This is a genomic window from Pseudoselenomonas ruminantium, from assembly GCF_900142515.1.
Taxonomy (GTDB): Bacteria; Bacillota; Negativicutes; order Selenomonadales; family Selenomonadaceae; genus Selenomonas_A; species Selenomonas_A ruminantium_D.
In genome coordinates this window covers 45,272-160,614 of the sequence record NZ_FRBC01000004.1, presented here as the reverse complement: position 1 = coordinate 160,614, position 115,343 = coordinate 45,272, and the positions used below count along the sequence as shown (strand labels likewise).

Below are 115,343 nucleotides of genomic sequence, written 5' to 3'. Positions count from 1 at the left end.
AAGAGTATCTGCGGGGGCTCAAGGGTGCACTTTTGATGGTGACACATGACCGGTATTTCCTCGATAATACCGCCAATAAGATATTGGAGCTTGACCAGGGTTCTGCCTATACCTATACGGGCAATTATTCGGAGTTCCTGGAGCAGAAGGCGGCGCGGCTGGAGCGCCTGCAGGCCACCGAGGCCAAGCGGCAGAATTTCCTGCGCAACGAGCTCAAATGGCTGCGCCGCGGCGCGCAGGCCCGCTCGACCAAGCAGAAAGCCCGCATCCAGCGCTATGAGGAGGTCAAGAGCCAGAGTGTCAATATCAGCAATGACACGGTGGAAATCGGTTTGGCAGGCAGCCGCCTTGGTCGTACGGTTATTGAGCTCGACCATGTGCACTACGAGGTAGATGGTCGCACCATTGTGCAGGACTTTACCTATACGGTGCTGCGCAATGACCGGGTGGCCATCTTAGGGGCCAATGGCACCGGCAAGACCACCTTGCTCAATATCATCGCGGGGCTTCAGCAGCCGACTTCCGGTACCGTGACCATTGGCCAGACGGTCAAAATCGGTTACTTTGCCCAGCAGGCCCGGGAGATGGACGAGCGTCTGCGGGCCATTGAATACGTGCAGGAGGCCGCTCATTATATCACGCTGGCAGATGGCACACGGATTTCGGCTTCCCAGCTGATGGAACGCTTCCTGTTCCCGGGGGATTTGCAGTGGACGCCCATTGCCCGCCTTTCCGGCGGCGAGAAGCGGCGGCTTTATCTGTTGCGGGTGCTGATGGAGGAACCGAATGTCCTGTTGTTGGACGAACCGACCAATGATCTGGATCTGGAGACCATGGCCGTGCTGGAAAGTTTCATCGACGATTTTCAGGGCGCAATCATCTTCGTATCTCATGACCGCTTCTTCGTGGACAGGCTGGCCGACAAGGTTTTTGCCTATGAGGCGGGCGGAAAGCTGCGGATGTATACCGGCGGGTATTCCTATTACAAGGAAAAGCTGGCTGAGGAACAGGCTGGAGCAGAGCCGGCACCCAAAAGTGAAAAGACAGCTGAGGACAGACCGAAAGCTGCCCGCAATGACCATGAGCCAGTTGCCAAGCGGCGTTTTACCTTCAAGGAGCAGAAGGAATATGCAGAGATTGAGGGTATCATCGCCAGCAAGGAAGGGGAACTCAAGGTGGTGCAGCTGCAGATGGCTGAAAATGCCACCAACTTCGGCAAGCTGAGTGAACTGGCCAGGGAAGAAACACGGCTGAACGCTGAACTCGAACAGTTGATGGAGCGTTGGGAATATCTCGAGGCCATCGCCGAAGAACAATAAGCCCTTCCACTGGGGGAAGGATGCAGCCGGCAGGCTGATGGATGAGGTTTCAAGCATTATTTTGCTTAATATACAAAAAAGGGGAAAAGAAAATGGCATTCAACAAGGAACAATTTGCAAATCTGATTGGGGAATTCACGGTCAGCACCGAACAGCTGCGGGAAATCGCTGCTGATTTCCGCTATGACCTGCGTCTGGGGCTCAAAGATCCGGAACAGTCCTCCCTGCGCATGCTCAAATCCTATGTGGGCCTGCCCACGGGCAAGGAAACCGGTGAATATCTGGCCTTGGATTTCGGTGGCACGAACCTGCGTGTCCTGCGCATCAAACTTTTAGGGGAAGGTAAGTTTGAAGTGCTCAAGAAAGTAGCCAAACCGCTGAAGGTGGAAGGCGTCTATGATTTCATCGGTGCAGACTCTACCGCTGAAGAGATGTTTGATTTCATCGCAGAACTCGTGGATGAAGCCGTGGAAGGCGACCATACGACGAAGTATCTCTTAGGTCATACGTTCTCTTTCCCGTCCGAGCAGACTGACCTTTACAATGCCAAATTGATTATCTGGACGAAGGAATTCGCTACGCCGGGGGTTGAGGGCAAGGTGGTCAATGACCTGCTCAAGGAAGCGTTGCACCGTCAGGGCATTGACAATGTGGAACCGACGGCTGTCATCAATGATACGGTAGCGGTGCTGCTGGCTGCTGCCTACAAGCAGCCGGATATCTACATCGGTTCTATCTATGCGACGGGACATAATACCTGCTATCTTGAACCATACGCCGACAGCGCGGATGCACCCATGATCCTGAATCTGGAATCCGGCGGCTTCATGAAGCTCGTGCCCAGCCGTCTGGACATCGAATTTGACAAGGCCTCCGAAAAACCGGGTGAACAGCGCCTGGAAAAAATGGTATCCGGCCGTTATATGGGTGAGCTCTTCGGCATGGCCCTTGCTGAACTCCTGGATGAGAAGGGCAAGAACTACGGTTTTACCAGCATCGATATGAGCAATATCATCCTGGATGAAACCGCTGATAAGGCTGAAGTCGTGAAAATCGTGGCCGATAAGACGGGCAAGACCATTGAAACGGCTGATGCTGAAATGGTTCGCGACCTGGCCAGTGCATTGGTTGTCCGTTCGGCCCGTCTCGTTACGGCATCCTTTGTGGGTATCATCTGGCAGCTGGCTGGTGAAGGCAAGGCACCCAAGCAGCATATTGCTGTGGATGGTTCTGTCTACGAAAAGATGCCGCTGGCCAAGGAAAATATCATGCGTGCGCTGTCTGAGCTTCTGGGCGAAGAAGCCAGCGTTGTGGACACCGTGCTGGAAAATGGCGGCAGTGGTTTAGGCGCAGCTATTGCAGCAGCAATGTCTCAGAAATAAGTAACATCAAAGTAATGAAGGAGCATCTCCATGCAGCAGGAACAATCCCTAAATATGAACCTCTCGCAGCATCTGGCCATGACCATGAAGCTGCAGCAGGCGATTCAGATCTTGCAGTTATCCGCGCAGGATCTGAAAAATGAAATTGAAAAAGAATATTTGGAAAATCCTGCGCTGGAGATGGAATATGGTGATGGCGCCGAAGAAAATCAGGGCGAACTCTTCCGGGCGGATAACCTCTCCGCTTTGGCTGATTATCTGGGCGATGACAGCAATGACTTCAGCGGCGGATTCAGCGAGCGGGAACATGTCTTTGAATCAGCAGCGCCTGTAAGCACCACGCTGGAAAATGAGTTATTGGAACAGGCTGAATTCGCCTTTGATGATGAGGAAGAACTGGCCATTGCTACCTTTATCATCGGTTCCATTGATGATTGGGGTTATCTGACGCTGCCCCTGGAAGATATTGCCAGGACCATGGCGGCAGAGCCTGCACAGGTTGAGCAGGTGCTGACCGTGGTGCAGGGCTTTGAACCGGTGGGCGTCGGTGCCCGGAATCTAAGCGAATGCCTGCGCCTGCAGGCACAGAAGCTGGGCATCTATGATGGTCTGGTAGCCGCTTTGATTGACAAGCATCTGACGGATGTGGCCGATGCCCGCATCAAAGAGATTGCCGCAGCGGAAGGCTGCAAGCCTGCTGAAGTGCAGATGGCTGTAGATATCCTGCGCAAGCTCAATCCCAAACCTGGCAGTGTCTATGGTGGCGAAGCAGCCAATTATATCACGCCGGATGTATTGGTCCAGAAAACGCCTACAGGTTATCAGGTAAGTCTTAACGACACCTATATCCCCAAACTCAGGATTGCCCCCTTATACAAGGAGGCGGCAGATTTTGACAAGGATACCCAGAGATATATCAGCAAACGCCTGAGTGCTGCTTCCTGGCTGATCAACAGCATTGAGCAGCGCCGCAGTACCATCAAGAAAGTGGTGGAGGAAATCATCCGCGTGCAGCGTGATTTCCTGGAGGAAGGCCGGGCCAGCCTCCGCCCCCTGACGATGGGGGATGTGGCCGAGGCCATCGGCGTACATGAGTCAACGGTCAGCCGTGCGGTAGCCAACAAATATGTGGAACTGCCCAACGGCATCATGGCTTTGCGGAAATTCTTCACCGCCAGCCTCAAAAAGGGCAGCAGCGGAGAGGACTTCATCGCCAGTCAGGCCAAGGCCGCTATCGAAGCGCTGATCAAGGGGGAAAATCCCCAGAAGCCTTTGAGCGACCAAAAGCTTTGTGAACTGTTGAAAGCAAAAAATATGGAACTGTCCCGCCGCACGGTGATGAAGTACCGTGAACAATTGGGATATCCATCTTCCGTAAAACGCAAGCGCTACTGATTGAGTCCTGCTATTTTCGCTGAAGCGCTTTAGGGAGAGAAAGGCATAAAAATTGACCGGTCAGAATCTGACCGGTCAATTTTTTGCTTCGATATATTAATGGAATCCAGATTAGTTCTTGTCGCAGCTATCAGCTTTGGCCAGTTTGGCGCAAGCGGCAGCAATACGGTCGATGAAATCATATTCCATGGAAGTAGCTTCAAAAGCTTCCTGAAATTCACGGCTGCCCAGTTTCTGATCGAGAATCTTTTCGCAATCACGCATGAGTAAAGTACACCTCCCAAAACTTAATGGTACATCTTAGTACCTGCTAACAGAAACTTATTATAGCAGGTAAAATCATTTTTGCAAGTAATTTTTCAAAGTATTTACCATAAAAATTTTTTATAGCGAATAGAGGGAAACTATGTTTTTGCTGACAGGAATTTCCTTTACAGTTCTGACGTTCTTGTGTATAATCTAATGTATTAATACTTTACGACACTAAAGGAGAAAGCTACATGGAAAAACTTTGGGACACGTTCCTGCTGATGCTGGATGGTTCAGAAATAACGTTAGAAATATTTTTTGTTACCTTGATACTGGCTTTACCCTTGGGGATGCTGGCAGCTTTGGGCCGCTTGTCCACCTTCAAGCTGGTGAGCCGGCTGGTGGAATTCTATATCTGGATCATGCGGGGAACACCGCTCATGCTGCAGTTGCTGTTTGTCTACTTTGCCCTGCCGATGATTGGCATCCGCCTGCCGGACATTGCTGCGGCATTATTGGCGTTTACGCTTAATTATGCCGCTTACTTTGCTGAGATTTTCCGCGCGGGGATTCAGGCTGTGCCCAAAGGGCAGTATGAGGCTGCTAAGACGTTGGGGATGAGCTATCCGCAGACGATGCGCCGTATCATCCTGCCGCAGGTTATCCGTATCGTACTGCCGCCTGTGAGCAATGAGACCATCAATTTGGTCAAGGATACATCGCTGGTCTACATCCTGGCCATGAATGATCTGCTGCGTGTAGCCCGTACCATTGTGCAGCGGGAATTTGATATGACACCATTCCTGTTTGCGGCAATCTTTTACTTGGTGATGACCTTTGTCCTGACCTGGGGCTTTAAGAAATTGGAGGCATATTATGGCAAATACTAACCAAGGCGAAGTCATGCTGAAAATGACAGATATTCATAAGTCCTATGATCAGTTGGATGTTTTGAAGGGCATCGATCTGGAAGTGCGCCGGGGAGAAGTCCTGGCTATTATCGGGCCTTCAGGCTCAGGGAAAAGCACGTTGCTCCGTTGTATCAATAAACTGGAAACTATCGACAAGGGCAGTATTGCCATCAAGGACAGGTTTCTGGTGCAGACCAAAGATGGAGAGGCGCGGTATGCTAATGGCAAAGAAGAACGGGAAATCCTGGCCAGCACAGGTATGGTGTTTCAGCAGTTCAATCTTTTCCCGCATATGACCGTTCTGGAAAATCTGTTGGAGGCGCCTATGCAGGTGAAGGGATTGAAACGCAGTGAGGTGGAACCTTATGCTCGTGAGCTGCTGGATAAGGTAGGTCTGTCTGATCGGGCGGATTATTATCCTTCCCAGCTCTCTGGTGGTCAGCAGCAGCGGGTGGCTATCGCCAGAGCATTGTGCATGAAGCCGGATATCATGCTCTTTGATGAGCCGACTTCAGCGCTTGATCCGGAACTTACCGGAGAAGTGTTGAAGACCATGCGGGAATTGGCAGCGGAACATATGACCATGGTGGTGGTAACACATGAAATGGCTTTTGCCCGGGAGGCAGCCAGCCATGTCATCTTTATGGCTGAGGGCAACATCGTGGAACAGGGTGAGCCGGAGGTGTTCTTTGCAGCACCGAAGGAAGAGCGGACAAAGGCGTTTTTGCAGAATATGCTCTAAACAATAAATATAGGCAATGACAAATGCGTAGAAATGTAGTACAATTAAAGAATGCGTGTAACGGCATAAAGACTATGTTTTGTAGGTGATAAATGTGTCAAACCCCATGTTTGATGTAATACAGAGTGATTTGGAATTACTGAATGAAGGACTGATCGGGGCAGTTTCTTCATCAGTGGAGTTGGTAAATGAGGTAGGAACCCATTTGGTGACGGCAGGAGGCAAGAGGATCCGTCCTGCACTTTGCCTTTTGTCAGCACGAGGCGGTCAGGATTTTTCGCTGGAGAAGATATTGCCATTAGCAGAGGCTCTGGAACTGATTCACACGGCTTCATTGGTACATGATGATGTGATTGACGAAGCTGGTACCCGGCGGGGCGAACCTACGGCAAATGCCAAATGGGATAATCAGATTGCTATTTTAGGCGGGGATTATATTTTTGCCAAGGCCTTTATGTTGATTGCCGAAGGCGGTTATGGTGATTATGTGTCCAAGCGGCTGGCTGAGCTGGTTTGCAATCTGAGCGTTGGTGAGATCATTCAGGATCATACGATTTATCAGGCTGTGATGGATCTGGATAATTATTATAATCGCATCCAGAAAAAAACAGCGGACTTTTTGGAAATCTGCTGTGAACTAGGTGGATTGGTTGGCGGCTTGTCTAAAGTGGATACGGAAAAACTGGCTGAATATGGTCACTGCATTGGTATGGCCTTTCAGATCACGGATGATGTATTGGATATCATGCAGACATCTGAGCAGATCGGTAAGCCGGCAGGCAATGATATCCGCCAGGGGATTGTGACCTTGCCGGTAATCCATGCATTGAATGTCAGTCCGGATGCTGGAGAACTGGCGGATATTGTCACGAATCCGGAGATGACCAGTCAGATGGTCAATCGTGCTTTGAATATCGTGCGGGCAACAGATGGTGTAGAGGTAGCTAAGGCTAAGGCCGATGAATATTTGGATCGGGCACGTAGCATAATACCGGATTCTTTGCCCACGGATATCCGGGAAGCATTTGTGCAGGTAGCTGATTTTATCGGCAATCGGGATTTTTGACAATTGCGATGAGGAGAGGAGATTCACCATGTTTGGAATCGGTGTACCAGAACTTATCTTGATTTTGGTGGTAGGCCTGGTGGTTTTTGGCCCAGGTAAATTGCCGGAAATGGCTCGGACTTTAGGCAAAGGGATACGGGAATTCAAAAAAGCCACCAATGCTTTTTCACAGGCAATCAATGCGCCGTTGGAGACTCCGGTACAGCAGCAGGCCGCGCAGCAGCCGCAGCCGCAACCGCAATCACAACCTGCACAGCCCACGCAGAATGTGCAGCCTGCGCAGAGCGCACCTGCTGATGGCGCGCAGACGGCCGTTGCGGCACCTAAACCCGCATATGAAGCTCCTACGCAGGAGTCGGTGCGCCAGCAGATTGCAGAAAAGGCGAAAAAGACAGAAGCATAAAGAGTGAGAATAGAGTTTGTAAATGCTTACAAGCTCTATTTTTTCATTCCTTTTTCAAGAAAACGTGTTTATAATAGAGAAAGACAAAATTTTTGGAGGTGCGGTTATGCGTGTTTTATTAGCAGAAGACGATCGCCGCTTGGGCAAATTAGTGAAATACATGCTGGAGCAGAATAAGATAAAGGCAGATTGGGTGACCAATGGCAGTGAGGTCTATGAGTATGCCATGTTCACGGATTATGATATCCTGATCCTGGACTGGATGATGCCGGGGGAGAATGGTATTGATATCTGCAAGCGCTTGCGCACGGATGGCTATGCCAAGGCTATCCTGATGCTGACAGCCCGTGATTCTGTGGAGGACCGGGTTTCCGGACTGGATGCCGGCGCGGATGATTATCTGGTCAAACCTTTTGAGTTTGCCGAATTGATGGCCCGGCTGCGGGCTTTGGGGCGCCGCAGCACGCAGCAGATCCAGCAGGACAAGGTGGAAGTCGGTGACTTTACGCTGAATCGCACGACGAAGGTGCTGAAGAAAAATGATGAAGTCATCCAGCTTTCACCGCGTGAATTCCAGATATTTGATTTGCTGGTGCAGAATCTGGGCATCGTGGTACCAAGGGATATCCTGCTCGATCGCATCTGGGGCATGGAAGCAGATGTCAGTTCCAATAACATCGATTCCTATATCAAGATCTTGCGGAAAAAACTTGATATAGGTGATGGGGAAACTGTCATCAAGACTGTCCGTGGCATTGGCTATAAGCTGGAGGTCGGCGGGCAGTGACAGAAAATCTTTTTGGGAAGAGCCGTAAGCGGCTCACCACGTTATATTCCTTGGTTATGATCATCTTTTTGGCTATCCTGATTTTTGCCATGCATCAGTCGATGGATTGGTCTATCCGTTCGGAACAGGCAAGGGAGCTTTGGGATACTGCAGATAATGTAGCAGAAGCGCAGAAGTATCTGAATCAGCATCCAGAATTGGTGATTGATGACACGCTGGCCTATAAGAATACGAATGATCGCCTGTTTTTTTATGTTTTTGCAGAAGATGGCCGGCTGCTGAATTTTTCACGGGCATCTTTTCGCATTGAGCCGTTCATCCTGGATGTAATGGCCCAATGGAAGGCGCCGGAGGGCGATGTGGTTGTGGTGACCAAACCGAAGGAAAATGGACATAAATCGGAAATCATGATGACCACGCAAAAAATCACGGACCCTAATGGCACCGTGCAGATGGTTTATGTGGGCAAGGATGTCACGGCTCTCTATAACGGTATGGAGAAAGCTACCAGTATCATGGCGGGATTGGGGCTGCTGGCACTGGTTATTGCCACGATTGTGGGGCATATTCTTTCGGGCAAGGCAATGGTGCCATTAAAGGCCGCTTATGAAAAGCAGCGGCAATTTGCCGCCGATGCATCCCATGAGCTTAGAACGCCTTTGGCTGTAGTCATGGCTTCAGCAGAGATCCTGCAGAATGATCCGGAGATCAAGTCGCCGTTCCTCAAGCAGATAGTGGAAGATGTTCACGATGAAGTCAAGAAGATGACCAAGCTGGTCAGTGATTTGCTGGTGGTGGCACGCAGTGATAACAAGGCCTTGAAGCTGAAGCCCTCCAAATTCGACTTGGGGGCGGTGGCAGCGCAGACTGCCCGTATGATGCAGCCGCTGGCTGAACAAAAGAAAATCAGCATTGTGGCGGATAATCTGCCTAAGACCGTGATTCATGCAGATGAACAAAAGATTCGTCAGCTGGTGCTGATATTGGTGGATAATGCGGTTAAATACACGCCGGATGGCGGCAAGGTCACAGTGGAGATCCGTTCTGCTGAAAAGGGAAAAGCAGTCTTGGCTGTGCAGGATACAGGTATTGGCATTGCCGAGGAGGATCAGGAAAAAATATTCGATCGTTTCTATCGGGTAGATAAAGCCCGTTCCCGGGAGATGGGGGGAAATGGACTAGGATTGGCCATTGCGCAGGAAATCGTGGAACTTCATCATGGGCGTATTGATATTGACAGTAAGCTGGGACAAGGAACAACTTTTCTGGTGACTTTGAAGACTAAGACAAAGGGAAAAAATTTGCATATGTTTTAAGCTTATAGCAGGAAATTTGCCGTAGATAACGAATATAATTCTAAATAAAGGAAAATTTCCGGGGGGATGTGTATGAAACACTCGGGCCTGGATGACCGACTGGATCCCATCTTGGTACGGGCGGCTATGCGGCTGGAAGAGCGGATGCGTTTAGCCTATTTTCGCGGGAATCTGACCAAGTATTTAGACCGGATTGGTCTGGCTAAGTATATCGATGAGGAAAAACTGTTGAAGGGCAGCCTGCTGGATCTTCAGGACGATGCGGCGGTTGCCATGGCTTACTGCCTGCGTAAGGCACGTAAGCGGGGGTATCTCAAAGAGGCTTTGGACGAGCTGAACATGGCGGAACTGCTGCAGAAGGAAACGCGCATCAAGACTGTGGTACCTTCGCTGAAGCGGCAGCCGGAGCTGAATAAGGTGCAGCTGCAGATGGTCAAGGGCGAAAATAAATCCTCGGCATTGACTGAGGAAGAGAAGAAGGAGCTTCTGAAGAATTTCAAAGTGATAAAATAAAGACAACGCTGATGAGCATGGGTTCATCAGCGTTGTCTTTATTCAGATATCCTGGAGCTGTTTGGTGACTTCTGTCAGCTGTTCTGCCGTGGGCACATTGGCTAAGCGGATCTTGTCGAGGATGATCTCGCAGCCGCAGGCCTTCAGTTCTTCTTCTACCAGCCCGATACTCTGGCCACCCCAGCCGTAGGAGCCGAAGGCAAAGGCCTTTTTATTCTTGGGAGCCAGGCCTTTCAGATAGCAGAGGAAGCTGGCAATCGTGGGCATCATCTGATTGTTGATGGTGGGTGAACCGACAGCCAGATACTTAGCGGTCAGGATATCGGTGAGAATATCAGAAAGATGGTTTTCCTTGATATCGTAGAAGCCGACCGGAATATTCTTTTGCGCAAAGCCTTCTGCGATAGCGCGCGCCATCTTTTCCGTGGAATGCCACATGCTGTCAAAGACAATCACAGCCCGGTCCTCGCTTTCACAGCTGGACCATTGCTGGTATTTGGCCATGATTTCCGGTATATGGGAACGCCAGATGATGCCATGTCCTGTGGCAATCAGTTTGATGTCCAGGGTGCTCAATGCTTTGAGGGCGGTCTGGGCCTGACGGCCATAGAGCATCAGGATGTTGGCGTAGTATTTCTGGCATTCGTACATCAGCGTGGACAAATCCACTTCATCATCAAAGCGCTGGCTGGAGGCCAGATGCTCACCAAAGGCATCGTTGGAGAACAGGATCTGCTCTTCGGGGCAGTAGGTTACCATGCTGTCAGGCCAGTGAAGCATAGGTGTGGGCACGAATTGCAGAGTGCGGCTGCCGATGCTCAGGCTGTCACCGGCTTTGACCCCCTGATAGGGCAGGTCGCCGTAATGGGCTTTGAGGCCCTTGGCGCCGTTGGGCAGGCTCGTGACAATCTTTGCCTGGGGGCAATGCTTCATCATGAAGGGAAGGGCGCCGGAATGGTCGGGCTCTACATGGCTGGAGATGATATAGTCAATCCTGGACGGATCGATTACGGATTGAATGCGCGCTAGAAGTTCTTCGGCGAACGATTCCTTCACCGTATCGATCAGGGTGATCTTGTCGTCGATGATGAGATAGGCATTATAGGTGGTGCCGCGTCCTGTCTGGTAGCCGTGGAAACTGCGCATGGACCAGTCGATGGCGCCTACCCAGTAAATGCCTTTTTGTATTTCTAATGCCTGCATGATACTCCTCCTCATTGGTGATAGAATGAATTGCTGAAACTAACATGTTATTTCGGCAAAGGAATGGTTTTTCCTGCCTGTTATGCCGTTTTGCCATTGTCAAGTATAGGTTTTTGTGGTAGAATTAACGCCGTATCAAGTGAATAGCATGGCAATGACAAAGAGGAGTAGGGCTGGTGTTGCAGCGTAGAGAGAAAACGGTTGGTGAAAGTTTTCGTGTGACAGGTCTGAAGGTCGCTTTGGAGCTTCTGCATTGAACGGCAGTAGGTGTGGACGTTCGCCGCGTTAAGGCTTTGAGCTGGCTTGTCAGCAGGTGATTGACCGGTCAGGAACATTGGTGGTACCACGAGAGTATGTGCTTTCGTCCTTTGGGGCGAAGGCGCTTTTTATTTTGTAGGTTTCGTAAGGAGGATAATGATGAGCGAAGTTTTGGAGCAGGAAAATAATATTCCGAAGGTTTATGACCCGCAGTCGTTTGAAAAGAAATGGTATAAGTTCTGGGAGGACAACAAACTCTTCCACGCAGAAGTGGACAAGAGCAAGAAGCCGTACAGCATGGTAATCCCGCCGCCAAACGTCACGGGCCAGCTCCATATGGGCCATGCGCTGGACAATACGCTGCAGGATATCCTGATTCGCTTCCGCCGCATGCAGGGCTACAACGCCGTCTGGATTCCGGGATGCGACCATGCCGGCATCGCTACCCAGGCCAAGGTGGAGGCTTCCCTGCGTGAGGAAGGCACCAACCGCTATGAGTTGGGCCGCGAGAAATTCCTGGAACGCGTCTGGGACTGGAAGGAACAGTATGGCAACCGCATCATGTCCCAGCTGCGCTCCCTGGGTTCCTCCTGTGATTGGGACCGTCAGCGTTTCACCATGGACGAGGGCTGCTCTGCGGCTGTCCGTGAGGTTTTCGTAAGCCTCTATGAAAAGGGCCTGATCTATCAGGGCACCCGCATCACCAACTGGTGCCCCAACTGCAACACGGCCATTTCCGATATCGAAGTGGAGCACGAAAATGAAGCCGGCCATCTCTGGCATCTGCGCTATCAGGTAGAGGGCACGGACAAGTACGTGGAAATCGCTACCACCCGTCCTGAGACCATGTTTGGTGATACGGGCGTGGCTGTTCATCCCGAAGATGAACGCTATAAGGACATTGTCGGCAAGACGCTGATCCTGCCTATCGTGAATCGCCGCATTCCGCTGTTCGCCGATGAATATGTAGACAAGGAATTCGGTACTGGTGCCGTAAAAGTAACGCCGGCTCATGACCCCAACGACTTTGAGATGGGCCTGCGCCACAATCTGGAACAGATCAAGGTCATCGGCAATGACGGCCATATGCTGGAAGGCGCTGGCAAGTATGAGGGCATGGATCGCTACGAATGCCGCAAGGCCCTCGTGAAGGAACTGGAAGAGCTGGGCGTGCTGGTATCCGTAGAGGAACATGAACATGCTGTTGGCCATTGCTCCCGTTGCCACAGCACCATCGAGCCGCTGGTTTCCAAGCAGTGGTTCGTGAAGATGGAAGGCCTGGCCAAACCGGCTATGGAAGCTGTGCAGGATGGCCGCATCAAGTTCGTGCCGGAACGTTTCAGCAAGATTTACCTGCAGTGGCTCGAAAACATCCGCGATTGGTGCATCTCCCGTCAGCTCTGGTGGGGCCATCGCATTCCGGCCTGGTACTGCGATGACTGCGGCAAGACCAGCGTGTCCCGCACGGACCTGGCGGAGTGTCCGCACTGCCACAGCAAGCATATCCATCAGGATGAAGATGTGCTGGATACCTGGTTCAGCTCTGGTCTCTGGCCGTTTGAAACCATGGGCTGGCCGAAAGAGACGGAAGAGCTCAAGCATTTCTATCCCACGGCAACCCTCGTAACCGGCTACGACATCATCTTCTTCTGGGTAGCTCGCATGGTCATGATGGGCCTCGAATTCGGCAAGGACATTCCCTTCAAGCATGTATTCATCCACGGTCTCGTACGTGACAGCCAGGGGCGCAAGATGTCCAAGTCCCTGGGCAATGGTATTGACCCGGTGGAAGTCATCGAAAAATATGGCGCTGACACCCTGCGTTTCATGCTGATTACGGGCAACACTCCGGGCAACGACATGCGCTTCTATTGGGAACGCGTGGAATCTGCGCGCAACTTTGCCAACAAGATTTGGAACGCTTCCCGCTATATGCTCATGAACCTCGAAGGCTTTGATAAGAGCTTCAAGCCGGAAGAGGCGGATTATACGCTGGCTGACCGCTGGATTCTCTCCCGTTATGCCCGCACGGTGCGCGACGTGACGGAAAACCTCGACAAGTTCGAGCTGGGTGAAGCTGGCCGCATGATTTACGAGTTCATCTGGAACGAGTTCTGCGATTGGTACATCGAGCTCACCAAGTCCCGTCTCTATGACAAGGAAAATGTCCGTGCCCGCAACACGGCCCTCTACGTGCTGAGCTATGTGCTGGAAGGCACCCTGCGCCTGCTGCATCCCTTCATGCCCTTCCTCACGGAAGAAATCTGGCAGAAGGTTCCTCATGACGAAGCCCTCAAGAGCATCATGGAAACGGAATGGCCCCATGGTGATGAAGGCTGCATCAGCGAGGATATCGAAGCGCAGATGACCGCCATCATGGAAACCATCAAGACTGTCCGTAACATGCGCGCGGAAGTCGGTGCTGCTCCGAGCAAGAAGAGCGAGCTCATCCTGAGCTTCACCGATGAGTCCCTGCGTTCCGTATTTACGGAAAACCAGAGCTATCTGGACAAGCTGGCTTCCTCTGAACCCATCACCATCCTGCCGGCTGGTGCCGCAAAACCGGAAAACGCTATGGCCGGTGTGGTCAGCGGCGTGGAGGTATTCCTGCCGCTCAAGGGCCTCATTGACGTGGAAAAGGAAACTGCCCGCCTCACGAAGGAACTGGAGAAATTGGAAAAGGAAATCAGCCGTTTGGCCAAGAAACTGGGCAATGAAGGCTTCCTGGCCAAGGCTCCTGCTGATGTAGTAGCAGGTGAGAAGGAGAAACTGGCTGGTTACGAGGAAAAGAAAAAATCTGTGGAAAGCCGTATGCAGGACTTGGCTAAACTTTGATAGGGGTGTCCTATATGAACTATGAGGAGTCTCTGGATTATCTGGAAAGCCTCAATATATTTGGCATTAGACTTGGCTTGGAACGCATTCAAAAATTACTCGCAAGATTGGAATTACCGCAGGAACGCTATCGCACGATCCATGTGACGGGAACCAATGGCAAAGGCTCCGTGTCCGCCATGCTGGCGGGCATCCTGCGCCATTCGGGCATCCGCACGGGCTTCTATAGTTCGCCCCATCTCGTTTCCTATACGGAGCGGATACGGGTGGACGGCCAGCCCATCAGTGAACAGGAATTTGCCGACTGCCTGAGTACCATCAAGGTCTATGTGGATCAGATGGTGGCCGAAGGCGAGGAATGTCCGACGCAGTTTGAAGTGCTCACGGCGCTGGCTTTCGTTTACTTTGCCATCAAACATGTAGAGTATGCGGTGATTGAAGTGGGACTCGGGGGACTCCTCGATTCCACCAATGTCATCGTGCCGGAAGTCTCTGTCATCACCAATGTGACCTTGGAACATGCGGACCGCTGTGGCGGTACGCTGGAAGGGGTAGCCCATCATAAGGCGGGCATCATCAAGGATGATGTGCCCGTGGTGACGGCGGCTCAGGGAGAAGCACTGGAAATCATCCGGCAGACGGCAGAGGAGAAAAACGCCGATATCTTTGTGGCCGGCGAGGATTTCAGTGCGGAATTCATCAGCTGTGAAAGCAATTTCCAACGGTTGGAGTTTTCCTCGGGGTTGTTGGGGGCGGTGAAGGTACCTTTTACCCTGCATCTGATGGGCAAGCATCAGATCGAGAATGCCGCTGTGGCGGTGATGACGGCCCAACTCATTCATAACCTGGACAGCCGCATCACCAATAAGACCATCGATGATGCTCTGAGTCTCGTGAGCTGGCCGGCCCGGTTCGAACGGGTGGACATGGGCAGCCAGAAAATCATCATCGATGGTGCCCATAACCCTGCGGGCATGCAGGCACTGCGGGAAAGCCTCGACCTTTACTATCCGGTGGATGAACGGGTTTATCTGCTGGGCATCCTCAAGGACAAGGATATCGAACATATGCTTGGCACCTTGCTGCGCCCGAATGATACGGTGATTGTCACCGTACCGCATTCGGATAGGGCCAGCGATCCACAGATCCTGACGGGGCAGGTGGCCCGATACGTACAGCATGTGGAGACGATGGCTGATAATGACGAAGCTCTGAATCGGGCATTGGAACTGGCCAATGGTGAAAAATTGCTGGTGATGGCAGGTTCCCTCTATCTGGTCGGCGGCCTCAGGCAGATGCTGCTGGATAAGAAGGGAGGAGAAGCATGAGTGCGGAAGAATCCTCCGAAATGAGGGCCGTCAATGCCAGACGGCGGGCGGCGAACAAAGAGAAATGGAGGGCAAGGTATATCAAATGGTCCTGGCAGTTTGTGCTGGCCGAAGCCTTCCTGCTGGCGCTCGTGCCGCCGGCTGCAACGGCGGCGCTGGTCCTGGCCACGATACTGACCATCCTGCGGTTCCGTGCGGATAAGGAATTCACCTTCCGGCATCTGCCCTTTGATGTGCCCTTGGGCTTGTTTGTCCTGCTAAGTGCGCTGTCCATCCTGGTATCGCCGGACAGGGCTTTCAGTTTCTACAACTGGTATAATCTGGTGGGGGTCTATGTATTGACCTATCTGGTCGTGGGCCAGAATCTGCGCAGCCGCCAGCAGGTCAAGGAACTGCTGGTGGTCGTGGGCGCTGCGGCAGTGCTTGTCCTGCTTTATGGCTTCTATCAGTTCCTGTTCGGTATCGATATCAGTGCCATGAAATGGGTGGATGGCGATGCTTTCCCGGAACTTAGGAAGCGTGTGTTCTCAACTTGGGAGAATCCTAATATCCTGGCAGGCTACCTCGATATCATCATTTGTCTGGCCTTTGGCCTGTTCATCAAGGCGGGCACGAAGCAGAAACGCATGGTTCTGGGCGGATTGCTGGCCGCTGCCGCTGCCTGCCTGGCCATGACCTATGCCCGGGGAGCTTGTCTGGTGATTGCCGTGATTTTCGTGGCTTATGGCATGCTCAAGGACTGGCGGGTATTGCTGGTCTGTGCTGTGGTGGCGGCGGGATTGCTGCTGGCCGATCCAGTGCTCTATGAGCGCCTGTCCTCGGTCTTCACTAAGGTCGATACATCCTCGGAAATGAGGCTGGCCTTCTGGGAAAGCACCATAGCCATGATTCAGGACCATCCGTTCCTGGGCATTGGCTGGGGCGCTTATTGGAAGGTTTATCCTGAGTATGATTTTTATCTGCAGGGTGCCGATATCCTCATTGTGCATGCGCATAATATGTATTTGAATTATGCGGCAGAAATCGGTATTCCTGGAATGCTTTCCTTTATGTGGCTGTTCTTCGGTTCCCTGTGGCTGGCTTTGCAGCAAAGATTCCTGCCGGCAGAGCCGGCGGTATCTGCTCCCACGCCCTTTGATTACAATGAGGATGGGGCCGTGGATGCAGAACTCAAGAAAATCAGCGACAGCGTACAGCGGCCGGAAGAGGCTCCACAGATTCCCTTTTGGCAGGATTTCATCCATTGGGAGGATTGGCGTCTTTTCAGCGGCGCTTCCTTAGGTCTGGGACTCGCGTTGATTTCGGTGGCCCTTAATGGTATTACCGATGATCTGCTGTTCAATATCCCGTCCTCTATGTTCCTATGGATGCTGATGGCTTTCATTGCTGCTTTGGCTGCCTTTAATCCACCACAGGATGATGAGATGGAAGAGATTCCTGTGGCTGCGGCGGAAGAGGAGCCTGCTGGTGAGGAAATCGCTGCAGAGCCGACATTAGCTGAGAAGATGAAGGCTGATATGGATGAAGCACAGCAGGCGGCAGAGAGCAAATCCGCTGCAGAATCTGCTGCAGAACCTGCGGAAGCGGGCGAAACTGTTGAAAAAGCTGCGGAGGGAGAAGCGGCAGCAGCTGCTGATGAAGAAGCAAAGAACAGCAGCGAAGAGAAACAGCAGGACGATATCAAAGACGAAAAGGAGGCAGAGGTTCATGAAAAGTCAGGTGAACATATCAAAGGCGACCATTGACCGGCTGCCCCTGTATTTCCGTACACTGCGGCTGGCGCAGGATGAGGGCAAGGATATCATTTCCTCGGATGAGCTGGGACGCCGCTTGGGAATCACCCCGGAACAGATCCGCAAAGATCTGGCATCCTTCGGCCAGTTCGGCAAAAAGGGTGTGGGCTATTATGTCAACGAACTCAAGCGTAATGTGGGCGATATTTTAGGGCTGGATAACCATTGGAATATCGCCATTGTAGGTATCGGTCATCTGGGGGCGGCACTGGCGAACTTCCATAATTTTGTTACATTAGGCTTCAATTTGGTGGCTCTCTTTGATGAAGACCCGGAGGTTATCGGTACCACGGTGAACCATATCAAGGTGGAGGATGTGGCGAATTTGGAACAGATCGTGCAGGAGCGCCATATCCATATCGGCATCATTGCCGTGCCTGCAGCCTTTGCCCAAGGAGTGGCGGATAAGCTGGTGGCTGCCGGTGTCAAGGGTATCTGGAATTTTGCCCCCATCAAGATGGAAGTGCCAAGTTCCATGCATATTGTCAACGAAGATCTGTCGGTAGGACTCAGCAGCCTTTCCTATCACATCACGAGAAAGCAATAAGAAATTTTCATAAATGTGGCAAAAACGCCGTCAAGTTATCTTGACGGCGTTTTCTTTTCGTGCTAACATAGGTCGTGGGGCATAATCAATACATAGTAGTACGATAATCTATGATTATAATTCATGATAACGATAACCTTGTGTTATCATTGATGAAAAAAAGGTAATCATAGTTATGATTTATCTATTATGTCGAGCCCGTGTTATTAAAATCTGTTGCCGGAACCGAAGATGGGTCGGCACTGATGAGGGAGGATTTTTCATGATTGATATTCTCGACCGCGTGCGCAACAAAGAGTTGCAGAGCAAGATTGTCACGGCGGAAGAAGCAGCAGCTTTTTTCAAAGAAGGCATGAATGTTGCAACCAGTGGTTTTACAGCCTCGGCATATCCGAAAGCCATTCCACTGGCATTAGCTGAACGGATGAAGAAAGAGCCGTTCACCATTAACCTCTGGACGGGAGCTTCCACAGGCCCAGAGCTGGATGAGGCATTGGCCAAAGTTCATGGTATCAAGAAGCGTTTACCCTACCAGACGGATAAGGATCTGCGCAATGAAATCAACGACGGTTCTGTAGATTATCTGGATCTGCATCTTTCCGAGTCAGCCCAGCTCAGCCGTTGCGGCTATCTTGGCAAAGTGGATGTGGCAGTGGTAGAGGCCTGTGCCATTACGGAAGAAGGCAATATTATCCCGACGACATCCCTAGGCAATGCTGCTTCCTATGTGCAGAGCGCCGATACGGTCATCGTGGAAGTCAATACTTCCCAGCCGCTGGAACTTGAGGGCATGCATGATGTGTATATCCCGATGGATCCGCCAAACCGCCTGCCCATTCCCATCGTCAAGGCTACGGATCGTGTAGGTACGCCTTATATCCCCTGCACGCCGGATAAGATCAAATACATCGTTCCCTGCGATATTCCTGACCATACGCGTCCGCTGAAGGCGATTGATGAGGATTCCCGCAAGATGAGCCAGTTCACGCTGGACTTCCTCAAGAAGGAAGTGGAAGCCGGCCGCATGCCGAAGAACCTGCTGCCGCTGCAGTCTGGTGTCGGCAACGTAGCCAACGCTGTTATGGCAGGGTTCGTAGATTCCGACCTCAAGGATCTGACGGTCTACACCGAAGTAATCCAGGACGGCATGCTCGACCTCATCGATGCCGGCAAGCTGCTGATTGCCTCTGGTACGGCTTTCAGCCCATCGCCGGAAGGCATGGCACGTTTCTATAAGGATGTGGCCAAATACAAGAAGTATCTGTTGCTGCGTCCGGAAGAAATCTCCAACAGCCCGGAAGTCGTTCACCGTCTCGGCGTTATCGCCATGAACACGGCTATCGAAGTGGATATCTACGGTAATGTCAACTCCACGCATATCACGGGTACCAAGATGATGAACGGTATCGGCGGCAGCGGCGACTTTGCCCGCAACGCATATCTTACCATCTTCTATACGCCGTCCATTGCCAAGGGCGGCAAGATTTCCGCAGTTGTGCCGATGTGCTCCCATATCGACCACACGGAACACGATGTGGACATCATCATCACGGAACAGGGTATTGCCGATCTCCGTGGCAAGGCTCCGCGTGAGCGCGCTTTGGAAATCATCAATAACTGCGCCCATCCGGACTATCGTCCGATTCTGCTGGATTACTTCGAGAGAGCAACCGAAGCAACCCATCATGCCAATACGCCGCATATCCTCGAAGAGGCTCTGTCTTTCCATGAGAGATTCGTGGCCAATGGCAGCATGATGAAAGACTAATACAAAATATATAGATAGATTTAACTGAATGAAGCAGGAGGTATATCCTAATGAGCACGGAAAAAATTCAGGCTGAGCTGGCCAAATACCAGGCTAAAGTCGAAAAAGCAGTAGCACGTTTCCCGGAACGTCCCCATCTGCCGGAGCAGCGTCTTTATACGCCGCTGGATATCAAAGGTGATGACTATGCGGACGAGATCAGCTTCCCGGGCGTTTATCCTTTCACCCGTGGTGTACAGCCGACGATGTATCGTGGTCGTTTTTGGACCATGCGTATGTATGCCGGTTTTTCCACGGCAGAAGAATCCAACAAGCGCTATCGCATGCTGATCGAGAACGGTGCTACGGGCCTGTCCTGCGCCTTCGACCTGCCGACGCAGATCGGTTATGATTCCACTGACCCGATTTCCGAAGGTGAAGTCGGTAAGGTTGGCGTAGCCATCGACTCCCTGGCTGATATGGAAACGCTCTTTGACCAGATCGATCTGGGCAAGGTTTCCACGTCCATGACCATCAATGCACCGGCTTCGGTCCTTTTGGCCATGTATATCGCTGTGGCTGAGAAGCAGGGGGTTCCTGCTGACCAGCTCCGTGGTACGATTCAGAACGATATCCTGAAAGAATACGCAGCCCGCGGCACGTATATCTTCCCTCCGCGCCCGTCCATGCGTCTGATCACGAATATCTTTGAATACTGCTCCCAGAACGTACCGAAATGGAACACGATTTCCATCTCCGGTTACCATATCCGTGAAGCAGGTTCCACGGCAGCGCAGGAAATCGCTTTCACCATCGCTGATGGTATCGCTTATTGCGAAGCTGCTATCAAAGCTGGCCTGAAAATCGACGATTTCGCTGGCCGCCTGTCCTTCTTCTGGAACGCACACAACAACGTGCTCGAAGAAGTTGCCAAGTTCCGTGCTTCCCGCCGTATTTGGGCGAAAGTCATGAAGGAACGCTTCCATGCTGAAAAAGATAAATCCATGATGCTGCGTTTCCACACTCAGACTGCCGGCTCCATGCTGACGGCTCAGCAGCCGAACAACAACATTGTCCGTGTTGCTCTGCAGACGGCCGCTGCTGTTATGGGTGGTACGCAGTCCCTGCACACCAACTCCCGCGATGAAGCTCTGGCTCTGCCGACGCAGGAATCCGTTACGATTGCTCTGCGCACGCAGCAGATCGTGGCTTATGAAAGCGGTCTGGCTGATGTCATCGACCCGCTGGCTGGTTCCTACTATGTAGAAGCTATGACGGATAAGATCGAGGCTGAAGCTTGGGATTACATCAAGAAGATTGACGATATGGGCGGTGCTGTTGCTGCTATCGAAAAGGGCTACATCCAGAAAGAAATCCAGGATTCCGCTTATAAATGGCAGATGGATGTTGAATCCGGTGCCCGCACCATCGTTGGTGTCAACAAATTCCAGATGGAAAATGAAGAACCTCCAAAAGATCTGCTGAAGGTTGATGAAGCTGTTGGCGAACGCCAGAAGGCTAAAGTCAACGCCATGAAGGAAAAACGCGACAACGAGGCTGTTAAAGCTGCTCTGGCTGACCTCAAGACGGCTTGCCAGGACGAAAACGAAAACCTTATGCCGCACATTCTCGCCGCTGTCAAGACCTACGCAACGCTCGGTGAAATCTGCAACGTCATGCGTGAAGTCTTCGGCGAATACGAAGCTCATGTCAGCCTGTAATTAAAAGCAAATCGTAATATAGCGTTTAGCTTGGAGGAATACAAAATGGAAAAGAAAATCAGAGTTCTTGTTGCCAAACCGGGCCTTGATGGCCATGACCGCGGTGCAAAAGTTGTTGCCCGTGCCCTGCGTGATGCCGGCTTTGAAGTTATCTACACGGGCCTGCGCCAGACTCCGGAACAGATTGCCGAAGCTGCCCTGCAGGAAGATGTCAATGTTGTTGCGATGAGCATCCTGTCTGGTGCACATGGTCACCTCTTCCCGAAAGTCGTTGACCTCATCCGTGGCAATGGCATGACCGATACACTCATCATCGGCGGCGGCGTTATTCCTGATGGCGATATCCCGGCCCTCAAGGAAGCTGGCGTAGCCGAAGTATTCACGCCGGGCACCCCGACCAGCGATGTGGTCAACTTCATCAAGGAAAATGTAAAGCTCTAATTAAGCGGGACAAGTAAGTGTTAGGAGGGGGAAGCTGGCTGAGATGAGCTTTCCTCCCTGACACTATTTTCTTGCATTACTACCGAGAGGTGGTGACAAGTTGGATATAGCAAAAGAATTACTCAAGGGCAATCGTCTGGCGCTTTCAAGGGCCATTACCGCCATTGAAAACGAATATCCTGAAGCCACGGAAATTATGAAGGAAATCTATTCACATACCGGACATGCGTATGTGCTGGGGATTACCGGGCCACCAGGAGCAGGCAAGAGTACCCTGACGGATAAGATCACCCGGGCTTATCGAGCCCAGGGCAAGACCGTGGGCATTGTGGCGGTGGATCCAACCAGCCCCTTTACCGGCGGTGCCATCTTAGGGGATCGTATCCGTATGAATGACCTGACACTTGACGAGGGAGTCTTTATCCGTAGTATGGGCACCCGTGGCAGTCTGGGAGGGTTATCCCATAAGACTGCTGATGCCGTAAAGGCCATGGATGCTTTCGGAAAGGACATCATCATCGTCGAGACCGTTGGTGTAGGCCAGTCGGAGGTGGATATCGTCAAAGCCGCCGACACCACGATGGTTGTATTGATTCCCGGCATGGGGGATGATATCCAGGCCATCAAGGCTGGTATCTTAGAGATTGGTGATCTGTACTGCATCAATAAATCTGACCTTGACGGGGCGGACAAATTGGTGCGGGAAATCAATATGATGCTGGATTTGGACAGCTTCATGACCGACTGGCGGCCGCCCATTACCAAGGTGATTGCCAGTCAGAATGAGGGCATTGAAGAGCTGATTGGTACTGTAGAAAAGCACAGGGCGTATATCGAAGGCAATGGTGAACTCACCAAGCGCCGCACGAAGCGCACCCGTGATGAAATGCTCGACATCCTGAACAGCGGCATCAACAATCACGTCAAGAGACAGATTGTGGATAGCGGCCGTTTGGATGCCTTTGTGGAAAAGATTCGCGCTCATGATACCGATCCCTATACGGTAGTAGGGGATTTGATGGACGAGATGTTGAAAAAATAATGTAATCGATTATTTTAGGAGGTATGAATCATGTTTAAGGTATTAGGTGTAGACCATATCGGTATTGCTGTTGGTGACCTCAAGGAAGTGGGTTCCTTCTGGGGCGATATGCTGGGCCTGCCCAACAATGGTGAGGAAACCGTTGAGGAGCAGAAAGTGACCACGGGCTTCTTCCCGACCCCGAATGGCAGTGAGATTGAACTGCTTGCAGCTACGGCTGATGATTCCCCGATTGCCAAGTTCATCGAAAAGAATGGCGGCCGCGGCGGCATCCAGCACATTGCCCTGCGTGTGGATAACCTCGAAGCAGCTCTGGCTGACCTCAAGGAAAAAGGTGTGCGCCTGATTGACGAAAAGCCTCGCAAAGGTGCTGGCGGCGCTAAGATTGCTTTCGTTCATCCGAAAGCTTCTCATGGCGTACTGCTGGAACTTTGCCAGCGCGACTGATTGAACGGTCGGTTATGATAAGATTTAGCGGCAACGGTAGATTTTCCGTTGCCGCTGATTTATGTTATACTGATAAAACAAAAAAACTTTAAAGGAGTTGTTTCCTACGAAACGAATACCACTGATCATCATGCTTAATCTGTTGGGGATGGGGCTGTTTTTCAGTTGGAGCGTCTGCCGGTATGGGGGGGACATGCAGGGCTTTTGGCCGGTTATCGACCAGAACGTATTTTTCTTTTTCAATGGATGGTTGGGGGAGAATCTGGCTTTCCGTTATGTGGTAGCGTTTACCAATCTGCGCGTTTTTGACACCATCAGTTTCCTGAGCATGCTGGCTATCTTTGGCTGGCATTACCGGAAGATGGACAAGGCCGGGCGGCGGTGGATGCTATGCATGGGAGTGGTTATCCTGCTGACGGCGGTTATCGGCAAGCAGTTCGATCTGGCCTGGAATGTGGAGCGGCCCAGTCCTACCATGTTCTTCACGGATTTGGGGACACCTGTGCTGCGGGTGTCGGAGCTTACCGGCTGGCCAGCCAAGGATTGGTCAAGTTCCAGCTTTCCCGGAGACCATGGCATGTGCCTGCTTATTTTCTGTTTCTACATGCTGCGCTATTTTGGCTGGCGCACGTTCATGGCCGGGCTCATGGTTGTCGTGCTGTTCTCTTTGCCCAGAGTCATGTCCGGGGCCCACTGGTTTACGGATATCGCAGTGGGAGCAGCCAGTGTGAATCTTATCGTGCTCAGCTGGATGCTGCTTACACCGGCATCGGATAAGATCATTGCCTGGCTGATGAAAAAAATGCACTGGCAAATGCTATCGTAAAAGAAGATGGTATGCTCTTTTTTCATGGACAAAAGAGGGTTCTTTTGTTACAATATTTTATTGAGTTATATTTTACAAAAGGACTGAATAAGCAAGTATGAAGATAATAGATGGCAAAGCACATCACTATGTCAAATTCCTGGTTTATGGCTGCCAGATGAATGTTTCCGATGCTGAGCGCATGGCGGGACAGCTGGCTGCCATTGGTTATGAGCGCCTATCTGATGATGCGGCTATGGATGAGGCGGATCTGCTCATCATCAACACCTGTGCAGTGCGGGAAACGGCAGAAGACAAGGTCTATGGCAAGATTGGTGAGATCAAGGGTCTCAAGCGCAAGCATCCACAGCTGATTTTCGGCATTACGGGTTGCATGGCCCAGAAGGAAAGCGACAGCCTTATCAAGCGGGCACCCCATATCGACTTTGTGCTGGGAACCAGCAAGGTGCATGAGCTGACGAAAGTCGTGCAGGAAATTGAGCAGGAACGCGGTCACATCGTAGATACTGACCTAACGGAGACGGAATTGCCCGATGGCGGCCCTATTGCCCGTCAGGGCAAACTCTCGGCATGGATTCCCATCATGTATGGCTGCAACAATTTCTGTACTTATTGTATCGTGCCTTATGTGCGCGGCCGGGAGCGCAGCCGCCGTCCCGAGGATGTGGTAAAGGAAGTGGAGCAGGCTGTCGCGCAGGGCTATAAGGAAGTTACCCTGCTGGGCCAGAACGTCAACTCCTACGGCAAGGATCACAAGCTGGCCACCTTTGCGGAACTCCTGAAGATGGTGGATAAGGTAGAAGGCATCAAGAGGGTGCGTTTCATGACCTCTCATCCGAAAGACTTGAGCGATGAGGTCATCGATGCCATTGCTGAAGGCGAGCACCTCTGCGAGCATATCCATCTGCCGGTGCAGTATGGCAGCAACCATCTGCTGAAGGCCATGAACCGCGTCTATACGGTGGAAAGCTATAAGGAACTGGTGCAGAAGATCCGGGCGCGGATTCCGCAGGCTTCCCTGACCACGGACCTAATTGTGGGCTTTCCGGGAGAGACGGAAGATGACTTTGCCCAGATGCTGGACTTCCTGAAGGAAATCCGCTATGATTCGGCGTATACCTTCATCTATTCCAAGCGTTCCGGCACGCCGGCGGCCACGATGGAGAACCAGGTGGATGACGCCGTGAAGAAGGAGCGCCTCAACGCTCTGATGGCCGTGCAGAACCAAATCAGTCTGGAAATCAATCAGTCCCTGCTGGATTCCGTGATGGAAGTCATGGTGGAAGGTCCCAGCAAGAACGACGAGACGGTTTGGACGGGCCATACCCGCACGAACAAGATTGTGCTCTTTGATCATCAGGATGAGCAGCCCGGTGATTTCATCAACGTAAAGATTACCCATCCGCAGACCTGGGTGTTGAAGGGTATTCGTGTATAATCATTTGTAATGGAGAGCTCCCTCACTGTGCGAGGGAGCCTTTCTGACTTTTAATTGGAGGTAACGCTTACATGGAACTTACGCCCATGATGCAGCAATATCTGGCCACCAAGGAACAGCATCCTGAGGCCATTCTCTTTTTCCGTTTAGGCGATTTTTATGAGATGTTCTTTGATGATGCCCGTATCGTTTCCAAGGAACTGAGCCTGACGCTGACCAGCCGCAATGGCAGTACGGATAAAGCGCCGATGTGCGGCGTGCCTTATCATGCCGCTGAGGGCTATATCAATAAGTTGGTCAGCCGTGGCTACAAGGTGGCTATTGCCGAACAGATTGGCGATCCTAAGGCCAAGGGCCTGACCAAACGGGAAGTCATCAAGATCATCACGCCGGGTACGGTGCTCTCCGAGTCCGCCCTGAAGGATTCGGCCAATAACTATATCGCCCTGATTCATGAGAAAGGCGAGCAGATTATCTTAGCTGGTGCCGATATCTCTACGGGCGAATGCTTCTATGGCATCTATGGCGGCGGCAGCCGGGAACAGATGCTCTATGACGAGCTCTACCGTCTGGCCATGCCGGAACTTTTGGTAGTGGGGACGCCTTCCTTCCGGGAGCAGCTGCAGGAATTCACGGATTTGCGCCTGCCCAACACTTCCTATACCAATATTCCCGAGGTTTCTCCGGCGGTAGAAGATAGGATCATTGAGCATTTTGCGGCCGATGTGCGCCCCAGCGATGAAGGTGCCAAGGAAGCGGTGGCCACTCTGCTGGATTATCTGCATGCTACCGTCATGACGGATCTGACGCATCTCAATCAGCTGAGCTTCTTGGATGCTTCGGAAAATCTCGTCATCGATACCTATACCCTGCGCAATCTGGAAATCACCCGGAATCTGCGGGATGGGGGCAAGAAGGATACCCTGCTCGATGTGCTGGACTTCACCAATACCGCCATGGGCAGCCGCCTGCTGAAAAAATGGCTGGAATATCCGCTTTTGAACATCCTGCCCATCAATCAGCGGCTGGATGCCGTGGAAGAGCTTACGAAGGACTTTGCCCTGCGGGGCGGCCTGCGGGAAGCCTGCAAGGATATCCATGACTTCGAGCGCCTGTTGACGCGCATTGAGGTGGGCACGGCCAATGCCCGGGATTTGATTGCCCTGAAGATTTCCCTGATGAGCCTGCCTTCCATAAAAAATAAGATGGCTGATGTGCAGGCCAATGTGCTGGTCAACTGTCAGCAAAATATCCATGTCTTTGACGATTTGGTGGATCTCCTGCAGCGTTCCATCGTGGATGAACCGGGGATTTCCCTGCGGGATGGCGGTATCATCAAGGACGGTTACAATGCGGACTTGGACGAATACCGCCGCATTGCCCATGACAGCAAATCCATGCTGCAGGAAATCGAGGAGCGAGAGAAAGAAGAGACAGGCATCCGCTCCTTGAAAATCGGCTACAACAAGGTCTTTGGCTACTATATCGAAGTGCGCCATAGCGGTGCGGATCTGGTGCCGGATAGATACATCCGCAAGCAGACTTTGGCCAACGCCGAGCGCTATATCACCGAGGAGCTCAAGGAGTTTGAGACCAAGATTCTCGGTGCGCAGGAAAAGATTGTCAGCATTGAGTACAATCTCTTTACCGAGGTGCGGGAAGTCATCAAGAGCCGCCTGACGGAAATTCAGGGCACGGCTCATGAGATTGCCATCGTGGATGTGCTCACGAGCCTGGCCGAAGCCGCCGTATCTTATAACTACGTGCGGCCCCGCATGGTGAATAACGGCGAGATTGACATCAAGGACGGCCGTCATCCGCTGGTGGAACGCATCCTGACGCGGGATTTATTCGTGCCCAATGATACGAAGCTCAATCATAGTAACTGCGAAATCATGCTGATTACCGGCCCTAACATGGCAGGTAAATCCACCTATATGCGGCAGACGGCTTTGCTGACACTGATGGCACAGATTGGCAGCTTCATCCCCGCAAGGGAAGCCGCCATTTCGCCGGTTGACCGCATCTTTACCCGTATCGGCGCCAGCGACGATTTGGTCAGCGGGCAGAGTACCTTTATGGTGGAGATGAACGAGGTGGCTCAGATATTAAAATATGCCACCAAGAACAGCCTCGTGATTCTCGACGAAATCGGCCGCGGTACGAGTACCTTCGACGGCATGAGTATTGCCCGGGCCGTGATTGAACATATCGAGCAGAAGGTTCATGCCAAGACGCTGTTTGCGACGCACTATCATGAACTCACGGATCTGGAAGATGATATCGTCAAGAACTACTGCGTGGCCGTAAAGGAGCGGGGCACGCAGGTGGCCTTCCTGCGGCGCATCGTGCCCGGGGCGGCGGATAAATCCTACGGTATCCATGTGGCGCGCCTGGCTGGCCTGCCCAAGACCGTGACCAAGCGGGCGGAGGATATTCTTGCCGAATTGGAATCGGAAGCTGCAACGGCAGTGCCGGCAGCGGAAAATACCAAGGCGGCTGCAGCGCAGAGTAGCCCTGCACCTATGGACATGATGGGCTCGCTCTTTGCGAACAGCCTGAGCGATAAGCTGATGTCGCTTGATGTAATGACCATGACGCCATTGGAGGCCATGAACGAACTCTATAAACTGCAGGAGCAGGCGAAAAGGGAGGCAGGACAAGCATGACCAGGATTCATGTGCTTGACGACAATACCATCAACAAAATCGCCGCAGGCGAAGTGGTGGAACGTCCGGCATCGGTTATCAAAGAATTGATTGAAAACGCCATGGATGCGGGAGCCACCCGCATCGAAGTGGAAATCATGGCGGGAGGCACTTCCTTTATGCGGGTGACGGATAACGGCAAGGGCATGAGCAAGGAAGATGCTTCCGTGGCCATCCTGCGCCACGCTACCAGCAAGATTCAGGAGGTTTCGGACCTCAACAACATCTCCACCATGGGCTTCCGTGGCGAAGCTTTGCCCACCATTGCCTCTGTGTCCCGCTTTACCATGCTGACGCGGGAGCCGGGCAGTGATTTGGGCACAAAGGTGGAAATCAGCGGCGGCAAGGCGCCGGATATTATCGAAACGGGCTGTAATATCGGCACCAGCATCAAGGTGGAGGACTTGTTCTTCAACACGCCTGCCCGCAAGAAATTCCTCAAGACAAATCATACCGAGGGCGGCAAAATCAACGATTTCATCGTCAAGCTGGCCCTGTCCCGTCCCGATATTGCCTTCCAGTTCATCAACAACAACAAGACTTCGGTGGTGACACCGGGTAATGGCAATCTCTTCGATACGGTGCAGGCCATTTACGGCGGGCAGGTAGCTGACTCCCTGCTGACCCTGAAATTGGAGGATGAGGACCTGAAAATTTCCGGTTTCATCACCAAGCCCTCTATGCTCAAGAGCTCCCGCAGCTGGCAGACCTATATCGTCAATGGCCGCATCATCCAGAACCGGGCCATTGCCAAGGCCATCGATAACGCTTACCGCTCCTTGATTCCCAAGAGCGGCTTCCCCTTCACGGTGCTGAACATCGAGGTGCCTCAGCGCACCATCGATGTGAACGTGCATCCCCAGAAGAGCGAGATGAAGTTCGAGGACGAAAGCCGCATCTTCAAGGCCGTATATAAATCCGTGCTGGACGCCATCCGTCCTAGTACGGGCAGGCTCACGGAAGTGGCGGCCGTGGTGGAAAAGCCGAAGGTGGAGTATAGCATGGAGCCCATGCAGTTCGTGCCCGCCAGTGCACCGGCGCCGGTAACTGCTGCCGCGGCTCCTGCCAGCAGCAGGCCCCAGGGCAATTACCAGCCGAAGACCATCTATGAAGCGGTCAACCGTCCGGCCGTGAAGCCGGCAGTCAGCTTTGCCGAAGCCCAGGCGGAACTGCAGAAGGAACGGCAAGTCCATTACAATCAGCCGGAGCGCAGGGAACAGGTAGCTGACAGCCAAACTGACTGTCAGATTGATATGTCAACAGTTGACGTGTCAAAATCTGACCAGTCAACTGTTGACATGTCAGATGCTGACTGGTCAGGCCGGATGATTCCCATCGGTCAGGTGGATTTGACCTATATCATCGCCCAGGACTTGAAGGGGCTCTATATCATCGACCAGCACGCTGCCCATGAGCGCATCCTGTTCGACAAGCTCTCCGCCATGGCGGACGGCATTCCCTCCCAGCAGCTATTGGTGCATCAGCTTTTGACCTTCGACCGGAAGGAAGCGGCCATGGTGGAGGAGAACAAGGATTTGTTTGCCCAGCTGGGCTTTCATATGGAGGCGGCAGGGGATTTGGACTACCGTCTGATGGAAGTGCCTGCCGATGTGCCCGTCAGTGAGGCTGAGGATATCATCCGGGAAATCCTGACGGATTTAAGCAATATGCACGAAACCACCGCCAAGGAAATCCGTCAGGCCTGCCTGGCAACAACTGCCTGCCGGGCCGCCATCAAGGCTGGCGAGGAACTCAATATGCGGCAGATGGAAATCCTGCTCGAGGAACTTTCCACAACGGCTTTCCCCTATACCTGCCCGCATGGCCGGCCGACCATTTTGAAATTCAGCAGTGAAGATTTAGCCAAGATGTTCAAGCGGACAGGCTTTGGCTTTTGAGAAAGTGATGGATAGATATTGAACGAAAACAAATTGCAGGCTATTGCCACTACCGGCCGTAAATGGAACCGGCCCAGCGAGAAGCTGGCCCGGGAGATGGCAGAAAAATTGGGGATTCCCTATGCCGAGCGCGGGCGGGAGGCAATCCCCGACCTTTGCCAGAGCTATGATGCCAGATTTGCCCTGGTGGCGAAAAAGGGCCTGTTGACGCTGGTGACACCAGAAGCAGAGCTCTTCTTCCATCCCAATATGGCCCATCTGCGGCTCAAGAACCTGCGCTTTGGCGATGGCGACCGCATGGCCGAAGCCATGGACTTGAAGCCCGGCATGGATGTGCTGGACTGCACTTTGGGCTTTGGCGCCGATGCTATCGTGGCCAGTTCTGTGGTAGGAGACAGCGGCAGCGTCACGGGCCTTGAATCCCAACCCCTGATTGAAGCGGTGGTGGGCCATGGCCTGGCCAATTACGATAAGGATACCGATACGGTTATCGCCGCTATGCGCCGGGTAAAGACTCATTGCATTGAAGCTTACGATTACCTCAAGGCTCAGCCAGATAATTCCGTGGACGTCATCTACTTTGACCCCATGTTCCGACATCCCTTTGCGGAAAGCAAGAATATTGCACCTCTGCGCCCTGTGGCCAATAAGAATCCGCTGACCTTGGAGACCATTGCCGAGGCCCGCCGCGTGGCCCGGCATAGAGTAGTGCTCAAGGAATCCAGCAAGAGCCGGGAATTTGCCCGCCTGGGCTTTCCTGACATGGCTGGCGGCCGATACAGCAAAGTCCGCTATGGCGTGATGAAACTATAAATGACAAACAGCCTTTGACCAGATAATTGACTGGTCAAAGGCTGTTTGTCATGTGGTGGATTTTTTTACAACCCCGGGATTATTCTTGAGGAAGGATTCCCTCACCTGAGAATAGGCCCATTCGCAAAGTTCCTGCCATTGTTTCTGGTCACGCTTCATGGCCTTGACGCTTTTCCGCATATAGCGCACGTCTGTGGGATGGTAGAAGATGTAGTAATGCCCCTTGTCGTCCTGCGCGAAAAATTCTGCTCCCGGGATATCATCGCGCAGGAGTTCCTGCATTTTCTCCTTCGATACATAGCCGATGCTGAACAGCCAGCCTATTCCGGAGTCTGCCGGATAATCCTTTTTGCCCGCCTCCACAGACGCCTTTTCATAGACGGCAAAGAGGATGCCCTCTTCCTTGCTGGTGGTTTCCGTTATCAACCGCTGGTCATAGGCAGCCGGGATTTCCAGTTTCAGGCCCTGATTCTCATAGACAACCGTCTGGCTGAAGTCAGCCTTGGCAGCCGCCTGGGCCACGCCTCCGTCCTGCCAATACAGGCCATTTGTTCCCAGAGGACAGGCGAAGGCAGCGGCAATCGCCACCGATAAAAATAACTTCCTGTACTTCATATCCATCAACCCTTTCTGCCACATTCAAGGTAAATTGACTCATTGCCATGGTTCCACACGAAGCAAATGATTTCCTGCTGGCTGGGGAAATATGCTAAACTTATGGTAGTGAAAAGAGGAGGTGCTGGCATGAAAAAAGTACGGATAACGGTGGTGAGGAAGGCTTGCTATCCTGATTTGATGGCAAAATACGAAAACCCCATAGAGCATGCCTGTGATATTGAGGAAGGGGCAGTGTTCATCGCCAACGGCTGGCAGCGGCCGGAGGGCATGTGCGAAAGTGCCTGGGAATCCATGTCGCCTTTTGTCATGGGGCTGGCCCATGGTGCAGAAGATTTTTACGATGGCTGGATGAAAAATCCCCGCTCGGCTATGATTTCCTGCAACGACGGCTTTCGACCGGTCAGTTTCCTGCTGGAAACCATGGATGAGGAAGCAGAGTCGTGTTAGGGATTGCTTTTGCGGCGGGACAGCAGGAAAACTGTGCCTAGAATAAGGCCGGTGCCCAATATATCTATCAGGCCGAAGTTGGCGTTGAGGAAGAGGAGAGACAGGACAATGGCAGACAATGGTTCCACCGAGCCTAAGATGCTGGCTTCGGATGGCTGGATATAACGGATGCTGCCGAGATAACAGCCGAAGGCCATCACGGTGCCGAAGATGATGACGTAGGCATAAATAACCGCAGACAATGGGGTTATGATGCCCGTGAATTGCCAGGGCGGGCAGAACGGTGTCAGAATCAGGCCGCCTGCCAGCATGCCCCAGCCAATGATCAGGGTAGGCCGCCATTTGCGGATCAGGCGTTTGGGTTTCATGGTGTAAAAGGCGGCAGCTACTGCCGAAGACAGCCCCCATAGCAAGGAGGCAAAAGGAATGGATAATGTTTCCAAACTGCCATGGGTTACCAGCAGGAAGGTTCCGCCCACCGCCATGGCCACGCAGATGAGTTCAAGATGTTGAGGCAGTTTGCGGGTAGTCAGGGCAGTATAGCCCACAATGATTACTGGCATCAGATATTGCAATATCGTACCGGCGGCGGCATTTCCCAGCTTTATGCAGGCAAAGTAGGTATATTGCACGGCCAGCAGGCCGAAGACCGCGAATAACAGCAAATCGATAGTATCCTTCTTATCATGCCAGATAAGGAGGATGTTTTCTTTATAACGCCAGTAGTCGATGGCCAGCAGGATTACGCCGGCCAGCAGCATCCGCGAGACGACCAGCCAGGCCGTTGAGAAATTGCAATCCTGCAGCAGATATTGTCCGGCCACACCGCTGCCGCCCCACATAGAGGCGCCAAGACAGACCATCAGCAGGCTTTTTTTACGTTGGTTCAATGATTTAGCTCCTTTATTTGATTGCATTATCGGTATGTCCACTATCTTACCATGAAAGCAGGCATATTGACAGTCAAAGTTGCTGGCAATATGTATGCAGTTTTCTTTTTATCAGAACCGATTGATTGGACATTCGCTTCAATTGACGGCAGGAATTCAGGGCTGGAGGAAGAACATATTGAAGAGAAAATGCTTTATGGTAAGGGGGTTATATTATGATTATCGGTGTATCCAAGGAAATCAAGAACAATGAAAATCGTGTGGGGTTGACGCCGGCGGGGGCAGAGGCGCTGGTCAAGGCGGGACATAGGGTGCTGGTCGAGACGGGCAGTGGCCTGGGCAGCGGCTTTGCAGATGAAAGCTACGCTGCTGTGGGCGCCGAACTTTTCCCGGATAAGAAGCAGCTTTTCGATGAGGCTGAAATGATTGTCAAGGTGAAAGAACCGCTGCCATCCGAGTATGACTTGTTCCATGAAGGGCAGCTGCTCTTTACCTATCTGCATCTGGCCGCCGAACCGGAATTGACAGAGGCTCTGCTGAAGCATAAGGTTACGTCTGTGGCCTATGAGACAGTGGTAGGCCGGGATGGACGGTCCCTGCCTTTGCTGGCGCCGATGAGTGAGATTGCTGGCCGCATGTCTGTACAGATTGGTGCGCAGTTCCTCGAAAGCCGTTATGGTGGGGCGGGTGTCCTTTTGGGCGGTGTCAGTGGCGTGGCACCGGCACAGGTGGTCATCATTGGCGGCGGTGTCGTAGGCACAAATGCCGCCAAGATGGCCGCAGGTTTGGGTGCCAGAGTGACGGTCATTGACCTTTCAATCGAGCGGCTGCGCTATCTGGATGATGTGTTCGGCGGGCGCATCGCCACGGTTAGTTCCAACAGCTTCAACATCGCCCAATGGGTGCGGGAGGCGGATCTGCTCATCGGCGCCGTGCTGGTGCCCGGAGCCAAAACGCCCCAGCTGGTAACAGAAGAGATGGTCAAGACAATGAAGCCGGGCTCGGTCATCGTGGATGTAGCCATTGACCAGGGCGGCAGCATTGCCACCTGCGATCATGTGACCACCCATGAGAATCCTACCTTTGTGAAACATGGCGTGCTGCATTACTCGGTGGCCAATATCCCTGGGGCCGTAGCCAGAACCTCCACGCTGGCCCTGACCAACGCTACGCTTCCCTATGCCTTGAAATTGGCAGAAAAAGGCTGGTGCAAGGCCTGTAAGGCAGACGCAGGCCTTGCGCAAGGGCTCAATACCATAGAAGGCAAGCTGACAAATCTCCCCGTGTCAGAAGCATTGGGAATTGAGTATGTGGACAAAGCAGGATATCTGAAATAATGGACGGAAAATTATGAGGTGATGCTTCATGGGGAAAGGAAAACAGTATCCTACGGATGCGGAAGCGAAGCGGCTGATTGTGGAAATCGGACGGCGTATGTATCAGAAGGATTTCGTAGCGGCCAATGATGGCAATATTTCCTGCAAGGTGGATGCAGAAACGCTTTGGACAACGCCCACGGGCGTTTCGAAAGGTTTTATGTCGGAAGACGAGCTGGTCAGGATGCGTCTGGATGGAACAATCCTCGAGCAGGGGGAACGGGCGCCCTCCAGCGAGGTAAAGATGCATCTGCGCATCTATCAGGAACGGGAAGATGCTGCGGCGGTATGCCATGCCCATCCGCCTGTTTCGACGGCGTTTGCCATCGCGGGCATGGCGCTGAATCAGGCGATTTATCCGGAGGCGCTGGTGAACTTAGGCGTGGTTCCCTGCGTGCATTATGAGCCACCGGGTTCGCAGGGTATTCCGGATTCCATTGCGCCCTATGTCCGGGACTACAATGCTGCGCTGCTGGCCAACCATGGGGCTGTGACCTGGGGAACCTCGCTGATGGAAGCCTGGTATCGGCTGGAGGCTTTGGAGCATTACGCCAAAATCGTCATGTACACGCAGAATATTATCGGCAAGGCGAATGTGCTTTCCCATGAGCAGGTTGATGAGGTCATCCGGATTCGGGAAAAGCTGGGCATCACCTCTGGCGGGATGCCATCCAGTGCGGATACACCCAGCAATCTCAAGGATATGGTCTGAGCGAGGAATGGTTCACTTAATGGAGGGAGATAATCGTGGCGGAACAGGGAAAAAGCATCATGCAATATGAGACGGTGGCCTTGGATGAGCAGGAAGGCGCTTTGCTGATCATCGACCAGACAAGACTGCCGGGAGAAGTAAACATCCTGCACTTGAAGGAGCAGAAGGATATCTGGCAGGCAATCTATCTCCTGCAGGTACGCGGTGCACCTGCAATCGGCGTGGCGGCTGCTTTCGGCCTGTATCTGGCAGCCAAAGACATTCAGGCCGATACCTGGGAGCAATTCTATCCGGCCTTCCAGCAGGCAAAGGATTATTTGAATTCATCCCGTCCGACCGCTGTGAATCTTTCCTGGGCGCTGAACCGGATGGCAAAAATCGCTGAAGCCAACAAGGAAAAATCCATCCCGGAAATCAAGGAGTTGCTGCGGAAGGAAGCGGTGGCCATCAAGGCTGAGGATGTCTGGATGTGCCGGCAGATTGGGGAACACGGCCTGACGTTGATCAAAGATGGTGATGGTATCCTGACGCATTGCAATGCGGGGCAATTGGCTACATCCAAGTATGGTACGGCCTTGGCACCGATTCATCTGGGACGGGAACGGGGCATGAACATCAAGGTGTTCTGTGATGAGACGCGCCCTTTGCTGCAGGGGGCCCGCCTGTCAACCTTCGAACTGCTGGCCGATGGTGTGGATACCACCGTGATTTGTGACAATATGGCTTCGCAGGTCATGAAGAACGGCTGGATTGATGCCGTGTTTGTCGGTTGTGACCGCGTGGCGGCCAACGGAGATGCCTGCAACAAGATTGGAACCTCCGGCGTGGCAATCTTAGCTAAGTATTATGGCATCCCCTTCTATGTGTTGGGGCCGACATCTACGATTGACATGAGCATCGAAAAAGGTGAGGACATCGTGATTGAACAGCGTCCCCCTGAGGAAGTGACGGAAATGTGGTATCAGCAGCGTATGGCACCGCAGGGAGTAAAAGTCTACAATCCTGCCTTTGACGTTGTCGATAATGCCCTGATTGCCGGTATTGTCACGGAATATGGCATTGCCAGACCACCCTTCCGGGAAAGCCTGCAGGAGATTTTCCGGAAAAAGCAGGAAAATATTCCGCGCTGACAGCTCATGATAGTATGCTGTGCGAATTTGACGAAAAGGGGGAATCGTAGTATACTGTTAGAGTTATTAACGAAAATTTCCTCACTTTTTGAGGGTAGATAAGCAAAAGGAGCGAATTCTGCATGTCAGGACATTCTAAATGGGCCAACATTAAACGTAAGAAGGGTGCCAATGATGCCATCCGTGGCCGTATCACCACGAAAATCGGCCGTGAAATCACCATTGCCGTACGCATGGGCGGCGGTGACCCGACGGGTAATATGCGTCTGAAGCTGGCTCTTTCCAAGGCAAAGGCCAACAACATCCCGAAGGACAACATCAACCGTGCTATCCAGAAGGGCCTCGGTGCTTCTGAGGGCAGCAACTACGAAGAACTCACTTACGAAGGTTATGGCCCGGCTGGTACGGCTGTCATGCTGGACATCCTCACGGATAACCGCAACCGTACGGCTGCTGACGTGCGCCACCTGTTCTCCAAGTTCGGCGGCAACCTCGGTCAGGATGGCTGCGTAGGCTGGATGTTCAACAAGAAGGCTATTTTCGTGGTAGAAAAAGAAGTTTTCGGCGACGAAGACGAGCTCATGGAAATCGTGCTGGAAGCTGGCGCTGACGACATGAAGGACGAAGGCGATGTATTCGAAATCACCGCTGAACCGGATGCCTTCGATGCCATCGAAGCTGCTCTGGCTGAAAAGGGCATTGAGACTGCTTCCGCTGAAATCACCATGGTTCCGGAAAACACCGTAAAACTTTCCGGCGAAGATGCAGAAAAGATGCAGAAGCTCGAAGACGCTCTGGAAGACAATGATGACGTCCAGAACGTATACAGCAACTACGAAACCGACGAAGACTAATAGAACGCACAAAAATGGGCTCGTTACGAGCCCATTTTCTTGTTCACGGAAAGGATTTTTATGTTAGCACTAGGAATTGACCCCGGTACTGCCATCTGCGGTTTTGGCCTGGTGGAATCCCGCGGCAGCCGCCTGATTCCCATCAAGTATGGTTCTGTCTTCACTTCGCCCAAGATGCGCATGGAAGACCGGCTGGTCAAGATATATGATGAACTGGATGCGCTGATGAAAGAGTATAAGCCCGATATCATGGGCATTGAGAAACTCTTCTTCAACCGCAATGTCACCACGGCAATCCCCGTAGGCCAGGCCCGTGGTGTGGTGCTGCTGGCAGCGGCGAAAAACAATATCCCCATCGTGGAGCGCACGCCGATGCAGATCAAGCAGGATGTGACAGGCTATGGCAAGGCAGACAAGAAACAGGTCATCTACATGGTGACTAAGCTCCTGCACCTGCCCGAGCCGCCTAAACCCGATGATACCGCCGATGCTCTGGCGGTAGCCATCTGCACGACCTATTGCATGGGCAATGCTGCTTTCCGCAACAGCCTTTGATCAGCTGAATGACTTCATCAGCCAGAGAATGAAATAGGTCAGGCCGCCTGCGATAAGCGGGCCTACGGCTACACCGTGGAATAGGAGCACGCCTGCCATCGTGCCGATAATCAGCGCCGGAATCACATCCGGCGTATTTTTTAAGAGTTCCACGCCGCCGCCACCGGCAATAGCGGCCAGAAGCCCGGCCACTATGGCAATGATGCCCGCATGGGTGCGGAAGGCATCGAGCATGGTCTGGATGGTGATGGTGCCGTTGGCAATGGGCACGAGGATGGCGGCAGTCAGGATGATGATGCCCCAGTTCAGGCCCTGCGAACCCAGCGCATTCAGCGCCGAGGTCAGCCCCAGGACCTTCAGACCCAAAACGATTGCTGTGGCATAGACCACTGTCATATTATGCCCCACATAACTGAGCAACAGTACGGCAATCAAGGTAATATATTCGATATGCAAAAGAATCAGCTCCTCTTATAATTTTACTCTATTATTATACACGAGAATACCCGCTTAAGGAAATCCGGCAGCAAACAAGCCTTCCCGTCAGGGAGAGGCTTTGCATGTCCGGTCATCCGGCAATATAGAGATAATAATAACCCAGCAGCAGGGCCAGCACTGCCAGATTGCTGCCCGTGAAAGTCAACAGGTAATAGCCCGGCTTGCTGAAGCGTGTCTGCAAGTAAGCCTTGAAGGAAATCACGCTGGCCATGGAGGCGATGATGGTGCCAAGCCCGCCGATATTCACACCCAAAAGCAGTGGCGTATAGGCATCGGTATAGCTGGCCAGAAGGACCGTGGCGGGAACATTGCTCAAGAGCTGACTCAGGAGCAGGGATACCCAGAACTCATGTCCGGCCAGCATCTTTGCCGGCCAGCTCTGAAAGAATTCGATATGGCTGAGGTTGCCCACGCCGATGAAGAGCAGGGCAAAGAGCAGGAGCAGCTTATAATCCGCTTCCCTGAACAGCTGGCGGTTCAGCAGGAGCAGTCCCGGCAGGACGATTGCCGCCAGCACAGGGAAGTCCAGCAGATGCACCACATGGAGCAAGCAAAGGGCGAAGAGGACGAGAAGTGGCAGGATTTTCCTCCAGGGAAGTCCTGCCTCCTGACGGGCTGGCAAGGGCACATCACAGTCTGGCAGCAGGAAGGTGGCCAGATAGATGGCTGCACCACTCAGCAGGACGATGGGCGCTGTGATGGCAAGGAAATCCGTCGGTTCCAGTCCATAATGGGAATAGATGAAGAGATTCTGCGGATTGCCAATCGGTGTCAGCATGCTGCCAAGGTTGGCGGCAATGGTCTGCCAGCAGACTGTGGGCACGATGAGTCGGATGCGCCGGGCCTCGGTGAAGACCATGATGGCCAGCGGCACGAAAATGATCAAGGCCACATCATTGGTAATCAGCATGGAACTGAAATAACAGCTGAAAATGAAGAAACGTCCCAAAGGCCGTCCTGAAGCACTGCCTTTGAAGAGCTGCTGGAAGATTGCTGCAAAGAAACCGCTGAGCCGCAGGCCGGCCACGATGCACATCAGGAAAAGCAGCAGCCCCAACAGAGGGATATTGATACGCTGGCTGATTTCTACCAGGTTCGGCGGGGCAATAAAACTAGTCAACAGGGCAAAAACAAGCGCCACGGACAAATCCGGATTCTGGCGCAGTTTTTGGTAAATAAACATAGGAAAGCTCCCTTCGTCCGTAATCAAAAACAAAGTATAACATAATTCATTGCGTAATGACAGGGTGAATGATAGAATTTACTTGATGGATAACGTGCATTTCCCTATATTTATGGAAAACGAGGTGTAGGCTATGGCATTGTCAGGAACTTGTGTAGTACCTCATCCGCCGCTCATCATCCCTGAGATTGGGCGCGGTGAAGAGAAGGGGATTCAGGCGACGATTGATGCTTATCAGGAAGCAGCTGCCTGGGTGGTGGCCAAAGAACCCGAAACCATCATCATCACCAGCCCTCATGCGAAAATGTATGCCGACTATCTGCAGATTTCGTCAGGCCCTGGAGGGCAAGGGAGCTTTGCGGCCTTTGCTCATCCGGAACTGCGTTTTCGGGCGGCTTATGATGAAGATTTTGTCCACCATTTGACCAAAATGGCAGATGAAATCAAACTGCCCGCCGGCACCTTGGGGAAACAGGATGGCGGCCTTGACCACGGCACCATGATTCCCTTGTATTTCATGCAAAAGGCGGGGTTCAAAGGCAGGATTGTCCGCATTGGCCTGTCGGGGCTGTCCCGGGATGCACACTATGCCTTGGGCGTGCTGATTGCCCAAACGGCGGCCAAATTGAACCGGCGGGCGGTGCTCGTGGCCAGTGGCGACCTGTCGCATAAACTGAAGGCCGATGGCCCTTATGGTTTCGATCCTGCTGGGCCGGTATTTGATGAACGCATGGGTGCGTGCTTTAAAACTGGTGACTTTTTGCAGCTTTTGACCACACCCGCAGAATTGGCAGATTCGGCGGCAGAGTGCGGCTTGCGTTCCTTCTGGATCATGGCTGGTGCCTTGGACCGCCATCAGGTAGAGGCAAGACTGCTGGCGCAGGAAGGGCCTTTCGGCGTGGGCTACGCCGTGGCGACATTTGACCTGTCAGATCATGACGAAAGACGTAATATCGGGGAACAGGCGGCGCAGCTGCATCGGGCAGAGATGGAGGAACGGCGCGAGCGTGAGGATGCGTATCTGGCTCTGGCCCGTTATTCTTTGGAATACTATGTGCGGCATGGCAAACGCGCACCACTGCCGGATAAGCTGCTGCCGGAATTGGCCGGTCAAAAAGCAGGGGCCTTTGTCAGTATCAAAAAAGACGGTCAGTTGCGCGGCTGTATCGGTACGATCTTGCCAGCGAGAAATAATCTGGCCGAGGAAATCCTCTATAATGCGGTATCGGCCGGGACAGGAGATCCTAGATTTTCGCCGGTCACCGCAGATGAATTGCCGGATCTTGTCTATGATGTGGATGTGCTGTCTGTGCCAGAGCCCATCAAGGGTATTGATGAACTCGACGTCAAGCGCTATGGTGTGATTGTCGAAGCTGGAGACAGGCGGGGGCTGCTGTTGCCGGATTTGGCCGGTGTGGATACCGTGGAGCAGCAGGTGGACATCGCCCGGCGCAAGGGCAATATCGGGCCACAGGAGGCCGTGAAACTATGGCGTTTTACGGTGACCAGACATGAGTAAAGCAGAATGCAGGCTTTGTTCCCACCATTGCCAGCTCAGTGAGGGACAAACTGGCTTTTGCCGTACGCGGCGCAATCAGGCGGGTATGATACAGAGCCTCAACTATGGTCAGGTCACGTCTCTGGCCCTTGATCCCATCGAGAAAAAGCCACTGTATCATTTCCATCCGGGCAGTGCCATCCTGTCAATGGGCTCCTTTGGCTGCAATATGGCTTGCTGCTTCTGTCAGAATTATACGATTTCGCAGGGTGGGGCCGAGGAAGTCCGATGGCAGATCAGCCCGGAACAATTGGTAGAGCTGGCACAAGAAACGAAGGTGAAACATGGCAGCATCGGTGTGGCCTTTACCTATAATGAGCCGCTCTTGAGCTATGAATACCTGCTGGATACGGCACCCCGCTTGCGGCAGGCAGGCCAGAAAGTGGTGCTGGTGACCAACGGGCAGATTGAGGCCGAACCTTTGCAAGCGTTGCTTCCCTATGTGGATGCCATGAATATTGACCTCAAGACATTTTCGGCGCTGACCTATGAGAAATTAGGCGGCGATTTGGCATTGGCCCAAAGTACCATCAAGATGGCCGTGGAAAATGGTGTGCATGTGGAAGTTACGACGCTGGTTGTCCCGGGAATCAGCGATGATACAGGTGAATTCCGTGCGGAAGTGGATTGGCTGGCTGCAGTCAGTGAGCAGCTGCCCCTGCATTTGTCACGCTACTTTCCGCGCTATCGCTATGATGCACCAGCAACTCCGCTGGAAAAACTTTACGAATTCCGGGATATTGCCCAAAAGAAGCTGACATATGTGCATTTAGGAAATGTGCGTTAGATATGGATTATATTTTAGGAGGAAACAGCAGAATGGAAAATACGATGACGAGAGCAGAACAGGCTGTAGTTTACAAGCGCAAATGCAACTGTGCACAGGCAGTATTGCTGGCCTTTGCTGAAGAAACCGGCAAGAACGAAGAGGAACTCATGGCTTTGGGGTCCGGTTTCGGCAGCGGCATGGGCGGTATGGAAGGTACCTGCGGTGCTTTCTGTGGAGCCGTCATGGCATTGGGGATGCTCAATAAATCCGACAAACCGAGCAAGATGATTGCCAAGGAAATGATGCAGGAATTCGAGGACATGTCCGGCGGTGCCACCATCTGCGGTGACCTCAAGGGAATCAAGACCGGCAAGATGCTCTGTTCCTGCGATGATTGTGTCAGACATGGCGTGATCGTGCTGGAGAAACACTTGGACGCATGATTCTGATTGGTAATAAGGGGCTGTTGCATGAGTGAGAAATTACTTATGCACAGCCCCATTAGCTTTTCAACTTGACGATATCTTAAAAGTAAGAGCAAAATACAGGAATTTTGAGCGCAAGACACTAGACGGTCTGAAAATCGTCTTTGTTTCTTGCGCTCCTTGACGAGCGATTCGATCTGCTTGCCCGTCTGGTAGAAATCGTCCCAAGCCTTGTTCGCTGCCTCGACGCGCTCCGGTACGCCCTCGACCCCCTTTGCTGTCTCCGTATAACCGTCCATGAGGTCACGGAAACGGCTGTTGATACCCTCGATGGTCTTGATGTTCTTCTGCTGCGCCTCCGCGTCCTTGCTGTCCGCGAGGTTCAGCTCATGCGTCTGCAGGTCGCGCATGAGATACTTCATCTCATCGACCGACTGCATGTTCTTGAGCTTCTGGTTATACATCTTGCTCATGCGGTAGTTCGCCTGGTCGAGCATACTGTACCCCGTATAGCCGACGGAGAGCAGCGCGACCGCCGCGATAACCGCAAGAATGAGGATCTTGAATGATACCTTGATGTCGTTGATCCACCCCATAAAAACCATCCTTTCTTCCTTTGCTGCCGTCAATCATCCCTGACCGGCGCAGCATCCGCCGCCGCGCGTCCCGTGCTGGCAGCGCCATTTCCCTGACTCCGGGCCGCCGTCTGCGCTTTTACGCCTTCGCCGGATGGCTCTTGAGCCAGACCGACCACGGCGTCTGGTAGCCATCCGCGCGGTTCTCCTGCACATAGCGGTAGAACTGCTCGATCATCACGATCTTTTCCCTATAATATTTCGTCTTCCAGCTATCTTTTTCCTTCGTCTTGATGGGGAACTCCCCGTAGTAAAAGCCGCCGATCTCGTGCTGGCGATAGAGGATGTCCTTGAGCGATACGGACGGGTTCTTCAGCATATCCGTCATGACCATGAACGCCGTCGTGCGGCCGACACCGGCCTCGCAGTGGAAATGGAGCCAGGCATCCTGCGGCAGTGTGCGGTAGAACGCGAGGAAGCGGTCGATGTTCTCTGGCGTCGGCCAGACATGATCCGTCGCCGCGATGCGGAAATAGCGCATCCCAGCTTTCTCGGCAACTTCTTGCTCCGTCTCTGCGTTCTCTACGCGACGAACCTCGCCGCCCTCAGGGAGCTTGTGCTTGCCGAGCGGCGCGATGTAGACCGTTTGGTGGAGCGCTGCGTGCAAGCGGTGCCGCTCGTCGGCGAGCGCCTCATGCTGGCTCTTGCCGAGATTTGCCCAGTCGCGCTCGCCGTACCAGCTCACGGGGATGCCGTCGAGATAGCCGTGCGACTCCTGACGCAGGTCGACATCGTAGATGGGGCCAGCCGTCTTCTCCCGCAGCTTCGCGACGACATTCTTGAGCTGCGCCGGCGTGAACGCGGAACTGCCCGAGATATGGAGCGCATCCATGCCCTCGCGCGACGGTACATACGCGGCGTCGAGATGGAATTTCTTCTCCGGCGCGCGCAGCGCGTCAGCCGACGTGCGGAAATTACGCGGCAACGCCTCCTTGCCGTCGTTGTCGAGGCGCCAGACAAAGCCCTCGAAGTCCTGCGGCCGCTCCGCGCGCGCGTAGCTCCCAACGGGCTCCGTCACCGTCTGCTCCGGCGCCTTGGCCGCATCGGCCTGCGGCAGTATCCAGAGGGATGCCCCGACCAAGAGACTGCAAAGAATGGCATGCTTCTGCCAGCATTTCATAACAACTTACTCCTTTACTCCATCCGCGCGTCTGCGCGGAATCCCAATAGTTAGGAAGCACTGATTCATTAGCCCCCCTGCCTTTGCGTATCTGCACGATCCTCTCGTCGCCCTAAAATCCTCAGCACAAATTCGCAAATTCAAGGCACCTCATTTCATCAGCGCTTCCTTAAATGATTTTCCAGTGCCGTAATATCCATACCCCCAATACAATGGCGAAACAGGCGGACGGGGTCATCTTTGCTAATCTGAAATTCAAGATTAAAAGGAAGAAATACTTGATAACTTCCTCCGAAAGACATATAATCTTTCTGTGAATTTAGTTTTTGCATATCTAAATTCTACACCTAATCCCGAGGCATTCAAGCCCCGGGATTATCTTTTTGTACATGAAAAAGGACTGCTGCACGTCACATTACGTGCAACAGCCCCTTGCTTATGCAGTTTTTCATCCAGCTGGTTTACAACGAATAGGGCTGAGATATCATACAGGGAAACATGGTTATTGAGGGGATTTCATGAATTCCAGAGGGGTGCCGCTGTTTTCCTTTTTGTCCTGCCAGGTCAGGACGCCTTCGCGTAATACGAACGTGCTGGAGCCGTCGTTGTAAATCTTCTTGTTCGTGCTCGTGCCTTTTTCCGTATAGGTATAGTCCGTGCGTGTCCCGTTGTCATCACTGAAGAGCAGTGCACCAAAATTATCATAGGTGCAGTGATAGGTCCAACGGCTGCCCTCAGCGGCACTGCTGGCCCATTGGACTTCGACGAGATAACCGCCAGAGGTCTCCCGGCTGATTACCGCAGTGCAGCGGCCACAGCCCCAGACACCCAGATAATCATCGGCCTGTACGCCTTCACTGGTTGCCGCATAGTTGTTCTCGGCATAGCGCACAAAATGGATGGCACCGTCATGTCCGGAACGCATGTCCGTCTGTGTTGCCGCCTTTTCGGTTTTGGGGAAAGCAGCCCATAATTCATTGGCACTCTTGAAGGCAGCATACCAGGGCGAAGCTGTGTCCTTATCCTCAAGGGTCACACCGCCGTCTTCATAAAAAGAATACCAAAGGGATTTTGAGCCATCCGGATGCTTTTCCGCAGTCACTCGGACTTTGCCAAAGGCTTTCCTGTCGGGAGAAACCAACGTATAAGCACCATCCGCATAGATGGTCAGCGTTTGAGGAGCAGTTGCACCTGCCTCCCGCCAAATACCGGCAATGGGCTGAAGACTGCCTTTCCTGACCGCCTTGCCAGCCTGAGCACTGACCGCATGACCATCCGTGGCCAAGACAGGCTCCGCCCCCGCAATACCCCCGACAAGACAAGCCGCAAGACCTACGGCCAGCGCCGGACGAAACGTTTTCCACAGAGTTCTTCTATTCATGATACAGATCACCTCCCTGCCTCTATTATACAAGATGTCGAAAAAGTGCGAAAGATTTTTATGAACATAGTTCTGAGGTTGTGCTTTTAGGCTATATGCTGGCGGTAAGGTGTTATATTACATGGAAATATGATAAAATAATGGGCAGGATGAAAGATAGAGGACGAGTTTTATGAATATCATAGATTTAATTGGAGAAGCAACGGAATATGACAAAAAACAGTCTTTGGAAGTGAAGAAGCCAAAGAGCTGGTTGAAAAGCATCAGCGCATTTGCCAATACCTTTGGCGGTAAGTTGATTTTTGGCATTTGTGATGATGATACAATAGTGGGACTGGAAAATGCCAGAGCAGATGCGGAACTGATTAGTGAGACAATCAAAAATCGCATGAATCCTATCCCGAAATTCAAATTATCGTTTGAAGCCGTGGAAGGCAAAGAACTGATAATTGTTGAAGTTCTGACCGGTGATGAGACGCCGTATTATTATTCTGGTGAGGGGCAGCTGGTTGCCTTTGTACGTTTGGGGAATGAAAGTGTACCCGCAAATCCCATGCAACTGCGTGAGCTGGTAATTCGGGGCAGCGGACAGAGCTATGACAGCCTGCCATCCCGGTTCAAGTTTGAAGATATGGCCTTTACGAAGCTGCGCTCCGTATATAAGCAAAGAACGGGCAAATCTTTTGAGGAAACGGATTTTGAATCCTTTGGGCTGGTTGACCATAATGGTAATTTGACCAATGCTGGTGCACTTCTAGCCGATGAATCGCCGGTAAGACATTCCCGGGTATTCTGTACTAGATGGAATGGCTTGAGCAAAGCGTCTGGCTTGATGGATGCTATTGATGATGAGGAGTATTCAGGTGGCCTTATTTCCCTTTATCAGGATGGCCTAAGTTTCATCATGCGCCATAATCGGAAGGCGTGGCGGAAAACACCCACCCACAGGATTGAATACCCAGATTATCCCCAGCGTGCCGTGATGGAGGGGCTAGTCAATGCCCTGATTCATCGGGATTACCTAATTGTTGGCAGTGAAGTCCATATTGACATCTTTGATGACCGTCTGGAGATTTATTCCCCTGGCGGTATGGTGGATGGCTCATCGCTGGAAGGCCGTGACTTGCGGAATATCTCATCACAGCGCAGAAATCCAGTGCTGGCAGATGTTTTCAGTAGACTGCAACTCATGGAGCGCAGAGGCAGTGGCTTCAAGAAAATACTGGAAGATTATGACTTCCAGGAGCACACGACCGAAGCCCTGATGCCGAAATTTATGGCAGAGCATAGGGATTTCTTGCTGACGTTGTATAATTTGAATTACGTTGAGGGACAGGAGCAGGGGGATAATACTGCAGATGACGGTGAAATGGCGGTGATTGGCGGTGAAATGGCGGTGATTGGCGGTAATATACGGGAGAAAATTATTGAAGCCATAAAAAACGACAATACCATCTCAGCGACACAATTAGCAGAGTTACTAGGCGTTTCCAAGAGGACAACAGAAAGATATATTAAAGAATTGCGAGAGAAGGGATTATTGGAAAGACAGGGGGCAGCTCGTGGTGGCTGGTGGAACCTTAAAGTATAGGGGATAGCTCTTCTTTTGCAACTTCATATACCCATGAGGTGTGAAGTGTTTATGGTGAGGGAGAAAAATCGTACAGATTGTGAGATTATATAATACATACAATAAGAAGGGATAGTAATTGAATAAAGATGAAATATACACAAGAATTCAAAATCAGTTAAGGGATGTGCCATTAATACTAATTGGTACAGGTGGAACAATTCCATATGGTATATCTGGAATGTGGGTTTTAGCGGATGAACTTAAGTCAAAACTTGATAATAAATACTCAAGTGACAAAGCATGGCAGGAGTTTTCTTCAAGACTTGCAAGAGGAATTGATTTGGAGAACGCACTTACAAATCTTCAATTGTCGGAAGAGATTAAGAAATCTATTGTTGAAGTGACATGGCAACTTGTAAGTAGAGATGATATAAAACTTATGCATAAGTGGGCGGCGTCAAATTATAGACCTGAACTTGGTAAAATTATACATAAATTTTATGAAGCAAATCCGCAATGTGTGAATATAATAACGACAAATTATGATAGGGTAATCGAGTATGCATGTGACAAATTTAGAATTCCTATAAATACCTTATTTTATGGGGAATACTATAAGTACTTTTCTACAGATAAAATCAAGAAATCCCAGATAGTTAATATTCTAAAAGTACATGGGTCGTTAGATTGGTTTTTCGATGATTCATCTCAGGTAATATCATTGCCGTTGCAGAAGAATATTCCGACAGATTTATTTCCTGCAATAGTAACACCAGGAACGGAAAAGTATGAAAGAGTATTAAAGCTACCTTTTAGAGATGTGATACATGTAGCGGATGACTTGATTTCAAAAGCTCCTGGATTTCTGTGTATAGGTTATGGGTTTAATGATAGCCAGATTCAGGAAAATATTATTGGAGGCATAAAAATGGGAAAACCAATTACGGTGTGGACTAAGAAGTTATCTCATAGGGCTTTAGATATAATAAAAAAAGCGGGGAAAGAATATATCATCGTAGAGGCGGAAGATAGTAATGATTCCAAAAGTAGAATAATTTTCCCGGATGGTGAAACGTGCCTGGATGAAAAAATTTGGGATATGGAAGGTCTTTTGAAAATTATATAAGATGGGGAGAATGATGTGATGATAATTAACCTTGAAAATGAAAAAATAATTGGGAAGGTTGAGAGCGTTGATACTGCTACCGTTATAGTTCACGTAGAAGACTCTGATTTGTTATCAGTTGTACAGGTAAATAACTTGGTTATAATCAGATCGTCAAAGATGGGGCAGTATCTAATAGGGATGGTTAATAAAATAGTGAGAAAGTATGATTCGCAGAACATGGAGTTATCAGATGAAGAAATAAATACATATGATATTGTCAAGATTACTTTGGTCGGAACACTTATTGAAAAGGCGGGGACGCAAAATAATGTTTTTAAGAGAACTTTACAATCGGTGGCGGATATCGATGCAGATTGTTTTACAATGTCAGCTGAAACGCTCTCTGCTTTTATGAATATGATTTCACAGGGAAGTGTTTTGTCTGAAAATCCACTAAAGATTGGCAAGTTTACGTTGAATGAAAAAGCGCAGGCTTATCTTGATGGAAATAAGTTTTTTCAACGTCATGCTGTTATTACAGGGTGTACAGGTTCGGGTAAATCATATACTGTTGCATCATTGGTCGAACAGGTTGCTAAACTGAAGTCAGCTAATGCCATCCTTTTTGATATTCATGGAGAATATGGGAGTATAAAAGGGGCGGGAATTAAGCATTATAAAATTGCTGGACCGGGGGATTCTGCTAATGAAGGCATAATGTTCCTTCCATATTGGTTGTTGTCGTATGAAGAAATGACATCTATGCTTCTTGATAGGAGTGACAATAATGCACCCAATCAGGCAGCAATGCTTAGTAAATATGTCCTTCAAGGGAAAAAAACATATTTAGTTTCAAAGGGAAAGAAAGAGGTAGAAGCTCAGTTCACTATTGATAGTCCAATTCCCTATAATATATCAGAGTTGATTAACGCTTTGAAAATAAAAGATACGGAAATGGTACCAGGGGCAACAAGGCCTAAACAGGGAGATTACTTCGGAAAACTTTCTCGTTTTATTCAACGACTTGAAAATAAGATAGCGGATAAAAGACTTAATTTTATGTTTTCAAGTGAACGTGTACTTTTAGAATACGATTACATGGAAAAATTGTGCGAAATGCTTTTAGCACCAACCTCAAAAGGTGGTGGAGTCAAGATTATTGACTTTTCAGAAGTCCCTTCCGATGTACTGCCATTGATTGTTTCTCTAATAGCAAGGGTTATTTTTTCTGTACAACAGTGGATGGACAGAAAAGTAATTAATCCCGTTGCTTTGTTTTGCGATGAAGCGCATTTGTATATTCCAGAAAAAGCAAGATATGGAGTGGAAGTGTCAAGTTTGTCTAGTTTTGAAAGGGTAGCAAAGGAAGGAAGAAAATATGGGGTATCATTAGTTGTGATTACGCAGCGTCCATCGGAGGTGAATCGCACTGTTTTAAGCCAGGCTAATAATTTCATAGCGATGAGGCTTACAAATGTTGATGACCAAAATGTAATAAAACGGCTTCTTCCGGATAATCTTGGAAACTATGCGGACATTCTGCCAATTCTTGATGTGGGTGAAGCAATAGTAGTCGGGGATGCAAGTCTTCTTCCAAGTAGGATTGTGGTAGATGAGCCGAATAACAAACCGAATAGTGCAACTGTAGAATTTTGGGATGAATGGTCGAGAGAAAGTGTAGAAGATGGCATTGGAGTAGCGGTTGAAGCATTGCGAAAACAAAGTCGATGACTACCGTAAGAAAAAATATATAAGGAGGTATGATTATATTACAGATGAAGAAGTGAAGGTAATTAATCAGAAAATGCACGAATAGTATGGAGGATTTTATAATACATGGCATCACAGGAATTGAATCAGGCGCTTTGGAACGCCGCTAATGTTATGCGTAGCACCATGAGCGCGGACGAATACAAGGATTATCTTCTCGGCATGATTTTCTACAAGTATCTGTCTGACCGTCAGCTTTATGCGGTGGTTGACCTTTTGGAAGACCGTCAGCCGGAAAGCCTTGATGAGGCGCAGAAGCTGTATGAGGAAGCTCGTCAGAGTGAGGATTGGGATGACCTGAAGGCCGAGCTGGAGGAAAATTACAGTTTTGCCATTGAGCCCCAGTATACCTTTACGGCGCTGTACAATGAAATCAACAACAAGACCTTTACCACCGACCATCTGCGTCAGGCCATGCGGGATATTGAGCAGGGGGGCGAGGCAATCCGTGGGCAGAGGCTCTATGAAGACCTGTTCGAGGATTTTGATATTGACTCCAAAAGCCTTGGCACCACTCCGGCAAAGCGCAATGCCATGCTTTCGGATGTGATGAAGGAGCTGGCTCATATCGACTTCACCCAGTATGGCGCGGATGCTTTGGGGGATGCTTACGAATATCTGATTGGCCAGTTTGCTGCCGGTTCCGGGAAGAAGGCGGGCGAGTTCTATACTCCGCAGGCGGTTTCGGAGCTTATCACCCGCATCGTGACCAAAGGCAAAGAAGGGGAGCCTGCTTTTTCCATCTATGACCCGTGTATGGGTTCGGGTTCCCTGCTTTTGCATGCCCGCAGCTATATCAATGAGGACTGCCGCAATGGCATTCAGTTCTTCGGGCAGGAAATCTCCCATACCACCTACAACTTGGCCCGCATGAATATGATTCTGCATAATGTGCCCTTCCAGTATCAGCATTTCCGCAATGGCGATACCCTGGGGGCTGACTGGCCTACGGAGGAGCCGACAAACTATGATGCTACTGTGATGAATCCTCCATACAGCCAGCATTGGAGCGCGGCGGCAGGGTTCTTGACTGACCCGCGGTTCCAGCGCTATGAAAAGCTGGCGCCGAAGTCAAAGGCGGATTTTGCTTTCCTGCTCCATGGTTTTTATCATCTGAAGGAAAACGGCACCATGGGCATTGTCCTGCCTCATGGCGTTCTGTTCCGTGGGGCGGCGGAGGGGACAATCCGCAAGCACCTGCTGGAAGATGGCAATATTTACGCCGTTATCGGCCTGCCAGCGGGGATTTTCTTCAGTACGGGTATACCGACCTGCATTATCGTACTGAAAAAAGGCCATGTGAACCGTGATGTGCTCTTCATTGACGCGTCAAAAGAGTTCCGCAAGGAAAAGGCGCAGAACTTCATGGATGCGGAGCATATTGACAAGATTATGGCGGCTTATGATGAGCGCAAGGATGTGGATAAGTTCGCCCATCTGGCCACCTTTGAAGAAATCAAGGAAAATGATTACAACCTCAATATTCCCCGCTATGTGGATACCAGCGAACCCGAGCCGGAGGTTGACCTCAAAGCTGTTTGCGCCAATTTGCAGGGGATTGATGCCGAAATCAAAGCGGCTAATAATGAATTGTTGGCCATGCTGGATGATTTGACCAGTGATGATGCGGAAGCAAAAGCGGCATTGGTAGAACTTAGAAAAATCATTCAGGGGGTGTGAAGATGAGCACACCTAAAATTAGATTTAATGGGTTTACGGATGATTGGGAACAGAGGAAGTTAGATGATGTTGTTGATTTCCTTGATACAATGCGTAAGCCATTGGAAGAAGCTGTACGGGTGGCAGGGCCTTATCCTTACTATGGAGCCTCTGGAATTGTTGATTATGTAGATGGATATATATTTGACGAAGAGTTGGTACTGCTAAGTGAAGATGGCGCCAATATCACAGACCGTAATTATCCTGTATGTTTCCTAGCTTCAGGTAAATATTGGGTCAACAACCACGCACATGTCCTTAAAGTAAAACCTGGTAATGAGAACAATTTTATTTGTAATTCCTTGGAGCGTAAGGATTTTAACCAATACAACTCTGGTATGGCCATGCCAAAGCTTAACAAGGAAGTTTGTAAGAGAATTCCCTTGTACTGCCCTAAGTATGAGGAACAGAAGAAGATTGGAGATTATTTCCGCAATCTCGACAATCTTATTGCTCTACAACAGCGAAAATGTGATAAACTGCAAAAAGTAAAGAAGTATATGCTTCAAAAAATGTTTCCGAAAAAAGGAGAAAAAGTTCCAGAGATTCGCTTTGCTGGATTTACTGGCGATTGGGAACAGCAGAAGTTGGGTGATGTTGCTACCTTTATAAATGGACGTGCCTATTCACAGGATGAATTACTTGATGAGGGTAAATATAAAGTTCTTAGAGTTGGAAACTTTTACACTAACGATTCATGGTATTATTCTGATATGGAGCTAGGTGAAAAATACTACGCTAACAAAGGTGACCTGCTCTATACATGGTCTGCTACCTTCGGACCCCATATATGGAATGGAGACAAAGTTATATACCATTATCACATTTGGAAGGTAGACCTCTCTGAAAAGTTGGATAAGGTGTTTGCTTTGCAACTACTGGAACAAGACAAAGCTACACTTCTTGCCAATACAAATGGTTCTACGATGATTCATGTGACCAAGGCAGGAATGGAAGATAAGCAGGTATTATTACCGCATGATGTAAATGAACAGGCTAAGATTGGTGCTTATCTATCCAACCTCGATAACCGTATCGCCCTTCACCAGCGTAAGTATGACACACTTAAAGAAATCAAGAAATATATGTTGCAAAATATGTTTCCTAAGAAATAAAGGTGTTGGGGGGGAATTGGTATGAATGAAATCGAGAAGGTATCACAGGATATTTACGGCGAAATCAGGCAAAGCATAATTCATGTACAGCATAAGGTACAGCAGACTGTAAATGCTGGCATGGTGCAGATATACTGGGAAATTGGTCAGCAGTTGGATAAGGCTTGTGATGGAAAGCAGGACGAATACGGCAAAGGACTTTTGCATCAGGTTTCAGCCAAATTGACGGCTGAATTCGGAAAAGGATATTCCTACGCAAATTTGAAGAATATGCGGCAGTTTTATCGGTGTTTTCCAAATCGCTACGCACTGCGTAGCGATTTGAGCTGGACGCACTACCGTATGCTGATGCGGGTGGCAGATACCAAGGCTAGGGAGTTTTATGCCGAGGAATGTGCTGCGGCGGGATGGAGCAGTCGGGAACTGGAACGGCAGATTACGACCTTTGCTTATCAGCGCACCGTTTCCCAGCAAAAGGCAGGCGAAAGACTGCCGCAGACAGGAACGGATAAGGGAATGGCACCATATCGGGATTTTATCCGTGATCCTTATGTGTTGGAGTTTCTGGAAGTAAAGCCTTCGCCGGAGTTTTACGAGCGGGATATTGAGCAGGGGATTATTGAGCATTTGCAACAGTTCCTGCTGGAGCTGGGGCGCGGCTTTTCCTTTGTGGCCAGGCAGAAGCATATTGATATTGATGGAGACCATTTTTATATTGACCTGGTGTTTTACAACTATATCCTTAAATGCTTTGTCCTTATCGACTTGAAGCTGGGCAAGGTCAAACATCAGGACATTGGGCAGATGCAGATGTATGTGAACTATTACAAGGCCAATATGCGCAATGAAGGGGACAATGACCCCATTGGTATCGTCCTTTGCGCGGAGAAGAATGAGGCTGTAGTGAAGTATACGATGGGGAGTGACAACAGCACCCACATTTATGCGTCCAAGTATATGCCCTATATGCCAACCGAGGAAGAACTGAAAAAGGAACTGCGCTTGCAGGAGCTTCCCATGGCGGAAGAAGAATAACGTAGCAGGAGGAATTGAGCATGGCACAAAGCGAAGTGTCGATGGAATGGGCGCTGATTAAGCAGCTCACGGGAGATGTTTCCCAATGGACTTATCGTAAGGATATTGTAGACGAGGAATCTCTTTGGGCAAATTTCCGGGCGAAACTGAATCAGAACAATATTGCTGTGCTCGATGGGGAGCCTGTAACCGATGCGGAATTTCATCAGATTCGGGAGTATATGCTGGATGTGGCCAAGAGCCCTTATAAGGCGGCTTTGTGGCTGGCGGGGGAGAACGGCGAGGCGGTTATCCCATTGACCCGTGAGGACGCGGCCAAAGGCACAATCCATCTGATGGCCGTCAGTAATCGGGAAATCGCCGGGGGACGGTCTTCCTATGAGGTCATCAATCAGTTTGTTTCTGACAAGCAGGACGAGGATGACCGTGAGCGTCGTTTTGATGTGACTTTGCTGATTAACGGCCTGCCCATGATTCATATCGAACTCAAGAACCAGGACCATCCCTATATGGATGCTTTCCGTCAGATAAAGAAATACAGTCTGAAAGGAAAGTTCCGGGGGCTTTTTGGCATGGTGCAGATGTTTGTCATCAGCAATGGCAGCAACACCCGCTACATTGCCGCCGATACCGCCTCGAATCTCAATGAGCGGTTTTTGACCTCCTGGGTCAGCAAGAACAATGAGCCCGTGGAAAACTATCTGGAATTTGCCAAGGAAGTCCTGCGGATTCCCGAAGCCCATGAGATGGTGGGCCATTACAGCGTGGTGGATGCGGAGCGCCATAAGCTGATTTTGCTGCGGCCTTATCAGGTACACGCCATCGAGGCGGTCAAGCAGGCCTCCCAGCGGCAGGAGTCGGGCTTTGTCTGGCATACCACAGGTTCCGGCAAGACTTTGACTTCCTACACGGTGGCCAAGAATCTTATTTTGATTCCGGGCATTGACAAGACCATTTTCCTCATTGATCGCAAAGACCTGGACCAGCAGACCTCCATATCCTTCAAGGCCTATGCGGAAAATGACATCATTGATGTGGACGAAACCGATAATGTCCATGACCTGCTGCAAAAGCTCAAGAACAAAGACCGGGTGGTGATTGTCACTACCATTCAAAAGATGCAGATTATCATGAAGCGCTACAACAGCGAGGCGAAGAAGGATTCCGCCACGGCCAAGCGGCTCCATGGCATGTGCATTGCCTTTGTGGTGGATGAATGCCACCGCACGGTTACGCCGGAAACCCAGCGGGAGCTGCAAAAGTTCTTTAGCAATTCCCTGTGGTACGGCTTTACCGGCACGCCGATTTTTGACGAGAACAAGCGCCAGCGCAAAGGGGATTTGGCCCGCACCACGGAAGCCCTTTATGGCCCCTGCCTGCACAATTACACCATCAAGGAGGCCTTGCATAATAATGCCGTCCTGGGGTTTCAGATCGATTACAAGGATTCCGTATCCCATGACCAGCTGTTGGAACTGGGAGAGAAATTGCAAGTGGCAAGTGCTGATGAACTGGCCAATATGGAGCCGGACAAGCTGGAAGAAAAGGTTTTGGCCGCCTATTACAAGAATACCGGCACCGATATTTACGACAATGATGACCATCGCCGCGGTGTGGTAAAGTACATCGTCAACAAGGCGGCGGGGAAGTTCCGACTGAATGCTCCGCAAGGGGAGGCCTACGAGGCCATTCTCACCGTGCCCTCCATTGAGATTGCCCAGCAGTATTACCGTCTGTTCAAGGAATTTATCGCAGGCGGAAATGTGTCGGCTTCCATTCGGGAGAAGTGCGTGGATTTCCCCAAGATTGCCATTACCTATACGGTGACGGAGAACGATGAGGATTCGCTGGCCAATCAGCAGGCCATGAAGGAATCTTTGGCCGATTACAACGCTATGTTTGGCACGAAATTCGCGCTGGACAGTTTGCAGGCCTACAATACCAATCTCAATGACCGTTTGGCCCGGAAGAAGGGGCGCTATAAACAACGGAAAGAACAACTGGATATTGTCATTGTGGTTGACCGTCTGCTGACCGGTTTTGATGCGCCGCCCTGCGCCATTCTCTTTGTAGACCGTCCGCCCATGGTACCGCAGAATATCATTCAGGCTTTCAGCCGTACCAACCGCATTTTTGATAAGAGCAAGCGCTATGGCATGGTGGTGGTTTTTCAGCGGTCGGCACAGTTCCAGACTGCCGTGGACGGCGCTTTGCTCCTGTACAGCAATGGCGGCACGAAGGAAGTCAGCGCTCCGACCTTTGCGGAAATCGAAAAGGATTTCAAGACCGCACTGGCAGAACTTAGAAACATTGCTTCAACTCCTGAAGCTGTGGAAGCCATTATGGGCGACCGCAGCGCCATGCAGAAATTTGCCAAGGCCTTTCAGAAGGTTGACCGCCTCAGCGGCGAGATTCAGGTTTATCAGGAATGGGAGGACAAGGAGTTCAGCGATTATGGCTTTGTGAAGGAGAGCCTGACGGAATACGGCGGCAAGTATCACAATGTCATCGAGGAACTGAAAACGCCGACCAGCGATGAGGAGCCCGTGGTGGTGGATATCGGCTACGAGATTGAGAATATCCGCAGTGTGACCATTGACTATCGTTACATCGTGTCGCTGATTCAGAACTATATGCCTGGGGAAGATGAACTCATCGTGGAGCCCATCGAAGATACCGCCATTGACACCCATATCGACAAACTTCGCGAAACGAATCCGGCGCTGGCCGATGTCATTGGCGGCTTTTGGGAAGATATGAAGAAAGACCCGCTGAAGTATAAAGGCCTTGATGCTATGACGGTAATTGAAACCCGTATCGAAGAAATCATTGCCCATCAGATTAATACCTTTACCCAAGAATGGTGCGCACAGAAAAAAGATGTGCTGGCCATCCTGAACACTTTCAGGAAAGGTGATAAGATTTCCCTCGTCACAGACTACGAAGCCTACAAACAGAATCATGAGGGTGTCAGCAAATTAAAATACAATCGCAAGGCAAAAGATGCCGTTATTGAGTTGATCGAAAAGATCCGGCCGCTGAGGGAGAAGTGAGGGGGATGTCTGCATATCCATGGTAAGGCTATAGAATAAAAAATGATTTTGATAAAAACAGTTGACAGGTATGTATGCTTTGTGGTAGACTACTAGAGTCGTGAACAAGAAGAAGCCACCGCTTCTCACCTGCTGACGGTTTTCTAGGTCAGTCGGGTTTATAGCATTGAGTTTTATTGAGGTGGCTTTGTGCCGCCTCTTTCTTGTTTTATAAGAGACGTAGACTTTAAGCAGGAGGTGTTTTACTATTAGCAGAGAATCCTTACGCATCAATGAGGAAATTCGTATTCGTGAAGTGCGCGTGACCAGCGCCGAAGGCGAACAGCTCGGTATCATGGCTACCCGTGACGCCCTGCGCATGGCAGAGGAGCAGCATCTTGACCTTGTGGAGATCGCCCCGAAGGCCAAACCGCCGGTTTGCCGCATCATGGATTTCGGTAAGTACCGCTATGAACAGCAGAAGCGGGAAAAAGAAGCGAAGAAGAAGCAGAAAGTCATCAACATCAAAGAAGTGAAGCTTCGCCCGAATATCGAACAACACGATTTTGACGTCAAGTTGAAGAATGCACTTCGTTTCGTAGAGGAAGGGAACAAAGTCAAAGTGACGATTATGTTCCGTGGCCGTGAGCTCTCCCATCCGGAACTGGGCAAAGAAGTCCTGGGCCGTGTGGCAGAAGCATTGGGCGACCGTGTTTCCATTGAACGCAATGCCAAACTTGAAGGAAAAAATATGACGATGATCGTTGCGCCCAAAGCGCAGAAAGCATCGAAGCCCAAGCAGCCTGCACAGGAATCCTGATTCGGATTTTCTGAAGGCTAATTTAAGGAGGAAAATGTAATGCCAAAGATTAAGACTCGCAGAGCAGCAGCTAAACGCTTTACCGCAACTGGTAGTGGTGAATTCAAACGTAACAAGGCTTTCAAGAGCCACATTCTGGAGAAGAAGTCTCCGAAGCGTAAGCGCAACCTGCGCAAGGCAGCTATCGTTACTGCTGCTGATTTCGGCCGCGTAAAGAACATGCTTCCCTACGCATAAGCTAAACCGTAATTTTTATCGTTCATTTTGATTTTTTAGGAGGATGAAACCATGCCAAGAGTAAAAGTAGGCGTGACTGCACATAGACGTCATAAGAAAATCCTGAAGCTTGCTAAGGGTTACAAAGGTTCCAAGAGCAAACAGTTCAAGAAAGCTAACGAGACCGTAATGAAGGCTCTCTACTACGCTCGTCGTGACCGTCGTGCGAAGAAGGGCAACTTCCGTCGTCTCTGGATCGCTCGTATCAACGCTGCTGCACGTGTGAACGGCATTTCCTACAGCCGTCTCGTTTGCGGCCTGACCAAGGCTGGCGTTGAAGTTAACCGCAAGATGCTGGCTGACCTGGCCATCTCTGATGAAAAGGCTTTCGCTCAGCTCGTTGCTGTTGCTAAAGAAAACCTCTAATTTCATAGCTGGTTTATTTAAGCCGTCCCTGCGGGGACGGCTTTTTTGACAGGAGGAAAACATGATAGAACATATTGACAGCCCCGCCAATAAGAAAATCAAACTGGCGGCAGCACTGAAGCAGCGCAAGCAACGAGAGAAGGCTGGTCTGTTTGTGGCGGAGGGCATCCGTCTCTGCGAGATGGCGGCAGAATCTGACTGGTCAATTTCCTTCGGACTTTTGACTAAGCAATTGACTGGTCAAAAGCGGGGGCAGGATCTGATTCAAAAACTGCAGGCGAGAAATTGTTCGCTTTATGAAGTGACGGAACAGATTTTTGCCAAGGTGGCCAACACGGATACACCACAGGGGATTATATTGGTGATGGAGTCCCAGAAACAATCACTGCCACAGGTGGAAAAGACGGATGCTCTTTATGTGGTCATGGATGGAGTGCAGGACCCGGGCAATGCTGGAACGATAATCCGCACGGCTGATGCAGTGGGGGCAGATGGTGTGATCCTGCTCAAAGATAGTGTGGATGTCTATGCAGATAAGGTGGTACGCTCTACTATGGGCAGTATCTTTCATGTGCCGGTGTATAGTGGCGTAACGGTCGCAGATCTGCTGGCGTTTGTGCAGAAAAATAAGCTGCAGCTTCTGGCTACAGCTTTGAATGAAACGGCAAAACCTCATTTTCAGCAGGATTTCACGAAAGGAACTGCCGTGGTATTGGGTAATGAAGGTCATGGCGTGTCGGCAGATCTGTTAGCAGTCGCCGGGAAGACCTATATTCCCATGTTTGGTCAGGCGGAGTCTCTTAATGTGGGGATGTCGGCATCGATTGTGCTTTATGAGGTTGTGCGTCAGCGGAAATTCAGCTGATATACCGCTTAATAGATATGGTATTCTTTCCATGGTATCTGATCTAATCGTATGGATTTCAAGAAATCCACGATATCCTTTCGCCCATAATAATGAGGAGTACCGCTGTTGTCCTGGCTCATGAGGATGATCGGCATATTAGGGAAGAACTGGGCCAGTTCATGGCGTGTCTGCACCATCCTGGCAGTATACATGGTGACGGATTGCTTCACCGCGATAATGGCAAAGGTCACACCCTGTTCGATGATAACGGCTCCGTGTATGGTCATGGCGGGCACCTCCCGAAAATTATTCTTACTGATATTTTAGCAAAGAGCCTGCAAGGGAGCAAGGTTTTATGCTATACTAAAGGATAAACGTTTTTCATTTATTAGGAAGGAACTACTTATGGAAGCAGTCAATACGATAGATTTTGCCCATTTGCATGTCCATACGGAATTCAGTCTGTTGGATGGGGCCGCCCGCATCAAGGAGTTGGTGGCACGCGCCAAGGAACTGGGCATGAAGCATCTGGCCATCACGGACCATGGGGTGATGTACGGTACCATTGATTTTTATAAGGAATGCAAGAAGCAGGGCATCAAGCCTATTATCGGCTGTGAGGTCTATCTGGCGCCGGGTGACCGCCGGGAGCGGCAGGAAGTCAATGGCACGAAGTATTATCACTTGATTTTGCTGGCGGAGAATCAGACTGGTTATAAGAATCTCGTGAAATTGGTCTCTTTGGCCAATATTGAAGGCATGTACTATAAGCCGCGGGTGGATAAGGAACTCCTGCGGCAGTATCATGAGGGGATTATCTGTCTGTCGGCCTGTATTGCTGGCGATGTACCCCGGGCGCTGATCCAGAACAACAAAGACAAGGCTGACCGGCTGGTGCAGGAATATATCGATATCTTCGGCAAGGATAATTATTTCCTCGAGATCCAGAACCACGGACTGCCTGAAGAACGCATCGCCAATGAAGGCCTGATCGAGCTGGCGGAAAAGTATGGCTTAGGACTCGTAGCTACCAACGACAGCCATTATGTGCGGCGGGAGGACAGCGAGTTCCACGATATCCTCTTGTGCATCCAGATGAGCAAGACCGTGGATGACCCCGAACGTATGCGCTTCAACAGTGATGACTATTATCTGAAATCCCCGGAGGAAATGGCGGCGCTGTTCCCGGAACATCCAGAAGCTTTGCGCAATACGGCCAGGATTGCTGAGCGCTGTCAGGTGGATTTTGAATTCGGCCATATCCAGCTGCCATATTATCCCATTCCCGCAGCCTATAAAGATGATGAGGATTATTTGCGGGCGCTCTGTGAAAAGGCCTTGCCTTCCCGCTATGCGGAAATCACGGATGAGATAAAGGAGCGTCTGGATTATGAGCTGGGCATTATCCATCGCATGGGCTATGACAGTTATTTCCTGATTGTCTGGGATTTCATCAACCATTCCCGGGAGCAGGGAATTTCCGTCGGTCCGGGGCGTGGTTCGGCGGCTGGCAGTATCGTGGCGTACCTTCTGGGCATCACCAACCTCGACCCTCTGAAGTATGATCTGCTCTTTGAGCGCTTCTTGAATCCGGAACGCGTGACCATGCCGGATATCGATATCGACTTCTGCTATATCCGCCGCGAAGAGGTTATCGACTACGTAAAGGAACGCTATGGCTATGACCATGTGGCGCAGATTGTCACCTTCGGTACCATGGCGGCAAAGGGAGCTGTGCGGGATGTGGGCAGGGCTTTGGGCATGACCTATGCTCAGGTGGATGCCATTGCCAAGCTGATTCCCAACGAACTCAAGATGACGCTGGACAAAGCCTTGAAAGCTTCTACGGAGTTCCGCAATATTTACGAATCTTCGGAAGAAGCGCATCGGCTTATTGACTTTGCCCGCAAGGTGGAAGGGCTGCCGCGTCATTCCTCTACGCATGCCGCTGGCGTGGTTATCGCGAAACACCCGTTGACGGATTATCTGCCGGTTTCGGTTTCGGAAGGTACTTTGGTCACGGAATTTGACAAGGACCATGTGGAAGAACTGGGCCTTTTGAAGATGGACTTTTTGGGCCTGCGTACCTTGACGGTTATCAGCGATACTTTGGACAATATCAAGTCTTCCCGCGGGGAGACGGTAGATATCAACAAGATTCCGTTGGAGGACGAACTCACGGCTAAGATGCTCTGCGAAGGACGTACGGGAGCTGTGTTCCAGATGGAATCTGCTGGCATGACGAATCTGGTGAAGAATCTGGCTCCGCGTAATTTTGCGGATCTGATTCCGACGGTGGCACTCTATCGTCCGGGGCCTTTGGGCAGTGGCATGGTGGATGATTTCATCAGCGGTCGTCATGGACGCAAGGAAGTCACCTATATGCATCCGCTCTTAGAGCCAATCCTCAAAGAAACCTTCGGTGTGGTGCTCTATCAGGAGCAGGTCATGCAGATCGTGCAGGTGCTGGCCGGTTTCTCACTGGGACAGGCAGATCTCTTGCGCCGTGCCATGGGCAAGAAGAAGCACGAGATCCTGATGGCTCAGAAGGAAAACTTCCTCAAGGGCTGTGCGGCCAACAATATCGATGCGGAGCTGGCCAATACCATCTTCGATTTGCTGACGCATTTTGCCGATTACGGCTTCAATAAATCCCATAGTGCTGCTTATGCGTTGGTGGCCTGGCAGACGGCTTACTTAAAAGCCCATTATCCTGCTGAATTCATGGCGGCTATGCTCACCAGCGTCATGGATAACAGTGCCAAAGTGCCAGTCTATATCGAATTGGCGCATCGCATGGGACTCAAGATCCTGCCGCCGGATATCAATGCCAGTGATATCATGTTCGGCGTGGATAAAGGCGATATCCGCTTTGGCCTGGCAGCTGTGCGCAATGTAGGCGAGAATGCCATCAAGGTCATCATGGCAGCCCGGAAGCAGGATGGCCCCTTTGAATCGCTGTTGGATTTCTGTACGCGGCTGGATATGACCACGGTCAACAAGCGCGTGCTGGAAAGCCTGATCAAATGCGGGGCATTTGACTCGTTGGGCGCTAAGCGCAGCCAGCTGTTGGCCGTGCTGGACAAAGTCGTGGGCGAAGCCCAGCGGCGGCAGCGTGACTTTGCCCATGGACAGCTCGGTCTCTTTGGTGATGTCATGGAAGATGCGGCTGTGGACATGAGGCTGCCGGACATGGATGAAGTCCCGGTGCTCACGCGTTTGGGATGGGAAAAGGAAAACACCGGCTTTTATATCACGGGACATCCGCTGGATCAGTATCAGGATAAGATCGGTCATCTGCCCCGACTGGAAACCTTGCAGGACAGCGGCGTTAAGGATAAGCAGACGCTGCGCGTGGCTGGTCTGATCAGCGAAAGCAAGCGCATTACCACCAAAAAGGGAGAGACCATGTGTTTTGTGACGCTGGAAGACTATACGGAGCAGATGGAAGTCACGGTTTTCCCGCGTTTGTTCTACCAGTCCATGAATGCGCTGCTGCCGGATATGCCGGTGGTCATTCAGGGCAAGGCTGATCTGAAGGACGATACGGTCAAGATACTGGCTGATAAGGTCTGGTCGATGGATGAGTATAAGCCGGAATACTATCTGATGCCCAAGGCCGGTGATGAACAGGCTATCGCGGCAATCAAAAAAGTGATGGCTGCGCATCCTGGGGAAAATGCGGTTTATATCTATCAGGGACGCTGGCAGATACTGGGAGAAGAGTTCTGGCTGGATAACGAAGAAGAAACACTGGCAGCGCTGGAGTCCATATTGGGGGAGAAAAACGTAAAAAAACGGTAGAACAGAGAGATTGGTGCATTTGCGGGAGGGATTTCAGGTATGCAGTATGCATGTATAGATATTGGCGGTACAGCAATCAAATATGCAATGCTGACGGAAGCTGGTCAGATATTGACGCAGGGACAGGTCCTGACAAGGGTTGAAGCAGATGGCAGCGGGGATATTCCCCGGAAAATAGCGGCTATCGTGGGTGACCTGCAAAAAGAATGTGGCAAAGCAGCTGGTGTGGCTGTTTGCTCGCCGGGGCTTATTGATGCTGACACAGGTGAAGTCGTTTTCGCCGGGCCTAATTTTCCCGGTTACAGTGGCATGAACTTGCGGGAAGCGATTGAGGAGCTGACTGCATTGCCTTGTACTGTGGAAAATGACGTGAATGCTGCCGGGCTGGGAGAAAGCTGGTTGGGAGCCGGCAAAGGTGCCAAAAGTGCTTTTTGCATATTCGTTGGGACAGGCATCGGTGGTGCGTTGGTATTGGATGGTCATTTAGTTCATGGTGCAGCCGCAGCGGCTGGTGAAATTGGCTTCCTTCCTATGGCCGGAGGTTCCTTGGAGCAGCTGGCCAGCATGTCAGCCCTGCTGCAGGAGCTTGGCGCATCTACCGGGGAAGAAGTTTTCCAACGTGTTGCTGCCGGGGAGGTAAAAGCTCGAGCAGCTTTGGAAGAAATGACCAGGAGAATTGCCTGTGGCCTTGCCAGCATTTGTTGTATCGTAAATCCGGAGGTATTGATTATGGGCGGCGCAGTGATGGCCCAACGGGAATTTTTTGCACCGCGCCTGAATCAGCATTTGACTGAACTCCTTCCGCCAGCCTTGCTGAAGAATACGCGCATTGCTTTTGCCGAGCTGGGGACGGCCGCAGGTTTTACCGGAGCGTTGAAGCATTTTTTACAAAAGCATGGAAAGACAGCAGCGGTGCCTGATTTGCACGGATGAAATACTTGCCCTACAGGGGATAACAGTGATAAAATAAAAACATTATTATGTAAGTAAATGGAGTGTATGTTTTGAGACGAGCAATCGCCTATAAGAGCCTGGCGGCTTTATTAGTAGGAGCCGCCAGTTTTTCTTTGATGAATTTGCCGCAGGTTTCTCCGGCTTTTGCCGAAGTTCAGGATAAGGTCTATGTGCAGCCGGAGCGTCCGGAGATTCCGGGACTGGTGGTAAGTCCTGCTGACCCCCTGCAGAAACTGACGGCGCGTTCTGCCATTGTGATGGATGCAGTGACGGGACAGGTACTCTATGAGCGGGATATCGATGCCCGCCGTTACCCTGCCAGCACCACGAAGATGATGACGCTGATTGTGGCGTTGGAACGTGGCAAGATGGACGATATCGTTACCGTCAGCAAGAATGCCGAAGGCGTGGAAGGTTCCACCCTCTGGCTGGTGCAAGGGGACAAGATTCCTCTGAGCGAACTCCTGGCGGGCATGATGATGCACTCCGGCAATGATGCCACCGTAGCTGTAGCCGAGCATATTGCTGGTTCTGTGCCCGCCTTTGTGGAAATGATGAATGAGAAAGCTGCAGAGATTGGTGCCTATAATACGCATTTTGTCAATCCCAACGGCCTGCCGGACGATAATCATTACACCACGGCCTTTGATTTGGCGAAAATCGCTGCTTATGGTTATAGCATCCCGCATTTTGAGGAGATTGTCAGCAGGCAGGAGGCCACCTATGAATGGGTGAAGGACCCGGCTAAAAAGCTGCGCAATGAGAATCAGATGCTCTGGCTCTATCGGGGCGCCAATGGTGTCAAGACCGGCTATACGGAAGCGGCTGGCCGCTGCCTGGTATCTGCCGCCCGCCGCGATGGCATGCAGCTGGTGGCCGTGGTGCTGGACAGCTATTATATGTGGAATGATTCCATTGCCCTGCTGGACTATGGTTTCCGGAATATCCATCCCAAGGTGATGGTGAAAAAGGGTGAAGTCGTGACCAAGGTAAAGGTAGCTGATGGCCGCCAGGATGAAGTGGAACTCATCGCCGATGAATCGCTGGTCGCTGCGGAAAAGATCGGGGAGACCGGCAAGGTAGAGAAGAAGCTGGAAGTTCCTGAGGAAGTCGTTGCCCCCATCAAGAAGGGGGATGTAGTGGGCAAGGTGGTCTGCTACTATAACGGCAAACGTCAGGGGGCCATCAATCTGCTGGCGGCGCAGGATGTGGCATATTATTCCTTCTGGGACAATGTGCTGAACTGGCTGCGTGATTTCTGGAAAGGACTGTTCTGATGGCAGAACGCTTGCAAAAAATCATTGCTCAGGCTGGCATTGCTTCCCGGCGGGCGGCAGAAGGGCTGATACTAGCCGGCCGGGTTACTGTTGACGGTCAGGTTGTTACGGAACTGGGCGGCAAATACGAGAGCAGCCAGCGCATCTGTGTGGATGGCAGGCCTTTGGATATTGCAGAAGAAAAAGTGTATTTCCTGCTCAATAAGCCCAAAGGCTATCTGTCCACTGCCAAGGATGAGCGCGGGCGGCGTACGGTGTTGGACTTGCTGCCCGAAGTTAAAGAACGGGTTTACCCCTTGGGGCGGTTGGACAACAATACCGAAGGGTTACTCCTGATTTCCAATGATGGCAATCTGATGAATGGGCTGCTGCATCCCCGCTATAAGGTCAACAAGACCTATGTCGCCAGAGTAACGCCCATTCCCACGGAAAAAGCCTTGGATAAATTGCGTCAGGGCATTAAGCTCGAAGACGGCCTCACGGCTCCGGCGGTGGTAAAACTGCTGGATACGGCTGAAGATGAAGCCAAGGTGGAAATCACTATCCACGAAGGCCGCAACCGGCAGGTGCGCCGGATGTTTGCGGCTATCGGCTGCGATGTGCGGGCGCTGAAGCGCATTCGGTTTGCCCAGCTGAATTTGGCGGGAGTCAAGCGCGGCCATTATCGGCCGTTGACAGAGGCCGAGGTAGCAGAACTCTATCGTATAGCAGGAATAGGACAATCATGAAAAAGATCATTGTAATCGGTGCCGGGCCCGCAGGCATGATGGCAGCTATCAAGGCGGCGGAGAACGGGGCCGATGTTACCATATTGGAAAAGATGAAGCGTCCCGGCAAGAAGATGCTGATTACGGGCAAGGGACGCTGCAATATCACCAACGCTGCCACGGTGCCGGAAATCATCAAGAATATCCACGGCAATGGCAAGTTTCTCAACAGCTCCATGCGGGCTTATGACAATGAGGATGTCATCTACTTCTTCGAGTCTGCCGGTGTGCCTACCAAGGTGGAACGGGGCCAGCGGGTGTTCCCGGTCAGCGATAAGGCGCAGGATGTGGTGGATGCTATGGTGCATAAACTGCACAAACTGGGGGTCAAAATCGAAACCGATAGCCCTGTCAGTGAAATCCTTGCGCAAGACGGGGAAGTGAAGGCAGTCAAGCTCGCCAGCGGTGCCAGCGTCAAGGCTGATGCCGTGATCCTTTGTACCGGCGGGGCTTCCTATCCCGGCACCGGCTCCACGGGGGATGGCTATAAGATGGCTCAGAAACTGGGACATACTTTGGTGGATATCCGCCCGTCGTTGGTGCCGTTGGAAACGGAGGAGGACTGGGTAAAATCCGTGCAGGGGCTTTCCTTGCGCAATGTCAAAGCAACGCTATTGGTGGATGGTGAGAAAAAGACGGATATGTTCGGGGAGATGATGTTCACGCATTTCGGCGTTACAGGCCCCATTATCCTGTCCTTGAGCCGGGCCGCCACTGAGGCCTTGGCGAATGATGCCTTTGTGGAATTGGAGCTGAACCTGAAGCCAGCTTTGGCGGAAGATGTGCTGGATGCCCGTCTACAGCGGGATTTTGCCAAGTATCAGCGCAAGCAGCTGGGCAATGCTATGGTGGATCTGTTGCCCCATAAGCTCATTGAGCCGGTGTTGGATGCGGCCTTTCTGGAGATGGATAAGCCCGTCCATCAGATCACGGTGGAAGAGCGCCATCGCTTAGGGCAGACGCTGCAGCATTTGCCATTGACGATAACGAAAGCAAGACCGATAGCCGAAGCCATTGTGACAGCCGGGGGGATTTCCGTCAAGGAAATCAATCCTAAGACCATGGAGTCAAAGCTGATCAAGGGCTTGTATTTTGCCGGGGAAGTAGTGGATGTGGATGCTTATACCGGTGGCTATAATCTGCAGGCAGCGTTCTCGATGGGCGCCGCCGCAGGCAACTGGAGTGTGTGGAACGATTAATCATATATACCTATAAACAAAGGGGTTGGCAGAATGGAAAAAATCCAGATTGAAAAAGCCCGTCAGGGCCTGCAAGGCGAAATCGTAATACCCGGTGACAAGTCAATTTCCCACCGCAGTGTGATGTTCTCTGCGCTGGGAGATACGCCGGTGCGCATTAAGAACTTCCTGCATGCTCAGGACTGCATGTCCACGGCAGCCTGCATGGAAGCGCTGGGCGCAAAAGTTGAATTCATCAGCGATACGGAGCTGATTGTCACGGGTAACGGCCTGCATGGCCTCAAGGAACCGGCAACCATTCTGGATGCGGGCAACTCCGGCACCACCCTGCGCCTCTTGATGGGGATATTGGCCGCCCAGCCATTCCTGAGCACCTTCACTGGGGATGCCTCCCTGCACAAGCGCCCCATGGGCCGGGTAATCAAGCCCTTGTCTAAGATGGGTGCGCAGATTTATGGCCGGGAAAACAATGCCAAACTGCCTATCACCGTAGTACCTGCGAAAGAACAACTTCATGGCATGCACTATGACAGCCCTGTGGCCAGTGCACAGGTAAAATCCGCTATTCTGCTGGCCGGCATGTTTGCGGAAGGGGAGACTACCGTCAATGAACCCTTTGTTTCCCGCGACCATACGGAGCAGATGCTTTCCGCTTTTGGCGTGCAGCTCAAGCGGGAAGGCACCGCCGTAACCATCCAGCCTGTGGAAAAATTCACGGCACCGGCAGAAATCGAAGTGCCCGGCGATATCAGCTCTGCCGCTTACTGGCTGGTGGCTGGCAGCATCGTGCCCGGCAGCAAGCTGCTCTTGAAGAATGTGGGCATCAATCCCACTCGCACGGGCATCCTTGATGTGCTCAAGGATATGGGGGCGAAGATTACCCTGCAAAACGAACGCGTCAGCGGCGGGGAAGCCGCAGCGGATTTGCTGGTGGAATACAGCGAACTGCAGGGCACGACCTTCGGCGCGGAAATCATGCCGCGGTTGATTGATGAAATCCCTGTTATCGCTGTGGCCGCGCTCTGTGCCAAGGGCGATACCGTTATCACGGGCGCCGGGGAACTGCGCGTGAAGGAGACCGACCGCATCATGGCCATTGCCAAAGAATTCAACAAGCTGGCTCCTGGCGCTGTGGAAGAACGGGAAGATGGTCTTGTTATCCACGGCGGTGCGGACATCCAGCATGCCACGGCCTTTTCCTATGACGACCACCGCATTGCCATGTCTCTGGCCATCCTGGGAGCAGTGGGCGAAGGCGTGGCCATTGAAAACCCTGAGTGCGTGAATATCTCTTATCCCGAATTTTATCAAACCTTGGAGGAAATCAGAAAATGAAGAACTTAGTAGTAGCAATCGACGGCCCTGCTGGAGCAGGCAAGAGCACGGTGGCACAGCTGGCCGCCAAGAAGCTGGGCTATACCTATATCGACACCGGTGCCATGTACCGCGCTGTGGCCTGGAAAACCCTCCAGCAGGGCAAGAAAGTCACCGATGAACTGATTCTCGCAGTGGTCAAGGATATCGACGTGAACCTCCAGTACCAGGACGGCAAGACCACGGTGACGGTGGATGGTACCGATGTGACCGGGCAAATCCGTACCCCGGAAGTCAGCGCCATCGTTTCTCAGGTGGCCGCTCTTGGCCCTGTCCGGGAAAAGATGGTAGACCTCCAGCGCAAGATGGGCGAGCGTGGCAGCGTGCTCATGGATGGCCGCGATATTGCCACTAACGTCCTGCCCAACGCTGATGTGAAGATTTTCCTGACTGCTTCCATTGAAGAACGTGCCCGCCGCCGCCACAAGGAGCTGACGGAAAAAGGCTATGAAATCGACATGGAAAAGATGAAGGCCGATATCGCCGCTCGGGACAAGGCCGACAGCGAACGGGAAATCAGCCCGCTGGTGCAGGCCGAAGACGCCACCCTGCTGGACACCACAGGGCTTTCCATTGACGAGGTAGTAGAGCGCATTCTCGCCATGTGCAAATAAGAGGTGCGTTATGTTATATAGTCTGTTACAGTTGATTTTCAGCATTTTCTTCAAACTGTTTTTCCGGGCCGAAATCTACGGTCGGGAGAACATGCCCAAGGATGGCGCCGTGATTCTGGCTGCCAACCATATGAGCAACTGGGACCCGCCCTTTGTGGCCACCTTCCTGCACCGTCCCGTCAGCTACATGGCCAAGATCGAGCTCTTCAAGAACCCCATCTTCGGCCGGGCCATCACTGCCTGCCATGCTTTCCCCGTAAAGCGCGGCGCTGCGGATAGGGGCGCTATCAAGGCTGCCATGCAGGTCCTCAAAGAGGGCAGATGCTTGGGTCTGTTCCCGGAAGGTACCCGTAGCCGCACCGGCAGGATGGGCAAGGCTGAAGCTGGCGTGGGACTGATTGCCGCCATGAGCAAAGCTCCTATCGTGCCGGCCGCTATTATCGGCACTGACAAGATCTTTGCCAATGGGGGACACTTTCCCAAGCTGAAGGTCATCTATGGTGAGCCGATGAGATTCGAGGGAGACCATAAGGATAAAGAGGCACTGGCAGCCTTTTCTCAGAGCATCATGGATAAGATTGCCGCTATGAAATCTGAATATCAGGATTAACGAATATGAGGTGAGAGACATGATTTTGCAGGTTACGGTCACAGAATATCTTCCCACCAATGTTTACTTCTACATTGATGAGGAAAGCAAGCATGGATTTATTATCGATCCGGGCGCTGAGGCTGATAAGCTGAAAAAAGTTGCCGCAGAACGAGGTTTTGTCATTGAAAAGATCCTGCTGACTCACGGCCATTTCGATCATATCGCCGCGGTCAATGAGCTCCAGGAAGCCTGGGGCGCCGAGGTCTGCATGCAGGAGGAGGGCAGGATCTATGCAACCAATCCTGCCTGGAATCTGTCCAATCAGTTGGGCAAGGATATTGTTTTGCATGATGTGACTTATCTGCCGCATAATGCTGTCATCACCTTGAAAGATAATCCTGACCATAAGCTGCGGCTCATTCATTGCCCGGGGCATACATCCGATGGATGTGCTTTCTACAGTGAGAAAGATGGGATTGCTTTTGTAGGAGATTGCGTTTTTCGGGAAAGCTACGGTCGCACCGATTTGCCTGGTGGAGATGAGGAAACCTTGTTGAGCCATATCGTCGATCGCCTGCTGACCTTGCCTCAGGAAACGGTCCTGTTGAGCGCACATTCAGAAGAAACAACTGTGGAGCATGAACGGAAAATGCCCTGGTATGTCGGGCGTTTGAAATAAAAAATGACATCTGATACGTCAAAACTCATTGACTGGTCAGATGTCATTTTTTTGCTTGTATGTCTGCTACCTTATGCCGCAGTTCGATTTCATTCAAGGCCATCAGGAACTCAATGCCATATATGATGAAGCTGGCAATGAATTTAAACCACACAAACAGGGCAAAGAGTCCAAAAAGGGAACCATAGGCAATGCCCATGCTGGGAATGAGCGTCATGCACCAACTGTAAATGCCGGTGGCAGCCAGCCATAGACAAGTAACCAAAAGAGATGTGATAAAGGCTTGCCGGAAGGGCGGGGTATAGGAATGAGGAGCAAAGATATAGAAGCAGGTAAGCCAAACCACCAGAACCACAAATGGCAGAAAAACTCGCAGGAAATTCCATAGCCAGAGGAAAAAGGCGGGGAAGTGGCTGCGTTCATCTAAATAATAGACCAGGGAATTGCCAAAGACTGGTAACCCCAGAGAAAGAAAAATCACTACCATGAGGCCGAAGGTAAAGAGGATTCCCTTGGTGTATACCAAGATGCTGTGATGATTGTCCAGGGTCATGGCTTCGGTCTGGGCATAATCCAGACTATCTGTAGCACGGGTCAGGATTACCAGTCCCTGAACAAAGCTGTATAAGGAAAAAAGCCCTGTCACCCACATCCACAGAGAACTGCGGCTGGCCATAATGCGGGTAATATCACTCATCAGTGGCCCTGCCATGCGCTCGGGCAGGTAATGAGAGGCCATGCCATAAATGGCATCCACCTGGGCTGCCATGACAAAGAGCATCAGATTGACCGTAAACACCAGAAAAGGCAAAAAGCCCAAGAGAAAATAATAGGTCGTCCCTGCAGCCATGTCGAACCAGCTGGCAATACGGTGGTAATCCGTAAACCGTTGGTAGAAGAAGAAAACGGTCTCCCAAAGAGGAGTGAGCCGTTTCAACAAGCTTTGAACCAGTCTATCCATAATATCTCACCCTGCTTATGTTCCATATGCTACTATTAATATTCGTCTTCCATGAGACATATTCCTATGTCATCAATCCTCTTGTTGATACGATTTTTCCTTAATCTGTCAGAAAAATAAAGAGGCTGACCAGTCGGTGTTCTGGTCAGCCTCTTTTTGTGACATGGCAGTATTTAACTTATTTTTTAGGAACGTTTGTAAGCCGTTACTTTCTGATAATGCTTCTGGAAGAATTCCTCAGCAACCTGTGGGAACAGAGCGTAGGAGAGGACATCTTCTTCAGACGGATTCAGGAAACCTTTTTCCTTGAGTTCTGCTTCGAATTCAGCAAAGGTCGTAGCCTTAGCATCTTCCACGGAGCAATCTTCGATGATGTCTTCTGGAGCAATGCCCAGCGTCTTGGTGAGGAAGTCTCTGTCGACAGGTACAGGCGTACGGCCGAATTTGCCGCGGGCCAGGTCTTTGAATTCCGTCGGTACCATCTTGTAGCGTTCGCCGCTCATGACATTGAAGGTAGCCATGGTGCCCACAATCTGGGAAGACGGGGTAACAAGTGGCGGATAGCCGAGGTCTTTACGAACCCGCGGCATTTCATCCAGCAGATCCTGATATTTGTCTTCCATGCCAGCTTCCTTGAGCTGGTTGGCCAGATTGGAGAGCATGCCGCCCGGAATCTGGAAGTCCAATACGTTCGGATTGATATCGAAATAACCTTTGAGGTTGAATTCGTTGATGACACGTTTCTTGACTTCGAGGAAGTGTTTGGAAATCGGCGTGAGCTTCTGCACATCGATACCCGTATCATATTCCGTGCCTTCCAAAGCGCGGACCATGGTCTCGGTGCAGGGCTGGGAAGTGTCAGAGGAGAATGGAGCCAGAGCTGTATCAATGATATCTACGCCAGCTTCGATGGCCTTGAGGTAAGTGGCATGGCCAAAACCGGAGGTGCAGTGCGTGTGCAGTTCAACAGGAATGTCCAGAGCAGCTTTGAGCTTCTTGACCAGGTCTTCCGCAACATATGGTTTCAAGAGGCCGGACATATCTTTGATGCAGACGGAATGGCAGCCCATATCCTGCAATTCTTTTGCCAGTTCCACGAATTTTTCATTGGTATGAACCGGGCTGATGGTGTAGACAAGGCAGCCCTGTACTTCCGGCTTTTCCGGGCAGGCAAGTGCTGCTTCGATAGCAACTTTCAGATTGCGGACATCATTGAGGGCATCGAAGATACGGAATACGCCAATGCCGTGAGCGGAAGCGTGCTGTACGAATTTTTCCACAACGTCGTTGGAGTAGTGGTTATAGCCAAGAAGATTCTGACCACGCAGGAGCATCTGGATTGGTGTCTTGAGATTAGCCTTCAGTGTGTCCAGACGTTCCCAAGGATCTTCACCCAGGAAACGCAGGCAGGTATCAAAAGTAGCGCCGCCCCAAGCTTCCAAGGCTTTGTAACCCACTGCATCGAGGGCTTTCAGCTGCGGAAGCATATCCTCGATGCGCATGCGAGTCGCACACAGGGATTGGTGACCATCACGCAGGACAGTCTCCATGATTTTTACGGGTTTCTTTGCCATAACTAACACTCTCCTCTGAGTTATTTACGCATAAATATTAGTTATGCGTCTTTATCCGTGACGAGCTGAAAAAACGTAGTATGAAATCGTTAAGAATCTGCGTGGATACTATGTTTTTAAAGCATCACAAAATTTAACATCACAAGCATAGTATAGGTGCTAATTATGGCTTTGTCAATGAATAACGTGATTTTTTTCCCATACTATAACTAATTGGAATAATATATGTAGATTATCGTAAAATATGGACAATTTAGTGATAAATGGCTAAAAATAGGTATGATGAGTTATAAGTTGTTGTTTTACTGTTTATATTTTACGTGAAAAATTTACAAAAGATGCTAAAAAAAATAAATTGTGTTTTTCTGTAAAATACACTTGATACTATAAAGTGGATACATTATAATGGAAAAGTGGTAATTTTGATTTTAAGGAGCGATTGATATGAAGGTTTTGGCTGCTGATGGTATTTCGCCTAAGGGCATTGAGCTCTTACAGAAGGAATTTGAAGTTGATGTGCGGGACAAGATTTCCGCCGAAGAGCTTCTGGAGATTATTCCCCAGTATGATGCTTTGATGGTGCGTTCAGCTTCCAAGGTGACCGCTGAGGTCATCAATCGGGCAGAGAATCTGAAGATTATCGGCCGTGCTGGCGTAGGCGTGGATAATATTGATATCCCGGCTGCCACGGCTAAAGGTATTATCGTCATCAACTCCCCGGGCGGCAACACCATCGCTGCCACGGAGCACACCATGGCCATGATGCTGGCTATGTCCCGCAATATTCCTGTTGCCAATGAAACCATGCAGAAAGGCGAGTGGAATCGCAAGAAGTATGTGGGCGTGGAACTGCGGAACAAGACGCTGGGCGTTATCGGCATGGGCCGTATCGGTTCTGGTGTGGCAAAGCGTGCCATGGCCTTCGATATGAATGTCATCGCCTATGATCCCTATATCAACGAAGACCGCGCCAAGGATCTGGGCGTGACCGTTGGCACGCTGGAAGATGTCATCACCCAGTCGGACTTCATCACGGTGCATATGCCGCTGACTCCTGACACCAAGGGCATGATTGGCATGGAACAGATGAAGAAGATGAAAAAGGGCGTGCGTCTCGTGAACTGCGCCCGTGGCGGCATCATCGTCGAAGAGGATTTGGCCGAAGCAGTCAAGCAGGGTATCGTGGCCGGTGCTGCTATCGACGTATTCACGAGTGAACCGGTGGGCGCTGACCATCCGCTGGTGGGCGTGCCGGGTATCGTGCTGACGCCGCATCTGGGCGCTTCCACGGTGGAAGCACAGGTCGGTGTATCCCTCGATGTATCCGAAGGCATCCTGGCTGCCCTCAAGGGTGAACCAGTGGCTACGGCCGTCAACATGGCGCCGGTTTCTCCGCAGGTCATGAAGGTCATCGCACCTTACCTCACGCTGGCTGAGCGTCTGGGCGGCACGGTGGCATCTTTGGCTGAGGCTCCGGTCAAGAAGGTGGAAGTCATCTATAATGGCGAGATCACGGAGGTCAACACCGGCATGCTGACTACGGCGGTAATCAAAGGCCTTCTGAATCCGGTGATGGAAAATGATGTCAACTACGTCAACGCTCCTGGATTGGCGAAAGAGCGCGGCATCAAGGTTACGGAAGTCAAGAAGAAGGAAGCAGAAGACTTCGCTAACCTGATTACGGTCAAGGCTGATATTGGCGGCGGCAAGACGCTGACGGTACAGGGCACGCTCTTCGGCAGTGAAGCCCGCATCGTGCGCATCAACAAGTTCCGTGTGGACGTTGACCCGCAGGCCCGCATCCTCGTTTGCCCGCATATGAACAAACCAGGCGTTATCGGTACGATTGGTACCTTCCTGGGCGTCCATGGCATCAATATTTCCGGCATGCAGGTGGGCAAGACGGAAGTGGAAGGCAAGAGCCTGATGGTACTGACCATCGACCATGATATTCCCGCAACGGTGCTCAAGGATGTCAAGGGCATTGATGGCATTCTCGATGCCAAGCTGGTTAATTTCTACGCAGTCTGATGTAGATAAAATATAGAAAAACTCCTGTTTCGGCAGGAGTTTTTTTCTTGCCCGCGAAGTAGCAATGTGTAATCATGATGGATAAGGATGGTGAATGTACAATGCCGATGTACAAGAAAGCGATGTTTATCTTGCTGATTATCGTGGCTGCGGCGGTGGGCGGCACTTATTATGGGCTGCATGATGAGGAGAAGTCTGCTGTTTTGGAATCCGCGGGTACGAATGAGGGCAATCTTCCTGCCAGGGAGATTACCGTTTATGTGACGGGGGCGGTCAACAAGCCGGGACTCGTGAAGGTGCCGGAGGGGGCGCGGGCGGCTGATGCGGTCAATGCCTGCGGGGGACTGCTGCCCACGGCGGACAGTGAAAAAGTCAATATGGCGCAGGCCTTGAAGGATGGCCAGCAGCTCAAAGTACCGGAGAAAAGCGTTATGGCCAATAAAAATGATGTGTCAAAATCTGACCGGTCAAATGTGGACAAGTCAAAAGCAGGTGGCAGCGGGGACCTTATAAATATCAACACGGCAGATGAAAAGGCACTGGACACCTTGCCGGGAGTGGGGCCGGCCATGGCCAAGCGGATTATCGAATACCGGGAAACAGAAGGAGCTTTCCAGTCCATTGAGGATATCAAGAAGATTCGGGGCATCGGGGAGGCAAAGTTTGCCAAGCTGAAGGATAAGATCTGTATTTGAGAAAGTGTGAAAGTTATGCAGATTGGCCAGGGGCAGGACGTTTTTTGGGGAATCCTGCTGTGTGTACTTTGTGCGGGGATTGGCACAGCAAGTATGTTTTCCATGTCGTGGGGCATCCTATTGGCATCTGTCATCGTGTTCGGGATATTATCGGCCTATGGCTGTTATCGTGCATATAGATGGACAGGTGTAACCGTGGCAATGGTGTTCTTTCTTTTGGGAATGTTGCGTTTTATCGCCGTGGATTCCCTGCCGGAGAACGATATTTCCCATTTTGCCCGGGAAACGGTCAGGGTGGAGGGGATACTGAGGGAAGAACCACGGTTGGGCGAAGATGGTCAGGGTGGGCAGAAACAGCGCTATCTTATTGATGTGACGCGAATCAAAAAGCAGGGATGTGACTGGCAAAAGGGCAGTGGCGGCCTGTATATCTATGCGCATAGCCAAGAAGCTCCGGCCGTGCAGATTGGTGATAAGATCTGCGCAACAGGGAAGGTGCGTTCCCCTTATGGCTATCAGAATCCCGGCCAGATTGATACCAAACTGTTGCTGAAAAGTCAGGGAATCACTGCCTCGTTATCGGCAGGGAAACAGGGGATAAAGGTTACCGGCATGGATACGGCAAGTTTCCGGCGCCAACTGGTGGAGATTCGTCGTCATTATCGGGAGCGCATGGAACGGGTCATGCCCAAAGCTGATGCCGCGGCAATCTTTGCGATGTTGTTTGGCGGTTATGATGGCATCAAAAGTGAGTTGGTCGAGGCTTTTACAGCCGTGGGGATCGTCCATATCCTATCGGTGTCAGGTTCCCATATCAGCTTGTTGGCGGCGGTGATGGCGGCGCTTGGGACTTTGCTGCGCCTGCCCAAGGGCGTTACGGCGGTATTGGTGGTGTCGATTATTGTTGTCTACAGCCTGTTGGCCGGAGCGGTGCCGCCGGTAATCCGTTCCGCAATCATGGGGGCACTGGCCTTTGTGGCGTTGGCTTTGGACAGGGAACGGGATGCCCGGCGGATATTGTTGCTGACCGGTTTGGTGATGCTGATGATCTCGCCGTTATTGCTCTTCCATATCAGCTTTCAGTTATCTTTTTTGGCTACGGCTGGGCTTTTATATCTGGCGCCGGTCTGGCAAAAGTATATGCGGGAACACGGATGCAATCAATATATGGCGGCGGGCTTAGCCATTACGTTGGCGGCACAGCTGGCAACGCTTCCCATATTGGCCTGGTATTTCAATCAGCTGTCCATATCTTCCCTGCTGGCCAATCTGGTTGTGGTGCCCTTGGTTGAATTGATGATTGTGATAGGATTGTTTGCTGGCGTGATTGCTTTTATCCTGCCCTTCGTGGGCGGCGTGATTTTTGCCTGCGACAGCCTGCTTTTGGGCATTGTTACCGAACTGACGGCCAAAATCGCCGCCTTGCCCTTCAGTCAGGTGTGGATCCCCTCTTTGAATTTTGGCTGGAGCGCTTTGTATTATGCCTTGTTGGGGCTGTTTTTGTTGAACGCAGAGCAAAGAGCGCGTGTTGCTGTTTGGTTAAAGCAAAGCAAGCAGCCGCTGGGGATTGGCGTATTGGTGTTGTTGGTCTTTTTGGTCAGCATGCGATTGGCAAAGCCCGGAGAATTGCAGGTGCACTTTATCGATGTGGGGCAGGGGGATGCGGCGCTGATCATTACGCCCCATGGGCATGCCTTTATGTTCGACTGTGGCGGCACGCGGGATGGTGCTTTTGACCTGGGAGCAAAGGTAGATGTGCCGTATCTGCTGCATTATGGCGTGTTGAAGCTTGATGACGTATTCCTAAGCCATGCACATGAAGATCATGCCGCAGGCTGTGGTTCCATCCTGAAAAAAATTCCGGTGGCACAAGTGATAACGGCGGACGAAGGTGTGACGGCATATGCCCGCAGCATGAAATTGGGAGACAATGATCCATTGCTGCATAAATTCCATGTGGGGCGACAGGGAGAACATTTGGTGGTGGACGGTGTGACGATTGAGGTGTTGTTTGCTCCGCCACTGCAAGACGGGGATAATAAGACCGGCAATGAAGCTTCCAATGTCTACCGTGTGTCCTATGGCAAGGCCAGCTTCCTGTTTACGGGGGATCTGACCAGAGAAAAGGAGGCGCAGCTTTTGTCAGAAGGGATAGATCCTGCCAGCACGGTGTTGAAAATCGGCCATCATGGCAGTGATACCTCAAGTTCGCCGGAATTCTTGCAAGCGGTAAAACCAGCGTATGGCGTATTCTGCGTGGGGGCGGATAACAGCTTCGGCCATCCCAAGCCTGAGGTGGTCAGGCGGTTTGCCCAGCAGGGGATTAAAACCTATCGGACGGATGAAGATGGGGCGGTAGTATTCTATACGGATGGGGAAGGACTGCGTGTAGAAAAATATGTTGATTAGCAGGATTTTGGGGGAAAAGGTGGAAATATTATAAACAGTTAGTAAAAAATATGCGGAAGGGATGATTTATTATGACAGCAGAAGAATTCAGAACACAGGCGGAAGCAATCGGCATTACGCGGGCGGCAATCGACCAGACCATCGGGCTCCATGAGAAATTCCTGCGCATGGGCATGACTCCGGCCAGCTATGAGGAGATACTGGCGGCAAAGCAGAAGAAATCCTGTGTGGAAGTGTTTGAAGCTTCGTTGGCTGCACATTGAATCATTATTATCGGGACTAAGGTGACACAGGAATTATGGATTTGCAGGAATTGAACAAAGAACAACGAGCAGCAGTAGAGGAATTAGAACAGAACATTCTCCTGTTGGCACCGGCAGGCACGGGGAAAACCAATACCCTGGCCTGCCGTATTGCACATATTATCGAAGCAAACAGGGCCCTGCCCGAGGAAATCCTCTGTCTGACCTTCACCAATAAGGCCTGCCGGGAAATGCGGGAGCGGGTGGAGTCCCGGGCCGGGGGGGATGGCCGGCGTGTGATGGTCAAGACCTTCCATGGCTTCTGTTATGAGGTCATCAAGGCCGAAGCCAAGCGGCATGCGGATCTCTTTACGGATTTTACCATCTTTGACGAGTCAGACTGTCAGGGCTTGCTCAAGGAAATCGTAGCTGAAGAATGGCCATTGCGGGCGGTGCAGAATCTGGTGAACCAGCTCAAGGAGAAAAAGGCAGAGTACGCCATTGCAAGCGGCAATCTGCAGCAGGATTATGAAGATACCTTGAGAAAGCTGGTCAAAGAGGATGAGCAAAGTGTAAAGAATCAAGCCATTGATGATTCGTATCACTTCCATCAGCGGCTTTATGAGGGCTGGCAGATTTGGGGGGCGGAGAAGACCGCCCTTTATGATGAGCGGCTGCATGAGCTGCATGGGCTGGACTTCACGGATCTTTTGGTGCAGGTGGATGAACTCTTCCGGCAGGATGAAGTGGCGGCCAAGTGGGCACGGCGCTTTGTCTATATCAATATCGACGAGGTGCAGGATACGAGCCTGCTGGAGTATCGGATTATCTCGCAGATTTTTGGCACGAGCCATCTGCTTTTGTGCGGGGATTATTTCCAGACAATCTATGAGTGGCGGGGTTCCCATCCGGAAATTGTGCTGCGCAAATTCCAGCAGGACTATCAGCCCCGCCGTATTGTATTGCACGAAAATTACCGGGCTACGCAGGTGTTGCTGAATGCCTCTTTTGACTGGCTGCGGAATTATTTCCCGGAACGGGTGAACCTCCTGTATCCCGACGGCTTGCAGGCGGTGAGCAGCGATTACGGATTGCCCATCGTACTCAAGGGCGCGGCCGATTTCAGCGAGGAAGCGCAGTGGATTTACTATACCATCCAGCAATTGCCCGTGGAGAATTATTCCCGGGTCTGCATCCTGACGCGCAGCAACCGTTATAACAAGGATTTGTCGGCGCATTTCCGTGCGTTGGGGCGGTTCCTGCCCGATAACGAACGACTGCCCTTTATGCTGATTGATGAGCAGAAGTTTTTCCGGCGGCAGGAGGTCAAGGATGCGCTGGCGGTTTTGAAGCTGGCAGTCAATAAGCATGATGTAGCAAGCCTCGTGCGGGTGCTGAACCGTTTTGCCAAGGGGATTGGCCCGGCGACCATCAAGAAACTGTCCAGTGATGAAATCCGCAGTGCGGGTATCCGGCTGACGGATTTTGTGGAGACTGAAGCGCGGCAGGCTGGCGATCCCTATGCGGGGCTTTTGCAGGCAATCGAGGCAGAGAATGTGATTGTCTTTGATGTGGAGTCCACGGGCGTGGATACGACACGGGATGAAATCGTGCAGATTGCAGGCATCCGTCTGGCAAAGGATGGCTCCGTAAAGGAAAAATTTGTACGCTTGCTGAAGCCGTTGACCAAAGTGGGCGATTCCTTTCAGGTGCATGGCTTTTCGGATGCCCAATTGGCGTCAGAAGGGGAGGAGCCGCAGAAAGTCCTGCAGGATTTCTGCGACTTTGCCAAAGGTGCGGTGCTCGTAGGGCATAATGTCACCTATGACCTGCGGATCCTGGGCAGTGAACTATCGCGGCTCGATATGCCGCAGCTGGATTATCCGCAGTTCTATGACACGCTTGATATCTTCCGGCGCTTCTATCCGAACCTGCCCAACCACAGGTTGGAATTCCTGGGGAAATACTGTCAGGTCAGTCATCCTTCGTCTCATGATGCCTTTGATGATATCATGGCCACAGCCGAAATCCTGCTTTATGCCGTGGAGCGGGATTTGCAGCCGCATGTGGCAGAACGCCGGGAAATCATGGCAAAGTACCAGGATTTGTTTACCGAGTGGGCGGAAAAGATGGCGGAAGTCCGTCGTCAGGCTGAGCGCCTGCGTCCCTGGCAGCTGTTGGGGCAGATCGTGCTGGATTTCGGCATGAAGGATTATTACGAGGCCCATAAGGAACCGCAACGGGTGGAGCATCTGCGTGATTTGTTCCGGCAGGCCCGCGACCTCGATGATGAGGCCATCCGCCCGCTGGATGCCATCGAACGCTTCCTGCGTTACACGACGCTGTCCAATACGGAGCTGGATACCTTGACGAAAAAGCCGCAGATTCCCATCATCACCATCCATCAGGCCAAGGGTTCAGAGTTTGACTATGTGTTCCTGGCAGGCTTGCAGGAGGGGACTTTCCCAAGCATGCAGGCGGAGAAAAGCAAACGGCTTGAGGAGGAAGCACGGCTTTTCTATGTGGGGCTGACGCGGGCGAAGAAACAGTTGTTCCTGTCATGGTCGCAGTCACTTTACGGGCACTGGCGGCATATCAGCAGATTCTTACAGGTTCTGCCACGGAAGTATGTGCAGAATGCATAGTTAACAAATATTTTATGATTTATGGGCGTTTTCTCTTTTATGATAAAATTATGTACATTCAGGCAAGAATGTAGTATAATGGTTTACGGTAGACAGAATTGTATAAGTTTTATAGACAAAGGAGCGATTACTTTGGCAGACATGAAACAGTATGTACAAGATACGTTAGACCTGATTGCAAAACGCGATCCGGACCAGCCGCAGTTCAAGAATACGGTATCCAAGGTCTTGGAGAGCGTTATTCCCGTGCTGGAAGCACATCCTGAATTCAAGGAACAGAAGATTCTGGAGCGCATCATCGAACCGGAACGCGTGATTACCTTCCGTGTTCCCTGGCAGGATGATAAAGGTGAAGTGCATGTGAATCGCGGTTTCCGCGTTCAGATGAGCAGTGCCATTGGCCCCTACAAAGGCGGCTTGCGCTTCCATCCCAGCGTAAACCTCGACATCCTGAAGTTCCTGGCCTTTGAGCAGGTGTTCAAGAATGCCCTGTCCGGCCTGCCTATCGGCGGTGCCAAGGGCGGTTCCGACTTTGATCCGCATGGGAAATCCGACAATGAGGTCATGCATTTCTGCCAGAGTTTCATGACCGAGCTCTATCGCCATATCGGCCCGGATGTGGACGTCCCGGCCGGTGATATCGGTGTAGGTGGCCGGGAAGTTGGTTATCTATACGGCCAGTATAAGCGCATCCGTGACAGCTATGATGCTGGTGTCCTGACGGGCAAGCGTGTAGACTATTGGGGCAGTCTTGCCCGCACCGAGGCTACGGGCTATGGCCTCCTGTACTTCGTCAAGAATATGCTGGATGCCAAGGATATCAGCCTCAAGGACAAGACCGTGGTCGTTTCCGGCTCCGGCAACGTGGCCACCTATGCCATCGAAAAGGCACAGGCCTTCGGCGCGAAAGTCGTGACCTGCTCCGACTCCAATGGCTATGTCTATGATCCGAATGGCATCGACCTGGATGCTGTCAAGGAAATCAAGCAGGTGCGCCGCGGTCGCATCAAGGAATATGTGGAAACGCATCCGCAGGCTGAATATCATGAAGGCTGCAAGGGTGTCTGGACGGTCAAATGCGATGTGGCTCTGCCCTGTGCAACCCAGGGCGAGATTGACCTCGAAAGCGCCAAGGCTCTCGTGGCTAACGGCGTAATAGCTGTGGGCGAAGGTGCCAATATGCCTTCCACGCTCGATGCTATCGCTTATTTCCAGCAGAACAAGGTGCTCTTTGCCCCGGGCAAGGCAGCCAATGCCGGCGGCGTGTCTGTTTCTGCTCTGGAAATGGCCCAGAACTCCGAGCGTCTGCAGTGGACGTTTGAAGAAGTGGACGGCAAACTGCAGGACATCATGGCCAACATCTACAAGAATGCCAAGGCCAATGCCGAAAAATATGCCGATCCCGATGACCTCGTAGCCGGTGCCAATATCACCGCCTTCGTCAAGGTGGCCAATGTCATGCTGGCACATGGTCTGGTCTAAGGAAACTTGATATTTGACGATTGACCGGTCAAGCTGACCGGTCAATTTTTGTTGGCAAAATTTTGCTGGTTGCGTTATAATTTTTTAAGACAAAGTGAGTAATGGAGTGATAATCATGTTGAAGCCAATGTTATTGAAGGCACCGTTGAAGGATTATCTCTGGGGCGGCAATCGTCTGCGGGATGAATATGGCAAGGAATCGGATTTGGACAAGGTGGCGGAGAGCTGGGAGCTTTCCTGTCATGAAGATGGTCTTAGCATCGTAGACAGTGGCGAGAACAAGGGGAAGACGCTGGCTTCTTTGTTGGCAGGGGCTGGCAAGGAAATGCTGGGGACGAAGGCAGCGGATCTCGATTATTTCCCATTGTTGATCAAGCTGATTGATGCGAAGAAGGACTTGTCTGTGCAGGTACATCCTGACAATGAATACGCTTGGCGTGTAGAAGGCGAGCAAGGCAAGACGGAGATGTGGTATGTCGTGGATGCTGAACCCGGTGCCAGCCTCATTTATGGATTCAAAGAGGAAATCAGTAAGGACGAGTTCCAGCGGCGTATCGAGGATAGCACCTTGCTGGAAGTCTGCAATAAAGTGCCAGTGCATAAGGGTGATGTATTCTTCATTGAATCCGGTACTTTGCATGCTATCGGTGCTGGTATTCTGATCTGTGAAGTGCAGCAGAGTTCCAACCTGACTTATCGCGTCTATGATTATGGCCGGCTTGGGGCAGATGGCAAACCGCGGCAGCTGCATATTGACAAGGCATTGGATGTAACCCGTCTGGAAGTGCCACCTAAAACGTCTCGGACGCTGATGGATATTGATATCTTCCCGCATATGGATGTGAAACTGTTGGCTGATTGTGAGTATTTCAAGGTTTATCATGGTGCCCTGCAGGGCGACAGTGCCATGCATGTCGGTACGGATTCCTTTCACTGCCTGACGGTGCTGGAGGGCGCGTTGAAACTCAGTGGCGGCGGAGAAGATCTGACACTGGCCAAAGGTTCGACGGCGTTTGTTCCCGCAGGGCTAGGGACCTATCAGCTGCAGGGACAGGCAGAATTCATATTGAGCAAGTTATGATTTTTTTTAGGACTGTCCTCGCAGTCCTATTTTTAATGTTTCTTTAATGAAAAAATTTTTTGTCTACGTTATAATACTAAGATAATCTTAATGTTGAGGGAATGAAAGTGAAATTTGGCGAATTTATGGCCGGTTTGCAAAAGGGCGAGCTGAAGCATGTCTATCTTTTGGCCGGTGAAGAACATTACTATATTGATAAGGCATTGGAGCGCATCCTGACAAAATTGTTTTCTTCGCCGCAGGAACAGGCCAGTGGTTTGCAGAAGATGACGGGCAGTGTCAATCTGGATGATTTGGCGGGGCTTATCGAAACGGCCCCTTTTTTTGTCAGCAAAAATGTATTGCTGTTGCAGGATACGAATCTTTTCAAGGAGAAAAAAGGAGAAGAGGAAAAAGAATCAGCCAGGGTGGGAAAGAATAAAGCGCTGGAGCGGTTCCTGGCTTTGCTGGACAATATGCCGGATTACAGTTATGTCATCTTCGTACAGAATGGCAAGGCTGATAAGCGGCGCAAGATATACAAGGCCATTGAGAAAGCCGGGGCGGTGCTGGAGGCGGATGCCATCCGGGCATGGAACATCAATGACTGGCTGCAGGGCAAGCTGCAATCCCTGAATAAGGATATGGACAGTGAGGCCATGGCTTATTTCAGCGGTGTGATCAGCACCATGCAGACGATATCCCTGGAATTCCTGGACCGGGAGTTTGATAAGCTGGCGCTGTTTTCGCAGGAGCGGCGCATAAGCAGGGCATTGCTGGAGCAGGTCTTTGCCGGCCTGCCGGAGGTGTCCGTATTTGCATTGCTCGATGCCATCAGCGAGCGCAAGGCAAAAAAATCCTTGCAGCTATTGCGGCGGCAGTTGAGTGATGGCACTTATTTTACGATAATACTCAGCCTGTTGACGCGTCATGTGCGGCAGTTGTGGCAGGCGCAGGCATTGCAGAAACAGGGGATAAGAGGGAAGGCTCTGGCGAAGCCCTTGGAACTGAACCCCTTTATCGCAGAGAAATTGGGCCGGGCGGCCATGCAGTTTCCCGAGGCAGTACTGAAACGCAGCATGTTGGAACTAATAGACGCAGATTATTTTTTGAAAACAGGACAAGCCGGGGAGGAAGTATTAGAACATGTAGTGATTGACTTATGCCGTGGAGTGGCATAAGCAAAGGAGAAGATTTATGGCTGGGGAGCAGGTTAGTCAGCTGAAGCGCAAGGTGATGCTGGCGGGAGCAAAGCCTTTTTGGGAAGAACAGCTGAAGCGGTTGTTTGTCAAGGAGAGTTGGGAATTTTTTACAGCGGCAGCAGATGTTGAACCAATACGGGAAATGCTGCGTATTTATAATATACCTGTAATTATCTATGTGTGGCCTGCAGAGCGTCAGGCCACGGAACGATTGGATGCCTTGCAGCGTTTGGCTGATATCCTGGCATTGGGTTATGAATATGGAATCGAGTCGGTCTATTTTGTTTCTACAGCAGCTGCAGTCAAAAGCGAAGATGCTGCGCGGGCAGCGGATGGCATGGGCATGGTGGCGGAAGAAGCAGTGCTGGCCTGGTCAAAATGGGCGCTGATTCCGGTAACCATTATCCGCCTGCCGGAAGTCTATGGCCCGGATAGCGGCCCTGGAGATGGACTGGTAGCCCGGACACTCTATGCCAGCTTGAAAAATATAGCTTTGCCTCGTATGGATGATGAGACCAGTCCACGGGATTTTTTGTATTCTGCTGATGCTGTGTATGGCATCTATCGCGCTGTAGCACGGCAGTGTCAGGGAAAAATACTTAATCTGGGGACGGGAAAAGGTTTGGCGGCAGGAGACTTTGCCAGCTGGATGAAGAATGTCACGGAATTGCCGTCTATCGATGAAGGAACAGCCCGTTTCCAATCTTTTCCTTATGTGCAGCCGGTGCTGGAAACCAGGACTGCTCAGCAGGAGCTGGGCTGGCGGCTGAAATATGGCCGGCTGGAGGGACTGAAGCAGACCTGGGATTACATTCAGGCCAAAGTAGAAGCTGACAATCTGGCAGCCCACAGCCAGGCGAAGCGGGTAAAATGGCGTCAGTGGCGGGACAGGCTGATTCCTTACGTGGAAAATGCCTTAGGGGCAGCACTGATGACGGGCATTGCGTACCTGCAGCATGGTACGACAATCAACCCGCAGACTCAGTTGGATGTGAATTTTGTTTATATTGGCACGATGGGGCTGTTGTATGGCAAGCGACACTCTTTTATCGCCATGGCAGCTTCCACCCTTATTTTTGTCGGGGCTGCCTTGGCACGGGGCGGGGAGTTGGTTTCCCTTATCTATGTACCGGAAAATATCCTGCATGTCACGGCTTATCTCTTTACGGCGGCTTTGACTGGTTACTTTGCGGATGCACGGCGTTTCGAGCGGGAAGCCGTGGCATGGCAGAAGCAGCAGGCTGATGAGCGGCAAGCTTTTATGCGTGGTCTTTATGAAGACAATCTGGCGGTCAAGGATAAGCTTTATCGCCAGATTGTCAACTCCGATGACAGTATCGGACGTCTTTATCGAATCATCAAGCGGCTGGACAGCGTTGAGCCGGAAAACATTTTTAATCAGGCGGCGGCTGTCACGGCAGAAATCCTCAATGTGGAGCATATCGCCATCTATGTGGTGGGAACCGATGGTCACTATTTGCGGCAGAAAATACGCATGGGTGATTTGGCTTCACGACAGCCCCGATCTCTGCGGGTGGCTGATTACGCTTATCTGCAGGATCTATTGCAGGAGCAGACGATTTTTGTCAATCGGGAACTGGTCAAGGATACGCCGGATCTAGCGGCGCCGATTGTGCATCAGGGAACGGTCATTGCGGTGCTGGCTATTTATGGCATGAGCTTTGAGCAGTGGAGCCTCTATGAGCAGAATCTGCTATCCATAACCACCCGCCTGATTTCGGCGTCTATGGCAAGAGCCTACCGCTATGAGCAGGAAGTGCAGGAGAAGCGTTTTGTGGCAGGTACCCGCATATTGCAGGCCGATGAGTTCCGGAAAATCATCAGAGAACTTCAAGAACGGCGCAAGCTGCAGGGGGATTTGCCCGTGGCTGTTCTGAAGGTGGATATGGCAGGCATGGACTATGAAAAGCTGGATGCTCGTCTGGGGCGTATGATTCGCAACGAGGATTTCGTGGGCGTGGGCAATGATGGCGTCTATATCCTGCTGCCGGAAGCAGATGGGAATGTAACGGCTATGGTGCAGGCACGTCTGGCAAATGCTGATGTAAGGACGCATGTATGTGAGGCGGTGGGGTGATGGATTTTTATACCTTGGCATTCCTGCATGTGGCATTGACTGCGTTGTATGTTCTGGGAAATCTCTGGCGTAAGCCTCGCCTCCATGCGGCAACGGAAATCATGATCGTCTTGGGCATTCCTTTTTTCGGCATCATCTTGATGCTCAGTTATCGTTTGTGTTGTTATGTGTTCAAATTGGGAGAAGGACGCCAGCCGGAATTTGAGCGGGAAAAGACGGCCTTTTTCCGGGGGGTACAACTGAATGAGGATATCATTCCTTTGAATGATGCGTTTCTGGTCGAGGATGTGCAGAAAAAGCGCCATTATTTTACCGACGCCATCAAGCAGGCGGTGGTGGATAATGAAAAAATCCTGCAGATGGCCATGCATGACCGTGATCGGGAAGTGGCTTATTATGCGGTAGCGTTGCTGACTGCCCGGATGGAAAAGCTGGAGAATGAGCTCTTTTCCCGGGAGAGCAGTGTTATCAGCGGCGAGAATCCGGAAAATGTGCCCCAGCTGGAGGAGTATGCCCAGTTATTGAAAAACTATCTGGAACAGAAGAAATTCATCGATCATGTGACTTACCACAAGAAGCAGGGGGATTATATCGGCTTGCTGGATTATCTGAAACAGATGTGTCCGGAAAAAATCGAATATTATACGGAGGAAATCCGGCAGCTTCTGGAGACGGAGAATTATGTCACAGCGGAATTGGTATGTGCGGAGCTGCAAGAACATTTTCCCCAGCGGGAGGAAAGCTATATGATGTATATCCGGCTCTATCAAAGCTGGCGTAAGCCCAAGCAGCTGCAGGCCAAGATCCGGGAACTCAAGGCAAGTCCGCTGGAACTTTCGCAGGAGGCCCTGCAGGCCATCCGCTTCTGGGATAAGGAGGCGGTGAAGCATGGATAAGCGGGGAATTGTGGGCATTGTTGCCTTGGTGATATTGCTGGGCTGTTTCTTTCAGTTCAGCCGCATGGATGGCTTTTTGAAGTTGGATTATTTCAAAAACTTAAATTTCATGCCACAGCAGCTTTTTAACGGACAAGCTGTTCAAGGAGACCGCGAGCGATATTTGATTCTCTATGATCCCCGGAGTGTTACCAGCGTATTTGCGGAACATCGTCTGGCCTGGCTGCTGGCTCAGCAGAAGAAAGAGTCAGTTTCCTGCTCCATCTATGAAGAGACAGAAGTGGCGCAGGATTATCGCGGCGTGCTGATAGCGGCCAGCCGCTGGGATAAGGTCAAAGCGCTGCCGCAGGTAGCCGCATATGTGCGGCAAGGCGGTACTGCCGCTTTCATGCTGCACCCTGAACGGGAAGGTGATGAGCCTTTGCCGGCACTTAGTCAGGAAATGGCGGGAATCCGGCATTTAGGGCAGAACAAGAATGTTTTGGGACTCCGGTGGAATACGGATTTCCTATTTGGCAGCAAAGGTTTTTCTTTTGGTGAAAATACTTATTATCATACGGATACGGTGGCAGTGCAGCTGCAGGAGCAGGCGAAGGTGCAGCTGGTGGCATTGGATGAAAGTCCGCTGCTCTGGGAAAACACCTATGGACAGGGTAAGTGCCTGGTCTATAATGGCGATGTCCGGGATGATAAGACGAATATTGGCTTGTTGACTGCCATGCTGGCTCATTGTGGGGAAGAGGGCATCTATCCGGTGGTGGGGGCAAAACTATTCTTTATTGATGATTTTCCTGCGCCAGTGCCGGAAGGGAACTTCGAGAAAATCTATGAGGAACTGCATGTGTCCACAGCGGAATTCTTCCGCCATATCTGGTGGCCCTTTATGCGGGAGTGTGCGGCGAACTATGATTTGAAGTATACAGGACTGATTATTGAGTCCTATGGGAATCAGGTTAAAGGCCCGTTTGTGCCGACAAAGGGACGGCAGGCGAGGGATAATCTTATCGTCTATGGCCGGGAACTTTTGGATATGGGCGGTGAATTAGGGCTGCACGGCTATAATCATCAATCGCTGGCACCGGCAGGCTATAATCAGGATGAGCTGGATTATGTCCCTTGGGAAAGCAAGGAGGATATGGTGGAATCCCTGCAGGAACTGCGGCGCTATATCAAAAGTGCCTATCCCGATTACGAATTCCAATCCTATGTACCGCCCTCGGATATATTGAGTCCGGAAGGTCATGCGGCAGTAAAGGAGGCTTTTCCGGAATTGAAGGTCTATTCATCTCTGTTTGATGGACTGTATTCTGAGCGTGCTTATTATCAGGACTTTACGCGCAACGAGGACGGTACTTATGAGATTCCGCGTATCAGTTCCGGTTATGCGCCCTCCCGGGAAAACATGTGGGAAAATATCAGTGTCATCAATTACATTGGCGTGTTTTCCCATTTCGTCCATCCGGACGAGCTTTTCTATGAGGAAAGCAAGGATTTGACCTGGGCCATGATGACAGAGCGGTTCCAAAGCTTTTTGAACGAAATAAACAACCGGTTTGGCTGGTTGAGGCCTGTTACCGATTCGGAGTGTGCCGCCTATTTTGCAGACTATCTGGATATGGATTACCGTGTGAAACGGGAGCCGGACAGGATGGTCCTGTCCTGTTGGAATTATCGTTACCCGCTGCGTTTTATCCTGCGGACCCCAAAGGATATTGCGGGGATAACAGGCGGACGTTATCAAAAAATCGGTGATGATGCTTATCTGATTGAAACGGAAGACAGTACCACTGTGATAAAATGGAAGGAGCCGGAAAATTGAGAATCTGTTTGCTGACGGAAGGTTCCTACCCTTATGTGGTAGGCGGCGTTTCCTCCTGGTGCCAGATGCTGATTCAGGGCTTGCCGCAGCACGAATTCTATATCTATGCTGTCGGTGCGGAAAGCAAGGACAGAGGCGCATTCAAATACAAGTTCCCGCCGAATCTCAAGGGGATTCAGGAAGAATTCCTGGATGAGATATTGGGGCAATATTCCCGCGGTATGCAGGAAAACATCCTGACGGGCAAAGAAAGGGAGGCTATCTATGATTTGGTCATGGGGGGCAGGCCTTTGGATATCCGTAAGCTGTCCTCAATATTCCGGAATCGCCGTCGTTTCAAGAGCCCGCTGGATATCTTTATGTCCAGTGATTTCTTCGATGTGATCCAGCAGGTCTATATGGAAAAATACAGTTACCTGCCGTTCACGGATTTTTTTTGGACGATGCGTTCCATGCTTCTGCCCCTGCTTTACCTCTTGCAGCAGGATTTGCCGGAAGCCGATGTCTATCATAGTGTGGCCACGGGGTACTGTGGCGTTATCGGTGCCATGGCGGCGGAGGTCTATCATAAGCCCTTTATCATTACGGAACACGGCATTTACTCCCGGGAACGGGAAGTGGAAATCATCAAGAGTGACTGGGCCAAGGGGGATTTCAAATCCGTCTGGATCAATTATTTTTATAATCTGGCCAAGCTGGCCTATAAGACGGCAGACCGTGTATACACCCTGTTCGAGCACAATGCGGAAATCGAGCAGGATTTGGGCTGTGACCCGCAAAAAATCGGCATTGTGCCCAATGGGGTGCATATGGAACGGTTTGCCAGCATTGGGGAGCTGCAGGAACATGATGGCCCGTTGACCATCGGTGCGGTGGTGCGTGTAGTGCCCATCAAGGACATTGTGACACTTCTGCGGGCATTTTTCCTGGTGAAAGCAGAAATCCCCGATGCCCGTCTGGTCATCATGGGGGGCTATGAGGAGGACCGGGAATATTATGCACTTTGTCAGCAGACAGTATCCATGCTGGGCATTGCTGATGTGGAATTCACCGGCTCCGTGAATGTAGCGGAATATTTGCCGAAAATGGATCTGATGATGCTGTCGAGTATCAGTGAGGGGCAGCCGCTGGCGGTGCTGGAAGGCTTTGCGGCACACCGTCCGTTCGTGACAACCGATGTGGGGTGCTGCCGGGAGCTGATATATGGCGATAGCACGGATGATTTAGGTGCCGCCGGTGCGATTGTTGCGCCCATGGACTTTGAAGCCATGGCGAAAGAGATGATCCGGCTGGGCAAGGATTTTGAACTGCGGCGCAAAATGGGCAATATCGGTTATGAACGCACGAAACGCGGTTATACTTATGAACATTTCATCGCCCGTTACCGGGATATATATGAAATCTATATGCAGGAGGCATAGACGTGGCAGGCGTTGGTTTTGAATTAAAGAAATTATTTACCGCCCGTACCGCGGCGGGGCATATAAAAGCATATTCTTATTCGGCGCTTATCACGGCCGGGCCTTTTGCCCTGATGACCAGTATGGTGCTGGCTGTCCAGAGTCTTTTTGCGTACTATGGCATTGAAGGGGAGGCCAGTCAGATTTTCGTGGCTTCTGTGGTCTATGCCTTTGTGTTCTCACAGGTGTTCTCGGCAGGCTTTATCATGGTGCTGACACGTTATCTGGCAGATTCCCTGTCCTTGGGACATTTCAAAGATGCAACGGCGTCCCTGTTTGGTATGGGAGCTATCCTGACCACGCTGGGGGCGGTGCTGGCGGGAATTTTCTTCTGGGATAAGCCTTTGCCGTTGCTGACCAAATGGCTGGGCTATATCTTTTTTGCTGAACTGCTGTTGGCCTGGACGGAAAGTGTTTATCTGTCAGCGATAAAGCGTTATTCCCGGTTGCTTTTGAGTTATCTGGCTGGTGTGCTGCTCAGCATCCTGCTGGTGTGGTTATTTTTGACCTCTACCAGCATGCAGCCGGAACAGTCGGGGCTGCTTGCCATGGATATCGGCATGGGGCTTATAAATCTGCTGTTCCTGCTGCATATTACGGATTACTTCGGCATGCCCCGGGAGGGTCAGAATTTTGCTTTCCTGCCTTATCTGGAACGTCACTGGCGGCTGTTTTTCACCGCTACGTTCTATATGGCGGGCTTGTTTGCGCCCAACATCCTGATTTGGCAGGGGGAGTGGGGTGTATTGGTGGGCGGCACCTATCTTTATTCCCCCATCTATGATGTGGTGACATTTTATGCGTTCCTGTCCATCCTGCCGTTGATGACCATGTTTGTGGTCAAGGTGGAGACGAATTTCTATGAGCGTTATGCGCATTATTTTGCCTATATCACTCAGAAGGGAAACTTCCGGGAAATCGATGATGCCCGCAAGGATCTGCTGCATACTTTGTGGTTTGAACTGCGGCATATCATCGAATTCCAGCTGGTATTCACTTTGGTGGCGCTGGCGGTGGGGAATTATCTCCTGAGTTGGTCGGGGATTACCTACAATCAGGTGAATATGTATAATGTCCTGCTATTCGGCGCCTTTTTTACAGGGCTGTTGCAACTTGTGTATATCCTGCTGGTGTATTTTGATTATCAAAAGAGTGTATTGAGCCTGTCGGCCGTGTTCTTTGTGTCCAACCTGTTTTTGGGCCTTTGGGGGCTGTACTATGGTGGCACTTACAGCTATGGATTTACGTTCTTTCTGGCGGCGGCGCTATCTTTTATCTGGGCTTTTTTGAAGCTCAATCATTTTACCCGGCGAATCAATTATTTGGTATTCTGTTCCCAGCCGGTGTTCTATCGTCCTACCAATGGGATTTTGACGAAGTTTACATTGTGGCTATATGGGGATGATTATGTGAATCTGGAAGTGCCAGGAGGTGATGCGCATGAGAACGAGCCGTAAAGGACGGCGACGGCTGGAAGAGGCTGCCCGCTTTGAAGAAGAAGGACGCAGACGCTGGGGGGCGGTAGCTTTTCGCATGACGCGCAAGCGCCGGAAAAAACTGGCGGCGGCTCAGGCGGGGGAAGAACCACGCCTGAAGCGGTTTGTCCTGCAAAATCTGCGCATGACTCGTACCCGCAAGCGGAAGATGCGGGAGGAAGCGGCTATCCGGCAGACTGCCCAGGCTGCTTCCATCAGTGCGTTGGCATTGTTGCCGCCAGCTGCTGGCAGTGCGGCATCGCTGAATGCCATGAATGATCTTTCTGCTGCTTTTGAGTCCCTGGTAAATGACCGCAACCGCATCCGGGATTTCCATGCGGCCAAGCGCAATGCAGCTGAAGCGGCGGCAGCGTTGCAACAGGCGGAAGCCGCTTTGCAGATGGCGCGGCAGGATAAGCGCAATGCAGAGCGGGGGCTGGAGGAAGCACGGCAGAATCTGGAACAGGCCCGCCGCAACCTGAAGCGTGTAGCCAGGGAACTGGAAAAGGCGCAGATGGAGAGTGCAAAGCGCACGCAGGAGGCAATTGCGGCACAACAGGCCGTGGCGGACTTTGCCCCGCAGGTCTGGCAACAGGAATCCGTAGTGCAGGATTTGCAGGGACAGAAACAGGGCAAGCAGGCAGCTTATGAAGCACTGGGCCGGGAGCTTGGTTATCTGCAGGAGGAACGGGATGACTTGGAAGAGCGCATCCGCAAGGCCTGGGAAAGTGTGGACTATGCCCAGAATCGCCTGAACGATGTGATTGCTATGGTGAACCGGGCACAGTCTATCCAGCCAGAGCAGCATGCCAAGGAAGAACAGTGGCAGGCCTATGACAACGAATTGCAGCAGTTGGATGCCGCCGTGGATAATGCGGAAGCTTGGTTGGACAGCCTGAACAGCCAGCTGGATGCCCTGCAGGAGGCGCGGGAAGCCGCTGAAGATGCAGAGCGGGATGCAAGGGAGCTGGTCAGGGATCTGACCAATGAGCATGCTGACGCAGAAAAAGACGTAGCAGAAAATGAGACAGCGGTTTCGGAAGCGGAAACATGGAATCAGGAAGCGGCCAAGGGCATTGCCGAGGCCGAACAATATGTGTCCGAGACGCAAAAATGGAAAGCACAGGCTGATTATGAATTGGAACATTTTGGCGAGGGCACGGGCATAGGTTCCGGCTTTGAATACGATAACTGGCAGGGAGCAGGCTTGCCCCATGGGCATCAGTTGTATCAGCCGATAGAATTTTATGCTGCGGAAAAGCATTGGGACTTTTCGCTGTCTACGGGCTGGTTGTCATCGGATACAGGACTGGTCGATGGCCATGTGTCAGGCTGGACCGATACTACGCTGGGGATTGCCTATAAGAACGATCATAAGGTCAATGATGTGCATTACACCTTGAATGTCAATGTGCCTACCGGCAAGGACAATGTGCATCAGAATGCCATGATGGCCGATAATCTGGCCCGGTTCAATTCCTTCAGCGAGGGCTGGCAGTTCACACCGGGGATTGAAGTGACGCATAGATTTACAGAACGGGATAGTTTGACTGGCCGGCTGAACTATACTTTTCGGGGGGATTATAAGTACCGGCGAAGCCTTACAGAGGTAGAAAGAATTTCTGTGACAACGCCTACGGGGGCTGTTGACATACAGGCACAGGAAGAAATCAATCCCGGGAATAAGTTCCAGCAGGAAATCGAATATCGCCATATCGGAGAACAGCAGCAGTTATCTGCAAGGATGATTCACGTCAATGCCTCTTATGCTGTTGACAAGGGCACAATGAAATCCTATATGGATAATGCAGGGCATATCCATTTAATAGATATGCCCTATGGGAGTGGACGTAACTACGATGGAGAGGACTGGACACTGCAATTATTTAACAGTCAGGATATTGACGTGAAAAATTCGTGGCAGTATTATGTTATGGGGAGTTACCAGTCAGCTTCCACAGGCGGCATTCACCGCTATTATGGCGGTCTTGGCTACACTCATTGCTTTGATAAGCAGCAGAAGGCCTATTTCCTGCTGAATCATGGCGAGGAACGCGGCCAGCGCTATGATTGGCGGCTGGGTAAGTGGAATTCCAGCCGGTATTTGAATTCTGTGATCATTGGTTATGACTATCGGCTGGATGACCGGTCGGAACTCAAGGCCAAGCTGGAACGCTATCGTATCCATGGCAGTTCCGCGGATTCTTATCATGGCTGGAAAATGAGTCTTATGTGGAATCGTTCATTTTAATTGCGCAGAAAGGGATGTGTTATAGTTGTCAGAAATGCTTTCTCAACCTGTTACGGTTTTTGCTTTATGTGGTGTGCTGGCTATGGCCATGGGGATTATGCGTGTCCGCCGTGAGCAGTTCGATACCCGCACGCTGGTTATGGCAGCGCTGCTGTTGGCGCTGGCTGTGATCCTGCAGCAGCTGCGGCTCTTTCATATGCCGCAGGGAGGCAGTGTGACGGCCGGAGCGATGTTGCCGCTGCTGCTGATCGGTTATCGCTTCGGTGTAGGGACGGGGCTGTTGGCCGGCTTTGTTTATGGCATATTAAATATGGTGCAGGACCCATTTATCCTGCACCCAATCCAGGTCTTATTCGATTATCCCTTGCCATTTATGGCCATGGGGCTGGCAGGCTTGTTCCGTAGACACATCTATCTGGGCACGGCGTTGGCCTTCGGTCTGCGGTTCCTTTGCCATTTCGTTTCCGGCTTCGTATTCTTCGGCAGCTATGCACCGGAGGGGGTATCACCCATTTACTATTCACTGGTGTTCAATGCCACCTATCTGGTGCCGGAAATGATTATCTGCTGCCTGCTGTTGAAGGTTCTGCCTGTGAGGAAGCTTGTTGAAAGTATTGATACACATCCACAACATCAAGAAAAGCTCCATCAAATCCAGCAGTCATGATTTCGTCTAAATAAGAGGTGGGACTGCCGTAGAGGATGTGTTTCCATTCTGGCCGCCAGAACTTCACACGGTAATTGTCCTGCCAATCCCCATTGGGCTTATCCAGCCAATGGGGCATTTTTTTTGTCCAATCAGCCTGCCAATACTGGCGATAGGTTTCTGCTTCCCCCACACTCATATAGGCAAAGACCAGACGGCGGCCTCCTTGTGGTTTTTGCTTTAAGGAGGCCACTTCCTGTGGCGTCAAAAAACGGTCTTCTATATAGAGGTCGATAATCAGCAGGTCATAGCTGCTGTTTTGCAGGCTGGCGAGATAATCTGCACTGGAGGAGAATTTTCCGGGATTGAGGAGTACGAGGTAATTGCGTACATCGCTGAGCCTGTTGATGTCATCTGTGTTTTCCTTAGGCGGAGCAAAAGGCGGGATGCCGTCAAGGCCGCGATAAGGAGTAGCCAGGGGCACATATCCCTTGGCCTGGTTCTTCTGGTAGGAATCTTTGGCCTGGGCAGGTGTCTGCACATAATCCAGCACGAAAATGGGAAGGCCGCCATTTTTGGCAGCGTCCAGTGTTTGCTGAAAGAAAGTATTTTCTTCGGCAGGTGTTTCTTGTCCGTCCTGCATGTCAAAGCCGTAATAAACCGATTCTGCCAATTGCCCATCCACGCTTTGCAGCATTTTGCCGACGTTTTCCGCAGTATTGCCGTCAATGGCGAGATAGAGGGGGGAGCCGCCATTGGCCAGCAGCTGGAAGTGCTGGTCGTGTTTGTGGGCATAGTCATGGATTTCGCCTAAGAGTTCGACCATAGCTGTATCGAAACGGGCGGGGGCTGAAGCTTCGCCGCCGGTCAGGGCTGCGGTGCTGGCTGTGAGGATTCCCAGCCCCAGGAAAAGTCTTTGCCACCAATTTTGTTTATTGCTCATAGGAGTTGCCTTTCTGGTTTCGTGATAAGTTCTTACATTGTAGCATTTTAGAATGGTACGGGCAATATGTAACAAAGCTTACAGACAAAAAAAACATCTTATGATAATATTTAGCGAGCATTGTAATTGAGAGGCGGTAATGTTATGAGTAAGTGGGCGGTAATCTATTCTTCGGTGACAGGGAATACCAGGAAAATAGCGGAAGCTATTGCAGAACAGGCCGAAGGTGCAGATGTTTTTCGGGTACAGGAGGCACCAGAGGATTTATCCGGTTATGACATCGTGGCTTTGGGATATTGGCTGCGGTTGGGTCAGCCCGATCCTTTGATGCTGAAATATCTGCCCAAAGTACAGGATTGCAAGGTAGTCTTCTTCCAGACGCACGGCACCGCGCCTACGAGTGAGCATGCCATTACATCTTTTGCCAGAGCTGGTTATTACCTGGGAACTGGTTGTGAGATCCTGGGAACTTTTGGCTGCCGGGGGAAAATCAATCCTGCTATGTTGGAGAAGCGTAAAAAGGCTGGTCCTGATGATCCACATGGAGGACCTAAAAGCGCTGAACGGTGGAAGCTGGCTGCCAGTCATCCCGATGAGCAGGATGTTGCGGATGCAAAGGAACTGGTAGTGCGGATGGAGCATAAGCTGGTAATGAAAGAACGGTATCTGGCAAGGAAGAGAACAAAACAATTGTAGAGTTTTCGCTGAAATGAATCGTTTCATTATTGAAGATAAATATATAAGCTCGAAGGGAGAAAACCTTTCGGGCTTTTTTGATTTGGACTCTTTTCAGAAAACTTTCTTTGCGTTATAATGTCAAAGTTACTATATTTATCATAAGTTATTATGTTTAGGGAGGAACGTATGGAATCATTTATGGGAGCGCTGGGGCTTTATGGCCTTGGCACTTTGGCGTTAGTCTGGCCCAAGCGTCTGGAACTGGCTGCCCATTATGTATCCATGGGGCTGGCGGTTATCGCCAGCCTCATGGTTCTGAGCCTGTCCCTGCTGGAAATCATGGGGCTGGGCACTGGCGGCATGTTACAGCTGGGGCGTTATTCATTGGTGGTTGACGGCTGGGCTGCAGCCTTCCTGCTGATCATCGGCCTGTCAGGCACGGCAGTGAGCATTTATGGCCTGGGCTATGGCCGGGGATACTTAGGTGCCCGCATCCGGCAGCTGGCCGGGCTTTGGAATCTGTTCTTAGGCTCCATGGTGCTGGTCGTGCTGGCTGGCGATGCCTTCACTTTTATCCTGGCCTGGGAAGTCATGGCATTGGTATCATTCCTGCTGGTCAATCACGAGAGCGAAAAGAAGCAGGTGGTAGGCGCGGCCTATCAGTACATGGTCATGACGCATCTGGGCACGGCGGCTATCCTGATAGCTTTCTACATCCTGGGCAGCGGGGCGGAGAGCTTTGCCTTTGTGGATTTAGCGCATAGTGAATTGACGCCTGTGATGAAGCACATTGCCTTTGGCTGTGCTTTTGCCGGCTTTGCCCTGAAATCCGGCCTGATGCCCTTGCATGTTTGGTTGCCCAATGCTCACCCGGCGGCACCTTCCCATGTGTCGGCGCTCATGAGTGGCGTGATGCTGAAGGTGGCTGTCTATGGTTTCGGCCGCTTCGTATTTGAATTCATTGGGGCCGATGTTTTTGCTTACGGCCTTATTGTCATGGTAGTGGGGCTCGTTTCTGCTTTCCTGGGCGTGCTCTATGCTTCCATGGAAAAGGATATGAAGCGCATCCTGGCGTATTCTTCGGTGGAGAATATGGGCATCATCTTTGCGGCTTTTGGCTGCGGCATGCTTCTGGTGGCTATGGATAAGTCGTATCTGTCAGTGGTGGCCTTTACGGCGGTGTTGGTGCACTCAGTGGCACACAGTCTGATGAAATGCCTGCTCTTCATGAGTGCAGGTGCGGTCATGCATGCTACCGGTACCCGCAATGTGGAACTTCTGGGCGGATTGCTCAAGAAAATGCCCTGGACGGCGGCCTTCACACTGATTGGTTCCATGTCCCTGGCTTCGCTGCCCTTTACGGCAGGCCTTGTGGGCGAGTGGCTGACCTTGCAGGGGATGATGTCCCTGGCCTTTGAAGCAGGCAGACCGGAACTGCGCCTGCTGGTGATTTTTGCCTTTATACTGCTGGGGCTGACTGGTGCCCTGGCACTGGGCTGCTTCGTGCGGCTCTATGGTGTGGCTTTCCTGGGCCGCCGCCGTTCCAATCTCGTGCTCAAAGCACATGAGATGCCTTTTACGATGCTTTGCGGCATGGGGCTTGAAGCCGTGGCCATCATCGCCATGGGCATCATGCCGGCACCGCTGGTCAATGCCATGCGGCAGATTCTTGTGGATAGCCCGCTGGCTATCCCTGCCGGGGACTTTATCGGTCTCTGGTGGAATGGCGGCCAGTCGGAAGCGGTATTCAATCCCTGGCTGATTATGATTGCCGGGTTGCTGCTGTTTGCACTGCTTGCCCTGACGCTGGGCAGTCATAAGGTTATTGTCCATCAGGATGTGACCTGGAACTGCGGCACGGAGCCGACCCGCCGCCAGCAGTATACGGCAACAGGTTTTTCCAAGCCGTTGCGCCGGGCCTTTGACTTTATCCTGAAGCCCCGCCGCGAACGCGTCTTCCTGCAGCGGGATCATGCTTATTTTGGGCGCAAGCTTCATTATAATCTGATGATTCCCGATCAATTCACAGACCGGCTCTATCGTCCGGTGGAACACATCATGGTAAGATTGGCTGACACCTTGCGCATCGTGCAGCAGGGCAGTGTGCGCCTCTATATTGGTTATACCATGATTGCCATGGTCATTGTACTGATTTGGGGAGGGATGTAAAAGATGGCCTTGAGTTTTTATCATGCGGCATTGCAGGCTGTGATTTTACTCCTGTGTGCCCCGCTGATTGCCGGAATCGTCAATAAGACGAAGGCAATCTTACAGAAAAGGCAGGGAGCCAGCATCTTCCAGGAGTATTTCGACCTCTGGAAATGGTGGCGCAAGCCAGTAATCGTGACGAAATACACCAGCTGGGTGTTTTTGGCCGCGCCAATCATTTATCTGGTGACCAGCATCATGGCAGCGATGATGTTGCCGGGGTTGCTCGCGGGCAGTATCCGGTTTGGTGATGCTTTCGTCTTCGTTTATGTATTGGCCTTGGGCCGTTTCTTCATGACACTGGGTTCATTGGATTCGGCTACGGCTTTTGGCGGCATGGGGGGTTCCCGCGAAATCTACATTTCCGTATTGGTGGAACCGGCGGTGATGCTGGCAATCCTGCTGAACGCTTCCCGCTATGGTTCGACGATGCTCTCGCAGATGGTCATCGATTACAATGCCTTCTATTTCACGGTCCCGGCGGTGCTGGGCGGCGTGGCGTTCTTCCTCGTGATGCTGGCGGAAAACAGCCGCCTGCCGGTGGATAACCCCGACACCCATCTGGAACTTACGATGATCCATGAGTGCATGACGCTGGAATATTCCGGACGTCTCCTGAGTTATATCCATCTGGGCAGCATGCTCAAGATGTTGTCGTTTTTGGTGCTCTTTGGCAGCTTGTATCTGCCACTGCCTTTGCCCATTGCGGTCAAGGTTCTGCTGAGTGCGCTGCTCATTGGTCTGGTGGAAATCCTCAACAATAAGATGCGCCTCTTCAAAGTCCGTGTTTATCTGTCGGCGGCGGTCATCATGCTGGCTGTAGCCATCATCGCGCAGTAAGGAGGAGAAAATGGAATATCTGGTAGTTTTGCTCCTCTTTGTGGTCTTTGTGCAGACCCGTGTGATGGAGTTGCGCCGCTCGGTGGCGGCGCTGATGGCACAGTCGGTGATCGTGGCGTGCGCCTGCCTGCTGGCCGGCCTCAATCATGGCCTGATGCATGCGTTGATTCCCTTTGCTTTGACGCTGGGGGTAAAGGTCATCTTTATTCCCACGGCGATGCTGAAACTCATCAAACGCATTACCGATGAGCGGGAAATCTTTTCCGATATCAATGTGAACTACTCGACCATGGCCGCGGCAGCTTTCCTGGTTTTCGGCTATGTGCTGGGCAACCGCTTTATGCTGGATCCCATGCAGCAGGATATCTTTGCCGCCACCATCATGATGATCATGACAGGGCTGGCCCTGATGGTGATGCGTAAGCGCGCCATCCTGCAGATCTGCGGCCTGATCACGCTGGAGAACGGCATTTATCTGTTGGGCCTGATTATCACGGAAGGCCTGCCGCTCGTAGTGGAGCTGGGCGTATTCCTGGATGTGTTGATTGCTGTGGTGGTACTGGTGATTCTGACCAATCGCATGAGTCTTTCCTTTATGACCACGGATACGACGGTAATGAGAAAGTTGAAGGGCTGAGGTAGTTTATGGAACTTTATTATATATTGGGACTGCCGCTGCTCTTTGCGGCGGTGGCAGCCTGTAATGTGCTGGGGCTGAAGTTCCTGCACATTGCCGACCGGCTGACGGCCACGGTGGTCTTTGGTCTGATCCTGGATTTGGGACTGAAATTTTCCCTGCATCCGGATGATCCCCTCAAACAGGGCTTTTTCTATGTGGATGCCCTGAGCATCTGGATGCTCTTGATTGTCGGTGCGCTTTATCTGGCTTTTGCCTGGACGAGCAAGGCATACTTAGAGCGTGATACCAATATCCGCTATGGTTATCTGCGGCGCTTCACGCATCTGGAAGGCCGTTTCTATGCCCTGTCCCATATCTTTGTCTGGACCATGATGCTCGTGGTGACTGTGGACAGCTTAGGCCTGATGTGGGTGACGATTGAAGCCACGACGTTGGTTTCGGCCTTGCTGGTGGCATTCAAATTCACCCGCACTTCCCTCGAAGCAGCATGGAAGTACGTTATGGTCTGCACTGTGGGCATCTGTCTGGCGCTGTTGGGCACGATTATCCTTTACTATGGCCAGTTGCAGGCCATGGGAGATATCCTGCCGCTGAACTGGGAATTCATGGCTGTCCATGCGCAGATGCTGGACCCGGAAGTGGCGAAACTGGCGTTCTGTTTCCTGTTTGTGGGGTATGGTACGAAAATCGGTCTGGCACCCATGCATGCCTGGCTGCCCGACGCCCATTCCGAGGCACCGGCGCTTACGAGCGGCCTGCTCTCCGGTGCACTCTGTATCTGCGCTCTTTATGTGCTCCTGCGGGCCACGGCCATCGTGATGCCGGTGGTGGGGCTGGACTTCATCAGCTCCATGTATGTGGGCTTTGGCCTGCTGACCATTGCGCTGGCGGTGCCTTTCGTGGTGGTGCAGCGTGATGTAAAGCGCATGCTGGCTTATTCCTCCATGGAAAACTTCGGCCTGCTGGCAGCAGGTTTCGGTCTCTTCATGCCGCTGGCAGCAGAGGCATCCCTGCTGCATATGTTCAACCATGCATTGGTCAAATACATGTTGTTCTATACGGCTGGTACCATTATGGAAACCTATGCCACAAAGAATATGATGCGCATCCACGGCATGATGCAGCAGGCTCCGAAGACGGCAATGTTCTGGCTGCTGGGCATCGTGGGCATCCTGGGCATGCCGCCCATGGGCGTGTTCTTCAGCAAGTTCTACATCATCGCCAGCTTCTTCCAGGCAGAGCATCCTTATTTAGGAATCCTGGCATTGGTACTGCTGGCCGGTATGCTGATTGGTATTCTCTATCACGCCATGCGTATGCTGGGAGGCAAGCCGACGCGCAAAGCAGCTGGCGAGCTTATGGGCCGTCTGGATAGTGCAGTCCTGTTCCTGATGCTGGCTGCCAGCGGTGTAATCAGTGCCTTTGCCTATGAGATTCCCTTTGTGGGTACTATGCTGAAGGCTGCGGCGAAAATTGTACTGGGAGGTGTGTGCTGATGGCAGATTGGACGTTGAAGGTGGTCAAGCCGGAGCAATTCCGGGGAACGGCCAATATTCTCTCCAATGGCGGCAAGAATCCATTGACGGCCATGTTTGGCCGGGATGAAACGGAAAATCCTGCAGTGAAGGGCTATGCCATTTACGCGGTGTTTGAAAATCTGACTGAGCATAAGATGGAAGCGGTCAAGGCCGTGTTTGATGCAGAGGAGTCTTTGTGCTATGAATCCCTGACGAGCGTGATTCCAGCTGCTGTCTGGTATGAGCGGGAGATTCAGGATATGTTCGGCATTGTGCCGCAGGGCCATCCTGACCCGCGTCCCTTGGTGCTCCATGATACCTTCCCGGAGGGCTTCTATCCTCTGCGCAAGTCCGTGGAAAAAGATGCGGATGTGCATGGCAGCCGCCGCATGGATATGAGCGTGGCCCGGGGCGAGGGCGTTTATGAAGTGCCCGTTGGCCCCATCCATGCAGGTATTATCGAGCCGGGACATTTCCGCTTCAGCCAGGCTGGTGAATCCATGCTGCAATTGGATGCCCGCCTGTTCTATACTCATCGCGGTCTGGAAAAAATCATGGAGGGCAAGACGCCGGAAGAGGCTTTGCCTGTAGTAGAGCGCATTTGCGGAGCCTGCTCTGTGGCCAATACCTGGAGTTTCTGCCAGGCTGTGGAGAAGATTGCGGGCGTGAAAATTTCCCGGCGGGCGGAAATCATCCGCACTCTGCTGATGGAAGTCGAGCGCATCACCAACCATGTGGGTGACCTCGGCAATATCCCGGCTGGTGTGGGTTTCAACCCGGCCATCAGCCTTGGCGGGCGCACGAAAGAGATGCTCATGCGCTTGCAGGAACGCATTGCAGGCAACCGCTTCCTGCGCGGTGTTATCGTTCCCGGCGGTGTGCGTCAGGACATCAATAGCGCTCTTTGCAAGGATATTGCCGATATCATGGACAAGACGCAGGTCAGTGTCAGCGACCTGGCGGAAATGTTTGCCCAGCAGGCCAATTTCCAGAACCGCGTGCGTACCACGGGTATTGTGCGCAAGAATACTGCTGTAGATCTGGCCATGGTAGGCGTGGGTGCCAGAGCTTCGGGCTTTGCCCATGACAGCCGCAAGGATTTTGACTATGGGCTGTATCCGGAACTGGATTTCGAGCTGGTGACGGAGCAGACTGGTGATGTGGCGGCAAGACTTGCGGTGCGTATTGCAGAACTTACGGAATCTTTCAAGTTGGTGCGTCAGCTCCTGGAACTGTTGCAGAATGGCAAATCAAATGATGGGGCAGATCTGACGATTCCGATTGATTGGTCAAAAGTCAATGGTGAGGATTGGGGGCTCAGTGAATCGGCCCGAGGCAGCAACTTCCAGTTCGTGGCCTTGCAGGATGGCAGGATTGATCGGATTTTCGTCCGCAGTGCATCTTATCCCAACTGGCCTGCTGTGACCATCGCGGTGCAGGGGGATATCATCCCGGACTTCCCGCTTATCAACAAGAGCTTTGAGCTTTGCTATGCCTGCATTGACCGTTAATTGAGGAGAGAACATGTTTAAGGTAATAGAACGATTATTAGGCGATAAGATTGCCACCGAGAAGATTGCCCTCACCGGCAGTGAACGCTTCCGCGGGAAAATCACCGGCAGCTGCACCGTAGCCATGCGGGATGCCTGTGTCAAAGCCTGTCCGGTGGGTGCCTTTATGACGGCAGACAATGAGCAGGGCTATGCAGTTGATTATAAAAAATGTATCTTCTGCGGCAGATGTGTGGAGCGGGCTATGGGCAGCCTGCAGCATAGCCGTGAAGAGGCCATGCCGGTTATCACGGAAGATGCGGTCGAGGTTACGGCAGAAGTGATTCGGCAGAAATTGGGCCGCAGCCTCCATGTGCGTCACCTCGATGCCGGTTCCTGCAATGCCTGCGACTTCGAGATGGGGGCTATGTCCAATCCCCTCTATGATCTGCATCGCTATGGTGTCCATGTGGATGCCAGCCCGCGCCATGCTGACCTGCTGATGGTCACAGGCGTGGTCACGCGGAATCTGGAACAGGCTTTGAAGATGGCCTATGAAGCCATGCCGGAGCCGCGGCTCGTGATGGCCTGCGGTGCCTGTGCTGCTGGCGGCGAGACTTACGGCGACAGTTACGCCATTGTCGGTGCTGCCGACCAGGTGGTGCCTGTGGATATCTATATCCCAGGGTGCCCGCCGCGCCCCAGTGCCATGATCGCAGGACTTCTGGCCGCTGCTGATATGCTGGCAGAAAAAATGTAAAGGCAATAAAGCAAGATGAAAAATCTCTCGATTTTTCATCAGCTCTTATACGAAATCTAAGAAATTCTGCGCCTTGAAGGCTTGACTTGCTTAGATTTCATAGCAAAAAGGTGCTGATTGTGAAAACAATCAGCACCTTTTTGATGAAAAGATTTTTATTGATGATTATTGCGGCGTGCCAAGATACGGATGACCTTAGCACCTGTGTTATGGATCTTGCGCAAAGGAGCAACTTTGGTTTTGACCTTTGGTTTGAGTTCCTTGGCGGTACCAAAATCGCCGCGCTTCAATACGGTGGTTTTGATTTTGTCAGGCTTGAAGAAACTGCGCACAGCTTGCCCTAGCTTATCCGGCTCAGCATTTTCCTGGCAGAGGAAAATATCCATAGCCACATATTTCAGTTCGGGATAAATCTGCAGGGTGATGTGTCCTTCGTTGAGGATCAGCATAAATACATGATGATTACTGTCGAGTGTTTCAATCGTGTGGCTGATCAGGCTCAATTCCAATTCCTGTAGGATCTTTCTGAGCATATCTAAAATGAGATTGTTATCGGTTAACTGGTTGTTCTGGCAGTTAAATAAATCCGCAGTCAAATGACGGGCTAAGATTTTCATGCTTTCTCGCTCCTTCGTAATGTCATAACATATATTATAGTAAAAGGTTGGGACTTCGTCAAATTTTTCCGCTGGAAAGAGCGGATAGGGTGGCATATTTCGATTGAGTGTGTTACAATGGGGAAGTATGAATTTAAGGAGGCAGCGTATGGATAAACGTTCAAATACGAGCCGTCAAAAACGCCCCGCCAAGTCAGGCGGGACAGTCAAGCGTGCCGTTTTAGGCCTGGGCCTGATTGTAATGGTTATGATTACCGGAATAGGATGCGGTTTTCTGACTGCTAGTATGAACACCAAGCCGGATCTGGCTAATGATATTTTGCCACCGGCATCTTCACAGATTTATGATATTAACGGCAATGAAATTGCCAATGTCCATGCAGCTGAGAATCGCCGCCCGGTGAAAATCGCGCAGGTTCCCAAACAGTTGCAGGATGCTTTTGTGGCAGTGGAGGATAACCGTTTTTATGAGCATTCCGGTGTGGACCCGCGGGGGATTGCCCGTGCGCTCTATACAAACATCCGTGGACATGGCGTGGCTGAGGGTGGTTCCACGATTACTCAGCAGTTGGCCAAAAATGCCTATCTGACGCAGGAACGTACGATCACGCGTAAGGTACAGGAAGTTTTTTTGGCATTGCAGCTGGAACGTCAGTACACGAAAAGAGAAATCCTGGAAATGTATCTGAACCAGATATATTTTGGGCAGGGTGCTTATGGTGTACAGGCTGCTGCACAGACCTACTTTGGCAAGGATGTCGAGGATCTGGACCTGAACGAATGTGCGATGCTGGCGGGGATTCCCAAAAGCCCGAATTACTTCTCTCCGTTGAACAATCTGCAGGCGGCGCAGGAGCGCAAGGCGGTTGTGCTGGATCAGATGGAGAAGTATGGTTATATCAACCATTCGACAGCGGAAAAGACGAAGAAAGAGGAAATGAAGCTGGTTAAACCTGTAAAGAAGAGTGAGACAGGTGAGGCTTCTTACTTCATTGACTACGTGACGCAGAAGCTGATTGATAAATATGGCGCGGATGCGGTCTATAAGGAAGGCCTTAAAATCTATACCACGATTGATATGGATATGCAGAAGGCTGCAGAAGCGACTGTCAGCAAGCTGCCTACTTACAAGACAGATGGCAATGGGCTGGGACAGCCGCAGATGGCTCTGGTGGCCATTGACCCCCATAATGGTTATGTGAAAGCTATGGTGGGCGGCCGTGGCAATGACCAGTTCAATCGGGCAACGATGGCTGTCCGTCAGCCTGGGTCGGCTTTCAAACCCTTCGTGTTTGTTGCCGCGCTGGAAAATAAGTTCACCCCTAATACGGTGATCAATGACAGCCCGATTGATATCAACGGCTGGCGTCCCCGTAATGATAGTGGTAATTTCAGTGGCCGGGTTACGATGCGGGAAGTTGCCCGTTATTCCATGAATGTACCGACCGTCAAGATTGCCCAGAAGCTGGGGATTGACAAACCAATCTACTATGCACAGGAAATGGGCATCAGTACCTTTGTGCTGGAAGGCCCGCAGAATGACCGTCAGCTGGCTACTGCATTAGGTGGTATGACCAAAGGGGTAACGCCGCTTGAGATTACCAGTGCTTATGGCACTTTTGCCAATAAGGGCGTGCATGTGGAACCTGTGGTGATCGTGAAGGTGCTGGACCGTAATGGCAAGGTGCTGGAACAAAATGAACCCAAACAGCGTAGTGTGGTCAGTGAGTCAAGTGCGGCAGAACTGACGGATATGCTGGAGGATGTCGTTAAAAAGGGTACGGGTACCCGAGCTAATATTGGCCGGCCCGCAGCTGGTAAGACTGGTACCACCAGCAATTACAATGATGCCTGGTTTGTGGGGTATACCCCGGACCTCGTAGCTGGAGTATGGATTGGTAATGATGACAATACGCCAACTCAGGGGATCATGGGTGGACACTTGCCTGCTGAGATATGGAAGGCCTTCATGCAAAAGGCTGTCGCTCAGATTCCGGCAAAGAACTTCGATGGTTCGCGTTCCAGTGGTTATGGTGGCGTTGGCGAATTAGAGGACGACCATAAACAGGAAGTAAGGAAGAAAGAAGACAAGAAAAAAGACGAAAAGAAAGATGTTGATAAGAAGGAACCCAAAGAGGGAACTGACAAGTCAGCACCTGCCGGCAATGGCAATAAGCCGGGCAACAACCCGCCATCCATGCCGCCGGTGGTGGCCCCTGAACCCGGTGACGGTGTAGGCAAGGGCCGGAATTGATATACCAGAAGTAAAAGGAGAGAGTTTGTTGGCAAACGTATTTGATACATTACAGGAACGCGGTTTTATTGCGCAGTGCACGAATGAGGCAGAACTGCGGGAGCTTTTCGATAAGGAGCGTGTGACTTTCTATATCGGTTTTGACCCCACTGCTGACAGTCTCCATGCCGGGCATTTCATCGCTCTGATGGCTATGGCGCATATGCAGCGTGCCGGTCATCGTCCCATCTGCCTGGTGGGCGGCGGCACGGGCACCGTGGGTGACCCCTCGGGTCGTACCGATATGCGCAGGATGCTGACCGATGAAGACATCGAACATAACTGCGAATGCTTCAAGAAGCAGATTGCCCGCTTTATCGACTTCAGTGATGACAAGGCCATCATGGTCAACAATGGCGACTGGCTCCGCAAGCTCAACTATATCGACCTGCTGCGCGAAGTCGGTGCCTGCTTCACCGTCAACCGTATGCTGGCCGCTGACTGCTATAAGCAGCGCTGGGAAAAGGGCCTGACCTTCCTGGAATTCAATTACATGGTCATGCAGGGGTATGACTTCCTGGAGCTCAATCGCCGTTATGGATGCAAGCTGGAAATGGGCGGCGATGATCAGTGGTCCAACATCATTGCGGGTGTGGAACTCAACCGCCGCAAGAACAACACGGCGGTTTACGGCCTGACCAACAAACTGCTGACCAAGAGCGATGGCAAGAAGATGGGCAAGACTGCCGGCGGCGCTCTGTGGCTGGATGCCGAGAAGACCAGCCCCTACGAGTTCTACCAGTACTGGCGCAATGTGGATGATGCCGACGTGGAAAACTGCCTGGCCCTTCTGACCTTCCTGCCTATGGATGAAGTTCGCCGCTTAGGCGCACTCAAGGATGCAGCTATCAACGAAGCCAAGAAGGTTTTGGCTTACGAAGTGACGAAAATCGTGCATGGCGAGGAAGAAGCCAACAAAGCACAGGCATCTGCCGAAGCCATGTTCGGTGGCAGCGGTGCTGGTGCTGATATTCCTGAAGTAAAGGCAGAGGTCGGTCAGAAGCTGCTGGATGCCCTGGTGGCTGGCAAAGTCTTTGCTTCCAAGGGTGAAGGCCGCCGCCTGATTCAGCAGAATGGACTGTCCCTCAATGACGAGAAAGTCAGCGATGCTGATTATGTGCTGGCAGAGGCTGACTTCAAGGATGGTGAAGCCATCGTGAAGAAGGGCAAGAAGAAATACTATAAACTGACGAAATAAGCTTATGGAGCGGTGAAATTTTTTCATCGCTCTATTTTTTGTCTTTTTTAGGAGGATTTTTCATAATTTCCGCGAATAAGAAAAAATGAAGAAATCTTTATAGATTTAGGAGAAAACGTTTGATTTTCTGACAAAAGTTATTGCTTGCTTATCAGATTTAGGCTATAATGATGGAAAGTAAGGGACAACATTACATATAACGGTATCGTGCAGGCATGAGATGTCTGCGCCAGCAGGAAAACACCCTCATTGTATGAGGGTTCGCTGGTTTGCGACGGAACTTTGGACTTCCCTGCGAGGCAGGAGGGCGTGAAGTGTGGAGACTGAGTGCTCATAAGAAAGAAGTGATGGCAGCAAACGAAAGAGGAAAGCAAGATGAACCTTTTGCGGCGGATGTTTTCTTTGCTGGTATTTTCGGTGTTGTTTATGTTGGCATCATCGGCAATGGCTTCAGATCTGGCTTGTGAAGTGTTGGATTATGTCAATGCAGAACGGCAGGAAGCTGGTTTGCAGCCATTGGCCATGGATGAGGGCCTGGCAGTGATATCTGAAACCAGAGCCCGGGAGGCCGGTGTGTATTTTGCACATCAGCGTCCGGATGGCCGCTGTGCACAGTCGGTGATGGAGGATGTTCCTTATTCATGGTTCGGAGAGAACCTGGCAGTCAGCACGGACGCCGAGGCTGCGGAAATCGTTCAGGCATGGATGGCTTCACCGGCACATCGGGCGAATATTCTCAACCGCCATTATACGAAAATGGGGATTGCCTGCACCAAGGGCTTAGACGGCTATTATTATTGGGCGCAGCTATTGACCTGCGATTGAGGATGGGAATTGCTGAAGGCGAATAACTTTCAAGACTACTTGTGTCAGAGGATGCGGGTAGTCTTTTTTTTATTTGTTTGGGGAAGTTTTGCAGAAAAGAGTGTGGATTATTTGAAGAATGAGTTTCAGTTATGTGTTTTGGCAGGAGCATTGATTGTTGGAAATGGGAATTTTGCTGAAGGGGCAGTGGCAGTGCCTGCTGCAGATATGCCAAGTGCGGGTTCCCTGGCAAACGCACAGCGGGATAAGGAACTTTCACAGCCGCCCAAACAGGATAAAGGGCAGGCGGAGATAGCTCTTCCTGAGTCAAAACGTCCGCAGCTGCATATGCCGGCGGAGGTAAGGATTCAGGTAAATGGCTTTAAGATCAGCGGACAGGATATTTATAGTGACAATACGTTGCTGGCTATGTTGGCACCTTATAAGGGGAAAATGGTGACCTTTAAGGAATTGCAGGAGGGGGCAGACAAGATCACAGCTTACTTCCGCAAGCAGGGGTATTTTCTGGCAAAGTGCTATATCCCAGTACAGAAAATCAGCGGCGGCATCGTGGAATATGTGGTACAGGTGGGTACTCTCGACGAGGTAACGGTGAATAACCGGACGAAAATCCATGATAAGTCCGTGCAGCGAGAAATCCGCTTCCTGCGGCCGGGAGAGCATCTGACACGTCAAAAACTGGAGCGGGCCGTATGGTTGCTGTCGGATTTAGCAGGGGCTGAAGCAAAGGCCACATTGTTGCCGGGAAAGAAAACAGGGACAACGGCCGTGAAGATAGAGCTATCCCCATATAAGGGGAAATGTGGCTTGCTGACAGCTGATAATTATGGCAATCGTTCTACTGGTTACAATGAGTACGGCCTCTCCTATGACTTCCTGAATCCTGCGCATGAAGGAGATCAGCTTGGTTTCAATGGGAATGTGACGGGCTCGAAGCTCTATAATTATGGTTTGCGTTATTGTTTGCCTACAGGGCGCGATGGTATGCGGCTGATTTTCGGCTATAATATGCTTTCCTACAACTTAGGAGATGTGTACGAGCACATAGGCGCCTATGGTACATCCAGACGGGGAACGATGGGACTGGAATATGCCCTGCGGCGCAGTCAGTTCCATAATCTGTATACGGGAATCTACTATGAACAGAATGCCCTGACGGATGAGATGCGGGAATTTGCTTCGAAAGTACGCAAGCATAGCAAGGGCGCCGTATTATCCATCTTCGGGGATGATTTGAGCGGAAGACGGGCTTTTAGCTGGCGGGCTGATTATAAATGGGGAACCTTAGGTTTTGATGATGAGGAAGGCCAGCAGCAGGGCAGGTTATCCCAAACGATGGGAAATTTCCACAAGCTGAATCTATATCTTATGGAACAGTATTATCTGGCACGTCGTTTTGATTTATGGTTGTCTGCCAGAGGGCAGCTGGCTAGTTCCAATCTGGATTCTTCGGAACATTTTTCCTTAGGCGAGGCCAGTGGCGTCCGAGCGTATCCGACAAGTGAGGCATCTGGTGATATGGGCTATCTCGTGCGGGCAGAGCTTCGCTATAGCCTGACACCGCCGGGAAGAACAGACAGGTGGCAGTTGGCAACATTTGTTGACCATGGTGGTGTGCAGATCAACAAGCATAGGCAGGGGGCGGGAGAAAATCACCGCTATTTGCAGGGCTGTGGTCTGGGGATCCTTTACACCCGCCGTAACGAATGCTTCCTGCGTGCCGATTATGGCTGGGCAATAGGAGCTGAACAGCCTAAAAGCGATAACAGCCATACAGGAGGCCGTTTCTGGATACGCGGCGGTGTTTATTTTTAAGGAGAAGGAATTACTATGATGAAAAAATCGCGGTATGACGCGTTGAGATTAGCCGTAGCGATAGGACTCAGTGCTTCGCTGTGGTCTGGGGGAACGGTTGAGGCTTTTCCACAGCAGCCTCAGATTCGTTCTGGTAATGCTGACATAAATAAAGATGGAGATACATTAAGAGTCAAACAAGATTCACAAAGGCTGGCATTGGATTGGGATAGTTTCAATATCGCTAAAGATGAACATGTTATATTCGAGCAAGGTGGCAGGGATAAAATCGCCTTGAATCGTATTGTGGGAGATAATACGCGGGCGTCAGAGATTTATGGCAGCCTGCAGGCTGATGGCACGGTGTTCCTGCTCAATCCGCATGGCGTTATCTTTCAGCAGGGTGCACAGATTGATGTTGGAAACTTGGTCGCATCAACTGCAACTGTCGATGACACTTACATGCAAAATTTTTCTGCTAAAACAGGCGACATCTTATTGCAATTGGATGATCAGAAACCAAATGGCATAAAAAATTGTGGGGAAATAAAGTCGCAAGGAGGCTTGGTAGTTCTCCATGCATCAAAGGTGGAGAATACGGGGGCGATAGAGAATGCACAGGGCACAGTTGCGCTTGCGGCGGCTAAGAAGCTGAATTTATCCCTTGATACCGCTGGAAAAATCAATTTTACAGTCAACGATGAAGTGGCTAAGGCCAATGCCCTGAACAGTGGCACAATCAAAGCTGATGGCGGTTATATCCTGATGACGGCGAAAAGTACCGGGAATATGCTGCAGGATACTGTCGTGAATAACACAGGAATCATGGAAGCCAGGACGTTGAATGTCAACGACAAAGGCGAAATCCTGCTGGATGGCGGTAATAGCGGCATCGTAGATGTTGGAGGAACGATGGATGTTTCTGGAACAGATGCAGGACAAAGTGGCGGTACGATACAGATAAAAGGGGATGATAAACGCATCCATGAAGCTGGTCTTAAAATGCTGGCAGATGGAGACGTGAATGGCGGCCAGATCAGACTTTCCGGCGGAGAGAAGCTGGGCTTCGTTGGACGTTCTCAGGGACTTATTCGTGCATCAGGTGGCGAGAAAGCTGGCGAATTCCTGATAGATAGTCCTGTTTCTGTTTCTATCGGGACACAGGTAGAAAATGGTAATGAAACATTGAAGGACGAAACCATAAATAACAATATCAAGCCAGGATTTATCAACCGGCTGTTAAGTAATGGTACCAACGTTACGATACAGGCGGATAATGGTGATATAGATAAGTTAAGGAAAACAAGTATTTATGTAAATGCGCCAATCACAAAAACTGCAGTTAACAGTGATACGACCTTGAACCTGCGTGCGCAGCGTGATGTATACGTCAATGGTTCCATTACCTCAAATGCGGGAAAATTAAATATCAATCTTCAGGCAGATACGGATGGTGTAGGTAAGGGCATGGTCGTGCTCAATGGTAATGTGGCTACTAACGGTGGTGACTTCACTTCCGGTACTGGACAGAATATTACGGATGGTACTGTGGGTACGTTTATCGGAAATGTCAAGGATAAAATCAGAGATAAACAGGATATAATCATCAGCACTAAGGGTGGTAATGTCAACTTCTATGGCGATGTGGGCCTGGGAATTGAAAATGGCACGTTTACCATAGATACAACCGGCGGCACGGGGACAGGCAATATCAATATTAGTGGAAATCTGGGTTCCGTCAATACATACAAGTTCTTTCAGAATGGCAGTTCAAGTGGAAAAGGTGGAGATGCTGTGGTTGACGGTGACTTGGAGAAGTTGCTGGAAGTTTACTACGATAAATATTTGAAGGATGTTGTATGGCTTAAAACGAGCGAACTGTCGACTAAGACGATAACAACGCCTGAAGGCAAGACACAGACGGTTTATGATTGGCTGAAGGAACGTATATTGGGAGATGAGAGCCAGTATCTGAAAGAAAAGCCAGCGAATGCAGCTGCAGAAAAAAAGGCAATAGAGGATTATTATAAAGCACATGTCCAATTGGGAAGCCGCGATACCCCCATGGAATTTTCAGAGCTAGCCTATAATAAAACGCTGTATCAAAAATTAGCCTCACATATCCTTACCACTGTTCCTTGCACGAATGATAACCGTGAATCTATTTTGAACCGTTGGGAACGGGCCAAAGTTGCGGCTCAGGAGGGGACTGAAGGCGGTGCGGCACAGGGGGATAAATATCTGGCGACCATCACGACACCATTGGAAGACTGGGTAATTCGTTCTCAGCTGGAGCCTTTGTTGACAAAGGATGTGAAGAATGAGGAATGGCTGTTGGGCGGCCGGACAGGCTATACAGGAAGTGCTGGAGCAAAGTATAAGGGCAGTGCTGCGAAAAAGGATGACCGTGTATTCAGTTGGCAGACGGGGCCTGAAGCAGGACAGGCTTTTTATAAAACCAGTGGTATTGGTACAGGAACAACAACCACTAATATGTATCAGGGATGGTCAAAGGATACAGATAAGACGAAGGATAGGTTTAAATACGAAGAGCCTAATAACAATGAAAATCCTGACGAATATGAGCAGCCGTTTGTGGCAATCGGTTTTCGAAAAGATACCAGTTGGGCCGATGTCAATGACCAAAAGAGCAATGTAAGGGGTTTTGTGCAGGAGACGAATAGGGCTCATGCAGATGTCGAACTTAAAAGTTCTGAGGGAAATATCACCATAGGAGGCAATGTAGGTAAATCTGCACCTTTGCACGATTTGACCATCAACACTGCTGGCAAGGTAAAAACTGGCGGTGATATCAATCCCGGTACAATGGATAAGTATAAAGAGCATCAGTATCAAATAGATACCGGCGAAGCATATACTGGTCTGGTACAGATTGACGGGCAGTTGAATATTGTGGGTAGTGCCGGTGTGGAGATCGGCGACCACATTACAGCTGACAGTGTTGATATTGGCTCAAAAGGTAATATTGGAATCCATGGGATTGACGCGGTTGGTAAGGTAAAATTAGTCACCGAAGGTTTGGACAGTACCATTACGATGAATGAAACGCTTCCCAAGGATGATGGAAGTACCCTGAATGATGGCATTAAAACCCAATCTACAGATCCAGATGCTGTAATATTGGATGCCCATGATGGCAAGTTTGTCAATAAGTCTACTGTTACAAAGGGGATAGAGACAGGACAAGGCGGCGGTTGGAAAATCTATACGAAGTCTCCCGAGGGCAATGAGTATGGCAAAAACCTCGATAGTGGTACCTATGCTTTGTGGGGACGCAGCCCGAAAGATACCGGTGAGGAGGAAAATATTTACCGGTACGCAGCTTTGCCGGAAGATGAAAATCACAATGGACGTTATATTTTTAACTACCAGCCGGTTATGACCTATACGGTTGATGACATGGAGAAAACCTATGGTGAATCATTAGGCGATAAGGTGTCAACAGAGGTATCGGCTAAGATACAGGATGATGAGAAAGAAAAGCTCATGAACTATAGAGGGACTGCCTTCGATGAGTCATCTGTATTAAACGAAGAAACGAAGGCCTTTGTTGATGTATCCAGTAAGGGCTTTGCTGCAGAAGCCACCAGAACCGATGGGGATTATGAGGCAGAGGATGGCGACAAGGCAATTTATGCTATTACAGTTGACGAACCATCTTTTAATAGCACGGCGGCGGCTCATGGCTATAAGCCGGAATTGGCGGGAGAAAGTAAGTTGACCATCAATCGCCGTGATTTGCAGGTGTCTGTGAATCCCAGAGTGGAATATGGCAGCAATGTTAGTGGCGAATCTTCTAACTCAGAAGAGATTCAGGCGACTGGACTTGTAAATGACGATACCATAGACAAAGTGGGCTATGTATTGACCGATGGTTACAGATCCCAGCTGCGGAAGGGGGCAGTAACGGCTGATGTGGGTGCGCATACTGGAGCTGTCAAGACGGAAACAGTAAGTTTCACGGATACGAAAGATGCAGCAAATTACCAAATTGTTGCGAAAGAGGGGACACTGACCATTACGCCTCATGATGTAGTCTTAAAGCTGACTGGTGAAGGAGAGAAACTGACAGAGGATAATATCATAAATACAGCTACTCCCTATGAAGAACAGTTGATAAATGGCGATACGTCAAAGGATGCACCGAAACTGGATTGGAAGATTGGTGATAAGCTTTCGGATAGTAAGTATGCCATTGGCGTACAGGCAAATCAGAAAGATATAGCATCTGGAGATGTAGTGGGAAATTACCGCTTTACATATGAGGGCGCTTATATCTTGAAAACACCGGTGATGCCGGACAAGCCGAAAGAGGAACCTGCGGTAGTGCCGGACAAGCCGAAGGAAGAACCTGCGGTAGTGCCGGACAAGCC

The 115,343-nt window shown here is 51.1% G+C and carries 93 protein-coding genes, 2 pseudogenes and 1 other annotated feature (1 of these 96 cut by a window edge); of the genes and pseudogenes, 81 read left to right on the top strand and 14 right to left on the bottom strand.

Annotation, left to right across the window (positions count from 1 at the left end; all coding sequences use genetic code 11):
- From BUB68_RS03530 to rpoN, 3 genes are all read left to right on the top strand, one after another.
- Positions 1-1,319, top strand: partial view of an ABC-F family ATP-binding cassette domain-containing protein gene (locus tag BUB68_RS03530; protein WP_073088420.1) — the 3' portion only. 589 nt of this gene lie to the left of the window's left edge; 1,319 of the gene's 1,908 nt are visible here — the last part of the coding sequence; the start codon falls outside the window, past its left edge; it ends in the stop codon at positions 1,317-1,319.
- Positions 1,320-1,411: 92 nt separating this feature from the next.
- On the top strand, positions 1,412-2,701 hold the full coding sequence (locus BUB68_RS03525; RefSeq protein ID WP_073088419.1) for a hexokinase family protein: 1,290 nt from the start codon (positions 1,412-1,414) through the stop codon (positions 2,699-2,701).
- 30 nt (positions 2,702-2,731) lie between these two features.
- Positions 2,732-4,096 (top strand): RNA polymerase factor sigma-54, encoded by a 1,365-nt coding sequence (gene rpoN / locus BUB68_RS03520; RefSeq protein WP_073088418.1) that lies wholly within the window; start codon positions 2,732-2,734, stop codon positions 4,094-4,096.
- Positions 4,097-4,207: 111 nt separating this feature from the next.
- Here rpoN and BUB68_RS15200 read toward each other — a convergent pair whose 3' ends face one another.
- A complete protein-coding gene (locus BUB68_RS15200) occupies positions 4,208-4,360 on the bottom strand; it encodes a hypothetical protein (RefSeq protein ID WP_014424725.1) in 153 nt (50 codons plus the stop codon).
- Positions 4,361-4,596: 236 nt separating this feature from the next.
- Between BUB68_RS15200 and BUB68_RS03515 the strand changes: the two genes are divergently transcribed.
- From BUB68_RS03515 to BUB68_RS03485, 7 genes are all read left to right on the top strand, one after another.
- On the top strand, positions 4,597-5,235 hold the full coding sequence (locus tag BUB68_RS03515) for an amino acid ABC transporter permease (RefSeq protein WP_073088417.1): 639 nt from the start codon (positions 4,597-4,599) through the stop codon (positions 5,233-5,235).
- Entirely contained in the window at positions 5,222-5,998 is a 777-nt protein-coding gene (locus BUB68_RS03510) for an amino acid ABC transporter ATP-binding protein (protein ID WP_073088416.1), read from the top strand. The genes BUB68_RS03515 and BUB68_RS03510 overlap by 14 nt, the downstream gene beginning before the upstream one ends.
- Before the next feature lie 106 nt (positions 5,999-6,104).
- Positions 6,105-7,064: a polyprenyl synthetase family protein gene (locus tag BUB68_RS03505; protein WP_256625718.1), complete on the top strand. Its 960-nt coding sequence runs from the start codon at positions 6,105-6,107 to the stop codon at positions 7,062-7,064.
- Between the two features lie 28 nt (positions 7,065-7,092).
- Entirely contained in the window at positions 7,093-7,467 is a 375-nt protein-coding gene (locus tag BUB68_RS03500) for a Sec-independent protein translocase subunit TatA/TatB (RefSeq protein WP_073088414.1), read from the top strand.
- A 106-nt stretch (positions 7,468-7,573) separates the two neighbouring features.
- On the top strand, positions 7,574-8,254 hold the full coding sequence (locus BUB68_RS03495; RefSeq protein ID WP_073088413.1) for a response regulator transcription factor: 681 nt from the start codon (positions 7,574-7,576) through the stop codon (positions 8,252-8,254).
- Positions 8,251-9,570 (top strand): sensor histidine kinase, encoded by a 1,320-nt coding sequence (locus BUB68_RS03490; protein WP_073088412.1) that lies wholly within the window; start codon positions 8,251-8,253, stop codon positions 9,568-9,570. Before BUB68_RS03495 ends, BUB68_RS03490 begins: the two co-directional genes overlap by 4 nt.
- A 72-nt stretch (positions 9,571-9,642) precedes the next feature.
- The gene (locus BUB68_RS03485) at positions 9,643-10,083 is read left to right on the top strand and encodes a hypothetical protein (protein WP_073088411.1); all 441 of its coding nucleotides are present in this window, start codon (positions 9,643-9,645) and stop codon (positions 10,081-10,083) included.
- A gap of 42 nt (positions 10,084-10,125) precedes the next feature.
- Here the strand turns inward: BUB68_RS03485 and BUB68_RS03480 are convergent, their stop codons facing one another.
- Entirely contained in the window at positions 10,126-11,286 is a 1,161-nt protein-coding gene (locus BUB68_RS03480; protein ID WP_073088410.1) for an FprA family A-type flavoprotein, read from the bottom strand.
- Positions 11,287-11,431: 145 nt separating this feature from the next.
- Positions 11,432-11,658, top strand: a binding site (T-box leader).
- 45 nt (positions 11,659-11,703) lie between these two features.
- Here BUB68_RS03480 and BUB68_RS03475 point away from each other — a divergent pair.
- From BUB68_RS03475 to BUB68_RS03410, 14 genes and pseudogenes are all read left to right on the top strand, one after another.
- On the top strand, positions 11,704-14,379 hold the full coding sequence (locus tag BUB68_RS03475) for a valine--tRNA ligase (protein ID WP_178139457.1): 2,676 nt from the start codon (positions 11,704-11,706) through the stop codon (positions 14,377-14,379).
- A gap of 14 nt (positions 14,380-14,393) precedes the next feature.
- A complete protein-coding gene (locus BUB68_RS03470) occupies positions 14,394-15,707 on the top strand; it encodes a bifunctional folylpolyglutamate synthase/dihydrofolate synthase (protein WP_073088409.1) in 1,314 nt (437 codons plus the stop codon).
- 20 nt (positions 15,708-15,727) lie between these two features.
- Positions 15,728-17,107, top strand: a pseudogene (locus BUB68_RS03465) (O-antigen ligase family protein); the annotation flags it as partial.
- Between the two features lie 307 nt (positions 17,108-17,414).
- Positions 17,415-18,047, top strand: a complete 633-nt coding sequence (locus BUB68_RS03460) for a redox-sensing transcriptional repressor Rex (RefSeq protein WP_073088407.1) — start codon at positions 17,415-17,417, stop codon at positions 18,045-18,047.
- A gap of 262 nt (positions 18,048-18,309) precedes the next feature.
- Positions 18,310-19,815, top strand: a complete 1,506-nt coding sequence (locus BUB68_RS03455; protein ID WP_014424711.1) for an acetyl-CoA hydrolase/transferase family protein — start codon at positions 18,310-18,312, stop codon at positions 19,813-19,815.
- A gap of 50 nt (positions 19,816-19,865) precedes the next feature.
- The gene (locus BUB68_RS03450; protein ID WP_073088406.1) at positions 19,866-21,515 is read left to right on the top strand and encodes an acyl-CoA mutase large subunit family protein; all 1,650 of its coding nucleotides are present in this window, start codon (positions 19,866-19,868) and stop codon (positions 21,513-21,515) included.
- 45 nt (positions 21,516-21,560) lie between these two features.
- A complete protein-coding gene (locus tag BUB68_RS03445) occupies positions 21,561-21,956 on the top strand; it encodes a cobalamin B12-binding domain-containing protein (RefSeq protein WP_014424709.1) in 396 nt (131 codons plus the stop codon).
- A gap of 100 nt (positions 21,957-22,056) precedes the next feature.
- Entirely contained in the window at positions 22,057-22,998 is a 942-nt protein-coding gene (gene meaB, locus BUB68_RS03440) for a methylmalonyl Co-A mutase-associated GTPase MeaB (protein ID WP_073088405.1), read from the top strand.
- A gap of 30 nt (positions 22,999-23,028) precedes the next feature.
- Entirely contained in the window at positions 23,029-23,445 is a 417-nt protein-coding gene (gene mce, locus BUB68_RS03435) for a methylmalonyl-CoA epimerase (protein WP_014424707.1), read from the top strand.
- A gap of 193 nt (positions 23,446-23,638) precedes the next feature.
- Complete coding sequence (locus BUB68_RS03430) at positions 23,639-24,271, top strand: phosphatase PAP2 family protein (RefSeq protein WP_256625713.1); 633 nt, start codon at positions 23,639-23,641, stop codon at positions 24,269-24,271.
- Positions 24,272-24,368: 97 nt separating this feature from the next.
- Positions 24,369-25,709, top strand: coding sequence for a tRNA (N6-isopentenyl adenosine(37)-C2)-methylthiotransferase MiaB (gene miaB, locus BUB68_RS03425; RefSeq protein ID WP_073088403.1), 1,341 nt, complete (start codon positions 24,369-24,371; stop codon positions 25,707-25,709).
- Between the two features lie 71 nt (positions 25,710-25,780).
- Positions 25,781-28,378, top strand: coding sequence for a DNA mismatch repair protein MutS (gene mutS / locus BUB68_RS03420; protein WP_073088402.1), 2,598 nt, complete (start codon positions 25,781-25,783; stop codon positions 28,376-28,378).
- Positions 28,375-30,315, top strand: coding sequence for a DNA mismatch repair endonuclease MutL (gene mutL, locus BUB68_RS03415; RefSeq protein ID WP_073088401.1), 1,941 nt, complete (start codon positions 28,375-28,377; stop codon positions 30,313-30,315). The genes mutS and mutL overlap by 4 nt, the downstream gene beginning before the upstream one ends.
- 18 nt (positions 30,316-30,333) lie before the next feature.
- The gene (locus tag BUB68_RS03410) at positions 30,334-31,128 is read left to right on the top strand and encodes a class I SAM-dependent methyltransferase (RefSeq protein WP_073088400.1); all 795 of its coding nucleotides are present in this window, start codon (positions 30,334-30,336) and stop codon (positions 31,126-31,128) included.
- A gap of 48 nt (positions 31,129-31,176) precedes the next feature.
- Here BUB68_RS03410 and BUB68_RS03405 read toward each other — a convergent pair whose 3' ends face one another.
- Entirely contained in the window at positions 31,177-31,743 is a 567-nt protein-coding gene (locus tag BUB68_RS03405) for a hypothetical protein (protein WP_143188071.1), read from the bottom strand.
- Positions 31,744-31,872: 129 nt separating this feature from the next.
- On the opposite strand from BUB68_RS03405, the gene BUB68_RS03400 reads away from it, so the two are divergent.
- Positions 31,873-32,193, top strand: coding sequence for a TIGR04076 family protein (locus BUB68_RS03400; protein WP_073088398.1), 321 nt, complete (start codon positions 31,873-31,875; stop codon positions 32,191-32,193).
- Here BUB68_RS03400 and BUB68_RS03395 read toward each other — a convergent pair.
- Positions 32,190-33,083, bottom strand: a complete 894-nt coding sequence (locus tag BUB68_RS03395; protein WP_081371837.1) for a DMT family transporter — start codon at positions 33,081-33,083, stop codon at positions 32,190-32,192. The two genes, BUB68_RS03400 and BUB68_RS03395, sit on opposite strands and share 4 nt — an antisense overlap.
- 66 nt (positions 33,084-33,149) lie before the next feature.
- On the opposite strand from BUB68_RS03395, the gene BUB68_RS15195 reads away from it, so the two are divergent.
- The 6 genes from BUB68_RS15195 to ruvC all read left to right on the top strand — a co-directional run bounded on the left by BUB68_RS15195 (position 33,150) and on the right by ruvC (position 37,710).
- Positions 33,150-33,302, top strand: coding sequence for a hypothetical protein (locus BUB68_RS15195; RefSeq protein ID WP_178139456.1), 153 nt, complete (start codon positions 33,150-33,152; stop codon positions 33,300-33,302).
- Positions 33,299-34,420: an alanine dehydrogenase gene (gene ald, locus BUB68_RS03390; protein ID WP_073088396.1), complete on the top strand. Its 1,122-nt coding sequence runs from the start codon at positions 33,299-33,301 to the stop codon at positions 34,418-34,420. Before BUB68_RS15195 ends, ald begins: the two co-directional genes overlap by 4 nt.
- A gap of 28 nt (positions 34,421-34,448) precedes the next feature.
- On the top strand, positions 34,449-35,171 hold the full coding sequence (locus BUB68_RS03385; RefSeq protein ID WP_081371836.1) for a class II aldolase/adducin family protein: 723 nt from the start codon (positions 34,449-34,451) through the stop codon (positions 35,169-35,171).
- Positions 35,172-35,230: 59 nt separating this feature from the next.
- Complete coding sequence (gene mtnA / locus BUB68_RS03380) at positions 35,231-36,301, top strand: S-methyl-5-thioribose-1-phosphate isomerase (protein WP_073088440.1); 1,071 nt, start codon at positions 35,231-35,233, stop codon at positions 36,299-36,301.
- A gap of 122 nt (positions 36,302-36,423) precedes the next feature.
- Positions 36,424-37,155, top strand: coding sequence for a YebC/PmpR family DNA-binding transcriptional regulator (locus BUB68_RS03375; protein ID WP_073088395.1), 732 nt, complete (start codon positions 36,424-36,426; stop codon positions 37,153-37,155).
- 60 nt (positions 37,156-37,215) lie between these two features.
- The gene (ruvC, locus tag BUB68_RS03370; RefSeq protein ID WP_014424195.1) at positions 37,216-37,710 is read left to right on the top strand and encodes a crossover junction endodeoxyribonuclease RuvC; all 495 of its coding nucleotides are present in this window, start codon (positions 37,216-37,218) and stop codon (positions 37,708-37,710) included.
- Here ruvC and BUB68_RS03365 read toward each other — a convergent pair whose 3' ends face one another.
- Entirely contained in the window at positions 37,711-38,166 is a 456-nt protein-coding gene (locus BUB68_RS03365) for a DUF441 domain-containing protein (RefSeq protein ID WP_073088394.1), read from the bottom strand.
- 112 nt (positions 38,167-38,278) lie between these two features.
- Positions 38,279-39,391: an SLC13 family permease gene (locus tag BUB68_RS03360; RefSeq protein ID WP_073088393.1), complete on the bottom strand. Its 1,113-nt coding sequence runs from the start codon at positions 39,389-39,391 to the stop codon at positions 38,279-38,281.
- A gap of 133 nt (positions 39,392-39,524) precedes the next feature.
- Between BUB68_RS03360 and amrA the strand changes: the two genes are divergently transcribed.
- The 3 genes from amrA to BUB68_RS03345 are packed head-to-tail and all read left to right on the top strand — an operon-like array spanning position 39,525 to position 42,161.
- Positions 39,525-40,910: an AmmeMemoRadiSam system protein A gene (gene amrA, locus BUB68_RS03355; RefSeq protein WP_073088392.1), complete on the top strand. Its 1,386-nt coding sequence runs from the start codon at positions 39,525-39,527 to the stop codon at positions 40,908-40,910.
- Complete coding sequence (gene amrS, locus BUB68_RS03350) at positions 40,903-41,736, top strand: AmmeMemoRadiSam system radical SAM enzyme (protein ID WP_073088391.1); 834 nt, start codon at positions 40,903-40,905, stop codon at positions 41,734-41,736. Before amrA ends, amrS begins: the two co-directional genes overlap by 8 nt.
- A gap of 32 nt (positions 41,737-41,768) precedes the next feature.
- Complete coding sequence (locus BUB68_RS03345; protein WP_073088390.1) at positions 41,769-42,161, top strand: C-GCAxxG-C-C family protein; 393 nt, start codon at positions 41,769-41,771, stop codon at positions 42,159-42,161.
- 209 nt (positions 42,162-42,370) lie between these two features.
- Here BUB68_RS03345 and BUB68_RS15765 read toward each other — a convergent pair.
- From BUB68_RS15765 to BUB68_RS03330, 3 genes and pseudogenes are all read right to left on the bottom strand, one after another.
- Positions 42,371-42,739: pseudogene (locus tag BUB68_RS15765) on the bottom strand (MCP four helix bundle domain-containing protein); the annotation flags it as partial.
- Positions 42,740-42,857: 118 nt separating this feature from the next.
- Complete coding sequence (locus BUB68_RS03335; RefSeq protein WP_073088389.1) at positions 42,858-43,898, bottom strand: phosphatase domain-containing putative toxin; 1,041 nt, start codon at positions 43,896-43,898, stop codon at positions 42,858-42,860.
- 502 nt (positions 43,899-44,400) lie between these two features.
- Positions 44,401-45,279 (bottom strand): hypothetical protein, encoded by an 879-nt coding sequence (locus tag BUB68_RS03330; protein ID WP_073088388.1) that lies wholly within the window; start codon positions 45,277-45,279, stop codon positions 44,401-44,403.
- 172 nt (positions 45,280-45,451) lie between these two features.
- Between BUB68_RS03330 and BUB68_RS03325 the strand changes: the two genes are divergently transcribed.
- The 11 genes from BUB68_RS03325 (at position 45,452) to BUB68_RS03275 (ending at position 58,958) form a co-directional block, all read left to right on the top strand.
- Entirely contained in the window at positions 45,452-46,870 is a 1,419-nt protein-coding gene (locus tag BUB68_RS03325) for an AlbA family DNA-binding domain-containing protein (protein ID WP_073088387.1), read from the top strand.
- A gap of 118 nt (positions 46,871-46,988) precedes the next feature.
- Complete coding sequence (locus tag BUB68_RS03320; protein ID WP_073088386.1) at positions 46,989-47,978, top strand: SIR2 family protein; 990 nt, start codon at positions 46,989-46,991, stop codon at positions 47,976-47,978.
- 18 nt (positions 47,979-47,996) lie between these two features.
- On the top strand, positions 47,997-49,691 hold the full coding sequence (locus tag BUB68_RS03315; RefSeq protein WP_143188069.1) for an ATP-binding protein: 1,695 nt from the start codon (positions 47,997-47,999) through the stop codon (positions 49,689-49,691).
- Between the two features lie 105 nt (positions 49,692-49,796).
- Positions 49,797-51,410, top strand: a complete 1,614-nt coding sequence (locus tag BUB68_RS03310) for a type I restriction-modification system subunit M (protein ID WP_073088384.1) — start codon at positions 49,797-49,799, stop codon at positions 51,408-51,410.
- A 2-nt stretch (positions 51,411-51,412) separates the two neighbouring features.
- A complete protein-coding gene (locus tag BUB68_RS03305) occupies positions 51,413-52,564 on the top strand; it encodes a restriction endonuclease subunit S (protein WP_073088383.1) in 1,152 nt (383 codons plus the stop codon).
- A 21-nt stretch (positions 52,565-52,585) separates the two neighbouring features.
- Positions 52,586-53,599, top strand: a complete 1,014-nt coding sequence (locus BUB68_RS03300) for a PDDEXK nuclease domain-containing protein (protein ID WP_073088382.1) — start codon at positions 52,586-52,588, stop codon at positions 53,597-53,599.
- Between the two features lie 20 nt (positions 53,600-53,619).
- On the top strand, positions 53,620-56,652 hold the full coding sequence (locus BUB68_RS03295; RefSeq protein WP_073088381.1) for a type I restriction endonuclease subunit R: 3,033 nt from the start codon (positions 53,620-53,622) through the stop codon (positions 56,650-56,652).
- A gap of 247 nt (positions 56,653-56,899) precedes the next feature.
- On the top strand, positions 56,900-57,451 hold the full coding sequence (gene infC, locus BUB68_RS03290) for a translation initiation factor IF-3 (protein WP_041914271.1): 552 nt from the start codon (positions 56,900-56,902) through the stop codon (positions 57,449-57,451).
- Positions 57,452-57,490: 39 nt separating this feature from the next.
- Positions 57,491-57,688 (top strand): 50S ribosomal protein L35, encoded by a 198-nt coding sequence (rpmI, locus tag BUB68_RS03285; RefSeq protein WP_073088380.1) that lies wholly within the window; start codon positions 57,491-57,493, stop codon positions 57,686-57,688.
- A 51-nt stretch (positions 57,689-57,739) separates the two neighbouring features.
- On the top strand, positions 57,740-58,093 hold the full coding sequence (rplT, locus tag BUB68_RS03280) for a 50S ribosomal protein L20 (RefSeq protein ID WP_014424100.1): 354 nt from the start codon (positions 57,740-57,742) through the stop codon (positions 58,091-58,093).
- A 61-nt stretch (positions 58,094-58,154) separates the two neighbouring features.
- On the top strand, positions 58,155-58,958 hold the full coding sequence (locus BUB68_RS03275) for a TrmH family RNA methyltransferase (protein WP_073088379.1): 804 nt from the start codon (positions 58,155-58,157) through the stop codon (positions 58,956-58,958).
- Positions 58,959-58,966: 8 nt separating this feature from the next.
- Here the strand turns inward: BUB68_RS03275 and BUB68_RS03270 are convergent, their stop codons facing one another.
- Positions 58,967-59,227 carry a hypothetical protein gene (locus tag BUB68_RS03270; protein WP_073088378.1) on the bottom strand — a complete coding sequence of 87 codons (261 nt, stop codon included), beginning with the start codon at positions 59,225-59,227 and terminating at the stop codon, positions 58,967-58,969.
- 118 nt (positions 59,228-59,345) lie between these two features.
- Here BUB68_RS03270 and BUB68_RS03265 point away from each other — a divergent pair, with 118 nt between their 5' ends.
- The 9 genes from BUB68_RS03265 to BUB68_RS03225 all read left to right on the top strand — a co-directional run bounded on the left by BUB68_RS03265 (position 59,346) and on the right by BUB68_RS03225 (position 70,200).
- Positions 59,346-62,744, top strand: a complete 3,399-nt coding sequence (locus tag BUB68_RS03265) for a DNA polymerase III subunit alpha (RefSeq protein ID WP_178139455.1) — start codon at positions 59,346-59,348, stop codon at positions 62,742-62,744.
- Between the two features lie 39 nt (positions 62,745-62,783).
- Complete coding sequence (locus BUB68_RS03260; protein ID WP_073088377.1) at positions 62,784-63,677, top strand: ROK family protein; 894 nt, start codon at positions 62,784-62,786, stop codon at positions 63,675-63,677.
- Positions 63,678-63,748: 71 nt separating this feature from the next.
- Positions 63,749-64,975, top strand: a complete 1,227-nt coding sequence (locus tag BUB68_RS03255; RefSeq protein ID WP_256625700.1) for a D-alanyl-D-alanine carboxypeptidase family protein — start codon at positions 63,749-63,751, stop codon at positions 64,973-64,975.
- Positions 64,975-65,703, top strand: coding sequence for a pseudouridine synthase (locus tag BUB68_RS03250; protein WP_073088375.1), 729 nt, complete (start codon positions 64,975-64,977; stop codon positions 65,701-65,703). Before BUB68_RS03255 ends, BUB68_RS03250 begins: the two co-directional genes overlap by 1 nt.
- A complete protein-coding gene (locus tag BUB68_RS03245) occupies positions 65,700-66,941 on the top strand; it encodes a BaiN/RdsA family NAD(P)/FAD-dependent oxidoreductase (protein WP_073088374.1) in 1,242 nt (413 codons plus the stop codon). Before BUB68_RS03250 ends, BUB68_RS03245 begins: the two co-directional genes overlap by 4 nt.
- Positions 66,942-66,974: 33 nt before the next feature.
- Positions 66,975-68,276 carry a 3-phosphoshikimate 1-carboxyvinyltransferase gene (aroA, locus tag BUB68_RS03240; protein WP_073088373.1) on the top strand — a complete coding sequence of 434 codons (1,302 nt, stop codon included), beginning with the start codon at positions 66,975-66,977 and terminating at the stop codon, positions 68,274-68,276.
- Positions 68,273-68,929, top strand: coding sequence for a (d)CMP kinase (gene cmk, locus BUB68_RS03235; protein WP_073088372.1), 657 nt, complete (start codon positions 68,273-68,275; stop codon positions 68,927-68,929). Before aroA ends, cmk begins: the two co-directional genes overlap by 4 nt.
- Before the next feature lie 10 nt (positions 68,930-68,939).
- Positions 68,940-69,539, top strand: coding sequence for a lysophospholipid acyltransferase family protein (locus BUB68_RS03230; RefSeq protein ID WP_073088371.1), 600 nt, complete (start codon positions 68,940-68,942; stop codon positions 69,537-69,539).
- Between the two features lie 19 nt (positions 69,540-69,558).
- Positions 69,559-70,200, top strand: coding sequence for an MBL fold metallo-hydrolase (locus BUB68_RS03225; RefSeq protein WP_073088370.1), 642 nt, complete (start codon positions 69,559-69,561; stop codon positions 70,198-70,200).
- Between the two features lie 43 nt (positions 70,201-70,243).
- Here the strand turns inward: BUB68_RS03225 and BUB68_RS03220 are convergent, their stop codons facing one another.
- Both BUB68_RS03220 and BUB68_RS03215 read right to left on the bottom strand, forming a co-directional pair.
- The gene (locus tag BUB68_RS03220) at positions 70,244-71,161 is read right to left on the bottom strand and encodes a YihY/virulence factor BrkB family protein (protein WP_073088369.1); all 918 of its coding nucleotides are present in this window, start codon (positions 71,159-71,161) and stop codon (positions 70,244-70,246) included.
- A gap of 185 nt (positions 71,162-71,346) precedes the next feature.
- Complete coding sequence (locus tag BUB68_RS03215) at positions 71,347-72,735, bottom strand: pyruvate carboxylase subunit B (RefSeq protein ID WP_073088368.1); 1,389 nt, start codon at positions 72,733-72,735, stop codon at positions 71,347-71,349.
- 444 nt (positions 72,736-73,179) lie between these two features.
- On the opposite strand from BUB68_RS03215, the gene serA reads away from it, so the two are divergent.
- The 15 genes from serA (at position 73,180) to thiT (ending at position 95,167) form a co-directional block, all read left to right on the top strand.
- Positions 73,180-74,766 (top strand): phosphoglycerate dehydrogenase, encoded by a 1,587-nt coding sequence (gene serA / locus BUB68_RS03210; protein ID WP_073088367.1) that lies wholly within the window; start codon positions 73,180-73,182, stop codon positions 74,764-74,766.
- Between the two features lie 101 nt (positions 74,767-74,867).
- Positions 74,868-75,461, top strand: a complete 594-nt coding sequence (locus tag BUB68_RS03205; protein ID WP_073088438.1) for a helix-hairpin-helix domain-containing protein — start codon at positions 74,868-74,870, stop codon at positions 75,459-75,461.
- 15 nt (positions 75,462-75,476) lie between these two features.
- On the top strand, positions 75,477-77,870 hold the full coding sequence (locus BUB68_RS03200) for a DNA internalization-related competence protein ComEC/Rec2 (protein WP_073088366.1): 2,394 nt from the start codon (positions 75,477-75,479) through the stop codon (positions 77,868-77,870).
- A gap of 71 nt (positions 77,871-77,941) precedes the next feature.
- Entirely contained in the window at positions 77,942-78,133 is a 192-nt protein-coding gene (locus tag BUB68_RS03195; RefSeq protein WP_073088365.1) for a hypothetical protein, read from the top strand.
- Between the two features lie 35 nt (positions 78,134-78,168).
- A complete protein-coding gene (locus BUB68_RS03190) occupies positions 78,169-80,757 on the top strand; it encodes a 3'-5' exonuclease (RefSeq protein WP_073088364.1) in 2,589 nt (862 codons plus the stop codon).
- 132 nt (positions 80,758-80,889) lie between these two features.
- Complete coding sequence (gdhA, locus tag BUB68_RS03185; protein ID WP_026761184.1) at positions 80,890-82,239, top strand: NADP-specific glutamate dehydrogenase; 1,350 nt, start codon at positions 80,890-80,892, stop codon at positions 82,237-82,239.
- Positions 82,240-82,354: 115 nt separating this feature from the next.
- Positions 82,355-83,320 (top strand): type I phosphomannose isomerase catalytic subunit, encoded by a 966-nt coding sequence (locus tag BUB68_RS03180; protein ID WP_073088363.1) that lies wholly within the window; start codon positions 82,355-82,357, stop codon positions 83,318-83,320.
- A gap of 101 nt (positions 83,321-83,421) precedes the next feature.
- Entirely contained in the window at positions 83,422-84,480 is a 1,059-nt protein-coding gene (gene holA / locus BUB68_RS03175; RefSeq protein WP_371914844.1) for a DNA polymerase III subunit delta, read from the top strand.
- A gap of 16 nt (positions 84,481-84,496) precedes the next feature.
- On the top strand, positions 84,497-86,599 hold the full coding sequence (locus tag BUB68_RS14985; protein WP_073088362.1) for an NAD-dependent epimerase/dehydratase family protein: 2,103 nt from the start codon (positions 84,497-84,499) through the stop codon (positions 86,597-86,599).
- Complete coding sequence (locus BUB68_RS03165) at positions 86,599-87,495, top strand: hypothetical protein (protein WP_073088361.1); 897 nt, start codon at positions 86,599-86,601, stop codon at positions 87,493-87,495. Before BUB68_RS14985 ends, BUB68_RS03165 begins: the two co-directional genes overlap by 1 nt.
- Positions 87,488-89,314, top strand: coding sequence for a DUF2194 domain-containing protein (locus BUB68_RS03160; RefSeq protein ID WP_073088360.1), 1,827 nt, complete (start codon positions 87,488-87,490; stop codon positions 89,312-89,314). The genes BUB68_RS03165 and BUB68_RS03160 overlap by 8 nt, the downstream gene beginning before the upstream one ends.
- On the top strand, positions 89,311-90,735 hold the full coding sequence (gene pelF / locus BUB68_RS03155; protein ID WP_073088359.1) for a GT4 family glycosyltransferase PelF: 1,425 nt from the start codon (positions 89,311-89,313) through the stop codon (positions 90,733-90,735). Before BUB68_RS03160 ends, pelF begins: the two co-directional genes overlap by 4 nt.
- Positions 90,736-90,737: 2 nt before the next feature.
- On the top strand, positions 90,738-92,231 hold the full coding sequence (gene pelG, locus BUB68_RS03150; protein WP_073088358.1) for an exopolysaccharide Pel transporter PelG: 1,494 nt from the start codon (positions 90,738-90,740) through the stop codon (positions 92,229-92,231).
- Positions 92,215-94,500, top strand: coding sequence for a transporter (locus BUB68_RS03145; protein WP_073088357.1), 2,286 nt, complete (start codon positions 92,215-92,217; stop codon positions 94,498-94,500). The genes pelG and BUB68_RS03145 overlap by 17 nt, the downstream gene beginning before the upstream one ends.
- Positions 94,501-94,534: 34 nt before the next feature.
- The gene (thiT, locus tag BUB68_RS03140) at positions 94,535-95,167 is read left to right on the top strand and encodes an energy-coupled thiamine transporter ThiT (protein WP_073088435.1); all 633 of its coding nucleotides are present in this window, start codon (positions 94,535-94,537) and stop codon (positions 95,165-95,167) included.
- Here the strand turns inward: thiT and BUB68_RS03135 are convergent.
- Entirely contained in the window at positions 95,061-96,089 is a 1,029-nt protein-coding gene (locus BUB68_RS03135; RefSeq protein WP_081371835.1) for an endo alpha-1,4 polygalactosaminidase, read from the bottom strand. The genes thiT and BUB68_RS03135 overlap by 107 nt on opposite strands.
- Positions 96,090-96,233: 144 nt before the next feature.
- Here BUB68_RS03135 and BUB68_RS03130 point away from each other — a divergent pair, with 144 nt between their 5' ends.
- From BUB68_RS03130 to nuoB, 7 genes are all read left to right on the top strand, one after another.
- Complete coding sequence (locus tag BUB68_RS03130; RefSeq protein ID WP_073088356.1) at positions 96,234-96,785, top strand: flavodoxin family protein; 552 nt, start codon at positions 96,234-96,236, stop codon at positions 96,783-96,785.
- 168 nt (positions 96,786-96,953) lie between these two features.
- A complete protein-coding gene (locus BUB68_RS03125) occupies positions 96,954-98,936 on the top strand; it encodes a proton-conducting transporter transmembrane domain-containing protein (RefSeq protein ID WP_073088355.1) in 1,983 nt (660 codons plus the stop codon).
- A 3-nt stretch (positions 98,937-98,939) separates the two neighbouring features.
- Positions 98,940-99,815, top strand: coding sequence for a respiratory chain complex I subunit 1 family protein (locus BUB68_RS03120; RefSeq protein ID WP_073088354.1), 876 nt, complete (start codon positions 98,940-98,942; stop codon positions 99,813-99,815).
- 10 nt (positions 99,816-99,825) lie between these two features.
- Entirely contained in the window at positions 99,826-100,452 is a 627-nt protein-coding gene (locus tag BUB68_RS03115; protein ID WP_073088353.1) for a hydrogenase, read from the top strand.
- An 8-nt stretch (positions 100,453-100,460) separates the two neighbouring features.
- Entirely contained in the window at positions 100,461-101,951 is a 1,491-nt protein-coding gene (locus BUB68_RS03110; RefSeq protein WP_073088352.1) for a proton-conducting transporter transmembrane domain-containing protein, read from the top strand.
- Complete coding sequence (locus BUB68_RS03105; protein WP_073088351.1) at positions 101,951-103,483, top strand: hydrogenase large subunit; 1,533 nt, start codon at positions 101,951-101,953, stop codon at positions 103,481-103,483. Before BUB68_RS03110 ends, BUB68_RS03105 begins: the two co-directional genes overlap by 1 nt.
- A gap of 13 nt (positions 103,484-103,496) precedes the next feature.
- Positions 103,497-104,222 (top strand): NADH-quinone oxidoreductase subunit NuoB, encoded by a 726-nt coding sequence (gene nuoB, locus BUB68_RS03100; RefSeq protein ID WP_073088350.1) that lies wholly within the window; start codon positions 103,497-103,499, stop codon positions 104,220-104,222.
- A gap of 155 nt (positions 104,223-104,377) precedes the next feature.
- Here the strand turns inward: nuoB and BUB68_RS03095 are convergent, their stop codons facing one another.
- Positions 104,378-104,839 carry an S-adenosylmethionine decarboxylase family protein gene (locus BUB68_RS03095; protein WP_073088349.1) on the bottom strand — a complete coding sequence of 154 codons (462 nt, stop codon included), beginning with the start codon at positions 104,837-104,839 and terminating at the stop codon, positions 104,378-104,380.
- A 148-nt stretch (positions 104,840-104,987) separates the two neighbouring features.
- On the opposite strand from BUB68_RS03095, the gene BUB68_RS03090 reads away from it, so the two are divergent.
- The 5 genes from BUB68_RS03090 to BUB68_RS03070 all read left to right on the top strand — a co-directional run.
- Positions 104,988-107,093 (top strand): transglycosylase domain-containing protein, encoded by a 2,106-nt coding sequence (locus BUB68_RS03090; RefSeq protein WP_073088348.1) that lies wholly within the window; start codon positions 104,988-104,990, stop codon positions 107,091-107,093.
- A gap of 28 nt (positions 107,094-107,121) precedes the next feature.
- Positions 107,122-108,330 carry a tyrosine--tRNA ligase gene (gene tyrS / locus BUB68_RS03085; protein WP_073088347.1) on the top strand — a complete coding sequence of 403 codons (1,209 nt, stop codon included), beginning with the start codon at positions 107,122-107,124 and terminating at the stop codon, positions 108,328-108,330.
- A 375-nt stretch (positions 108,331-108,705) separates the two neighbouring features.
- A complete protein-coding gene (locus BUB68_RS03080) occupies positions 108,706-109,155 on the top strand; it encodes a CAP domain-containing protein (protein WP_073088346.1) in 450 nt (149 codons plus the stop codon).
- A gap of 111 nt (positions 109,156-109,266) precedes the next feature.
- Positions 109,267-110,970 carry a ShlB/FhaC/HecB family hemolysin secretion/activation protein gene (locus BUB68_RS03075; protein ID WP_178139454.1) on the top strand — a complete coding sequence of 568 codons (1,704 nt, stop codon included), beginning with the start codon at positions 109,267-109,269 and terminating at the stop codon, positions 110,968-110,970.
- A gap of 15 nt (positions 110,971-110,985) precedes the next feature.
- The coding region (locus BUB68_RS03070; protein WP_143188073.1) for a two-partner secretion domain-containing protein at positions 110,986-115,343 on the top strand (4,358 nt) is incomplete at its 3' end.

What these genes read in the sequence shown, in the direction of transcription:
- BUB68_RS03525 (WP_073088419.1), top strand. Translation starts at nt 1,412, where the DNA reads ATGGCATTCAACAAGGAACAATTTGCAAATCTGATTGGGGAATTCACG.
- rpoN (WP_073088418.1), top strand. Translation starts at nt 2,732, where the DNA reads ATGCAGCAGGAACAATCCCTAAATATGAACCTCTCGCAGCATCTGGCC.
- BUB68_RS15200 (WP_014424725.1), bottom strand. Translation starts at nt 4,360, where the DNA reads ATGCGTGATTGCGAAAAGATTCTCGATCAGAAACTGGGCAGCCGTGAA.
- BUB68_RS03515 (WP_073088417.1), top strand. Translation starts at nt 4,597, where the DNA reads ATGGAAAAACTTTGGGACACGTTCCTGCTGATGCTGGATGGTTCAGAA.
- BUB68_RS03510 (WP_073088416.1), top strand. Translation starts at nt 5,222, where the DNA reads ATGGCAAATACTAACCAAGGCGAAGTCATGCTGAAAATGACAGATATT.
- BUB68_RS03505 (WP_256625718.1), top strand. Translation starts at nt 6,105, where the DNA reads ATGTTTGATGTAATACAGAGTGATTTGGAATTACTGAATGAAGGACTG.
- BUB68_RS03500 (WP_073088414.1), top strand. Translation starts at nt 7,093, where the DNA reads ATGTTTGGAATCGGTGTACCAGAACTTATCTTGATTTTGGTGGTAGGC.
- BUB68_RS03495 (WP_073088413.1), top strand. Translation starts at nt 7,574, where the DNA reads ATGCGTGTTTTATTAGCAGAAGACGATCGCCGCTTGGGCAAATTAGTG.
- BUB68_RS03485 (WP_073088411.1), top strand. Translation starts at nt 9,643, where the DNA reads ATGAAACACTCGGGCCTGGATGACCGACTGGATCCCATCTTGGTACGG.
- BUB68_RS03480 (WP_073088410.1), bottom strand. Translation starts at nt 11,286, where the DNA reads ATGCAGGCATTAGAAATACAAAAAGGCATTTACTGGGTAGGCGCCATC.
- BUB68_RS03475 (WP_178139457.1), top strand. Translation starts at nt 11,704, where the DNA reads ATGAGCGAAGTTTTGGAGCAGGAAAATAATATTCCGAAGGTTTATGAC.
- BUB68_RS03470 (WP_073088409.1), top strand. Translation starts at nt 14,394, where the DNA reads ATGAACTATGAGGAGTCTCTGGATTATCTGGAAAGCCTCAATATATTT.
- BUB68_RS03460 (WP_073088407.1), top strand. Translation starts at nt 17,415, where the DNA reads ATGAAAAGTCAGGTGAACATATCAAAGGCGACCATTGACCGGCTGCCC.
- BUB68_RS03455 (WP_014424711.1), top strand. Translation starts at nt 18,310, where the DNA reads ATGATTGATATTCTCGACCGCGTGCGCAACAAAGAGTTGCAGAGCAAG.
- BUB68_RS03450 (WP_073088406.1), top strand. Translation starts at nt 19,866, where the DNA reads ATGAGCACGGAAAAAATTCAGGCTGAGCTGGCCAAATACCAGGCTAAA.
- BUB68_RS03445 (WP_014424709.1), top strand. Translation starts at nt 21,561, where the DNA reads ATGGAAAAGAAAATCAGAGTTCTTGTTGCCAAACCGGGCCTTGATGGC.
- mce (WP_014424707.1), top strand. Translation starts at nt 23,029, where the DNA reads ATGTTTAAGGTATTAGGTGTAGACCATATCGGTATTGCTGTTGGTGAC.
- BUB68_RS03430 (WP_256625713.1), top strand. Translation starts at nt 23,639, where the DNA reads ATGCAGGGCTTTTGGCCGGTTATCGACCAGAACGTATTTTTCTTTTTC.
- miaB (WP_073088403.1), top strand. Translation starts at nt 24,369, where the DNA reads ATGAAGATAATAGATGGCAAAGCACATCACTATGTCAAATTCCTGGTT.
- mutS (WP_073088402.1), top strand. Translation starts at nt 25,781, where the DNA reads ATGGAACTTACGCCCATGATGCAGCAATATCTGGCCACCAAGGAACAG.
- mutL (WP_073088401.1), top strand. Translation starts at nt 28,375, where the DNA reads ATGACCAGGATTCATGTGCTTGACGACAATACCATCAACAAAATCGCC.
- BUB68_RS03405 (WP_143188071.1), bottom strand. Translation starts at nt 31,743, where the DNA reads ATGAAGTACAGGAAGTTATTTTTATCGGTGGCGATTGCCGCTGCCTTC.
- BUB68_RS03400 (WP_073088398.1), top strand. Translation starts at nt 31,873, where the DNA reads ATGAAAAAAGTACGGATAACGGTGGTGAGGAAGGCTTGCTATCCTGAT.
- ald (WP_073088396.1), top strand. Translation starts at nt 33,299, where the DNA reads ATGATTATCGGTGTATCCAAGGAAATCAAGAACAATGAAAATCGTGTG.
- BUB68_RS03385 (WP_081371836.1), top strand. Translation starts at nt 34,449, where the DNA reads ATGGGGAAAGGAAAACAGTATCCTACGGATGCGGAAGCGAAGCGGCTG.
- mtnA (WP_073088440.1), top strand. Translation starts at nt 35,231, where the DNA reads ATGCAATATGAGACGGTGGCCTTGGATGAGCAGGAAGGCGCTTTGCTG.
- BUB68_RS03375 (WP_073088395.1), top strand. Translation starts at nt 36,424, where the DNA reads ATGTCAGGACATTCTAAATGGGCCAACATTAAACGTAAGAAGGGTGCC.
- ruvC (WP_014424195.1), top strand. Translation starts at nt 37,216, where the DNA reads ATGTTAGCACTAGGAATTGACCCCGGTACTGCCATCTGCGGTTTTGGC.
- BUB68_RS03360 (WP_073088393.1), bottom strand. Translation starts at nt 39,391, where the DNA reads ATGTTTATTTACCAAAAACTGCGCCAGAATCCGGATTTGTCCGTGGCG.
- amrA (WP_073088392.1), top strand. Translation starts at nt 39,525, where the DNA reads ATGGCATTGTCAGGAACTTGTGTAGTACCTCATCCGCCGCTCATCATC.
- amrS (WP_073088391.1), top strand. Translation starts at nt 40,903, where the DNA reads ATGAGTAAAGCAGAATGCAGGCTTTGTTCCCACCATTGCCAGCTCAGT.
- BUB68_RS03345 (WP_073088390.1), top strand. Translation starts at nt 41,769, where the DNA reads ATGGAAAATACGATGACGAGAGCAGAACAGGCTGTAGTTTACAAGCGC.
- BUB68_RS03335 (WP_073088389.1), bottom strand. Translation starts at nt 43,898, where the DNA reads ATGAAATGCTGGCAGAAGCATGCCATTCTTTGCAGTCTCTTGGTCGGG.
- BUB68_RS03330 (WP_073088388.1), bottom strand. Translation starts at nt 45,279, where the DNA reads ATGAATAGAAGAACTCTGTGGAAAACGTTTCGTCCGGCGCTGGCCGTA.
- BUB68_RS03325 (WP_073088387.1), top strand. Translation starts at nt 45,452, where the DNA reads ATGAATATCATAGATTTAATTGGAGAAGCAACGGAATATGACAAAAAA.
- BUB68_RS03315 (WP_143188069.1), top strand. Translation starts at nt 47,997, where the DNA reads ATGATAATTAACCTTGAAAATGAAAAAATAATTGGGAAGGTTGAGAGC.
- BUB68_RS03310 (WP_073088384.1), top strand. Translation starts at nt 49,797, where the DNA reads ATGGCATCACAGGAATTGAATCAGGCGCTTTGGAACGCCGCTAATGTT.
- BUB68_RS03305 (WP_073088383.1), top strand. Translation starts at nt 51,413, where the DNA reads ATGAGCACACCTAAAATTAGATTTAATGGGTTTACGGATGATTGGGAA.
- BUB68_RS03300 (WP_073088382.1), top strand. Translation starts at nt 52,586, where the DNA reads ATGAATGAAATCGAGAAGGTATCACAGGATATTTACGGCGAAATCAGG.
- BUB68_RS03295 (WP_073088381.1), top strand. Translation starts at nt 53,620, where the DNA reads ATGGCACAAAGCGAAGTGTCGATGGAATGGGCGCTGATTAAGCAGCTC.
- rpmI (WP_073088380.1), top strand. Translation starts at nt 57,491, where the DNA reads ATGCCAAAGATTAAGACTCGCAGAGCAGCAGCTAAACGCTTTACCGCA.
- rplT (WP_014424100.1), top strand. Translation starts at nt 57,740, where the DNA reads ATGCCAAGAGTAAAAGTAGGCGTGACTGCACATAGACGTCATAAGAAA.
- BUB68_RS03275 (WP_073088379.1), top strand. Translation starts at nt 58,155, where the DNA reads ATGATAGAACATATTGACAGCCCCGCCAATAAGAAAATCAAACTGGCG.
- BUB68_RS03270 (WP_073088378.1), bottom strand. Translation starts at nt 59,227, where the DNA reads ATGACCATACACGGAGCCGTTATCATCGAACAGGGTGTGACCTTTGCC.
- BUB68_RS03265 (WP_178139455.1), top strand. Translation starts at nt 59,346, where the DNA reads ATGGAAGCAGTCAATACGATAGATTTTGCCCATTTGCATGTCCATACG.
- BUB68_RS03260 (WP_073088377.1), top strand. Translation starts at nt 62,784, where the DNA reads ATGCAGTATGCATGTATAGATATTGGCGGTACAGCAATCAAATATGCA.
- BUB68_RS03250 (WP_073088375.1), top strand. Translation starts at nt 64,975, where the DNA reads ATGGCAGAACGCTTGCAAAAAATCATTGCTCAGGCTGGCATTGCTTCC.
- BUB68_RS03245 (WP_073088374.1), top strand. Translation starts at nt 65,700, where the DNA reads ATGAAAAAGATCATTGTAATCGGTGCCGGGCCCGCAGGCATGATGGCA.
- aroA (WP_073088373.1), top strand. Translation starts at nt 66,975, where the DNA reads ATGGAAAAAATCCAGATTGAAAAAGCCCGTCAGGGCCTGCAAGGCGAA.
- cmk (WP_073088372.1), top strand. Translation starts at nt 68,273, where the DNA reads ATGAAGAACTTAGTAGTAGCAATCGACGGCCCTGCTGGAGCAGGCAAG.
- BUB68_RS03230 (WP_073088371.1), top strand. Translation starts at nt 68,940, where the DNA reads ATGTTATATAGTCTGTTACAGTTGATTTTCAGCATTTTCTTCAAACTG.
- BUB68_RS03225 (WP_073088370.1), top strand. Translation starts at nt 69,559, where the DNA reads ATGATTTTGCAGGTTACGGTCACAGAATATCTTCCCACCAATGTTTAC.
- BUB68_RS03220 (WP_073088369.1), bottom strand. Translation starts at nt 71,161, where the DNA reads ATGGATAGACTGGTTCAAAGCTTGTTGAAACGGCTCACTCCTCTTTGG.
- BUB68_RS03215 (WP_073088368.1), bottom strand. Translation starts at nt 72,735, where the DNA reads ATGGCAAAGAAACCCGTAAAAATCATGGAGACTGTCCTGCGTGATGGT.
- serA (WP_073088367.1), top strand. Translation starts at nt 73,180, where the DNA reads ATGAAGGTTTTGGCTGCTGATGGTATTTCGCCTAAGGGCATTGAGCTC.
- BUB68_RS03205 (WP_073088438.1), top strand. Translation starts at nt 74,868, where the DNA reads ATGCCGATGTACAAGAAAGCGATGTTTATCTTGCTGATTATCGTGGCT.
- BUB68_RS03200 (WP_073088366.1), top strand. Translation starts at nt 75,477, where the DNA reads ATGCAGATTGGCCAGGGGCAGGACGTTTTTTGGGGAATCCTGCTGTGT.
- BUB68_RS03195 (WP_073088365.1), top strand. Translation starts at nt 77,942, where the DNA reads ATGACAGCAGAAGAATTCAGAACACAGGCGGAAGCAATCGGCATTACG.
- BUB68_RS03190 (WP_073088364.1), top strand. Translation starts at nt 78,169, where the DNA reads ATGGATTTGCAGGAATTGAACAAAGAACAACGAGCAGCAGTAGAGGAA.
- BUB68_RS03180 (WP_073088363.1), top strand. Translation starts at nt 82,355, where the DNA reads ATGTTGAAGCCAATGTTATTGAAGGCACCGTTGAAGGATTATCTCTGG.
- holA (WP_371914844.1), top strand. Translation starts at nt 83,422, where the DNA reads ATGAAAGTGAAATTTGGCGAATTTATGGCCGGTTTGCAAAAGGGCGAG.
- BUB68_RS14985 (WP_073088362.1), top strand. Translation starts at nt 84,497, where the DNA reads ATGGCTGGGGAGCAGGTTAGTCAGCTGAAGCGCAAGGTGATGCTGGCG.
- BUB68_RS03165 (WP_073088361.1), top strand. Translation starts at nt 86,599, where the DNA reads ATGGATTTTTATACCTTGGCATTCCTGCATGTGGCATTGACTGCGTTG.
- BUB68_RS03160 (WP_073088360.1), top strand. Translation starts at nt 87,488, where the DNA reads ATGGATAAGCGGGGAATTGTGGGCATTGTTGCCTTGGTGATATTGCTG.
- BUB68_RS03145 (WP_073088357.1), top strand. Translation starts at nt 92,215, where the DNA reads ATGAGAACGAGCCGTAAAGGACGGCGACGGCTGGAAGAGGCTGCCCGC.
- thiT (WP_073088435.1), top strand. Translation starts at nt 94,535, where the DNA reads ATGCTTTCTCAACCTGTTACGGTTTTTGCTTTATGTGGTGTGCTGGCT.
- BUB68_RS03135 (WP_081371835.1), bottom strand. Translation starts at nt 96,089, where the DNA reads ATGAGCAATAAACAAAATTGGTGGCAAAGACTTTTCCTGGGGCTGGGA.
- BUB68_RS03130 (WP_073088356.1), top strand. Translation starts at nt 96,234, where the DNA reads ATGAGTAAGTGGGCGGTAATCTATTCTTCGGTGACAGGGAATACCAGG.
- BUB68_RS03125 (WP_073088355.1), top strand. Translation starts at nt 96,954, where the DNA reads ATGGAATCATTTATGGGAGCGCTGGGGCTTTATGGCCTTGGCACTTTG.
- BUB68_RS03120 (WP_073088354.1), top strand. Translation starts at nt 98,940, where the DNA reads ATGGCCTTGAGTTTTTATCATGCGGCATTGCAGGCTGTGATTTTACTC.
- BUB68_RS03115 (WP_073088353.1), top strand. Translation starts at nt 99,826, where the DNA reads ATGGAATATCTGGTAGTTTTGCTCCTCTTTGTGGTCTTTGTGCAGACC.
- BUB68_RS03110 (WP_073088352.1), top strand. Translation starts at nt 100,461, where the DNA reads ATGGAACTTTATTATATATTGGGACTGCCGCTGCTCTTTGCGGCGGTG.
- BUB68_RS03105 (WP_073088351.1), top strand. Translation starts at nt 101,951, where the DNA reads ATGGCAGATTGGACGTTGAAGGTGGTCAAGCCGGAGCAATTCCGGGGA.
- nuoB (WP_073088350.1), top strand. Translation starts at nt 103,497, where the DNA reads ATGTTTAAGGTAATAGAACGATTATTAGGCGATAAGATTGCCACCGAG.
- BUB68_RS03095 (WP_073088349.1), bottom strand. Translation starts at nt 104,839, where the DNA reads ATGAAAATCTTAGCCCGTCATTTGACTGCGGATTTATTTAACTGCCAG.
- BUB68_RS03090 (WP_073088348.1), top strand. Translation starts at nt 104,988, where the DNA reads ATGGATAAACGTTCAAATACGAGCCGTCAAAAACGCCCCGCCAAGTCA.
- BUB68_RS03080 (WP_073088346.1), top strand. Translation starts at nt 108,706, where the DNA reads ATGAACCTTTTGCGGCGGATGTTTTCTTTGCTGGTATTTTCGGTGTTG.